This is a genomic window from Streptomyces sp. NPDC088387 (assembly GCF_044753385.1).
Classification (GTDB): Bacteria; Actinomycetota; Actinomycetes; order Streptomycetales; family Streptomycetaceae; genus Streptomyces.
In genome coordinates this window covers 1-115343 of the sequence record NZ_JBIVNC010000017.1, presented here as the reverse complement: position 1 = coordinate 115343, position 115343 = coordinate 1, and the positions used below count along the sequence as shown (strand labels likewise).

Here is a 115343-nt window from a genome sequence, read left to right as displayed (position 1 = left end):
GTGGTCGGGGACGCTGCTCCACGGCTGGGTCAGCACACCACCGAAGTCCTCGCCCAAGGCCTTGGGCTCGGCGATCAGCAGATAGGCAAGTTGATCGCGGACGGTGTGGTCGAATACCGGCCCGCCGCCGGTTGAGAAGAACTGGCAGAGATATGCCCATGTCACACGAGAACGAAGACGAATACGAAACCGGTCGGGGCCCTCTGTCCGGTCTCAAGGTCATCGACCTCACCACGTCCTACGCAGGACCGACGGCCGCCATGTACCTGGCCGACCTCGGCGCCGATGTCATCAAGGTGGAACGACCGGGAAGCGGCGACGACGCCCGCGGATGGGGGCCACCCTTCGTCGACTCCCGATCCGCGTGGTTCGCCTCTGCCAACCGGAACAAGAGGTCGGTGGTCATAGATCTGCGGCACCCGGACGGACTTGCGGCACTGCGCAGACTGATTGCCACGGCAGACGTGTTCATCGAGAACCTCAACCCCGCGAAACTACGTACCTCCGGGATCGGCCCTGACCGCCTTCGGCAGGACTTCCCGCACCTCATCTACTGCGCGATCTCCGGGTTCGGACTCAGCGGTCCCGACTGCGAACTCCCGGGCTACGACCTGGTCGCCCAGGCCCGCTCAGGGATGATGTCCGTGACGGGAGCGGAGGGCGGCACTCCGCAGCGGGTTTCCACGGCTCTGTCCGACATCGTCACCGGGATGTGTGCGGCACTCGCCATCAGCGCGGCTGCGGTGCGCCAGCGTGAGCAGGGCACCGGGGACCTGATCGACATGTCCCTCCTGGACTGCGACCTCGCCCTCATGGCGCCCCGCATCGCGGCGTATCTCGCCGGGGCTCCGGAGCCGGCGCCCAGCGGCGGCACCGACTCGGTGCTCGCCGTCTATCAGACTTTCTCGGCGGCGGACCGGGAACTGGTGGTCGCGATCGGAAACGACGCCATGTGGGCACGCTTCTGTCGCGCCGTCGGGCTGCCCCATCTCGCGGCGGACGCGGCGCTCGCCGACAACGAGGGACGTCGTCGAAACCGCGGCGTCATCGTGCGTGAGGTTGGCGCGCGTCTGCGGACGCGCTCCGCAGCAGAGTGGATCAGCGTGCTCGCCGATGTGCAGGTGCCCTGTTCCATGGTGCAGGGACTATCCGAAGTGGTCGCTGACGCGCAGGTCGTCGCGCGTGGCGCGCTGCTTCCTGTGCCCGGCACTGAAGGGCGCATGCACACGGTACACAGCCCCTTCCGTCTGGCCTCGACACCGATTGCACCTAACTCACCGAGCCCCGACCTGGCTGCTCACACGACGGAGATCCTCAGCGAGCACGGATTCAGTGATGCGGAGATCGAGGAACTCGCCGGGAGCGGAGCGGTCGAAGTCGCGGAACAGCAGGGAGCGCGGCGATGAGCGGAGCACTGCTCGAAGAGGAGACCCACGGCCGAGTCCGCGTCCTGCGTATCAACCGGCCCGAAGTCCACAACGCGCTGAACGATCAGGTGCTGGCACAACTGGGTGACACCATCGGGAAGTTGGGTTCGGACGGCAGTACCCGGGCCGTCGTTGTCACCGGAACCGGCACCAAGGCCTTCAGCGCCGGAGCGGACCTGGAGACACTCGCCACGATGGACACACGCGAGGCTCACGTCTTCCTGAGGGCAGGACAGCACGCGCTGCGGCAGTTGGAGCACAGCGGCATCCCTGTGATCGCCGCAGTCAACGGAGTTGCGTTGGGCGGAGGGTTCGAACTCGCACTCGCCTGCAGTTTCTCCCTGCTGTCCGAGACAGCGTCATTGGGCCTGCCCGAAGCAGGCCTCGGGTTGATACCCGGCTTCGGCGGGACCCAGCGCCTGGTAAAGGCCGTCGGTCCCGCTGCGGCCCGCTACCTCATGCTCACAGGCCGGTCCCTCGACGCCTGGCGAGCTCACCAGATCGGCTTGTCGGCGCTTCCGCCGGCCGTGCCGGACGAACTGCTCCCCACCGCCGTGTCGGTTGCGGAGGAGATCTCCCGTCGCGGCCCACAAGCCTGTCGCTCCATCCTGCAGTCCGTACGGGAAGGCCAGGACGCGCCCCTGGACACGGGACTGGCCTTGGAGGCGGCACTGGCCGCGATCGCTGTGGGCGGTCCCGAGGCCACTGAAGGCATAAACGCTTTTCGCAGCCGTCGAGTCCCGGACTTCGACGCATTGTCTGCGGCAGGGAAGCCACACCTCGGAAGGGAATCGACGTGACGTTCCACCAGCGCACCGTAGCTGTGCTCGGCGCGGGCACGATGGGCTCCGGCATTGCCGTTGTCAGCGCCCGAGCTGGCCATCACACCGTCCTCTACGACCTGGACGACACCCGGGTGAAGCAGGGGCTGGACCGAGTCGCGGACTTTCTCGACCGGAGCGTGGCATTGGGCAAGCTCGACGTCCAAGCGAGCGCCGCAGCCAAGGCCCGGACCCGAGGCACAGCCGATCTCGCCGATCTCGCCGGAGCGGATGTGGTGATCGAGGCCGTCATAGAAGACCTCAATGTGAAGAAGGATCTGTTCCGGCAGATCGACGGCATCGTGTCCGACCGTACGCTCCTGCACACCAATACCTCGACGCTGTCCGTGACGGCGATCGCAGCGGGCTCCGTGAGGCCGGAGCGCGTCGTCGGCACCCATTACTGCAACCCCGCCCCGCTCATGAAGCTGGTGGAGGTCGCGGACGGACGGCACACGGCCGGCTGGGCGCACGCCGCCACGTTGGACTTCCTGGCGTCGCTCGCCAAGACCACCATCGTGACCAAGGACCGCCCAGGCTTCATCCTCAACCGTTTTCTCATTCCCTGGGAGAACAGCTGCATCGACGCCCTGGAATCGGGACTCGGAACCGTGCAGTCCATCGACACCGCGGTGAAGGGTGCCCTGGGGCATCCGATGGGTCCCTTCGAGCTTCTCGACATCGTCGGACTCGACATCCACCGCCAAGTCGCCATGCGCCTTTACGAGCAGCTGCGCGACCCAAGGTTCTTCCCCCCGCCCCTCGTCGACCGGATGATCGCCGCAGGCGACCTGGGGCGCAAGACCGGAGCGGGTTTCTACACCTACGACGACAACCGGCTGTTCGGATCATGAGCGCGCTGCCGGCCCACATCAGTGAAGGAGCCCCCATGTCCGTCTATCCCCGCGTCGCGGTTCTCGGATTCGGCACCATGGGCGGTGGCATCGCCCAGGTAGTGGCGCAGTCCGGACGCGTGGTCACCGTCCTGGAACAGGACCAGGAACGCGTCGACGCAGGCCTGAAGGCGATGTCCGACTTCCTCACCGAGGGAGTACGGCGTGGCAAGGTCACATCCGAGCAGCGGGAGGACGTCCTCGCCCGTGTGCACGGAACCACCGACACGGGCCGACTCGCGGACAGTGACCTGGTCATCGAGGCGGTCACCGAACGCCCGGACATCAAACGTGCGTTGCTCAGTGGCGTCTGCGATGCCGTCAGTGACAACGCCGTGATCGTTTCCAACACGTCCGCGCTGTCGGTCACCGCGCTCGCCACCTCCGTGTCCAACCCCGCGCGCTTCGCCGGCCTGCATTTCTTCAACCCCGCGCCGCTCATGAGGGTCGTCGAGGTGGTTCGCGCCCTGGAGACCGACCCAGAGGTGGTACGGCAAGTCGCTCTGTTCGCCACCGAGATCGGAAAGGATCCGGTCGTAGTCAAGGACCGGCCCGGATTCCTGGTCAACCGGCTGTTGATGCCCTACCTCAACGACGTCGTCCAGGCTTACGACGAGGAACTCGCCGGTGCCGAAGACATCGACACCGCCATACGTCTGGGCCTGGGTCACCGGCTCGGACCGCTGGAACTACTCGACCTGATCGGCCTCGACGTGCACCGGCACGCCACCCTGGCCGCGTATCAGGAGACTCTCGATCCCCGATTCGCCCCGCCGCCGTTGCTCGCACAGATGGTGGCTGCGGGCCGCCTGGGCGCGAAGACCGGGCGCGGCTTCCGTACCTCCGAGGAGGAATCCCGATGAGCAGCACCACCAGCACCGGCTACGAGGACATAATCGTCGACCGGGACGGCCCGGTCCTTACTCTCACGATCAACCGTCCGGACGCCGGAAACAAGTTCCGGCCGCAGACCTGCATCGAACTGCTCGACGCGTTGCAGAAGTACCGCCTGGACCGTGAATTGCGTTCGGCCGTTCTCACCGGAGCCGGTGAGAAGTTCTTCTGCATCGGCGGTGAACACGAGGACATGCCCTTCCTCGACCAGTCCCAGGTACTGCCCATCATCGACGTGTACCAGGCCATCGACACGATCCCCAAGCCGGTCGTCGCCGCGGTCAACGGCTTTGCCGTCGGCGGTGGGAACGTCCTGCACACAGTGTGCGACCTGACCGTCGCGGCCGACAACGCGGTCTTCCGACAGGTCGGGCCCATGGTGGGAAGTTTCGACGCCGGCTACGGCAGTTGGTATCTGGAGGAGACGATTGGACGCAAGCGCGCCAAGGAGATGTGGTACCTCAACCGCAAGTACTCCGCGTCGGACGCCCTGGCTATGGGGCTCGTGAACGATGTGGTGCCTGCGGCCGAACTGCGAAGGCATGCTGCGGAGATCGCACAGGAGATCGCTACCCGCAGCCCCTTGGCGATCGGAGGGTTGAAGGCGGCGTTCTCCGCCCGCCACAACGGTGTCTCCGGCCAGGCGCGCATGGCACACGATCAGTACCTGACCGCTTATCTCGCCACGCAGGAAGCCCACGAGATGAATGCTTCCTTTACGGGCCGTCGCCGGCCCGATCCCCAGCACTTCTGGCACTGACAGGACGACCCGATGTCTAGCGACGTATTTCTCATCGACGGTGCGCGCACCCCGCAGGGCCGTTATGGCGGTGTCCTTGCCTCCGTCCGTCCGGACGACCTTGCCGCGTTGGTGGTTTCGGAAGCCGTCGTGCGCAGTGGTGTACCGGCCCAGGCCGTCGACGAGGTGATCCTCGGCGCCGCGAACCAGGCGGGCGAGGACAATCGAAATGTGGCGAGGATGGCCGTGATGCTCGCCGGACTTCCTCACACCGTCCCCGGCTACACCGTCAACCGCCTGTGCGCATCCGGACTGACCGCTGTGGCCTCCGCCGCTCAGGCCATTCGCGCAGGAGAGGCCGATCTGGTCGTCGCCGGCGGCGTCGAGTCCATGACCCGTGCTCCCTGGGTGATGAGCAAACCAGGCACCCCATGGGCGAAGCCGGGTGCCGTCCACGACACCGCCCTCGGCTGGCGCCTGGTCAATCCGCATTTCCAGGCCATGGACCGGGGCACGCCGGCCGACGCGGGTCCCGAAATGATGAAGGTCACCCTGTCCATGGGCGAGACGGCCGAGGAGGTGGCAGCGCTCGAAGGCATCACCCGTGGTGAGTCCGACGCTTTCGCGCTGAGCAGCCACCGGAGGGCCGTGGCGGCGCAGAATGCAGGTCACTTCGCCCGCGACATCGTAGAGGTACGGACGCGGGAGGGAGAGGTGATACGTGACGAAGGCCCACGCCCGACGACCAACCTCGACCGGCTCGCCCAGCTGCCCTCCGCCTTCCGTCCGGACGGTGTCGTGACCGCAGGCTCGTCATCGCCCCTCTCGGACGGCGCCGCGGCGCTCGTCATCGCGAGCGAAGCAGCGGTCGCGCGTCACTCGCTCACTCCGCGAGCGCGCATTGTGACCTCGGCAGCGGCAGGCGTTGAGCCCAATCTGATGGGCCTTGGACCGGTTCCGGCAACTCGCAAGGCGCTGGGGCGCGTCCGCTGGCGGACCGGCGATCTGGACGCCATCGAGATCAACGAAGCCTTCGCCGTCCAGACAATCGCGGTGATCCGCCGTCTTGAGCTCGACGAGACAAAGGTCAACGCCGACGGTGGAGCGATCGCACTCGGGCATCCGCTCGGCTGCTCGGGCGCCCGCATTCTCCTCACCCTCATACGGCGCCTGGAGCGAGAGGGCGGGAGGCGAGGGCTGGCGGCCCTGTGCGTCGGAGTCGGACAGGGGGTCGCCATGCTCGTCGAACGTATGTGACGTCGCGGAGGGGGTGCGCTGCGGCGACACCGAATCGATCCACCAGCCGCGACTTCAGAAAGCACCGGAACATGAACACCCACTTGATGGAGTCTTCTTTCCGAAATCACCTACGCGCTCGCGAGGGGACAGCCGATCGCTCCCACGGATCCCTGGGCTTCTGGATCGCTTCCTCGACCCTCTTTCTGCTCCTGGCCCAGTCCGGGGCGCCATCCCCGCTGTACCCCGTCTATCAGCAACAACTGCATCTCGCGTCTGCTGCCACCACAGCGATCTTCTCCATCTACATCTGCGGGCTGCTGCTGTCGCTGCTCACAGTGGGATCACTGTCAGATTATGTAGGCCGCCGTCCTGTCATCCTCGCCTCCGCACTGCTGTCTGTTGCCTCGCTACTGGTTTTCGCCGATGCCGCAAGCCTGACGGTTCTCCTCGTCGCCCGTGCGCTGCAGGGCGTGGCCGTGGGCGCCGGCATGGGGGCGATCGGCGCCGCCATGATTGACCTCCGGCCCGTGCATGGAGCTCGTCTGGCTGCCGTACTCAATGGCGCACTTCCGCCTGCCGGACTGGCCGTCGGCGCTCTGGCCAGCGGTTTCCTGGTCCAGGACGCACCGGCACCAACGGTGACCGTCTACGTCGTCTTCAGTGTGCTGCTCGCCGTCATGGCCGTCATGGTCGTTTTTATCGGTGAACGGAGCCCGCGCGGTGCTGTCACAGCGAGCGTCTTCATCCCGCGGCTCGCTGTTCCGCGCGAGACGAGGCGGATCTTCGGCGCCGTCGTAGGCTGCATGGTCTCCAGCTGGGCGCTGGCGGGGCTCTATCTGGGTATGGCACCCACCATCATGGTCGGCATTCTCGGCATCTCCAGCCACGTTGTGGCGGGGGCTGCCGTGGCGGCAGTCACCGGGACTGGAGCCCTGACTGGCATCGTCGGCCGTAACCGAGATGCGAGGAACACGATGCTGGTGGGGGCTGCCGCGCTCATCATCGGCCCGCTCCTCAGCATGATCGCGCTGTCACACCATTCGGTCTGGGGATTCTTCGCCAGCGCCCCGGTGGCCGGGGTGGGCTTCGGAGCAGCCTTCCAAGGTGGTCTTCGCCTACTACTTGCCAAGGCACCTGAAAAGGGCCGAGCGGGGCTCCTGTCCATGGTGTATCTGGTCAGCTACATCGCTCTCGGTGTTCCGGCTGTGATCGCGGGCTGGCTCGTCCCTCTACTCGGGCTCGGCACGGTGATCGACGGCTACGCCGTCTTCGTAATCGTCGTGGCAGTGCTCGCGCTTGCTCTGCAGTGGGCGCTGCCGCGCATCGGCCACGCCGAACGTGTTGCCGACACGGCGGAAAGCGCGGAGTAGCGAGTGTCGCGTACTCTGACGAATATTCGATATGCGATATTTCAGTAAATAGACGGAAAGAAGGAGTGAATATGCTTCACACCATTCTCGGATCGACCTTGACATGGCATCAGCCCAATGGGTGGGTGTTCAGCCCTGTCCGGGTGGGCCCTGACACCATCGACTACACCGTGGCCAGCGGGCCGCATGCCGGCCGTCATGCCGTGCAACCGCTCCATTACCACCGCATCGCCCCGGGTGTCGAACTCACGTCCTGGTACGAGGAAGTCGGGACCGTGGTGAACGTCGTCTGGTACCTGGAATCGCAGACAAGCCATCGGTTCGCCGCTTTGCCGGCCTGGGCGGCAGAGGACTTCTCGGTTCTGGTGGGGGACAATCAAGACCCTGAATATCTTGGTCGTATCAAGCACCTGGCTGCGACAAAGCCAGACGGGCCCCGTCATGTGCTTGCGGACGACGGCTACTTCAACCTCTTGTGAAGAGTGGGCGCGAGCGGTCAAAAGACTTAACTGCCATCGCTGACGGGCATGCAGGTCTTGCGAGGTCGTTCTCTTTCCGAACACCAACATGCTCGGCCGGTATTCCTTCCAACTGCCCGATCTGCCGGCGGTCTGCGACTCCTACGTGACCCGGGCACTCCTGATGAGGAATGACTGTGTGGACATCGCTGCGTCCTGCTAACGTCTGCGACATGAAGCGCGCTGCTATGACGACGACGCCGGAGAGTGTCCCGGCGCGCTGACAGATGATCTGATCCGAAGCCCCGGGGCAAGTGCCCCGGGGCTTCGTCGTAGGCCCGGTCACTTGCTCCGCAACCAGCAAGGAGACCGCGATGACTACCGTGCACGACCACCGCAAGCTCGGCCGTGAACTGGGCCTGTTCGACACCGATCCGCTGATCGGCGCCGGCCTGCCGTACTGGCTGCCCGACGGCGCCGCCGTGAGGCACACCTTGGAGGAGTACATCCGTGCCGCCGAGCGGCGGGCGGGCTACCAGCACGTGTACTCACCGGTACTCGGCAAGCGAGAGCTGTACGAGATCTCGGGGCACTGGGCGCACTACAGCGACGACATGTTCCCCCCGATGGACCTCGGCGGAGAGCAGGTCGTCCTGCGGCCGAGCCTGTGCCCCCATCACGCGGTGATCTACCGCTCCCGCTCCCACAGCTACCGCGAACTGCCCCTGCGGATGGCCGAGCTGGGCGGCATGTACCGCTCCGAACTCTCGGGCGTGCTCGGCGGGCTGACCCGGGTGCGGGCGATCCAGCTCAATGACGCGCACATCTTCTGCACCCTGGACCAGGTCGCCGAGGAGGCGCAGGCGGCGCTGGAGATGATCCGCCAGGCGTACGAAGCGCTCGGCATCATCCCCACTCGTTACCGGCTCTCCCTCCCGGGGTCCGGTGGCAAGTACGTTGCCGCACCTGAGAAGTGGCAGCGGTCCACCGCTCTGCTGACCGATGTCCTCGACTGCTCCGGCCTGCCCTACGAGGCAGCGGAGGGAGAGGCCGCATTCTACGGCCCCAAGATCGATGTCCAGGTCACCGACGGCGCGGGCCGGGAGTCCACCCTGTCCACCGTCCAGGTCGACTTCCACCAGCCCGAGCAGTTCGACCTGCACTACATCGGCGCGGACGGCGCCAAACACCGCCCGGTCATGGTCCACCGCAGTATCATCGGCAGCGTGGAGCGAGCCGTCGCCCATCTCATCGAACAGCACGGCGGTGCTTTCCCCGCTTGGCTCGCCCCCACTCAGCTGGTCATTCTCCCGATCTCCGACACCGAACTGCCGAACGCCGCAGCCCTCGCCCAACGCTGCACACGTCTGGGACTGCGTGCCCAGATCGCGGGACTGGACCGCGGCAGCCTGGGCGCCCGCATCCGAGAGGCCCGCCTGGTTCCCTACCAAGCCGTCATCGGCGCCAAAGAGGCTGCTGACGATCACGTCGCATTGCGCTTGCGTGACGGACGCCGACTCGACCCGCAGCCGGTCAGTGACGCACTCACCCACATCAGCGCTCTCATCGGGGCCCACAGCACCGACCTGTGGGCCGACCCCACCTCATAGCAGGCGTCGCGATCAGCGCCTGCTGTCACCTGGGGTGAGGAGACTGGTGATCTCCGCGATGGCGTCGGGCGAGGGCTTGAAGTAGCGGCGGATGTTCTCCGGCTTCTTGTGTCTCGACTTGGCCATCAGCATCAGCAGGCTGGCTCCGGCCTCGCCCAGATGGGTGAGGCCGGAGTGACGGTATTCGTGCAGGTCCCAGCCCGTGCCCGGTCCGCGCACGGCGGTGTGCTCGTCGAGAAGAGCGCGGGCCTGCCCGTACGACTGCCGGGCCAGCCCGGTGTCCGGGCACATGTCACGCGGGCTGACGACCTTGCCGGCCCCCGGGCGGCGGTGGGTGACGAACACCGGCCCGAGCCTGCGGCCCTTCAACAGCCGGGGCAACAGCCAGGCGGTGCCAGCGTCCCAGTACACCGTCTCCAGCACGAAGTCGCGCGCGCCTGGCCCCGGCGGCGGCCCTTGCTCCGCGCACCATTCGCCTTGATCAGGCAGCGACGCCCGGCGAAATCAGGTCCTCGACGTTCACACCGAAAATCTCCTCCGCCTGTCCGGCAGTCTCGTACAACATCCGCCACAGCGTCATCTCCCGCAGGTGCACCTCGCGCCGCGCGACCAGCCGGTCGATTGCCATCTTCGAGCGGACCGGGGTCCGGCACCGCCGGCCGCTTCGCCCAGGCCGGGACCATCGGCCCCTCATGGCCCCGCTCACGGCACAGCCGAGCCAGGACAGTACTCCCGCCCGGCGGGAATTCCACGTGTTGACTGCCGCGGTGCCCCAGAGCAGCTCCAGGGCCTCGCCAATCTCGTCGTCCGCGACCGACTCCAGAGGCCGGGTCGCGCCGAGCCGTTCGGTGGTCTTGTCCACCCCGAGTTCCGGACCGTGCTCGGGTTGCCGAGCGAGTTGAGGAGCACGTCCGCCGCGGCACGGACGGTCAACGCCTTCCCAGTCGGCAGCTGTATGACGGTAGGCACCGCTTTCCCCTTGCCACAGATAACAGGGTCGCTTCACGCAGCGGCCGGATAACGTCACCGCAGGTGACGGATCAAGTTACCGCAGATATTGGGTTGTTATCCGTGGACGATCAGACGGGGTCCGGCCCCCGACGCTCCGTCAGCGGCCCATCAGGGCGGACAGATCCTTAGCGCCGGGTTTCGTTCCGATGTTCCTCAACCCCCTTGACCACCCCACCGATTCACCTTCGGTCATGCCGACACCCACGCTTACGAAAAGGAGGCAACGGCACTGGGAACCCCTGCTGGCTCCGCTCCGGCAAAATCGCAGTGTCCTGGATGATGGAGCACGGTTCACGCGTACGAGCGGAGCCATCGAACCTTCGCCGCCTCCTGGTAGGGGCCGCCCCCCTCGTGGTCGTTGAAGTCGTAGACCGCGATCGTCCTGTCTTCGTGCGCCCAGGCGTTGTGTGCGGCGAACACGGTGGACGGCGGGCACGTCTGGTCCTCCAGCGCGGTGGAGAACAGGGCCGGGGCGCGTCCCCTGGCCGCGAAGTGGACTCCGTCGAAGTAGGACAGTGTGTGCAACACCTCCGACGAGCGTCCGCGGTGCGTCTTGAGGAACTGGCCGATCTCCCGGTACGGGTGGCGATCCGTCAGGCCGACCGCACGCGGGAAGTCACACAGGAACGGGACGTCCGGTGCGACGGCTGCCAGGTCGGGCACCAGCCCGCCGACGGCCACGGCGAGCCCGCCGCCCTGGCTGTGGCCCGTCACCACGGTCTGTGTCGCGTCGGTCAATGGGTGCGTGCGGGCGGCTTCCACGGCACGGACCGCGTCGGTGATCACTCGGCGGTAGTAGTAGTTCTCCGGTGCGTCGATGCCTCGCGTCATGAACCCCGGGAACGCCGGCGCGGAGCCGACCGGATCTGCCGTGGCGCCTCCGCCGCCGAAGGCGCTGCCCTGACCGCGGATGTCCATGACGAAGTGGGCCCGCCCGGTCGAAGCCCACAGCAGATGCTCGTGAGGCAGGCCGCGCCCGTTGCCGTAGCCGACGAACTCCACGACAAGGGGGAGGGGTCGGGCCGCATCGGCAGGCAGTCGCAGCCAGCCTTTCACCGGGTGTCCACCGAATCCGGCGAATGTCACATCATAAACCTTGACTGTGGACAGCCCGGCATCCACCGCCTCGAAACGTACGTCCAGTTCATGCGCAGTGGCTTCTTCAAGAGTCTTCCGCCAGAAGGCGTCAAAATCCTCGGGTTCGGTGGACGTACTGCGGTAGGAGCGGAGTTCGTCGAGGGAAAGGTCGAACTGAGACATCGACAGCTGCCTTCACGTCAAAATGGTCCGGCCATCCCGCGGATGACCGGACGGCCGATAGCATGGTGGAAATCCGGTGCCGGCGATGTCGTCGCTTCACCGGGGACTGTCTGTTGGAGAACCGTACGGGTGGCGGAGTGGTGTCCACCACCCACGTCGACGGGATTGGTCAGGGCTGTCTTTGGGAACTCATCCGACGGGCGGAATCGGTATGGTCGTGCTGATCGGCGCGGAGCCGTTGATCATTTTCGTGGCTGCCCCCGCGAGTCGCATGTAGAAGTTGGACGACAGGCGGGTCCCGTCGGCGTCGAGCGTGAGGAAGTACTGGTTCGTCGGTATCTGCGACTTGTCTGTTGCGGCGGGTGCGATGGCCGTGGCTTCGTCGTACTCGTCGAACATGGCGATGAACGCGGACGTGGTCCCGCATCGGGCCGCCGCAACGGCTTGATTCCACATGAACTGGCCGGACTTGCGCGGAATTTCGTTCTTCGGTGAGCCAGCTTTCCAATTGGACCATGCGAAGCCAGGGTAGAGGACGGGCTGGTAGTCCTGCCCGCTTGCCTTGAGCTTTGCCATGTCGTCGTTGAACAACTGCTGGTCGACGTTGGGGTTGCCGACATTCCACGGCGAGACCATGTTGAGTGCGGCATACACGGAGGCGAAGCCCGGCTTGGCGTTGGAGTCCGTGCGCCAGCCGCGAGGAACGCCGCCGATGACGTAGCAGCCCTGGCTCTTGAACCAGTTGATGAGCTGCAGACAACCCGCCGCGGTCCCCGCCCGGTTGGTCACGCCGATGCCCCACAGCTCCACGACGGGCTTTCCGCCCTCGCGCGCGTAAGCGGTCGAGGCGGTCAGGTTGAGCGAGCCCTTGATGGTGTTCGTCCAGTCGTTCTGGATCGTCGCCACGAGGTTGGCATCGGTGAGCCCGCTGATGTCGTACTCGATGTAGAAGCCGCGGCCGTACTTCTGGGCGGCGTCACGCGCCTTGGACTGGATGTCGTTGCGCTGCTTGAGACGCGGCTGGCCCACGGCAGTGATGTCGCTGCCGAAGCGCTGAAGGGCTGCGCCATCGATGCCGTACTGCTGCATCCACTTGAAGTGCTGGTCTATCACTGCGGTCGAGTACGAGCTGAAGAGCTTGGCGGGCTGGCCGTTGCCCAGGTTGGCGTACCCGGTCTGATACAGGCCTGTGGAGGGGTAGAGCGAGATGTCCGGGTAGAGCTCGAAGGTCTGGTTCCCCGGGGCCGGGGTGCCGCTGGCCCAGTGGGTCCAGGCGTTGATTGGCGAGCCGTCCCCGGCGGCGGCGAACCAGCCCTGGTAACCGACGTATGTCCGTCCCTTGACGCCGGGCGTCGCGGCAGCGACGTCAGGCTGCATCGACGGCTGGTCACCGCCGGTGACCGCGTTGGCCTGGGAGAGGCTGCCGAGGCCGGCCCATGCTGCTGCCCCTGCGCCGAGGGCGCCGCCCGCACCGCGCAGGAGAGTTCGCCGGGACGGGATGTGATCGGTCATGGTGGGGTCCTCTGCTTGAGTCTGAATGGGGGGAGGAACTCGTGGCAGTACGGTCGACGCGAACCGGCAGTGGTCGTGATGCCGGGCGCATCGGAGGCCGTGGAATGGAGGCGCAGTCAGGTGCGGGCCGCGGCAAGGGCACTCGGCGTGCGAAGGGGCACCAGTGAGGAGGGGGCCGACCGGAGCGCGTTGTGCCAGACCGAAGCCATCTTGTCGTAGCCGGCCTTCGTGGGGTGAATGCCGTCGGCGAGATCAGCCGTGGTCAGGGCGTCGTACATTTTCACCAGGCGGACCTGGGATCCCTTCCGCGCAACTACTGACGGAATCGCGGCATTGTATGCCCTGACGCGCGACTCCAGGGTTGCGTTTGACTGCGGAGGAATGGTCGCCACGAAAATGATGGTCTGCGGCTTGATTGCCCGAATATGGTCGATCAGTCCGGAAAGGCGGTCGGGGGCATTCTCGATGTCGTGGTTCTGATTGAGGTCGTTTGTGCCAATGAGAAGCATGATGGTTCGCGGGTCACTCTGCCCCAGCCACGTCTCGATGTTCGTGTCGAGCTGGTCGATGCGCCAGCCAGGGTGGCCTTCGTGGTCGCGGTCGCCGAGTTCGGCCGGACCGTTGGTCTGCGACCCGACGAAATCGACGGTGTGTCCCCCTGCGGCGAGGAGTTGCCACAGCTTCACCCGGTAGCCGCCGGGGTAGGGCGTATACCCGTCGGTTATGGAATCACCGAGCGGCATGATCCGTACGCCCCCGTTGGACTGGCCTGGGACTGCCGCCGAGGCGGACGCACCTCCCCAGACGGCTGCGGCGGTTGCGAGGGCACCGCCAAGGATCGCCGTCCGTCTCGTCACAGGAGTAGGCATGGAGAATTCCTTCGAGGAGAGAAAGCTCAGAAGAACAGGGCAAGCGTGGGTGCCACTTCACCGGTCGCAGGTGGGGAGTCGGCACGCCAAGGTTGAGGACGGCTGCCGCAGCCCATGCCACGAGCGGTTGTGGCCTGGTGCCAGGAAATTCATTGGACTGGTCCACGTCAAGACCGGCGGCAGGCTCTGCTCGGGTGAACTGTGGCGTGGAAACCTTGTTGCTTTCCGGTGCCCTTCGCGTTTCGGCGGTGTGAACAGGTGGTGATTGCCTTCGTGACGCCTTGCTTGGCATTTGCTGTGACTTTGTTGTTGGGGGTGCGTGGCACGTAAATACTTTTGCTTGCCCGGCACGGATCCCTTCCCGGAGGCGTGCCAGAGACGCGCACCGGATGGGTGTGGTCACGCAGTGTCAGGAACCTTCAGTGGCCTCGCCGTCAGGAGGTGCCTGTTCTCGGAGAGAGGTTGGCGGGCGGTGAGCACCAGGCGGCCGACCGAGGTACCCCATACGCGGGTGAAGGCGGGATCGGTGAGGGGGACCCTTTCCGCTTCGGCGGCGAAGGCGACCGGATCCCAGTTCACCAGCAAGCCGCGCCCGGCTGATGGACTGACAGTCGCCGATCCCTCGGATCTGATCGCGATTTCCCCGCCCAGGAGCAGGTGAAGGGCGAGAGACCCTGCGGCGGAGCGGAACCGCCAGAGGTCAGCCACCTCGACGCGCTCGTCGGGTCCGCGCACCAGACGGACGGTTCGGAACCAGGACTCCAGGTCGGCTTCGGGCGGATAGGCCGGCGCGATGTCAGAGGTCAGTTCGTCCCCGCCGGCATCGTGGCGGGCGGTCACCGACGTGGCCCGGAAGCTGGGTCCCGGCAACTGCCCCAAGCCGTTCACGACAGGTACGTTGTGATATTCGCTGGTCATGGACCAGATGCTGTAGCGATCCTCGTTGAACGTCTCCCTGCGGTAGGTTCCCACTCCCGCGTCGATGATGATGGGGCGGCTGTCAACGGCGACGATGAAGGTTCCGACGTCGTTGTGGTTGTGGCTCTCGTCGTTGTGCCCGCCCTTGGCTGCGACGAGCAGGCCGCGGCCGGAGCCCGATTGTGTGCGCGACACCCACACCTGCGTGTCGGGCATCCAGATGCGCGAGGGCAGCGGGAACGCGGCCGGTGGTGTGGCGCGCCATTCGCGGTCGAGCAGTGTGTCCAGCGCTCGGCGCAGGTCGAAAGGCCCGCTCGGCTGCCAGACGGCTCCGCCGGCGTGCTCACGAAGAGCCCTTGCGTGGGCGCTGACCGTCGGCTGTCCAGTGCGATGTCCGTAGCGGTGGAGCAGCGCCGGTGCGGTCTCGCGCGGGCGCGCCGGGCCGTCAGCAAAGTTGACGGCCCATCCGCCACCGATCCAGGTGTTCACGGCATAGCGGGCCATGGCCTGGACGAGTGGATGGTCGAAGACGCCCTGGTCCGCGTCCAGCAGCGACGTGATCGTTTCCAGGCACTCGAACAAGCTGGCGCCGGCGCGCCACCAGTAGTGCGGACCCTCGTCGCAGCCGCCGTCCCTCGGGTGCGCCCGCAGATAGTTCTCCAGCCCCTGCAGAATGCGGCATACCAGCGCGGTACGGCGATCGTCGGACTCTTCCGTCAGGGCTGTGGTGAGCAGCAGCTCGGAGTGAATCCACGGGTTCCAGTTGTTCAGCTTGGCTGTTGAGCCGTCGTACCAGCCCCATTCGTTCCGCTGCAGATAGGGGGTCAGGACTCGGGTGGACACCGCTTGGCGCAGTCGGCGGCGAACCAGCGGATCGCGCCGGTCCAGTTCGTCACCTATGAGTGCGTCCGTGAGGGCGAGGAGCACGGCGGTGCCGGACGCCCCGAGATCCAATGTGGGGTGGTCGGGGTCGGCGAGCAGACCTCGTTCGGGACCCAGTACCCGGAAGTCGTGGGCGGGCCAGCACCAGGTCGTCTCTTCGCACAGCGCCCATACGCCGTCCATCACGTCGTCGATGAACGCGTCAGTACCTGTCGTCCCGAAAGACAGGGCGGTCGCCAGCACCGCGTGGCCGAGCCGGGCCCTGCGTGCGAAGACCGGTTCCTGATGGCCCCAGCGATCACCGTCGCGTGCGAAGCGTGCGAATGACGAGGCAGGCAGATCTGGCCAGGGCAGACCGAGCGACGCGCGGGCGGTCTCCAGGATGCTGTCCCGGGCGCCCGGATCGACAGCCTCCCAGCGACGGCGGTCTGTCAGCGGTGGCACCGGGCTCCATCGGCCTACAGCCGGCATCCGGTGAGAGACGAGAGACGACGGGAACAACTGCGTGAGCTGCGGATATCCCGCGTCGGCTTCCGCTTCTCCCTGCCGGGTGGGTTCGGAGCCGGGCTGCGGCGACGACATTGTGTCCCTTCCTGTGAATGAGTGGGGTGGGCTCGCTGCGGTGGAGGGAGTGGGTTCGGGAACGGCGTTTGCCGGTCCGTCAGGCTCCGGCTCCGTTGTGGGTGCGCAGGCGCGGTGCGAAGGTCATGTTGAAGACTCCCGCCGCGGCGCCCACCGCTGCGGCGGAGGCGCTCAGCGTGGAGCAGGTGACGCGTACTGTGCGGGCCTGACGGGCCATGGGGAAGCGGTTCACCGCCGTCGAGATCTCCGCGAGGTAGAGCTCCGCGACTTCTGGGAGGACCGCCGGTCCACCGACGATCATCAGATCGATGTCGTACAGATCGGTCATGGCCACCGCGCCCCGGGACAGGATGCGCGCGACCGCACGGATCGCGCTCACGGCGCGTTGATCGCCCGCCGCCGCCGCTGCGCACACGGCGTCGTAGGCGACCTCGCCGCCAGGTACGACAAAGCCGGCCTGTCCGGCCTGGGCGACCACGGCGGACATGGGAGCACACTCCGGCACCATGGACGGACCGCCTTCGGGCGTCAGCTGACCGAGGGCATAGGCGGTCAGCTCACCGAACTCGCCGGCGTTGCCCGAGGCCCCGCGATACACGTCGCCGTTGAGGAAGGCTCCGCTGCCTGCCCCGGCCCCGAGGTAGAGGTATACGAAGTCGGTGCTGCTCTCGCCGGAGCCGAGCCAGTGTTCACCGATCGCGGCCGCGGTGGCGTCCTTCTCCAGCAGGGTCGGAAGCCCCAGCATCCGGCTCAACTCCGTCTGCAAGGGGAACTCTCCCCACTTCGACCACAGGGGAGGGCTGAGCAGGACCCCCTCGTTCATGTCGAGAGGCCCGGGTGCAGCCACGCCCACACCGAGGAGTTTGGTCCCGAGGGTGCCTGCGGCGCGGACGGCCTCCGTCGTAGTCCGGGTCATCCACTCCAGGCACGACTCCGGATCACTCTCCGGGGTGACGGGAAGACATCGGCTGTCTCGCACATTGCCGCACAGATCGACCAGAACATGGGTGATCTTCTCCGGATCGACATGGATCCCGATCGCGCAGGCGGCCGCGGGCTGCAACTTCAGTGGGACCCGGGGCTTGCCCTTGCCCGTTGAACGGCGTTGGTCCTCCGCCAGAAAGCCCGTAGTGAGCAGATTGCGGGTGATCCTGGACACTGCCTGCGGCGTCAGCCCGGTGCGTTGTGCGATCTCGACCCGGCTGAGTGTGCCGGCAACCCTCACGGCCTCGATCACCAGCTTCTCGTTGAACGAGCCCAACTCCATCTGGTCGAAGGCGCGATGCGTCGCCCGCCGGCGCGGAGCCGTCTCCCCCTGAGCCGCACGCAACCAGCGAAACGGCGTGCCCGGTGGCGCCTCGGACAGACTCCGGGCCGCGTCGGTGAGAGTGTCCAGAGCGACCCGTGCGCGTTGTGGCTGATGGAGCAGTTCAAGTTGAGCCAACAGGCAGATGGTGGCTGCCCAGCCCATGGACGCTGGGGCCTTGTGCTGCTGGGCTCCTCCGAAGAGGCCGATGTCGCCGTCCCCCCAGGTAACGACGTGGATTCGGCGTCCTGACCACCGACCCGTGAACGGGGGTGCGGGAGCGGAGAGGTCGGTGGCCGTCTCCGGACGGGAGGTGGCAGCGGTCCTGTGCAACGGCTGCGACTCGGCGTGCGTACTGTGGTGACCGGCGCCGTCTTTCAAGTCTTCCGGCTGCGCCTGTTGCATCACCGCCGTCAGCGCGGCATATCGCATCTGACGTTCTTCTGCTGTGGCCGCGCCCGCCCTGCCTGGCCCGGAGGGTACGGCTTCGGCGATCACCACAAAGGCCCTGCCGTCTGCGTGTGCACCTGCGGCGAGCAGTTCCGAGCGATGGCAGCTCAGGGGTGGATGGACCGGCAGCACGACCGTGGGGTCTGCGGCTCCGGGCTTGATCTGCCACCGTTGCCACACCTTGCCTAGCGCGGTGTGCGACAGCCCGAGGTGATCGCCGAGGGCCCGGGCCGACCAAGCATGTTGTGGCGGCGGGGGACCGGCCAGTGTGGCGGCAATGACGTCGGCCTCGTCAATGCGGACAGGGCGCCCGCTGCGCGGACGGTGTTCGAGGCCGGCGAGGCCATGGGTCGCATAGCGCTGCCGCCAGGCGGTGACCGTGGGGCGGGAGACCCCCAGTGCCTGGGCGCTGCGGGAAACCGACAGCCCGGCCACAGCGTCCTCGACGATCCTCCGACGGACGGCGCGATCCTGCCTGCCTTCAGCCCAAGCGTGGAGATCGGCGAGTTCCTGCTCGGTCAACGACCACGTATTTGGTTTGTGCATGACCCTTGATATCTCCACGGTGTAAAAGTACTTAGTGGCCGTTTGCTTTGCTGTTGCATGGCAGTATTCGGCGCACGTATCCGGTCAGGTAGAAGCGCAGTCACCTGCGGCAACGTAGTCAGGTAGCCGTCACCAGCGCGCCTTCCGGAATCGCCTTGCAACATACGGCCGACCGCTCTTCATGTCCAACGGCATTGACGCCAAGCAATCCGTGGGACTTACATAAGCGCGCCAGTCCAGATGCGGAAAGGGACGTCCGCATCTCGGGGAAGGGATCACACGACATGACAACGGTTGATCGGCCGCGCGACAGGCCGGATACTGCCAAAGCGCCCCGCCGGGGGAGGCCTCCCGCAGGCTCTCGGCGCAACATGGCGCTCTTCTGGTTCGCGGTCCCTGGTACGGCTCTGCTGCTGCTGTTCCAGTACGTGCCGCTCCTCGGCAACGTGATCGCGTTCCAGGACTACCAGCCGTTCACCGGGATCATGCACAGCAGGTGGAGCGGGTTCGACAACTTCAAGATCATTTTTAACGGGGACTCCGCGTTCCTGCACGCTCTGGTCAACACTCTTGAACTGACCGTCATCCAGGTTGTGTTCGTCTTCCCGCTACCCATCCTGCTGGCACTGCTGCTCAACAGCCTCGTCAGTGAGCGAGTCAAGCGTGCGATTCAGAACGTGCTGTACCTGCCGCACTTCCTGTCCTGGGTCGTGGTGGTCGCCATCTTCCAGCAGATGTTGGGCGCAGGCGGTCTGCTGAACGTCTTCTTCGAGTCGAACGGCATGGGCACCTGGAACATCATCGGCAACCCGGAGCTGTTCAAGACACTGCTGACCTCCCAGGTCATCTGGAAGGACACGGGATGGGCGACGATCCTGTTCCTGGCGGCGCTCTCGCGGGTCGACACCGATCTCTACGAGGCGGCTGCCGTCGACGGTGCCAACCGGCTCCGGCAGACCTGGCACGTGACCCTGCCCGCGCTGCGCGGACTGGTCATCCTGCTGCTGATCCTGCGCCTCGGCGACGCCCTGAGCGTCGGCTTCGAGCAGATCGTGCTCCAGCAGACGGGCATGGACAAGAACACCACCGAGGTGCTCGACACCTACGTCTACAACAACGGCCTCGTCGCCGGGCAATGGGGCGTCAGCGCCGCCGTGGGCCTGGTCAAGGGCCTAGTCGGCGTGGCGCTCGTGCTGGGCGCGAACAAGATCGCCCATCTTCTCGGCGAGGAAGGCATCTACCGCAAATGACCACACTGCCCACGCGGGGCCGCAGGCCCGCGCACGCCTACAGCGCGGTACCGGGCCAATCCGGCGGCTCACCCGCCTGGCGCACCCTCAAGTCGCTGATCCTCCTGGTCTGCGTGATCCTCGTCGCGGTCCCGTTCCTCGCGGTGCTTTCCACATCGCTCGCGGACGCCGCGCAGATCAACCAGACCGGCGGGTTCGTGCTCTGGCCCGACCACCCGACGCTCGACTCCTACAGGGCCCTCCTCGGCGGCGGCCTGGTCTCCCGCGCGATGCTGGTCAGTGTGGGCATTACCGTCGTCGGCACCGCGATCAGCCTCGCCGCTTCGATCACCCTCGCCTACGGGCTCAGCCGCCCGGGCGCGTTCGGCCAGAAGACGATTCTGCTGCTCCTGGTGTTCTCGCTGCTCTTCGTTCCCGGCGTGATCCCCAGCTACCTGCTGGTCAAACAGATCGGGCTGATCAACAGCTACTGGTCGCTTATTCTGCCCACCGCCGTCAACGCGTTCAACGTGATCGTCCTGCGCTCGTTCTTCAGCAGCCTGCCCAGGGAACTGATCGACGCGGCCCGCATCGACGGCGCGAGCGAGTGGCGCATCCTGACCCGCATAGTGGTGCCGCTGTCGAAGGCCTCCATCGCGGTGATCGGCCTGTTCTACGCGGTCTCCTACTGGAACGCCTTCTTCAACGCTCTCATCTACATCAACCAGTCGGTGAAGTGGCCGCTACAACTGGTGCTCCAGACCTACGTGGTGAACAACGCTGCAATCGGTCAGGGTCAGACGTCGGACCCCGCTGCCGCGCTGCCGCCCACGGTCGCGCTCCAAGCAGCCATCCTCATCCTGTCGATCGTTCCCATCGTCATCATTTACCCCTTCCTGCAGAGGCATCTGACCAAGGGCGTGATGATCGGCGCGGTCAAGGGCTGAGCAACAGGAACGAGGACGGTTGTCAGGCCATCATCCTCGGGGCCACCCCTCACACCGACCGCACAGAAGAAGGGATGTGCCACCCATGAGTGCGCACCTCACCCGGAGAAACGTCCTGCTGACAGGACTCGCCGCTGCGGCCGCTCCCGCGCTGGCTGCCTGCGGTGACGGCGGCGCCACACCGTCTGTCGCGGACAACGCCGACGTACGGCTTCCGGACTACGTTCCCTACCAGGACGTACGTCCGGACCTACCTGGCACCAAGGCCGGTGTCCTCAACGGCTACTACCACTACCCCGAACGCCCGGTCGCCGCGGCGCCCGACGGCCCGCCGGCCGAGGGCCCGTCCATCAACGTCATGACCTTGACGTACAGCCCAGTGCCGCCTCCGGTGGACAAGAACCCGATGTGGCAGCAGCTCAACAAGGCGCTCGGCACATCGCTCAACTTCGAGAACGTGCCGGTCGCCAACTACCCGGTCAAGACCGCCCTGACCGTGGCCGGCGGCGACCTGCCCGACGCCATGCTGGTGCTGCCCGCCACGCCGCGCCAACCCGCAATGCTCAACGCACTGTTCGAGGACCTGGCGCCATATCTGTCGGGCAGCGGGGTACGCAAGTACCCGTTTCTCGCGAACCTGCCCACAGCGTCCTGGAGCCCCATGGTCATCGCGGGCGGTCTCTACGGCCTCCCGATGCCCCGCGCCAACAGCGGTTCTGCCATGTTCTACCGGGCGGACATCTTCAAGAAGAAGGGCCTCGACCCCGCACCGGCGTCCTTCGCCGAATATCTGCAGCTCTGCAAGGACCTGGCCGAGCCCAAGAACGCCAAGTACGCAAACGGCGACCCCACAGTGACGCTCTACTTCCTCCTGGAGATGCTGAGCGGCGCCAACACCTGGACGCAGCAGAACGGCCGGTTCACCTGGTGGCTCGAGCAGACCGACATCCTGCGCGAGGCCCTGGACGGCATGCGTCAACTGGTCAAGGCGCAGACCATCCACCCTGACGGCTTCACCACCGTAGGCAAGTTCAAGGACTGGTTCGGCAACGGCCAGATCGCCATGAACTACGACGGTCTCTCCGCATGGAACCAGTACCTCCTCACCTACGGGGCCACCGACCCGAAGTTCGACGTCGACGCGATGGTCGCGCCCGGCTACAGCGGTGGCAAGGGCACCCACTGGGCCGGACGCACGTCCTTCGCCATGCTGAGCCTCAAGAAGGCGTCGCGCGAGCGGATCGAGCAGCAACTGCGCGCGTACAACCTGCTCGCCGCGCCGTTCGGCACGGACAGCTACCTGCTGCGCAAGTACGGAGTCAACGGCCACGACTTCACCTTCAAGAAGTCGGACCCGATCCAGAACCCCATAGGCGTCACGGACACCGGCCTGCCGACCGGCTTCGTCACCGACTCCCCGCAGAGCATCTACTACCCGCAGGGCGCCGAACCGGTCAGGCGGCAGCACGCCTTCCAACAGCGCGCCGTCGATGTCCTCGTGACGGACCCGTCCTACGGTCTTTACTCGGAGACCAGCACCACAGCCGGCACCACGATCCAACAGAACATCATCGAGGGCCCGCTCAAGGGGTACATGCGCGGAACCTCAAGCTGGAACGACATCGCGGACGCAGTGAAGAGCTGGCGCAAGGATGCGGGCGACAGGATGCGCGTCGAGTTCGAGCAGTCCTGGGCCGCTCTGCACAAGTAGGCGTTTGTCCGCCCGGCCACTACTGAACCATCACGCAAAGGATCTCGCACTGTGCACGACGAACGACGGACCACCGAGGCACGCGTCCGGAAACTACTGGAGAGGGTCATACGGCCAGCGCTGTACAGTGCCGCACGTCCGCTCGCTCTCGAAGCCTGGCACGTCGCAGGCGAACCGGTGCCCTTCGCCGACGCCCAGCGCGCTCTGTACGAGCCCATTGCACTGGGCGACACCTGGGGCAGGCCCTGGGCCACGACCTGGCTCAAAGCGACAGGGGAGATCCCGGCCGAATGGCAGGGCCGCAGGGTGGAGGCAGTCTTCGACCTTGGCTTCGACCTCAGTCGCGGACCCGGCGGCCAGGCGGAGGGACTGGTATACCAGGACGGTACCCCTGTCCAGGGCCTGCATCCCTACAGCCGCAGTGTCCTGCTGACGGCCGAGGCGGCCGGCGGCGAAGACATCGACCTCATGGTGGAGCTCGCGGCCAACCCCGACATCTCCGGCAGCCAGGCAAAGGGAACCCACTTCGGCTCCCTGCGCACCGCGGGTGACAAGCACCTCTACCAGCTCAAGCAGGCCGAACTCGCCGTCCGCGACGAGGATGTCTGGCACCTCATCCACGACATCGAGGTTCTCGACCAGCTCATGCACGAGCTACCCGAGGGCTCCTCGCGCCGCCACGAGATCCTCTACGCCCTGCGCCACTGCGCCGACACCGTCGACGCGCACGACGTCACTGGCAGCGCCGCCGCCGCGCGCGCCCAGCTCGCCGGTGTTCTCGCGCGGCCCGCGCACGGCTCGGCGCACACCGTGACAGCCGTCGGCCACGCGCACATCGACTCCGCCTGGCTGTGGCCGGTCCGCGAGACGATGCGCAAGTGCGCCCGCACCTTCACCAACATGACCACCCTCGTCAACGAGTACCCCGAACTCGTCTTCGCCTGCTCCTCCGCGCAGCAGTACGCCTGGATCAAGGAACACCAGCCCGAGGTCTTCGAGCGGATCAAGAAGGCCGTCAAGGCGGGCAACTGGGCGCCCGTCGGCGGTATGTGGGTCGAGGCCGACGGTAACCTCCCCGGCGGCGAGGCCCTGGCCCGCCAACTCGTCTACGGGCGGCGCTTCTTCGCGCAGGAGTTCGGCGTCGAGCAGCACGGCGTCTGGCTGCCCGACTCGTTCGGATACACCGCGGCCTACCCGCAACTCGCCAAGCTGGCCGGGGCGAAGTGGTTCCTCACCCAGAAACTCTCCTGGAACGAGACCAACCGGCTGCCGCACCACACCTTCGCCTGGGAGGGCATCGACGGATCCCGCATCTTCACCCACTTCCCACCGGTCGACACCTACAGCGCCGAACTGTCTGCTGCCGAACTCGCCCACGCCGAGCGAAACTTCGCGGACAAGGGCCCGGCCACCCGCTCGCTCGCCCCGTTCGGCTACGGCGACGGCGGCGGCGGCCCCACCCGGTCCATGCTGGAGCGCGCCCGCCGCCTACGCGACCTGGAGGGCTCACCCCGCGTTGAGGTCGACCACCCGAACGCCTTCTTCGACACGGCCCGCGCCGAGTACGCACAGCTCCCCGTCTGGCGCGGCGAGCTGTATCTGGAGAACCACCGCGGCACCTACACCAGTCAGGCCCGCACCAAACGCGGTAACCGCCGCTCCGAGGCCTTGCTGCGGGAGGCGGAGTTGTGGGCGGCCAGTGCCGCTGTACGTGCCGACGCCCCTTACCCGTATGAGGAGTTGGAGTCCATCTGGCGCCGGGTGCTGCTCAACCAGTTCCACGACATCCTGCCCGGCACCTCCATCGCCTGGGTCCATGAGCAGGCCGAGCAGGTCTACGGGGAACTGCGGCAGGACCTGGAAGCAGTCATCGACGCGGCGGCCGACCGGCTCGGCGACGCCCCTGCCACCGGCTTCCTCAATGCCGGGCCCTTCGACCGTCGCGAGGTGGCCTTCCTGCCCGCACGGATCGATGGCACCGGGCCCGTCCGGGGCGGACAGCGGCTCTCGGACGGCCGGACCGCCTTTCTGGCCGACGTCGCCGCGCTCGGCACCGGCAGCGTTCTGGAAGCTCCCACCACCGCCGTCACCGTGCGAGCCGAGAACGGCGGCTACGTCCTGGACAACGGGGCCGTAGCCATCACGATCGACGCCGATGGCCTGGTCAGCAGTGCCTACGACCACGATGCGGCACGCGACGCCATTGCCCCCGGAGCCGTCGGCAATCTCCTCCAGCTGCACCCCGACGACCCGAACGTCTGGTCTGCCTGGAACATCGACCCTTATTACCGTGACACCGTGAGCGACCTGCGCGAGGCTCATTCGGTCACCCTCGCGGAGGACGGCCCGCTGCTCGCCTCGGTGCGCGTCGAGCGCCGGTTCGGCGCCTCGATCCTCGTGCAGCACCTCGAACTTGCCGCCGAGAGCAAGCAGCTCACCGTGCGCACCGACATCGACTGGCAGGAGCGCGACACCGTACTGAAGGCGGCCTGGCCGCTGGACGTGCACGCCGAACACGAGAGCGCGGAAATCCAGTTCGGCCACGTGCGGCGCCCCACACATCAGAACACGAGCTGGGACGCGGCCCGCTTCGAGCTCTGGGCACACCGCTGGGTGCACGTTGGCGAACGGCACTGGGGAGCCGCTGTACTCAACGACTCCACCTACGGCCACGACATCGCCCGCGACACCCGCGACGGTGGTGGCACCACCACGACTCTACGGTTGTCCCTGCTGCGCTCCCCGCACAGCCCCGACCCTCAGGCCGACCGGGGCAGGCACGCTTTCACCTACGCGCTGGTCGTCGGCGCCGGGATCGAGGAGGCCGTCGCGGGCGGGTACGCCCTCAACCTGCCCCTGCGGCCGAGCGCCGCTGCGGTGCGCCCGCTCTTCGCCCTCGACACCACCGACGTCGTCGTGGAGTCAGTGAAGCTGGCCGACGACCGCAGCGGCGACGTGGTGGTCCGGCTCTACGAGGCATGCGGCGGCGGGGTCACCGCGACCATCACTGCGGATTTCTCGGTCACCGCTGTGAGTGACTGCGACCTGCTGGAGAACCCCAAGCAGGCACTTCCGCTGACCGCGGGCACCGCCGTGTCCTTCGGGATGCACCCCTTCCAGGTCCGCACGTTGCGGCTGCACCGGCCGCGTCCATCGGCCTGAGCACCTTCGCGAACCAGGTGCCGTCCGGTCCAAGGCGGGTCCGGTACCCAGTTCGGAACGCAGTGCGGCCGGAGAGACGACCAGGCTCGGGATGCACACGGTCGCCCCCAGGTGACCCACCCGGGCACATCGCGTGGCACCGCTGCGCCCGCACAGGAAAGCAGGAGAGGCATGCCCCCCACTGCCCGGCCCCGGCCCATGGCGCAACCCGGCCTCGCCGGCGAACTCCTCCCCGACATCAGCGAGCTGCTGCACGAGTGGGCCCGGCGCCCGGGCGCACATCCGATCCTGGGGGACTGGCGCCGGGCCGGGCACCGCCGCGGCGCCGACCTGCCGGCCGACCCCGCGGGCCCCGTCGTCCCGGCGGCCGACCACGGGATCCTGCCCGACACAGGGCAGGACACCAGCGTCGCGCTGCAACGGGCGCTGGACGATCTAGGCGCCGGCGGCGGCGGCGTTCTCCTGCTCAGCGAGGGCCGCTACGTCCTCGACCGGCCGCTTTTCATCCACGATTCCCACACAGTCCTGCGTGGCGCCGGAACCGACGGGACCACTCTCTTCTTTACCCGGCCACTCGCCGAGAGCCTGGGGCCGGTCATCGAGGAGGACGGCGGCCAGAGCGCCTGGTCGTGGACGGGCGGACAGGTCTTTCTCATCTCCCGCGAGCGCCTCGCTGCGTCAGGGGAGGCGGGTTGGGACATCACCCGCGCCACGGAAGGGTGGCTGCCTGGACCTGTCCAAGCAGCTGTCTCACCGGCCAGCCGGGGGACCCAGATACTCCTCGTCGACTCGACCGCTTCCATCACTTCCGGAGCCATGGCCCTGCTTGAGGTCGACAACCTCCCCGACCGCGCCCTGCTCCGGGAGATGACGGGTGGTGTCCCTGGCGCCGACACCTACGAATGGGGCCGCCGCGCGGCTCGCATCACCGCTCCGGCAGGACTCGCCGACTACCGGTCCTGGAGGTGGCCCCTGGTCGTCACCGAGGTCCTCAATTCCCGTGCCGTGCGAACCGAGCAGCCGCTGCGGCTGACCATCGCGCCCGGCATTCCGGCCCGGCTGCGCGCCCTCGGCGCGACCGTTCACGACAGTGGTGTCGAGAACCTGACCATCGAGAACCGGCTGCTGGCGCAGACCCGGCACAACCGGCACCCAGGTTCCAATGGAGTGTGCTTTCAGGCCGTCCATGACTGCTGGGCCCGCGACGTCCGCGTGGTCAACGCGGACTGCGCGTATGTGCTGACCTCGGCGAAGTCGTGCACCCTGTCCGGCATCTCCTACCGGGGACGGGCCCTGCACCACTTCGTGGCCTGCCGGGCACAGTCACACGACAATCTCGTTGAGGACTTCCTACTGGAGGAGTTCACCATCGCGCCGGACCCCGGCAGCGTGGTCCACGGGATCAACCTCGAAGGCTTCTCCAGCGGCAACGTCTACCGCCGGGGTGCCATGCGCGCCGGCACCTTCGACTCCCACCGCCAGCTGCCCTTCGAGAACCTGCGGACCGACATCACCCTCTACAACACCGGCCATGCCGGTGGCGCCGCCGACGCCGGACCCCGCTACGGGGCCCGCACCGTCAACTGGGGCGTCACTGTTACCAACGGCCGCAACCAGAACATCGACGTGTCCGACTCGGCACCGTGCTCCGTGACGGCCGGCATCGTCGGCCTCGCTCGGCCCGGCTCGGGTGAGGAGGGTGAATTCGGCAGCGACCTCGGGTCGCTCCGACTGGCCTTCGGTACCGAACTCGGCGCCGCCCGCGACCTGCTCGACCTCCAACGCGGCATAGCGCCTCCGCACCAGCCGCGGAGCTAGAGCGGCGGCCCGCTCGGCACACGCGATCACGAGCGCCTTGCCCACCCCCCATCGCACCAAGCAGGAGTCCTTTTCATGCACGACGACCGGAATCTGGTCGAAGCACGCCTGGACCGCGTCCTCAGGGAACGCCTCCGACCCGCCATCCATCCCGTCAGCACGCCCCTGACCGTGGAGATCTGGGCCGCCCCCGGCGAGCCCGTGCCCGTGGCCGAAGGGCTGGTCGCCCCAACCCGGCCGATTGCCCCGGGCACTCCCTGGGGCGCCCCCTGGGGGACCAGCTGGTTCAAGGTCACCGGCTCTGTGCCCACCGGGTGGGCGGGCCGTACGGTCGAGGCCGTACTCGACCTCGGTTTCACCCCGCGCACCCCCGGCTTCCAGTGCGAGGGCCTCGTGTACCGGCCCGACGGTACCCCGGTCAAGGGCGTCCACCCGCGCAACACCTATGTCCGGGTCGCCTCGTCCGCGCGGGGCGGCGAACAGGTGCACTGGCACATAGAGGCCGCGTCGAACCCGGACATCCACTCCAGTGGAGCCCCCTTCCAGCCCACCTACAAGGGCGACCTGACCACCGCCGGCGACGCGCCGCAGTATGTCCTCGGCGAAATGCGGCTCGCCGTCCTCGACGAGACCATGTGGAACCTCGTCCTGGACCTTGAAGTGCTTGGCGAGCTGATGGCCGAACTCCCCCTGGACGGCGCGCGCCGCTGGGAGGTTCTGCACGCCGTCAGCCGTTCCTTGGACGCCCTCGACCTCCAGGACATCGGCGGCACCGCCGAGGCCGCCCGCGACGAGCTGGCCGAGGTGCTCGCGGCATCCGCCGACTCGGCCTCCCACCACATCAGCGCCGTCGGCCACGCGCACATCGACTCGGCGTGGCTGTGGCCGCTGCGCGAGACGGTCCGCAAGGTTGCCCGCACAGCATCGAACATGACCGCCCTGCTGGACGATGAGCCCGACTTCGTGTTCGCCATGTCGCAGGCCCAGCAGTTCGCCTGGATCAAGGAGCACCGCCCCGAGGTCTACGCCCGGGTCCGCAAGGCCGTCGCCGACGGTAGGTTCGTGCCCGTGGGTGGCATGTGGGTCGAGTCGGACACCAACATGCCCGGCTCGGAGGCGATGGCCCGGCAGTTCGTACACGGAAAGCGGTTCTTTCTGGACGAGTTCGGCATCGAGGACGACGAGGTCTGGTTGCCCGATACCTTCGGCTTCGCAGCCGGTCTGCCCCAGATCATCAAGGCTGCCGGCGCCACCCGTCTGCTCACCCAGAAGATCTCCTGGAGCCGCACCAACAGCTTCCCCCACCACACCTTCTGGTGGGAGGGCATCGACGGCTCCCGGATCTTCACCCACTTCCCACCTGTCGACACGTACAACTGCGAGATGACTGGCCAGCAGATCCATCACGCGGCCCGCAACTTCAAGGAGAAGGGCGTCTCTCGCCACTCCCTCGCGCCGACCGGCTTCGGTGACGGCGGTGGCGGCACCACCCGCGAGATGGTGGCCAAGGCGGCTCGGCTGCGCGATCTCAACGGCTCGCCCACCGTCGCGTGGGAAACCCCGGCCGCATTCTTCACCAAGGCTCAGGACGAGTACCCCGAGCCGCCGGTCTGGGTCGGGGAGCTGTACCTCGAACTGCACCGCGCCACCCTCACCACCCAGGCGCAGACAAAGCGTGGCAATCGCCATAGCGAGTCCCTGCTCACCGAGGCCGAGCTGTGGGCCGCGACCGCCGCCCTGCGCACAGGCCATCCCTACCCGTACGAGGAACTGGACCGGATCTGGAAGACAGTGCTGCTGCACCAGTTCCACGACATCCTGCCCGGCTCCTCGATTGCCTGGGTGCACCGCGAGGCTCGCGAGACCTACGCCCGCCTGGCCGGGGAACTGAACGGCATCATCGAGGCCGCGCAGCGCGCGCTGGCGGGCGACCCCTCCGGCGGCGCCGAACTGGTCTTCAACGCGGCGCCGCACAGCCGCGCCGGCGTGCCGGCCGGCGGCGCCTGCACGCAGTCGGCGGCGGACCAGGCGGTCGTACCCGAGCCGCGCGAAGAGGGCGGCTACGTCCTGGACAACGGCCAGGTGAGAGTAGTCGTCGACGCGCGCGGCCTGGTCGTGTCCGCGTACGACATCGCCGCGGGCCGCGAGTCCATCGCGCCGGGCCAGGCCGCCAATCTGCTCCAGCTCCACCCCGACCTGCCCAACGAGTGGGATGCCTGGGATGTCGACGCCTTCTACCGCAACACCGGCAGCGACCTCACGGACGTCGACGTACTCGTCCGCGAGGGCACCGCGATCCGCGTCGAGCGCGCTTTCGGCTCCTCGCGGGTCACTCAGATACTCTCGGTGCCAACGGACGCCAAGCGGCTGGACATCAGTACCGAGGTCGACTGGCACGAGACCGAGCGGCTGCTCAAGCTGGCCTTCCCACTCGACGTGAAGGCCGACCGGTACGCCTCGGAGACCCAGTTCGGGCACGTCTACCGGCCCACCCACCAGAACACCAGCTGGGAGTGGGCCAAGTTCGAAGCCTGCAACCATCGGTTCGTGCACATCGACGAGCCCGGCTGGGGTGCGGCGGTTGTCAACGACTCCACATACGGCCACGACGTGACCCGCAGCGTCCGCGCCGACTCCGGTACGACGACCACCGTCCGCGCCTCCCTGCTGCGTGCCCCCCGTTACCCCGACCCGGAGACCGACCAGGGTGTGCACCGCTTCCGGCACGCGCTCGTGCCGGGTGCGTCCATCGGCGACGCCGTCCGCGAGGGCTACCGCGCCAACCTGCCCGAGCGACGGGTCGCCGGAGCCGTCGCCGACGTCGCCCCGCTGGTCGCCGTGGACCACGACGGTGTCGTGGTCAGCGCCGTCAAACTCGCCGACGACCGCAGCGGCGACCTGGTGATCCGGCTCTACGAAGCGCACGGCGGCCGGATTCGCGCCACCCTCAAGGTGGACGGCGCGACCCCCGGCGGCACCGTTCTCGCGGACCTGCTGGAGCGCCCCCTCGCGGGCACCGAGCGGCCCGCCCAGAGCGAAGGAGGCATCCTGCTCGACCTGCGTCCCTTCGAGATCGTCACGCTCCGCGTGGGACAGCCCTGACCATCCGTCGACCCCGTCCCGCCTGCACTGAGGAGAGGTTTTCGTGATGACAGCCAACAGGAGGCGTGTCGAGCGCCCTAACGCCGTGTGTGTGATGGACCCGACTGTCGCCTTCCGGGTCCTGCCTCAGGAACTGCGGGACCGGCTGTCAGCGTCGGTTCGGCTCGCCGCCGACCCTGTCCTCCTCGACCCCGAGACCGACTTCCCGGCGGCGCTGGCCGACGCTGACATCCTGATCAGCGGCTGGGGATGCCCTGCCCTCACCGCGGACGTGCTGGCCACGGCCCCCCGGCTGCGGGCCGTGATGCACGCCGCCGGCACGGTCAGGTCCCTGGTCAGCGACGCCGTCTGGGAGCGTGGCATCGCCGTCTCCTCGGCCGCCGACGCCAACGCGGGACCCGTCGTCTCCTACACCGTCGCCTTGGTCGCGCTCGCTGCCCGGCGGACCCTGGCCATGGCGGCGGGTTACCGGGACGGTTGGCCCGCGTTCGAGGCGCGGACCGGCGCCGACGGTCGCACCATCGGCATCGTCGGCGCCTCCCGCATCGGCCGACGCGTCATCACTGACCTCGTTGCGGCTGACGCCGAGTACCGTGTCCTCGTCAGCGACCCGTATATCACCGATGATGAGGCCCGCCTGTTGGGTGCGGAACGGGTCGAACTCACCGACCTGTGCCGTCGTTCCGCCGTGGTGAGTGTCCACGCGCCTCTGCTGCCCGAGACGAAGGGCCTGTTCGACGCCGCGATGCTCGCCCTCATCCCGGACGGTGGTGCACTCATCAACACCGCGCGCGGCCCCATCGTGGACACGGCCGCCCTCACTGCGGAGTGCGCGAGCGGACGCCTTGAGGCCTACCTCGACGTCACCGACCCCGAACCGCTGCCCGCGGGCCATCCCCTACGAGACCTGCCCAACGCCCTCGTCACCCCGCACATCGCAGGCTCTCAGGGCGACGAGGTGGCCCGCCTCGGCCGGTACGCCGTCGAGGAGGTCGAACGCTGGTTGTCCGGGCAGCCGTTGCGCGGCGAAGTCACCCGCCGAGAACTGCCGCGCCTCGCCTGAACCGGCCCCGCACAGCACCCCGCCCAGTCGAACCACTGCAGTGGACTGCACCTCGCGCAGGACTGCGCCCATGGGGAGCGTCCACCTTCCCGGCACCGCGCGCCCCAACGGCCGGCTCCGCGGCGGTCCGGAATGGGCAGCTCGTACGACTCTGGCTCGTGGGTTCCGCCTCGCCGGAGCGAGTGGCTACGACCTGCCCGGCCTGGTCTCCGGCAACACCGGCGATCCGGTCTGCGCACGCCCGGCTCGCCGTCTGGCGCGCCGAGCCGTTCATGCGCTGTCGCTGCCACATCGTCACGTGCGAAAGGCGTCCATTCGACAACTTGAGAGGAATCCGGGCCGCAAGGGAAAGGACACGCAGACGTACGAGGTTTTGAGCACACCCACAGAATTGCTCAGAAAGAGGATGACTGGACTACCCTCCGGCGGGTGACTCTCTCTTACGACATCAGCGGGGACGGCCCCACTGTCGTGCTGCTCCACTCGTCCGTGTGCGACCGCCGCATGTGGGACCCGCAGCTTGCCCCACTGCACAAGGCGGGCTACCGCGTGGTGCGGTGCGACTTCCGAGGATTCGGCGAAACCCCGGTGGCGTACGGCCCGTTCAGCGACGCCGAGGACGTCTGCGCCCTCCTGGACCACCTGCGCCTGGACCGGTTCGCCCTGATCGGCTCCTCTCACGGAGGAGAGGTCGCCATAGAGGTGGCGGCGCTCCGACCGGCCGCGGTGACCTCGCTCGCCCTGCTGTGCGCCGCGATGCCTGGGCACATGCCGGGCTCGGCGCTCAGCGCCTACACCCGGCGCAAGAAGACACTACTGGCCGCGGGTGACATCCCTGGCGCGGTGGAACTGAGCCTTACGACCTGGCTGGGGCCGCTCGCCGACGACGGTGTCCGCAGCCAAGTCCGTGACATGCAGCGACATGCGTACGAGGTCCAGCGAGCCGCCGAGTACACCTCTACGGCCGCGGGCGTGGACCTGGCATGGATCACCGCGCCCTGCCTGGTCGTGTCGGGGGCTCACGACATGGCGGACTTCCGGGAGATCGCCGGCCGCCTACCTGGCCAGGTCGAACGCGCGCGCCACCTCGAACTCCCCTGGGCAGGACACTTTCCCAGTCTTGAGCGGCCCGATGAGGTGTCCGAGGTGCTCATCGGCTTCCTGAACGAGACGCGGCCCGCCCGGTCCTGAAACAGCAACGGCCGCGGGTGGCTCGGACCGTGTCCGGAGCCACCCGCGGGCTGCATTGTGATGCAGCCGCTCAGCGCGTGTAGGGGATCGGGATGGTGCTGCGGATCCTTGCCTTACCGCTGATCATTTTCGTGGCCGCGCCCGCGAGCCGCAGGTAGAAGTCCGACGACACATGTATGCCGTCGGCGTCCAGCGTCAGGAAGTACTGGTCCGTGGGGATCTGTGAGACGTCCGTTGCCGCGGGTGCGATCGCCGTGGCCTCGTCGTACTCGTCGAACATGGCGATAAAGGCAGTCGTGGTACCGCAGTTGGCGACCGCGACCGCTTGGTCCCACATGAACTGGCCGGTGCGGCGCGGGATCTCGTTCTTCGGTGAACCAACCTTCCAGTTGGACCATGCGAAGCCCGGATAGATAACTGGCTGGTACTCCTGACCGTTCGCCCTGAGGGCCGCCTGGTCGTCGATGAACAGCTGCTGGTCGACGGTCGGGTTGCCGACGTTCCACGGCGACACCATGTCCAGCGCCGCGTACACAGGTCCGTAGCCGGGTTTGGCGTTTGAGTCGGTGCGCCAGCCGCGCGGCACCCCGCCGATGACGTAGCAGCCCTGTTCCTTGAACCAGTTGATCAGCTCTACGGAACTGTCCACGGTGCCAGGCCGGTTGGTGAAGCCGAGACCCCACAAATGGATCACCAGCTTGCCGTTCTCCCGCGCGTAATACGGCGAGGAGGTCAGGTCCAGGGTGCCCGTGATGGTGCTCGTCCAGTCGTTCTGGACGGTGGCTACCATGTTGGTGTCGTTGAGACCGCTGAGGTCGTACTCGATGTAGAAGCCGCGGCCGTGGTTCTCGGCGGCGTCCCTGGCTTTGGACTGGATGTCGTTGCGTTGCTGCAGTCGCGGCTGACCGATGTTGACGATGTCGCTGCCGAAGCGTTGGAGCGCCGCACCGTCGATGCCGTACTTCTTCATCCACTTGAAGTGCCGGTCGATCACTGCGGTCGAGTACGAGCTGAACAGCTTGGCGGCCTCGCCGTTGCCGAGATTCGCGTACCCGGTCTGGTACAGCCCGGCGTCAGGATAGACTGAAATGTCCGGGTACAGTTCGAACGTCTGGTTGCCCGCCCTCGGGATGCCACTGGCCCAGTGGGTCCAGGCGTTGATAGGGGAGTTGTCACCAGCGGCGGCGAACCAGCCCTGGTAGCCCGCGTATACCTTGCCCTTGACCCGCGGCGCCTTTCTGTGACGCTTTGGCGACGGCCTCTCTGCTGTTTCGGCGGAAGCGGGAGATGTGGTACCGATGCCGGCCAGGGCGCTCGCGGTTCCTACACCCAGCGCGCTTGCGCCACGCAGGAAATTCCGGCGGCTATGATTTCCCATACTCACACGTGCTCCTAGATCTTAGAGAGTGTGTCTAAACGAGAAGCTGAAATAACGGAAGGAAACCAACAGTGCTGCGCAGTGGCTTCCTGGGGATGCGGGTGACGAAGGGGCCGTGGGCGCGGAGCCAGGCAGCGCCCATCACGTCGTAGTCGTCTGCATGGAGTGAATTCCGTCGACGAGACATTCGTGTTCAGGGTGTTGCACATTCCCCCGGCAGATGGACGAGGTGGCCCTTCTGCGGGTGTGCCGCCTGGTGGGGCGAATATCACAGGGACCCTGGCGAATGAGACGGAAAGCTGCAGGCGGTGCTTGGCTGGGTTTGAGAATGTCGGAGAGTGTGCCGGGGTAGGGGAGGTCGGTGAGTGTCAGACGTAGCAAATTCGGTGGATTGCTCTCTGTCAACACTCCTGACTGCCTCCCGTGTGAACATTTTCGGGAAGGAAACTTTCTGCCTTTCCAATGAGGTGCACACGAGAGCTGTCTGAACTGACCTCGCCCAGCTGGCCGGCGTGTTCCATTGGTAAGAAAACCGGTGGGCCCCCGCGACCGAATGTGGAGAGTAACTACTTTTACAGGGGCGGCAGGTGCTGCCGGATGAAGGACATGGGCCTGTGCTGCCGGGCCGTCAGCGGGCGGTGATGGTCAGCCAGTCGACGAAACGCCGCCACAACTGCCCTCGTGTGTCGGCAAAGTTGTGCATGTGCGCCATGTCGGGTACCACGACGACAGTGACTTCGGGCGCGCGCGGGTAGGCGGCGGGCTCGCCGCGGGGGTGGGCTGAGACGTCGTACTCGCCGAACGCGAGGAAGACCGGGACGTCGATCAGGTCGGCGAACGGCGCGGTGAGACCCGGGACCATGGCGTCGGCCGCGATGGTCCGGGAGATGAGTGTGTGGCACGCGTCCTCGTCGTAGGCCCACAGGTCATCGGGGACGTCGGGGACGTGGAACACGTCGCGGAGGTTCTCACGCGGGGCGCCGTGGTACATCGGCAGCGCGGAGAGATCAGCCGGGGCCGTGGCGGGGGCCAGGGCGGGCGTATCGCGGAGGCCCGCGATTTCCTTGTGCTGGGGGATGTTGGTGATGACCCGCGGGGAAGCGCCGAAAATCCCGAGAGCCGGGTAGTCACCGTATTTACCCTGTTGGATGATGCTGATGAGGCCGCCGAGCGACTGACCGATGCCGATGAACGTGGCGTCCAGCAGCGGCGGCAGCGACTCGGTGAGTTCGCCTCGCTCCGCAAGCGCTCGCACCTGCTCGTAGACCATGTGGGAAGCGTCCGCCGCGACCTCCAGGGTCATGAAGTCGCCGTCGTCGGGCCGTGTGGAGTCGCCGCCGCCGAGGTAGTCGCACGCGACGAAGACGATGCCGCAGGCGGCCAGCGAGGCCGCCTGGCTGTAGCCTTCGCGTCCGGGTGGCTGGAGGTCCCAGTAACGCCGGTGGTAGGTACCGCCTGTGATGGCCAGGACGACCACGGGCCGCTCGGGCAGTGCGTCGGGGTCCGCCACCACGGTGGCGTTGACGTGTATTGGCTCGGCCGTGGGGCGTTCGGGCGGCATCGCCGCCGTCACGTCGATGGCGATGGCGTGGCGGGTAATGCTCAAGGACGGTTCTCCTTCTGTCGGGCGCCTTCGAAACTCTCCGCCTGCCACAGGGGGAGGGTCAGTCACCGGCGCCGTGTCGACGAAGGGGGGTCAGGAACCGAACGTGGACGTTGGAGCTGGGTGGACCCACGCGTGTCGGAACGAGCGGGACTGTACTTCGGGTGCCTTGCAGCGCACCGCGAAGGGTCCGGCGGGTGTGGTGACCGGACGGCGCGAGGCGGACACCGGCCCCCAGGGGGGTCGGTTCGCAGGGTCGCGAGCGGGCGCTTGGGGTCAGGAGGGATCGTGGTTCGTGGAGAACGCGACTTCCTTCCAGCGGTTCTGCTCGGCCGCCACGGAACTGAGCTTCTCCGAGACACGGGTGTAGCAGTCCGGCCCGAGCTGCAGTCGCAGTGGGGCGTCCGCCTTACCCGCGATCCGTACAATGGCTGCCGCCGCCTTCGCGGGGTCGCCGGGCTGGTCGTGGTTGACGGCTTCGGCTGTCCGGCGCGTGACACCGGCCGAGTCCGCGTAGTCGTCGATGATGCGGGTCTCGGTGTGCAGGCTCGTTCCGTCGAGGAAGTCAGTGCGGAAGTAACCGGGCTCCACGATGGTTGTGGAGATGCCGAGAGGACCCGCCTCACGCGCCAGGGCCTCACTGAAGCCCTCGACGGCGAACTTGGTGGAGTTGTAGATCCCCCAGCCCGCGCCGCCGACGAACCCCCCGACCGACGACATGTTGATGACGTGCCCAGAGCGCTGAGCGCGCAAAATGGGCAGCACGGCTCGCAGCACGTTCAGAGCGCCGAAGACGTTGGTGTCGAAGACCGCGCGGGTGGCCTCGTCAGAGACCTCCTCGACCGCGCCGAGGATTCCGCGCCCGGCGTTGTTGACCACCACGTCGATACGCCCGAAGTGTGTGACGGTTTCCTCTACCACGGCGTTGGCCCGGGCACCGTCGGTGACGTCCAGTGAGGCAGCCCACAAAGACGCACCAGCATCCGGGAAGCGCGCCTCGATTGCGGCGGCGTCGCGCGCTGTCGCGGCGACCTGGTGTCCCGCGGCCAGAGCGGCAGCGACGATCTCCGCGCCGAGACCGCGAGAGGCTCCAGTGACCAACCAAACGCTCACGGAATTCCTTTCTGTTCAGGGTGTTCTAGAGGGTTGACCCAAGACGGGTCAACCCTGGCCAGCCTCGGCCGGGTTCATCCCGGCGTCGCGCGGCCGGCCCTGCGCGGGCCTTGAGGGTCGGGGGCTACTTACCCGCGCGGTGCGCGTGCCGAGCTTCGGGGCTGACGGGCACACCGGTGGCGTCGCCCGTGTGCGAGCCGGACCGCAGGGGTCCACTGGCGCGCGCGATCGCGAGCAGGCCGATGCCGACCATCCACAGGTTGAAGGGGTAGCCCGCCAAGCGTTCCAGACCGCCTACGCCAAGCCCGGGAATCGGGCTGTGCCCGGCGCGCTGGGACATCGTGAAGAGGGTGCCGCCGACGAGGCCGACCACGCTGGTCAGGATGCCGAGCCAATGCACCACGGGGTGACTGTGGCGCACCGCGAGGCTCAGCAGCAGGACTGCGACGCTGCCGATGACGAGGTTGGTGGCGCCAATTGTGTGCAACGAGAGGTTCCTGTTTTCTGGGGCGAGGCCAACCATGATCTTCAGGAGACCGGCGAGCAGCAGCAGGAATTCCCCTGCCCGTGCCAGCTTGGTGCGCGGCCACAGGTGCCACAGCAGCAGTGCGCCGATGATGAGGAGAACACCGGACAGCATGAACGACGCGTTCATTACGCCGTGCTTAGGAGAGCAGACCCGGGAGACATGCCCGGCAAGGGAGAAGTCGCCGCAGGCGGTGTTTCCCAGGTCGCTGATGTAGTTGCGATTCCAGTTGTACGAGGGGTCCTTCCAGGCAGCCGAAGTCACGACCTGCGCTACGAAATACTGGAGGGTCGTGGCAATGAATGCGAATCCTCCCCAGATCCAGGCACGGTTTCTGCGGCCAACTGCATTCATGACATTCCCTTCCACTCTTCCGCTCAGCCCCAACTTACGTCTGGCACAGAGCTCCGACCACTTAGGAATGCAGGAGATCAGGTAACGATCCCGCCCACGGGTCACGGTTGCGTTAAGCCGTGTGAGTGAAGGGCATGCCGGCGTGGGCGGGGGTGCCTGGGAAGGCCGCCCCCGACCGTGGAAATCGTCGGGGGCGGCCCGCCAGTGGTGCCGAGGCTTGTGGGACCCAACGCTTACTCCCAGCCGACGACGTTGAAGTCCTTGTCCACGAAGACGTGGTGTGGCCAGTTCATACTGATGTTGTGCACCTCGTACTCGCCGTCATCCAGCCTGACGACGCAGTCGGCGATACCGCCGGGCACGACGGCCTGCGCGGCCTGGACCGCCTTGTCGGCTGTGGAGCCGCTGACGATGGTGCCCTCGCCTTCGGTGTAGTCAGGGATCTCGCCCACCGTTTTCGTGGGACACGGAGATCCCTGCCGGAACGCGATCACGCCGGCCGCCTCGCAGGTGCCCTCGGCCAGGGCCGACGTGTGAAGCTTGGCGGTGGCGCGCCCGTCGCCCCGTGCCCGCTGCCGGGCTTCAAACACCGCACCTTGGCGACATTGCTGTCCATCGCCAGGGCATGGCCGTCGACGGCAGATGCTGTCCCTGATCGACCCCGGTCCACTTCCATCCAGCGCCCGTGAAATCTCACGGTACTCAACGAGGATTGTGGGGTGTCGCGCCGGTCAGGGTGTGGTGGGCGCCTGCGCGACTGTTACTGCGTTTCGTCACCTCGGGGTTCGATGCGGAAGTCGAAGGCGAGAGTGCCAGGGTCGAGTGCTGTCGCCCCACCGTTGACTGTCAGGACCGCGCCATTGACGTACGAGGCGGCCAGTGAAAGTAAGCAGCTGACCGCCTCCGCGACTTCACGCGGTTGGCTTGGGCGCCCAGGGGCAGGGGTCGGATGGCTTCCTCGTAGCCGGCTCCGCGCCTTCGTGCAGTCCCGCCTCCGCGGCAAAGCGCACCATCCGCCTGTCAGCCATCTCGCCGCGGACCCAGCTTGGGCACACGATGTTGGCACGCAGCCCCTGTCGTCCATAGTCGACGGCCAGAGAGCGGCACAGTTGCAGCAAGGCGGCTTTGGAGGCCGCGTACGCGACATTGCTCGCGCCGTTGCGCAGGACGGCCGCCGAAGCGATGGCGACAACCAATCCACGGGTCCGGAGCAGGTGAGGGATCGCCGCCCGCAAGAGCAGCAGAGGACCGGTGACGTTCGTACGCAATACCCCCTCCCAGTCCTCCAGCGACAGGTCCCCGACAGCGCCCTGCGGCCGATGCCCGCATTGAGTACCAGACCATCGAGCCGGCCGAAGGACACCAACGCGGCGTTAATGGCAGCGTCGGGGTCACCAACGTCGGACGGACGGGCGATTGCTCTGGTCTCTCCCGCGAGGCACCGCAAGGGATCGGGCCGCGCCCGCGCCGGCCAACTGCTGGGCAAGCGTGCGCCCCCAGGCCGCGGGCGCCTTCGATGGCGAAGCGCCGTTCGGCCGACTGCTCGCGCCAGCGCAGCAGCTGGCGGAAGGTGCCGGAGTTGACGAAGAACCGGCGTTGAGCCAGCTGGTGGCCCGCGGCGTCGACGGCGACGGCGGTGTGGGACGACTTGTTGGGGGATCGACACCGATCAAGATCACGGGCTGGCCTCGCACTCGCTGAGACAGGGAAGGAAGTGCGGTGGGCACCCTGACTTGAAGTCCGTGCGTCACCTTCACGCCTCTGTCGAGCCACACCGCGCGGGTGTTGGTCGGTGGCGGCACGCTATGAGTGAGCCACCCCGAGGGCGGCAAGGAGCACTGCGGGCCCGTGCCAGCCGACCACCTGGACGTTACGGCTGCAGACCGAGCGTCTGGGTTCGATTCAGCAAGTCAGGAGCTTGACCGAGGCGGTCTCATCACAGTCATGTCCTTCCGCCGAGCCGGTGCGCGCGAGCCCACACCGCGTACGGAAGGACCAACTCGGCCGCCACGCCACAGCCCATCGAAGTAATTGGCGGGTCGACACCCACACCGAAGTTCACCACCAGGCCGCCGTCATCGACACCATCGGCCGGCACCTGGCCATCGAGGGATTCTGCACCACGTCTGACGGCCATCGGCGCCTGCTGGCGTGGCTGCGCTCGCACGGCCAGCAGCTCTGACGGTGGCCATGGAGGGCACTGGATCCTACGGCGCCGAACTGGCCCGGCACTTGCGTGCAGGCCAGATCACCGTGGTCGAATTGGACCGGCCCGATCGTCGAGCTCGCCGCGCCGCAGGCAAATCCGACCCTGTCGACGCCTACGCCACCGCAGTGCTCTCCGGCCGCGCCAATGGCACGCCGTAGGACTGCGACGGCACGGTCGAGGCAATCCGCCCACTCCGCGTGGTACGTGCCAGCGCCATCAAGGCCCGCACCCAGACCATCAAACCCGCTCAAATCACTGATCATCACCGCGCCCGTGGCGACGCGCGAAGTACTGCGCTCGCTGACCAGCACCGAGTTGATACGGCGCCTGGCCGCCAGTCGACCTGGCTCCGATCTGACCACCCCTGCCACCGCCGTCAAACTCGCGCTCAAACGCCTGGCCAAGTGATACCAGCACCTGAGCGAGGAGATCGCAGACGCGGACGCCGAGCTGCGCTCCTTGATCACCCACACCGCACCCGGCCTGCTCGCGCTACCTGGCGTCAGGACCGAAACCGCCGGGCAGTTGCTGGTCACCGCCGGAGACACCCCTGACAGGCTCGTCTCGGAGGCCTCCTTCGCCCACCTGCGCGCAGCCGCACCCGTGCCAGCCTCCTCAGGCCGCACGGACCGCCAACGACTCAACCGCGGCGGCGACCGCCAGGCCAACCGCGTGCTGCCCACCATCGTCCTGGTCCGCATGCGCCACGACCCACGCACCCGAAACTACGTCGCACGACTCCACCCTCGAAGGGCTCAAGACGAAGGACATCTTCAGATGGCGCAAGCACTTCGTCGCGAGAGGTCTACCACCACCTCACCAGCGCACCATCAACATATCCAGCCACTTGACGATCTATAGGAGCTTCAGAGTCAAGCTCAGTTCACGTGGCGCGGTGCGCGCAGTGTCCGTGCGGGTAGTTCGCCGTAGGCGTCGCGGTATGCAGCGGCGAACCTGCTGAGGTGGGAAAAGCCCCAGCGGCGCGCGATCGTTGTGACGGTGGCGCTGGCCGGGTCGTCGGCCAGTAGGTCCTCGCGGGCACGCCGGAGCCTGACCTCGCGCAGGTAAGCCATCGGAGATACGCCCAGATGCTGCTGAAAGCCTCTCTGGAGCGCGCGGGCGCCGACGTGGCATTGCGCCGCGAGAGAAGCGGTCGTCCACGGCAGGTGCGGGCTGGCTTCTACCAGGTCGGTGGCAGCACGCACGGCAACTGGCCGGGCGGCCTCGGAGTGGCCCGCCACTGCCTCTTGGAAGGCGCTGCTCGTCGCGAGGAGGAAGGCGTTGATCACGCTTTCAGCGAAGGGCTGCGCCACCAAGGGATTGCACAGGGCGCTGGAGGCGTCACCCAGTTGGTCGCTGAACAGCATGAGCATTTGAGCCAGGCTGCGGCCTGGGCCAGTCCGCACATCCAGGCCCGATTCGACGTCAGGGAGCGGGACCTTCCGGCCAACCGCGGTGGCCAGCGTCTGACTGACTGCCCCGCTGTCGAGTTTCACGGCGAGGATACGGGAATTCGCGGGCCAATGCGTGAAAACCGTCTTGCCTTCGGGGTTGAAGACCGTCGCCAGACCGGGCGCCGCGGTGTTGTCCACCCCGCGGTGCTGGGACCGCAGGACCCCGTGAACGGGGATGTTCACGTGGTAACCAGTGGCTAGTTCACGGAAGTCCAGGCGCATGTCCGCGTCATATCTCACGTCGCCCACGGTCACGGGACCGGCCTGGCTGATGCGGTAGCTCACGCTGAACGGGCGGGAGCGGTCAAGCTGGTCCATGTCGTGACGGTAGAACACCTCCGAGCAACCCTCCACCACCTCTGCCATCGAGGTGCTGCGCGACCATACGGCGCTTGATGTCATCACCCCTCCTAGATTACTTGCCGTAACGAGTCGTCGTGCCGGGCCTTCGCTGCGCGGATACAGCTGGTCGCTGAGCGGATAGAACGGTGTCGTCCGCGCGGGTTAATGTCAAAGAAGTCGCGGATGACGAGAGAAATGCCTGCATCAAGGGAAATGCATGACCGACGAAACGAGTTCTTCCGCTGTACCTGCGGCGCAGCTTTACCCCGGTCCCCGAAGAGCACAGCGCGGCTGGCCTCACCGTGCACGGCTGCCTGCCCCCGACCTGGATGGCCGCTATTTGCGTAACGGCCCCCAACCCGCTGCCCGGCCAAGATGAGGGGCACTGGTTCACCGGTCCCGGCATGCTCCACGGCATCCGGCTGCGCAACGGCAGTGCCGAGTGATACGGCAACCGCTGGGCGCACAAGGAAACTGGAGGGGTATCCGTTCATCCGCGAGGACTCCACCATCGACCTGACCGCGACGCCCGCCAATACCCATATCATCCGGCATGCCGACACCGTGCTCCCCTGTGTGAGGTCCGCCTTTCCTACTGGGGCACCGACATCTCTTCGGGATAAGTTTCGCCCCGCCCTACCTCCCTTGCCACCGGGTCACTCCGAAGGGGCTACTGGTGGACAGCCGGCCGGTCGAGGCGCCGGGCCCGACGATGATGCATGATTTCGCCATCACCGAACACCACATTGTGCGGATGGACCTGCCCGTCGTCTTCGATCCCCTGGCCAGGCGCGGTGGCATGTCCTACCGGTGGGACAACGGGTACGGCGCACGGCTCGGGACCATGTCCCGAACGCCCGGCAGTACGGACGTGAGGTGGTACGACATCGATCCTCGCTACCTCTTCCACGTGGCAACGCCTATGAAGACACGCAGGCGCATCGTACTGGATGCCGCGTTTTACGACCACGACGGCTTTCAGCGCACCTGGTCGGACATTGGCGGACCCAGGACCCAGTGGCTTTGTCGGCGTGAGAGAACCGGGCCGCTCCCAGGCTCCTTCCGTCCTGCACCGCTGGACCATCGACCCGGCCACCGGCCGCGTCGCCGGATCCGGGCTGGATGACCGTGTAACAGATCGCCGCAACGCTCACTCACAAAAATACCGCGGATGCTGCGGCGGCCAAGGAGCCTTTCGCTGACATCCAGGTGTCGCGAGCACATGACAATGGAGGAAGTATGAAAGACGGAGTCCAGGCTGCAGTAGAGAATTATGTCAAGGGTGTGTCGGAAAATGATCCAGAGATAGTGGCTTCGGCATTCCGTGAGGACGCCTATCTGTGGGGCTTCCTGGGTGACACCGAGGTGGTTGCAATGCCGGTGAGTGAGTTTCTGAAAGTAGTATCCAAAGCTCCGGACCCATCACAGTGGATTGCTGATTATACCCATCGAATCCGCTCTATCGAGGTATCCGGTGATACGGCGATAGCAGTCCTGGAAGAATCGGGGTATCTGGGCGCCGACTTCACCAACTACTTCACCCTGGTCAATCAGGGCGGACAGTGGAAGATTGCCAGCAAGACTTTCAATCTGACCGGGGGAACGCTACCTGTTCCCCCAGAGGGATGACGTCACCTCATCGTTGCGCTGTCTTTCTCGGCCTTTGTGTCAGGACTACAGCCGTGACTCGCGATCTCATTTGATGCGGACGGCGTAGTGGCAGCGTTGGGCGCGGGTCTGGTGGGGGCGACGCCAGCGCGACTGGGCGACCACGATTGCGGGCGGTGGGGCGAGGCTGCCCATAGAAGCCGGTTGAGTAGGCGTCGAATCTCCTCGGCGCTCTAGCGGATCAGCTTTTCAACGGAACCCTGCGGGCCCCCTTTTCGGGTTCCTTGGCCGCGTCGGCCGGTGACTGGCCAAGGAAGTCGCGGACTACGAGAGAAATGCCCTGGTTTCCGTAGTGGACGCAAGCCTGTCCATACAGGAACAGCTGCGGCCCGCTCCAAAAATGCGATCGATTCGCAATGATCCGCGTCGACCCGCGGCGTTCAGCCTCCAGCCCGACCTTGAAGCCAGCATTAGCCAACAGGAAGGAAATCTCCGGGCATGCGCCTGAGGATATTCACCGAACCAGGGCAGGGCGCCAGCTATGTCGAGCAGCTCGCCATGGCGAGGGCGGCAGAAGAACTCGGATACAACGGTTTCTTCCGCTCCGACCACTATCTCAAGGTAGGGACGGTCGACGGTCTGCCTGGACCGACCGACGCCTGGGTGACGCTTGCGGGCCTAGCACGAGAGACGAGTCGCATACGCCTCGGCAGCCTTGTCTCCCCGGTAACATTCCGCCATCCCGGGCCGCTGGCCATCCAAGTCGCACAGGTCGACCAGATGTCGGGTGGCCGCATCGAACTCGGCATCGGCGCCGGCTGGTATGAGCGGGAGCATACCGCCTACGGAATTCCCTATCCGCAGCGCAGGTTCGGCCTCCTGGAAGAACAGCTCGAGATCATCACCGGACTGTGGCGCACGGAAGTCGGCGGATCTTACTCTTTCAAGGGCGATCACTACGAACTTGCCGACTGCCCGGCACTCCCCAAGCCTCTTCAGTGGCCAGGCCCGCCCATCATCATGGGAGGCTCCGGACAGCCACGATCGCAGCGCTTGGCGGTAAAGCACGCTAGCGAATACAACCTCGCCTACGGCTTCAACACGCTTAATGAACTCCGTGCGACTATGGGGCGGCTGCAGACGGCCAGCCAGGAAAGCGGCCGGGATCCGGCATCCATGAACTACAGCGTGACAAGGACTGTCTTCTGCGGCCGTAACGACAGCCAGACCGCACAGCGCGCGGCCATGATCGACACGATCCCCATACTCAGCGACACGGTGATCAGCGGCAGCCCCGCCCAGCTCGCCGACAGCATTGCGCAGTTCGGGGAAGTCGGGATACAGACGGTCTACCTCCGCATGCTCGACCTCCATGACCTTGACCATCTTGAGCTCATTGCAGCCGAGGTCATGCCACAGATATAGCTGGTACCCGAACCATCGGGCAGGTTGCGAAGAAGAAGTCCGACGGATGGTATTGTGCGTCGATATAATCGGTGAACGGTACTCAAATTCGCCATGGCTGCTGATTCGCCGGAACACGTCTCAACAACATGATTTACGTGCTTCCATGCACGCGTCCTCAATGAGAAAGCAACAGATGAACCAGAGCTTCGATCTGTCTTCTCTGCTTACCGAACTGATTTACGGAAGCGGAGCCGCCGAGCCAGTCGAACAAATCGTCGAACGGCTGCTCGCGCCACACTTCGCCCTGCGCAACAACGGGCAAGTGTACGACCGATCCGGATTTATCGCGCATGTAGGTGAGCTGCGCCAGATGGCGGTCGGCGGTGGCGATATACGAGTGCTGGAAGAAATCAGCACGGATGCCGGGATCGCCGGACGTTATTTGTTCCGGATGCTATCGGCGGAAGGGCAGAGCCTGAGCGTCGAAGCTCACGTATTCGCAAAAGTCAATGACGGCAAGGTCGAGCGCATCGTAGAAGTCGCACGCCAGGTTGAGAACACCGAAGAGGATTTCCTGGCCGATACGTAGTTCTCCCCACCACCATAGGAAATTCACGTGCCGATAGTGCTGTCAGTGCCATCGCCGCTCAATCACGCGTTCGTCTCGCTGCTGTGCGACAGCTACGAGCGGCTGCTTGGTAAGCGGCTGACGGCGGGGACGCCGGCCGGCCAGGACGTTGCGCACTGGCTCTACCACGAGGCGCCGTTCGGGGTCCTCGCCCAGGACGTATCTGACGACCCGGCGTTTGTCTACGCCAACACCGCTGCGCAGACGCGCTTCGCCTACTCATGGGCGGAGTTCTGCGGCATGCCGTCGCGACTATCGGCGCCGTCCGCCGACCGGGAGGCGCGGCAGTCCCTTTTGGCCGGCGTCACGCGCGACGGCCACGTCCAGGGATACCGGGGGCTGCGAGTGTCCGGTTCGGGACAACTTTTCTGGATTGAGGACGTCACGATCTGGAACCTCGCCGGGGAGGACGGCGTGGTGCGAGGGCAGGCCGCAGTCATCCCCTCCTGGTCCGACGCGTGCCCCGGGCGGGCCACCGCGGATCGCAGCTCCGGGCCGCCCAGCCTCAGCACCAGCCACCCAGCATGAGAATGGAAGCAGATCTGTGACCGTAGAATCTTTGGATTTTGACACCGCCGTGTTCGACAAGGAGTACGTGACGCTCGGGGATCGCCGGGAGGCGATCGTGCGCGGGGGTCGGCATTTGTTCGACCGGCTCCCGGCGGCTTTCGAGGGGGTGCGGCAGCTCGGTGTCATCGGCTGGAGATCCCAGGGGCCGGCCCAGGCCCAGAACCTGCGGGACTCTCTGGGAGGCGCCGTGAAGGTGGTCGTCGGGCTGCGAAGCGGGTCCGGCTCGTTCGAGCCCGCCCGTACTGCGGGGTTCAGCGAGCAAGACGGCACCCTGGGCGAGATGTTCGAGGTCATCGCGGCTTCCGACATGGTGCTGCTGCTCATATCCGACGCTGCGCAGGCCGAGCACTACCGCGAGATCTTCGCCGCATTGCGCCCGGGCACCACACTGGGCCTGTCCCACGGCTTCCTGCTCGGCCACCTCACGGACGTCGGCGAGACGTTCCCGGCTGACGTCGACGTCATCGCTGTGTGCCCGAAGGGCATGGGCCCGTCGGTGCGGGCCTTGTACGTCCAGGGCGCCAGCGTCAACGGCGCCGGCATCAACGCCAGTTTCGCCGTCGAGCAGGACGTCACCGGGCGCGCCGTCGATCGCGCCCTCGGCTGGTCCGTGGCGCTCGGCGCCCCGTACACGTTCCAGACCACGCTGAAGTCGGAGTACCTGTCGGACCTGTCCGGCGAGCGCGCCATGCTCCTCGCCGGCGTGCACGGCATCGTGGAAAGCCTCTACCGCCGCTACCGTGACCACGGCATGAGCGACAAGGACGCCTTCCGCCACTCCGTGGAATCCGTCACCGGACCCATCTCCCGGATCATCTCCAAGGACGGCCTTGTCGGCCTCTACCAGAGCCTCGATGACGAGGCCCAGGGCATCTTCGCCGACGCCTACTCCGCGGTCTACCCCGTGGGCCTGGAACTCACCGCCGAGATCTACGACGAGGTCGCCTCCGGCAACGAGATCCGCAGCGTCATCTTGGCTGGCAAGCGCTTCGGCCGCTTCCCGATGGGCCGCATAGATCAGGCCGACATGTGGCAGGTCGGCCAGCGCGTTCGCGCCGAGCGCGCCACCGACGGCGAGGCTCCGCTCGACCCGTTCACCGCGGGAGTGTTCTGCGGCATCATGATGGCGCAAGCCGACGTGCTGCTGGAGCAGGGCCACCCCTACTCCGAGATCGCCAACGAGTCGGTCATCGAAGCAGTCGACTCGCTCAACCCCTACATGCACGCCCGCGGCGTGGCCTACATGGTGGACAACTGCTCCACCACCGCCCGCCTCGGAGCCCGCAAATGGGCACCGCGCTTCGACTACCTGCTCACACAGCGGTCCTACCCCGCCGTGGACGACAAAGTCGTCGTCCCGGCCCCGTTCGCAGCCTTCCAAGACCACGTCATCCACGACGTGCTGAAGGTCTGCTCCCAGATGCGCCCCTCGGTCGACATCTTCGTCGAATAGTGACCTCCGCGCCCGTCCGAACACAGGCGGTCGGCATCTTCCTCGACAACGTCTAGAGCTCCTTAATGGCTGGGGTTACGTCGGGTCGTGACGGTTGCCGTGAGTCGCGCAATGCCGGACAGGAGCGGGCCTCGGGCCCGCTCCTGAACATCGGCGACGACCAGATCACCTCCGCCTTGGACACCGCGACCGACCGTCTCCAGAACAGCGCCAGGAGCATGCTCACTACCCTCGCCACCGGCGTGGGCACCATGGTCAACGGCGTGGTGACGGCCCTCCTCCCCCCTCCTCCTGATGTTCTTCTTCCTCAAGGGCGGGCCGCGTTTCCTACCCTGGCTCGCCCGCCAGCCGCCTAGGCGCCTTGCGGCCGAAGTCCCGGCCGTGGCCGAGCGCGGCTGGGACACCCTCGAGGCCTTCGTACGCTCCCCAGGCGGCGGTCGGTCTGCTGGACGCCATCCTCATCGGCGTCGGACTCTGGTTCCTGGACGTCCCACTGGTTCTCCCGCTGGCCGCGCACACCTTCGTGTGCGCGTTCGTGCCACTCGTCGGCGCCCTGTTCGCAGACTTCGTTGCCGTGTTCATCGCCCTGGTTCGAACGGGCTGACGGACGCTCTGATCGTGCTGGCCGTCATCGTCGTGGTCCAGTAGCTGGAGGGCAACGTCTTCCAGCCCATGATCCAGAGCCGGGGACTCTGCCTGCAGGCGGCGGTCGTTCTGCCGGCGGTGACCCTGGGCGGCAACCTGGCGGGCATCGTCAGCCTGCTCGCGGTCCCGGCCGCCCTATTGATCGCGGTGGTCTGGAACCACGTGCGCGAGGAGTTCTCCGAGCCCCTGCGGGATCCGGAGGACATCCCGGGTCCCGGCCACGGGACCGACCCGGAGCCCGCGGCCGCTCCGCTGGCCACTTGATGGGCCTCCGCCTCCCGGTCTGCGGGCGGACGGCCCGATGGGAGAGGGGGCAGGCCCCAGGCGCAACCATGTTCCTGGGGCCCGTCTGCTTGCTGCGCCCTGTGCCCGCCCGCCCTGGACGTGTGACGTGAGGTGACTGGGCTGCACGGTCGGCTGGGGGTGCTGCCAAGCAGGTGCGAACCGGCCACCGGCAGCTCGTCGGAACACGGACCCCAGCTACCCAGCCACCTGCTCACCCTGACCTCGGTGGTCGGGTGATCCGGAATGGCCGGCCCGGCCCTGGACCGCCCCGGTACCGGTCGGGTCAGAGCAGGGACTCGACGGTGATCGGGAGGTCTCGTACGCGGCGGCCGGTGGCGTGGTGCACCGCATTGGCTATGGCGGGCGCCACGCCGACGATGGTGACCTCGCCCAGTCCCTTGGCTCCGAGGGGGTCCGCCTCGTCATCCGAGCCGTCGATGTACACGGCGTCGACGTCGGGCACGTCGGCGTTGACCGGCACGAGGTAGTCGGCCATGTTGGCGTTCACCAGGCGGCCGTCGCGGTGATCGGTGACGGTGTGTTCGAGTAGGGCCATGCCGACGCCGCCGACCATGCCGCCGATGGCCTGGCTATGGGCGAGTTTGGGGCTGATGATGCGCCCCGCGTCGAAGCAGCCGAGGAGTCTGCGCACCCGTACCAGACCGAGGCTCGCGTCGACGGCGACCTCGGCGAAGACGGCGCCGTAGGCGTAGGTCGAGTAGCGGCTGACCTCGTCGCCGGGGGTGTACGACCCCGTCGCGGTGAGCTTGTTCCCGCCGTGGCGGTGCAACAGTTCCCGGTAGGTCTCGCTGCGGTCGGGTCGTCCGCCGAGGAAGAGGCGGCCGTTGTGTGCGCGGATTTTTGCGGGATCCGCGCCGTGCAGCGGCGACCCGGGGTCGCCGACGGCGAGGGCGATGGCGGACTGCCGCAGGGTGTTGCAGGCGTCCTGCACCGCGGAGCCCACGCTCGCCATTGTCTGGGAGCCGCCGTGCGAGGGCGAGAGGGGCAGCGTCGAGTCGCCAAGGCGGAACTGGATCTGGCCGATAGTGACACCGAGTGCGTCGGAGGCGACCTGGGACATGGCGGTGTACGTCCCCGGCCCCATGTCGCTGGTCGCGCTGGACACGATGACCGAGCCGTCGGCGTCCATCCGGGCCGTGGTCTCGGCGCGGCTGCGGAGCGTGTGGTAGCAGGCCGTGGCCACGCCCGTGCCCAGGAGCCAGTGCCCGTCGCGCAGGGAGCGGACGCGCGGATCGCGCCGCTCCCAACCGAACCGCTCAGCCCCGACGCGGTAACACTCGCGCAGACGGCGGGTCGAGAACGGGCGGCCGGTGGACTCGTCGTGCGCGGGCTCGTTGCGCATCCGCAGCTCGATGGGGTCGATTCCCAGTTCGTACGCGAGTTCGTCCAAGGCGGACTCGATCGCGAACGCTGCGGTGGCGCGTCCCGGGCCGCGCGAGAACGTGGGGGTGTGGACATCCAGTGGGGTCAGCCGGTACCTGGCCCGCACGTTCGGCATCGAGTACAGGAAGCGGGAGAGTTCGAGGACAGCGTCCTCGTGCTGCTCATAGCGGGAGGTTTCCGCGCGGGCCTCGTGGATCAGGGCTGTGATACGGCCGGTGCGGTCGCCGGCCAGCGCGACGCGCTGGTCAACGGCTGCCCGGTAGCCGGTGCCCGAGTACATCTGCTTGCGGGTGAGTACCAGCTTGACGGGGCGTCCGGCGCGGCGGGCGGCCAGGGCGGCGAGCGTCACGTGCGGCCAGGCACGCAGGGCGCTGCCGAAAGCGCCGCCGACGAAGGGGGAGATCACCCGCACGGCGTCCGGTGTGAGCCCGAAGACGGAGGCGATCTGCGAGGCCGTCGACTGGACCCACTGGGCCTTGTCCCACAGAGTGAGCTTCTCGCCCTCCCACTGGGCGATGGTCGCGTGCAGCTCCATGGGGTTGTGGTTCTCGCGCGCCACGCGGTAGCGCTCGTCGATCACGGTGTGCGCGGTTTCCAGGGCGGCGTCGGCGTCGCCGCGGGCGTAGTCGCCCTGGGTCCCGGACGGCACCAGCGGAGTGGCAGTGGACGTCTCCAGGTCGGTCGACGGGGTCCCGGCGTCGTAGGACACCGTGACGAGGTCGGCCGCGTGCTGGGCGGCCTCCAGCGTCTCGGCGACGACGACGGCTACCGGCTGCCCGAAGAAGCGGACCCGGTCGTCCTGGAGGACGTGCAGACGCTCGCCGACCGGGGGGTCGATGGAGGTGCGGAAGTCGCGGTACGGCAGCCGTGGCGCGTTGAGATGGCTGACGACGTCGATCACCCCGCGGTGGGCCCGGGCGGCGCGGTCGTCGATACCGGTGATGGTGCCGAGCCCGACCGTGCTGGTGACGATGACGGCGTGCGCGAGCTGCGGCGGCGCGAACTCAGCTGCGTAGGTGGCGGCCCCGGTGACCTTGGCACGGCCGTCGACGCGCGACAGGGAGGCACCGACGGATGTCCCGCTCACTTTGCTCCTCCCACGGTGGCGAGCTGGCGGGCAACGGTGCGCTCCAGCAGTTCGGTCTTGAAGCCGTTGTCCCGCAAGGGGGCGGCACCTTCGGACGCGGCGGCGGCGGCCTCCTCCCAGAGCCGCTGCGAAGGCCGGGCCCCCACCAGTCGGCGTTCGACCGCGGGCAGGCGCCAGGGCACGGTCGCGACACCGCCGACCGCGACACGGGCGGACAGGATCACACCCCCGTCGATGTGGAGCCCCACGGCGGCGGACGCGATGGCGAACTCGTAGGACTCGCGGTCGCGCACCTTGAGATACCCCGAGGTCGCGCTGTGCGGAGCGAGGGGAACGTCCACGGCGGTAATGAGCTCCCCGGGGCGCAGTGCATGCTCACGGTGCGGGCTGGTCCCCGGGCGGAGGAAGAACTCCCCTATGCCAAGGGACCGTTCGCTGTCGCGTCCGCGCAGGTGCACGACTGCGTCCAGGGCCGTGAGGGCAACGGCGAGGTCGGACGGATGCGTCGCCACACAGTGTGAGGAGACGCCGAGGATGGCATGGGTGCGGTTGTAGCCCTCCAGCGCGGCACAGCCGCTGCCGGGCTCCCGTTTGTTGCAGGCAGTGGTGACGTCGCGGAAGTACGGGCACCGTGTCCGCTGCATGAGGTTGCCGCCGATGGAGGCGGAGTTGCGCAGCTGGGCGGAGGCGCTCAGTTCCAGGGCTTGCGTGATCGCGGGGAGATGCCGGCGGACCACCGGGTTCGCCGCCGTTTCGCTCATTCGGGCAAGCGCGCCGATGCGCAGACCGGCCGGGGTCCTGGTGATTCCCCGCAGCGGCAGGCGGTTGATGTCCACGACGCTGCCGGGGCGCTCGACGGTCTGCCGCATGAGGTCGACCATCGTGGTGCCACCCGCGAGGTACCGGCTGCCGCGCGCGCCTGCCGCCAGGGCCTCGTCGACGGTCCGCGCCCGCGTGAAGGTGAAGGGATGCATGGTGAGCAGCACCTACTTTCCGTGCGCCGCGTCCTGGACGGCGGCGACGATGTTGACGTAGCAGCCACAGCGGCAGATGTTGCCGCTCATCCACTCGCGGATCTCCTCGGGGGTCCCGGTGTGGCCTTCACGGATGCACCCGATCCCGGACATGATCTGGCCCGGTGTGCAGTAGCCGCACTGGAACGCGTCCCGCTCCACGAACGCCTTCTGCAACGGGTGTAGTTGCTCGCCGTCGGCCACGCCCTCGATGGTCGTGACCTTGGCCGACTCGCACTGCACGGCGAGGGTGAGACAGGCGTTGACCCGCAGGTCGTCCACGAGGACCGTGCAGGCGCCGCAGGCCCCCTGGTCGCAACCCTTCTTGGTGCCTGGAAGGCCGAGTCTCTCCCGCAGCAGGTCGAGCAGGGAGGTGCGGTTGTCGACCCTGAGCCTGCGGAGTTCGCCGTTGACCGTCAGTGCCAGGTCGGTTGCCGTCCCGGCGGCGCCCGCCCGCTCCGCCCCGGCGGCCGGCGCGGCCGTGATACCTCCGGCGGCCACAACCCCGCCGGCCAGGGCGGCCGTCGAGACGAAGGTCCGGCGTCCGAACTCCGTCGTGCCGGTGAGCCTCGTCCGGCTGTCCTGCGGATTGCCGTCTTGCCCTTCGGGATCGCCGGGCTGCTGATCTGTCGAGCGGTCGACGGGCACGCGCCCTCCCCTTGCGAGTAGATGCTAAATGAACTGTACGTTCAGTTCATATCCAGGGTCAACCACGGGCGACCCGGCCACCGCCCGTCAACACCCCGCGACAACACGGCGGCTCGCACCGCGACGGCCGAACACGATGCAGCGCGCCCGACGCCCACAGCCCGCCGCCCGAACCGAACCGCCTTGTCCGCGCACTGGGCACGCCGCGCCCTTCAGCACCCGCCCGGCGCCCGCAAAGCCCCCGCCCCCCCCATCTATGAAGGAGGACCGCACCATGCTCGACATCGCCGAGGAGCTGAACCGCTGGACGGACAGGGACGGGACTACGCCGTCGCCACCGTGACCGCCGTCAGCGGCAGTGCACCCAGGCAGCCCGGAGCCGCTCTCGCAGTGGAACGCGATCGGTTCGGTCTCCGGCGGCTGCGTGGAAGCCGCGGTCTGCGAACTGTGCCGGCAGACGCTGGAGGACGGCACGGCGGTGACCGAGCGCCTCGGCTACAGCGACGAGGACACCTTCGCGGTCGGCCTGACCTGCGGGGGAGGGGGGCATCTTCGTCACCCCGATGCGGGCCGGCGATCCCGTCCGCACCGTTGCCGCCTCCGCGCTCAGAACCGCCGCGCGAGGCGGGTCGCGGTGGCACGGATCAGCTCCGGCTCCGCGGAACTGACGGGCCGTGCGCTGCTCGTCCGCCCCGACAGCGGCTACGAGGCCGGCTTCGCTGCACACCCCGACCCGGATCACGCGGTCGCCGGCGAGGCGCTGGCCCACCTGGAAGCGGGACGCACAAGCACACTGGAGATCGGCGAGACGGAATTCTCCTGCGGATCCGCGGTCACGGTGCTGATCGAGTCGTCCGTTCCCTCACCCCGGATGATCGTCTTCGGCGCATCGACTTCACCGCCGCTCTCGTGCGAGTCGGCTAGCTCCTCGGCCACCACGTGACGGTGTGTGACGCGCGCCCGGTCTTCGCCACACGCGAACGCTGCCCGGAGCAGACGTGATTGTGGCCGACTGGCCCCACCGCTATCTGGAACGCACCGAGGTCGACGCCCGGACCGTGGTGTGCGTCCTCACCCACGACGCCAAGTTCGACATCCCGGATCGTCGCGGCGCGGTGGGGGCGGAGCTCCGCTCACCGGTGGTCGGACCCCGATCCGCTACAACGAGCGCGGCAACGTGGCCGAGAGGCCCCTACCGGCAAGGCCACGCCCCTGAACCGGACGCCCGCTCGGCGCGCGGCCCCGGCGACAGCTGTCCGCGCAAGGCGGAGAACCGCCCTAGGGCAGGCAGACGCTGTCAGGCATCCGGAACATCTGAGCCGCGTTGGAGCAACCCGGCGAGTGCACTCCGGGCGAGCGCGCGGGCATGATCCTCGCTCAGCGCGCAGTGCCCGGTCAGCCGCCGGAAGACGAGGGGCCCGAAGAGCATGTCGATGACGTCGTCCACCTCGATACCCGGGTCGACCTCGCCCCGGTCCAGCGCGCGTTGCCACAACACCCCGACAGCCTCGCGGCGGCCCGTCAGGAAGTACTCGCGGAAGTAGGGCGCGGCCGCGACATCGTCCACACAGGCCGCGAGCAGTTGGGCGAAGACCCGGCCGCGTTCGCTGTCGTAGAACGCGCTGACCCTTACCACCTGCTCGGTCAGATCACCGACCACGGAACCGGTGTCGGGGAGGGGCAGCGCCTCGGCCATCATCCTCCCGAACGCCTTGGCCGCCACCGCCGTACGCGAGGGCCAGTGCTTGTAGATAGTCGCCTTGCTCACCCCCGAACGGGCAGCGATCGCGTCCACGGTCGCGGCGGGCAGTCCGCCTTCCAGCAGCAGTTCCTCCGTAGCGGCGAGCACGGCCTCGTGAATACGCCGACTGCGTGGCCCCACCGGATGGGCAAGGATGCCCCCGCCCGCGATCGCGCTCCGCTCGGGGTCCTGGGCCTTACGCGGTGACACTTCGCCCTCCTAGCCGGCTCCGTCGCAGGGTGCCGTCCCCGGGTGGCACGACACCGCTCCCGCACACGAAACGGAACGCCCACTGAAATGAACGTCCAGTTTATTCCCGCCTCCGCCCCCGAGCAACGCCCCGCCCTCACCACACCTCCTCGCCCGGGCTCCGACCTACCGCAGTCCGGGCAGGCAACACCTGCACCGGTCGGCGCGGCCATGCGCGAGCCCGCACAGCTGGGGCTTGGGATGAATTTCCGTCCGCTGCCCCGGCAGCCTGTTGAGCCAGGCTCCGGATCCCGCCCGCACCGGGAGCCCTCCCTGTCTGCGCTGTCTGCGGCTCACGGCGTCAGCCCGTGAGCCGCTTGCGCCGTGATGCGGCGATCTGCCCTGCTACTGGCAAGTGCGGCTCTTGAGACTTGCGGAATACTCAAGCGTCGAGGGGTGGGCCGACAGAGGTCGGCAAGACGGAGCCCCCGTACGCCCCGTACAGCTCGGTCTTGGCAGTCGCCTTCGTTCGGGCGGTCCTCACGAGTGCTTCTGAGGGCGAAGGCCATCGAGGAGGATGTCCAAGAGTCGATCGGCTGTGACCGCTTGGCCAGACTCGTGCGCGACGGTGAAGATCCCGATCAGGCTGGCTGCGACCTCTTCGGCGGTGACATCGGGGCGGAGGTCTCCGACTGCGCGGCCTGCGTCGAGGATCGTCGATATAGCGTTCAGGAGCTCGTCCCTGGTTTGGGCGTGGCCGACCGCGCCGGACTCGATCAGGGTCAGCAGGGTGCCGAGCATGCCGTTCTTTGTCGCGATCCAGTTGCCGAAGAGGTCCATCCAGCGTCGCAGCGCAACGGCTGGGGCCTCGTTGGCGAGCAAGTCCTGGGCGCTGTGCGTGAGGCGGACGACTTGGTCGCGGTAGACGGCCTCCACGAGGGACGCGCGCGTGGGGAAGTGTCGGTAGAGCGTCGCGATACCGACGCCAGCCTCGCGGGCGATAGCGCGCATGGACGTCTCGGCGTCGGGCGAGGCGAGCACGCGTGTCGCGACCTCCAGTAGCTGATCGCGGTTGCGGGCGGCGTCGGCCCGTGTCGTCCGTGGCTTCGAACTCGTCAAGCGGATCGCGCTCCGTTTATGCTCGATTTCATAAGCGGAGCATATTCCGTTTGGGATGGCTCTACGAACACGAGGAAACGAGTAAGACATGCAGCAACACGGCGACGCACTCCGAGACGGCGCGAGCAGGGCTGTCCTGCTCGACTCGTTCGGCGGCCCGGAGGTCCTGGCCCTCAAGGACGTGCCTGAACCCTTGGCGGGCGACGGGCAGATCCGCGTCCGCGTGTCAGCAGCCGGGCTGAACCCGATGGACTGGTTCATGACCGCCGACGCCGAGACCGCGGCACGGTTCGGTCTGAGCCTGCCCTGCGGGTTCGGGACCGACTACGCCGGAGTGGTGGACCAGGTCGGTGCCGGAGTGAGTGGCTACGCGGACGGTGACCGCGTGTTCGGGGCGGCCCTGTCCCGGGCGGTAGCCGATTACGTCGTCCTTGACGCGGACGGGAACATCGCCAGGGGCATCGCACATCACACCCCGGAGGGTGTCGACGACCGCACCGCCGCCACACTTGCGATCGCGGGCAGCACCGCGTCCGCTGCTCTCGACGCCCTTGACCTCGGTCCCGGTGACACGGTGCTGATCGGCGGCGCGGGCGGCGGGGTCGGCGTGTTCGCAGTCCAGCTGGCACGGATCGCAGGCGCGCGCGTCATCGGGACCGGCTCGCCGTCGTCAGCGGAGTATCTGCGAAGCCTCGGCGCCCAACCGGTCGCGTACGGCGAGGGCCTGGTCGGCAGGGTCCGCGACCTTGCGGCGGGCACCATCACCGCAGCCCTGGACCTGCACGGCACGGACACAGTGCATGTTGCGCGCGAGTTGGAAGTCCCGGATGACCGCATCTGCACTATCGCGGGGCAGGTCGACGGCGTTCCCGCTGCCAACGGCGCCAACGCCGCGCCCGACGCCCTTGAGAACATCGCACACCTTGTCGCGGCAGGCCGCCTGCGCGTACCCCTCGCAGCGACCTACCCCGTCGAGGACATCCGCGTGGCTGTCGAACTCCAGGCAGCCCGCCACGTCCGCGGCAAGGTCGTCATCGACCTCTCGCCCCAGCCCTGACAGCGCCTGCCGGACTCAGGAGCGGCCGGCGCGGCACGCAGCCGCCGCCTGAGATCCGGTCCCTGTGACCGGGGCGCCCAGCAGCGCAGGGAACCGACGAATTGGTCGACTGCAGGGAAATGATGTGATCGTTAGCGTTCCCTGCGTGCTATGGCTGCCGCGTAGCCGGGCCTTGTGTTGCCGGCGTCGTGGGACCAGGCCACCGCGCAGGTGATAGAGATGCCCACTACGTCGCTCAACATCGACGTCGGGATCTGAGCTGCAAGATTGAGTAGGACTGTGTTGCGGCTGGCACGAGCGCGGATGCCGAGCCTGTTGAGCTGTACTGTCAGGTGGCTTGTGGTCGTGGCTTGTCCGGCGCGGCCGCCTGCCTCTGGCTCACCCTGCGCATCGTCTCCCGACCCAAAGGCACCAAGAGGTTTGTCGTCCTGCCCCGCTACTGGAAAGTTGAGCGCACGATCGGCTGATGCATGAACGCGCGCAACGCACGCGAGTACGAACGACTGCCCCAGCACTCCGAAGCCCACCTGAACTGGGCGCTCATCACCATGATGACCCGAGGCCTCACCCGGAAGAGTCCCCGCCTCGGCTGGGCGAAACAACCCGGTATTCCCGCCGATGACTCCTAACACCCTGAGACCAGCGCAAGCGCCTGGTTCAAGTGGTGCTCGGCAATTCCCTGCATGAACGCGCGGTCGGGGAAGTCTCCGTCGAGCAGGCGAAGCGGCCCTGCCGTCAGGGACAGATGCTGGGTGAGCCTATAGAGGGCCAGCCGGCCCTCGTCGAGGTCCTCCACTGCCAACCGCCGGTATTGGTCCTCGGCATGGCGGAGCCGCAGGAACACGTGCTCCCACTCGACGTCGAAGTACAGCAGCTCCTCGAAATCGATGACGACCGGGTTACCGTCCCTGTCCACCAGCACGTGATCCAGCCCCAGCTCGCCATGGACAACCGAGTACTCCGCACGCGGCCGCACCGCCGCGGCGAGTTCACGCAGCCGCTCCTCCAGCCTGCCCTGAGCGTCCGCGATCCTCCGGTCATGAGCCGCTGCCTCGGCGAGGCAGCGCAGCGCGAACTCAAGCGCTGCCTCCTCACACGACGCCGCCCGGGACCCTCCCCCTTTGTCGATCTGCGCTACGTTGCCGAACGACGGCGCTCGATGGCGTCGCATCGCCACCAGGGCATCGGCGAGGCGGGCCATCGTCGGCTCTGCCGCGCGCGGGTCGCGATTGAACAGGTCCATCAGGTCCTCGCCGGGGAAGTCCTTCACGATCGCCAAGTCGGCCGGATAGTGAGTGCGGTCCCGGTCGACCAAGTGGACCTCGGGGACCCGCAAGCCGAGCGAGGCCAGGCGCGCGTGGCTGGCCTCGAACAAGTCAAGCCCGACATCGGGCGAGAACGGGTCGGTGAGATCGTCATCGTCCTTAGTCACCGGCCAGTAGGTCTCCGACTTTTCCCACAGGTAGGCGACTGCCGTCGTGGCATCGTTCATCGTGAGGCGGTACACGCCCTTCGTGGTGCCGCCGGTGAGCCGCTCGACTGCCTCCAGCTTCCGACCGCCACCCAGTGCGGCCCTGGCCGCCCCCGCCTATTGGTCCCGCATCACTTCCCGAGGTGCCACGTCCAGACCCACCTTTTCAGCTCGGCAACCGGGGAACCCTACGCGAGCCACTACTCAAGCCTGAATCCTCTTTTGCGGAGCCTCGGTCCTCTGCCCACCTGCAAGACACCTACTACTCAGCGCGATCCACACGCTCGCGAAAGACGAGGAGGTCGTAGCGACGGTGGCCGGGGACCTGCTGCGCCGGCCGGCCGTGGTCGCGCAGATGAAGCCCGCCGACAAGGTGACGGCGGTGGAGGAGCGTGACCTGGGCGAAGACCCGCCTGAACCTGACGCTTAAGACCATCAGCCGTCCGAAGGACCCCACCGGGTTCGTCATCCTGCCCCGCCGCTGGGTAGTCGAGGGATCGCTCGCGTGGATCATGCATGCCCGTCGTCACGCCCGGGATTACGAACGGCTCATCCTGCACTCGGAATCTCTGATCACCTGGGCGGCGATCACGCTGATGACCAGGCGGATCACTCGCCGGAGCACACAGCCGGCCTCCCGCGAGGCCAACCGGGACTGATCGTTCTCAAGTTCACCCTCGGCAACTCCGCCGGACCGGCCCGTGCTCCCGGCGGGAGAACCCTTCCCACGAGATAGGTCAGCTGGTCAGGATCCGTGACACCGATTCCCTGACCTCCGGCTTGCACACTGCGGCAGCAGGCCAGAACACGATGCCTGTGGAGGACAGTGAGGTCGATTCATCTTCGCGAGCAGAGCTTGTGAGCGATGCTCCGTGGCTACATCACGCTGCCAGAACGCGATCGAGCGCTGCCCGGCCTGGGGCCCCCAGGTCGGCTTGCTGCCCGGAAGGCCCCGATCTCCGGCCTGGCCCATAAGGATGAGGAAGAGGCTCTTCATGACGGCCAGCTCTCGGGCGCGCTGGATCGTCGCCTCGTCCGCATGCGCGTACACGTCGAAGAAACGAGAGGTGGCGCCCGAAGGAAGGAGCACCCATGCGGCCGCGAGGTCCCACGCCGGGTCGCCGGCGGACATGGCATCGAAATCGGTCACGCCCGACAGCGTTCCGTCCGAGACGACGACATTCGCGGGGTGGAGGTCACCGTGCAGCCATACCGGCGGGCCCTCCCACTCGGGGGCCGCAACGGCGTTGTCCCAGACGGCCCGGACGTCGGCGGCAATGCCGCCGGGGGCAATGCCTTGCAAGAACTTCTCGAAGCCGTCCGTGCACTTCTTGGGGTGAGCGCCGCGGTCCGACATGGTGGGCGCCTCGGCGGGTTCTTCCACATGGAGCGCCCTGAGGAAGAAACCCGCCAGGATGTCGGCCGCGTGGTCGCCGCGGCTGATGGAGCTGTAGTCCAGCGGCTCGCCGTGAACCCACGTCATCACAGTCCAGTGCTTGGGGAAGCGCGCAGACGGTTCACCGATCCGCACCGGGGTCGGCACCGGGAGCGGCAGGTGTGGGGCCAAGACAGGCAGCCATCAGCGCTCCTTGAGCTGGAGCTCCGGGGTGGGAGCCATGCGCTGCATGCGTACGGCCAACTCGTCCCCGAGCCGCCACATCTGGTTGCCCCAGCCTCCCGCCGCCTCGCGGATGGCCAGCCCTGGGTGACGTCGTTGCGGTTGCCGCCGGTGAGGATGACCGCGAGCGGGGTGCCGTGCCCGGCGGTGATCAGGTGATGCTTCGCGCCGGGCCGGCCCCGGTCGATTGGCGAGGGGCCCGCGTGGAGCCCCCTTTTAAGGCCCTCACATGGGAGGAGTCGACGACGTAGCGGGACCGGTCCAGCCGGGACGCGGCGTTGAGCTCTGCGAGCAGGACCTCATGCAGCCGCTGCCAGACACACACCTCGTTCCAGTTCCGCAGCCGACGCCAGCAAGTCATGCCCAAGCCGAAGCCGAGCTCTTTGGGAATGTGCTCCCGCTGGACGTCTGTGTGTAGGACGTCCAGGATCCCGCACAGCACCTGGTGGTCGGGGACCGGCAGACGACCGGGGTAGCGGAACCGGCGTTCCCTCTCCGGCAGCAGCGGCTCGATCCGCTTCCACAAGTCGTCCGGCACGACCACGGCGAAGTCCCCATGGCCCGGACAACGCCCAACTCGTCCGTCAGGCACGGCCACCAGGGCAGCTACACCTCATTGCGTTAGCCGTTCTTAGGCGGTGAAAAGGGCGTTGCGTTTCGTACCGGGCGCTCCGATGATTGCCGAAGGAGCGGTGCGGATGAACGCTCCGTCGAAGCCATTCTCTGAGAAGAACACGCCCCACGCGGGCATGACGCTCTCTAGTTGACCGCTGTCGGGATGGGCGACAGGCTCGGGAGTGGGCTCGACGCGGTGTTGGATGATGAACGGCCCGCCGACCGACTGCCGCAGTAGGTCTGTCCATGCACGTTCTTCGGTTTCCCAGCCTGCTACAACGCCTAGCCCCCCTTGTCCCGCGTTCGGTTTTAGGACCAGTTCCCTCCGGTGCGCTACCGCGAAGCGCATGAGATCGACGCATTCGTCCTCGAATTCGGTTGCGCCTTCGCGCAGGAGACGGGTCCAGGGGACCATGCGGTCGATCAATTCTCGCTCAGTGCGTGAGAAGGCGTTCCGGTAGCGCTGGTCGGACAGGAGGGCTATAGCAGCTTTGTTTTGGGAGAGGTGGCTTGTGGGCGGCGTGTGCAGGACAAGGCCGCCCTCCTCAGATACCTGGCAGACCATCTCGTACGTTGCCTGGGCAACTGCGTCGCCGACGAGTTGGTCCACCATGAAGTAGCGCAGCATGAGATCGATCGGCCTCCCGTCAAGGTATACCCGGCCGTTCTTACGCTCCAGCTGGCTTAGTTCGCCAAAGGCCAGATCTACCCCGTAGTGCTTCAGCGATGCTTGGATGGAACGGAAGGTGTTCTCCCAGGTCGAGATTGTGCCGTCCGCCTCCACAGCGGCGATGAAGGGTTCTCGGCCTTCCGATACTGCAGAGGCGGCGTGGCGCAGCAGATCTGCTCTGGAGGCCATGGTGTCCGTGTAACTGAGACCGAACTCCTCCGCGAATCCGGCGAACGGGTCCGAGTTCATGAGGGCGTGCTGCACTTGTGATATGTCCGCACCACCCAGTCCGGTGTTGACGTTGAATTCCAGTAGCTTGAATTGAGGTCCCACTCGGTATAGGTCTGCGCGCCCGGAGGTGGGGGGCATCGCGTGGGGAAGGCGGCCGACCAGGGCTGTGCGCTCCTCATCCAATCCGATGGCCGAACAGTAGGCGTTGAGGTTCGCATCGAACAGTCGGCTGGGGAGCGATACGACGATGTCGAGCAGCTCCCTAAGGTCGATCCCCAGGGTTTCCATGGCGTTCCGGTCGGCGAAGAAGGGCCGGGGTGTCATGTCGTACGCGGTACGGATGAAAGAGGGTATCGAAGCGGTCGACATCACCTTCCGGAATCGCACGTCGGTCTGACAGCGCCTGTTGAACTCGTCTGTCACCTGATCTGCTGACCTGCGTTCTACCGCCATGCTTACTCTCCGTCGTCAGATTCTTTGTGGCGCAAGCTTTGTTTGTGGCCTGTACAACCCGGACCACGTTCTCCGCCAACGCGGCACTGAGCGGACTGTGACCCGCAGGTCATGAGCGACGACGGCGGTTTCGTCACCGCGCGCGAGTCGCTCGGCCGGCCTCTGTCTGAAGTCGCTCCTGAAACGCCCGACGCTGGGCGGTCAGGCCGCCACCCTGCCGTACCTCATGAAGACGACATACCGCTGGGATCACGAGCGGTCAGCTCCCACGACAACACGCTTTGAAGGTCGGTAGCGGCGCTGGCAGCTCAAACCGGAGTACGAGCGTCCCCCTCGGCCACCAGCCTCGGGGCCGTTGCCGCCATGGGCGAATCGGCGGGATCGGGGGCGATCTCAAGCCTGACCGCCGCCCGTGCGGCGGCGATGGTGCGCAGCACAGTCGCCTGGTCCGGGCCGTGGACCGAGGCGCTGACTGGGATGCACATGTTGTGGTCAGTGACCGGTACGGGATCGCCGGGCCCGAACCCGACGAGTACGTCGGCGATGCCGGGCAGCGCCCGCAGCTCGTCCAGCCCGTGCACGGCCAGCAGCGTGCCGGGGGCGTCGTCGTTGCGGACAACGACGGAGCCCAGCACAGCGCGGAATCGGAGTGCTCCTCAGCTGCATGTCCGTGGGAAGCATGGCGGGCGGCCTCGCCCTGGGAGCGTTGCCGGCGGGCAGGTCGAGCCGGGCCACGTTCCCGGTCACGCTGGCCGTACTGTCCGTGGGCGCCCTGGTGGTGGCGGCGGCCAGCTTCACCTGGACGGCGGTCCTGATCGTGGCCGCGATGGTCATGGGTATCGCGGTGGGGCCCAGTTTCGTGGCCCTGTGGGCGACGGTCGGCGACATGTCTCCGCAGAACCTGGCCGCGGAGACCCAGTCGTGGATCAGTTCGTTCATGTCCTTGGGCGGATCCGTCGGGGCAGCGCTCGGCGGCCTGGTCATCCAGGCACTGGGACCGGGGGCGCTGCTGCTTCTCGCGGCGGTGGCCCTGGCCCTCGCGTCCGGGCTGGCGCACCTGGCCATCAAATCCACATCAGTGACGTCTGAACAGGTGCCGGGAATCGATCCCCATCGCGCCGTAACCACGGAGGTGCAGTGACTCGTCAACGGGTAGCCCTGGTGAGCCATGTGGGTTACGACGCCTACCGCCACGACGACGGCAGCCCCTTCTTCCCTCCGGACGAATTCGACATCACCCTTCTCGCGCGCCCCCGCGACATCGCACAGCTGACTCCCGGCCAGGTGAGCCGCAGCATCGCGGTGGACATCCACCCCTCCGGCGAACTCGCGGGGTCGCTTCCCGAGTTGCTCGGTGACTTCGAGTTCGACTGGGTGGTGGCGACCCAGGAGCGGCTGCTGCTGCCGGCCGCGCGGCTGCGCGAGACCCTGGGCGTCGGCGGTATGGGAACGGAGCACACGCTGCTGCTCCGTGACAAGACGGCAATGAAGCGCCACTTCTCGGCGCACGGAATCCGGGTCCCGGAGTTCATGGAAATATCCGAACCCGGGCAGGCGGCAGAACTGCTCGACAAGTTCGGCCAAATCGTCATCAAGCCCGTCCTCGGCTCCTCCTCCATCGACGTGCACATCGTCCGGAACCAGAGCGATTTGAAGACCTTGCAGCAGCAGGGGTTCGCCAGTACGGACCGCTATGAGGCCGAGGAATTCATCGCGGGCCGCCAGTTCCACATCGACAGCGTTGTCAACAACGGTCTGCCGGTTGCCACTTCCGTCTCGCAGTACCTGGACTCGCACGAGGCGTTTCCGCTGAACGGTCAGGTCCGGTCGCACACCCTCGACGACGGGCCGGACCTCGAACTCCTGCTGGAGTTCAACCGCGCGGTGCTCGCGTGCATCACCTGGTTCAGTGGTGTCACACACCTCGAAGTGTTCCTCGACGACCGCGGAAAGCCGGTGTTCTGCGAATTGGGCGGCCGCCCCGGCGGCGCCGGAATAGACACCACATTTCGGTACCGTCATGGGATTTCCCTGCTTTTCGCCAGCATCCTGCCGCAGATCGGACGCACTGTCCCGGACCGAGGACATCAGGCGACCGTGGATCAGCCCGCGACCGGCTGGTCCATGATCTACCCGCCGAGGCTGGGCCGCTTTCGTGGCTTCGACGCGTCTCCGCGGGCCGAGTGGCTGCTCCGGCTCACGGCGCCCTATCGTCCGGGCGAACTCGTCAGGAGACCCCGGCAGGCGAAGGACGCGATCGCGGTCGCATCCGTCCGCGGCAAGGACTCACGTGAAGTCGTCGACCGGCTCGCCGAGGTCAAGAGCGAACTCGTCGTCTCCATCACCCCGGAGTGATCGGCTGCGACACGTCTGAGACACCGCCTCACCGACGTGTGCTTGCTCCCGCCGTCGTTTCTCCCACACTGCACGGGCCGACCGCAGAAAGGCGTCGTTGTCCGACGGTGTCCCCACGGAGGCGCGCAGTCGACGCGGCACACCGTTGTCGCGGAACAGGACTCCGTGTTCAAGCATGGCCTGCCACGCCCAGCAGGTATCGCCGAAGGGGCCGAACTGCACGAGGGGAGCGTCGGATTCGTCGACGTCGTAGTCGATCGCCGTCAACTCACCCACGACGCGCCGCCGTTCGTCCTTGAGCTGTTCCCACGTAGGCCAACAGTATGTTGGAGTGGTCGAGCGCGGCCATGGCGAGTGCCTGGGCCGCGGACGACAAGTGGTAGGGCAGCTGTACGAGTTGTACCACCTCAACCACGGCGGCGTCAGTGACCAGATAACCCACGCGGAGCCCCGCGGCGCCGAAAGCCCTCGACATCGTACGGGTGACCACGAGGCGGGGACGGTCCTCGACCAGTGGCACCAGGGAGGCCGCCTGGCTGGATCGCCACCCGGGCGTGGAGATCATCTGCCGGGACCGGGCGGGCGCCTACGCCGAAGGCGACCGCCGCGGTGCCCCGATGCTCTGCAGGTCGCCGACCACTTTCACCTGTGGCAGGGCCTCGGCCGTGCTGTGGAGAGCTGTGTCGCCGCCCACGGCAACTGCCTGCGCACCTCGACGCCCTGCAGCACGCTGTCTCAGAGAACTCCGCCTGCTTCTGAACGGCCGCGGAACGACGCAGACCTCGGGTCGGCCGGCGGGCGGAGCCTACCCGGCGGCAGTAGGCGGCGGGGTGCCGGACGGCCCGGCGCAGGGAGCGCCAGTTGCTGAGGGTGCGTGGCAGTCCGTCGTCGGGTGCGCTGTGCCAGGAGCGGTTCTCGTCCTGGGTGCCGAGGATGGGCAGATGCCAGGGCCGGCCCAGATGGTCCACGTGACGAGCGTGCTGCTGGGAGGCGAAGGCGTCGAACTGGATGGCCGCGTCCCCGGACGGGTTCGTCCAGCGGATCCAACGTCCGTCGACGGTGTGCTCCCAGCCGGCGTCGGTGAGGGGCTTCGTGGCGGCGGTGATGGTCTTCTCGTTGATGGGACTTCCGATGGCGGTATCCCACCCGTCGGTCGCCTTCGGCGAGGTGCTGCAGCAGGCCTGGCGCACGGGGGCTGGGGTGGTGCCCGTGGCGGTGAGGTGCCACCTTCGATCGGAGACGGGCGTCTCGTACGCGGCCACGGCCCCAACGGTCTCCCGGGGGTGGACTTCGTGGACGCGCTCGATGCGAAGAGTCTGTGATTCGTGGATCGCCTGGGTGGTGTCGTCTGAGAAGGTCCGCCACTTCTCGAACTCGCCGAGTGCGTCGAGAAAGCCGTCGAGGAGCGCGTCGTGGTCGCCGGTATCGGCCAAGTGGATGGGGACGGTCTCAGGCTCCGGGCGGGAAGGTTCGGACTTGGCCGTGGTGACGTCGCAGACGGAGCGCGCTGCGATGGCGTCGCATTCGGTGTCGGTCAGGGGCGCCGGTCCGGGGCGCATCTCGGCCGCGTGGACCTTCTCGAAGGCGAGCAGGGCCTTGGCGGGTGAGTCGAAGGTGTCGGCGATCTGGCGCAGGTGGTCCTCGCCGTGCGGGTAGACGTTTTTGCCACCTCGGTGGAGGTAGGTTGCCACCGCGACGGTGGTGTGGCCATCGTGGGCGTGGGCGTGGATGAGGAGCTCGCCGTTACGGATGTCGTCGTGGATCTTCTGCGCCTGATTGGAGACTTCGCGGATTTCTCCGCGCGTGCACCACGGCATCGGGTAGTTCGGCCAGGTCCATTCCTCGCTGATGGCTTCCTGGAGCCTCGGGGTGATCTCGACGGTGATGCCTTCGGCGATCAGGTGTTGGGCCGCCTCGTCGGCCCAGTAGGGCTCCTCGTGATCGATGCGGGCCAGGATCAGGACGTTGGTGGCGGCGACGCTCCCGTCGGCTGTGTCCAGAGCCATGCGGGCGACGCGGGCCTGGATGCCTGTTATGACAGCCTGCAAAGCGCTCGGGTGAGTGGGATGGATGTCGAGGCGGACGTGGGCGTCGATGGCGGGAGTCACGCGTTGGGAGTCGCGTCTTCTGCCAGCGGCTGGGCCTTCAGATCCGGCCACCGGCGTACGCGGGGGCTAGCGGGTTGCTCGTGTGGAGCGGCGGGTGTGCGCGGCCGTCGTGGTCGGCGGGCCGGCGCGGGTGTTGGGTGCTGGTCGCCGTCGCTGTGCCGGGGCAGTTTCGGTGGCCTGCTGCCAGCGGGTGCGGGCGGCGCTCATGTCGGCGAGGGAGCGGCGGGCTCCGACGACGAGCTGGAACGGCGTGTTCGCCGGGTCGCCGGCATACGCCTCGATGTTGCGGCCGGTGTGTTCGGCGGTGGCCAGGAGGGAACGCTGCAGGGCCTGCCGGCCCAAGTGATCGACGGAACCTGCCGGTTCGGACAGCAGGCGTAGTACTTCGCCCGGTTCACTGCCGTCGTCCAACAGGCCGCGCTGCTGTGCCTCCCATAGGACTGTGACGGGGTCGACGGGCTCGTGGCGGTGCGTCAGGGCAGTCAGGCACTGCCACAAGCCGGAGTGCAACGGCACGGTGAGGTCGCCGGGGAGTAGCCACTGAACAGAGTCGATGTCTGAGGGGTAGGCCGTGGCGGTAGCGAGTAGGAGCCGTTCTTCCTCGACGGCTTCTGCGGAACTGGGCGCGGCGGGTGGCGGTGCCGTGGGACGAGGCAGTACGCCTGCCCGGGGCGGGAAGCGGCTTGCGATGTGGTCCACGACCGTCGCGAGCGCGTCGGCCTTGGTGAGCACGGTCTGGACGGGGTGCGGGAGGGAGACGTCGTGGACGGTGTGGACGAGGTGTTCGGCGGCCGTCTGCAGGTGGCGGCGGGCGTGCTCTGCCTCGACCATCCGGGCATATGCGGGAGCGTGACTGGGCCGGGGGCAGACCTGGACGAGGCTGTGCAGGTAGGAGGCGGTCAGCCCGCGCGCCTGCTCTCGGGCCTCGGAGAGCACGCGGTCGAGCCAGTGGGTGCTCTTCGCGTGCTCGGCGGGGTCGGGCCGCGGCAGGGTGGTGATCGCACTGAACAGGGCGGCGTGCGCGACGGTGGAGAAGGAGTCGGCGACGATGCAGCTCATATCGTCCACACGGTGCGGGTGGAGGAGGAGGGCCCCGAGGAGGGCCTGTTCGACATGGAACACCGGCTGGGGCGGTGCGATGGTGTCGAGGTCGACTTGTTCGGGCTCGGGTTCGGAGGAGTGGGGCATCAAGCGGCGAGGGTGAAGTCGTCGGGGTCGAGGGTGACGCCGAGGTGCGGGGCGAGGAGGTGGCCGGCGAGCAACGGGGGCACCGCATTGCCGATTTGGGAGAACTGCTGTCCCTTGTTGCCGGCCCAGGGGTAGTCCGCCGGGAAGGTCTGCAGGAGGCCGGCCTCGCGGGCAGTGATCCGGATCGGCTCGGGAACGGCCAGCGCGTCGGCGTCCTCAATCGGAGGTGCGGTGGGCTCGGCGATCCACGTGCACGCATTTGCGCGATGCCCGAAGAACAGCGTGCCGGCCGGCTCGGACAGGAGACGGACAGTGGCGTTGGCCTGGTTGTTGCTGCGTAGGGACCAGGACCAGCGGTGGTCCTCAGTGGTGATCGTCGGCGCCGAAGCGTCGGCGGCACGGTTCTCGCGGGTGCCGTGCCGAGCCGCCGACCCCGCGGCCTCGCGACGAGACTGCAGGACCATCCCGTCCGGCCGGGGCATCCAGGTGCCGCGCTCGCGAGCGTCGGACAGCGTCTTGCGGGAGCCCGAGGGGAACGGCTCGGGGCCGCCGCCGGGCCCGCCACCCGCGCAGACGGTGGGGACGGGGCGGTCCGTTGCGCCCCATCCCAGGACTTCGGCCATGCTGACCCAGCGGGCTCGACCTGGACCGAACAGCGACTCGGGCTCCGCGAATTGGGAATGCGTGGGTGTGGGCGGCAGTGCCGTGCGTACGCGGGAGGCCAGGAGGATTGCTCGCTTCCTGGTCTGCGGGACGCCGAAGTCGGCCGCGTTGAGGATCCCGTACCAGACGGAGAACCCCCACCTGCGCAGGACGGCCGCGTACTGCTTCCACAAGGGGAGGACGTCCGGTACTTCCTCCATGGCGACCCAGTCGGGCTCGCCGACAGTGTTCAGCGCGTACAGGTAGCGCATCGGCTCGGCGGCGAGCAGCGAGCGCTCGTCGCGGCATGCGGCGAGCAGACGCTCGCGGGTGTCGTGACCGGCGGCTAGGTCCTTGACCGCCGCGTGCACGAGGGGCTGGTCGAGCAGGCCCAGGCGCTTGCCGGCCTTGCTCCATGCCTGGCACGGCGGAGAAGCAATCACGCCGCGGGTGCGGCCGACGAACGGCCAGGTCGGATACATCGCCACGTCGGTCTGGATGGTCAACTGCCCGGACCCAGAGCGGGTTTTACACGCCCAGGGGTCCCATTCCAGCCCGATGTCGCGCATGCCCAGGACGTGCAGTGCTCGGCTCCAGCCGCCCGGCCCCGCGAAGAGGTCGAGTATCACGTGGCCAGCCCGAAGCCGTCCTGCGTCAACTTCTCGGCGTCTCCGCGGCACGCCCAGGGCGAGCAGCCGTCCTCGACACCGATCTCCAGGACGTCGGCCTCGTCCGCACTGATCCGCAGGGCCGCCCGCTCGGCTGCGGTGACATGGTCGATTGGCGCCCGACTCAGCGGAACGCGGGAGCGGTGCAGGAACGCCTCGCCGAGCAGCCGGCTGCCCGACGCATTGGCACGGGTATTGCCCTGCCGTATGGCCGCGTCGAATTCGACGACGTCCGCCCGCTCGGACGGAGATTTTTCCCTGATATGAAGCCACTGTGCATTTCCGTGGAACGGGCAAGCTATTGAGAATTGAGACAGGGGTGTGTCCTTTCTGAGGGCAGGCGGTTGGCAAGGGGCAGGTGGCGGTGCCGCAGCGCGCGAGGCGTTGTCACTGGGGGGTGGTATCCATGCCGCATGAATATCAACCGAGCTGACCCTGCTGAGTTGGCGGCGCTTCGTGCGGCGTTCGACGTTGATGACGGAGGTGAGTCGGCTCCTGGTTGGGAGGCAGTGCATGCCTTTGAAGCAGCACATGGGATCGTGCTGCCCGAGCCGTATCGGACTCTCGTCGCCGAGATAACGGACGGTTCATACTCTGTGCCGCCCGAGTACGGACAGCTGTCGGTGGCGGAGCTGCCGGACGACTGGGGCGATGACGAGCAGGAACGCGACCTGAGCAAGCCGTTCCCGCTGGTGGAGGCATGGATCTGGGAGGAAGACTCGGACCAGTCCGAGGATGCCGACGAACGCCTTGAACGGGTCTACAACCACGGCTCGATCGTGCTCGGCACCGACGGGTGCGCGATGAACTGGCATCTCATCGTCACCGTGCCTCGCCGAGGGTACGTTTGGCTGATCAGTGACGTCGGTGCTGTCCCATTCGGCGAGCAGTTCGGGTTCACCACTGCTGAGCCTGGCTTTGCGGGCTGGATTCGGCATTGGGTGGCGAACAAGCCCTGGTATGACGCTGCGTGACCCTTTAGGAGTGCGGTCTGTGGTGGTCCTCTCCAGCTCCGATTGACCTCAAGAGCTCAGGGAGAGGGACGAAGCTGTCGGCTGTTCCCGGTTCCCTGGAGTGGGGCCTGCGGGGTGGGGGCGTCGGCGAGTGAAGCGACTACTTTCCGGTCGCCTTCGAGGGCTTCGCGTTCGTCGGTGAGGTTGAGCTGTTCGAGCATTTGGTCGATGCCGTCCTTGTCGAAGTCTCCGGTCTGGCGGTAGGCGTCTCCGAGATTGATGCTCACCCACGCTTGCTCATCAAGGGTTCCGCAGGCGGTCATCGGTGGGCTGCCCTTGTGGCTGCGGGTTGGTGCGGGCCCACCGTGAGGGCCGCGTGTCGCCCAGCCTGATCTGGTGCGATGACCGAGCTGAGGGCCATGATCCCCGCTTCAGTGAGATGTACACGGTCCTGCGGTCTGGCGTAGTGACGGGAGGGTGGCGCCGTGCCGATGGCCCGCGAGACCAGGCCGACGTCTTCCAGCCCGGGTACGTGGCTGGCAGGTGACTGCCACCCGGTCCTCGTGCTGGTGTGGACGGTTGGCCCGTCGGGGGTGTCGGCGATGCTGATGTGCCCGCGGGCGACGGCAAGCAGGGCTTCCCGTTGACGAGGGGTTACTTCTGCGCCGATGCTGCTCCCGCCGTAGTTGCGGTCGGGCAGGTACGGCGCGACCTGGATGGCGGCTTCAACGACTGCTTCGGGAGCCAGGACCGTCAGTTCGCGGGCAGCTTGGATGTCATGGGCAATCACTCGGAGAACCTCGGCACGGCTCTCGCTCGCCTCGGATGAGCCAAGGGCATGACGAGCTGTGGCGAGGTGGCGGGCTGCGCCGCCACTGAGGTGGGCGAGTTGCTTGAGCCGGGCGACCGTGCTGGTGAGTGCCCGGCGCGTGTGCAGTGGCTGGTTCGGGATGATTTCGATGGTGGCGTTGGTCTCGCGCTGGAGCCGGTGGGCGCAGCGCATGTACAAGTCTGGGTCTGCGGGCGGGCCGGAGAATTGCAGCAGAACATCCAGCGTGTCGTTGTGCTGGATGTAGCGGCAGGCGAGCGTCAACAACCGCTCCACACAGTTCGGCGGCTGGGGAACATCGAACATGGGGGCGTCGGGCGGCGTGGTCATGAAGGCCTGAATCCAGATTGGTTTAGGGGCGGCGGGCGGGTTCGGGGCAGATGGCCGCATGGTGTGGTTGCGTCGGAGGGAGGACTACTGCTTTGCGATTGAGGCGTGCAAGAGCCGTGTAGGCGTCCAGTTCGGGGCTGTCCAGCTCCCCCGCGGTGCTGATGACAGTCCGCTCAGAGGCGCGGTGTGAGCTGTTGTGAACGCTGCGCGCAGGGAGCGTCACCGTCAGGGTCCACGTACCAGGGCTGTATGCGGGCTCACGCGGCCTCACCGAAGTCGGACTGCTTTGGTGCGTGCTTCGCGATGGCGCGAGCGGTGATCGCCTGCGACGCTCTGGCAGATGCTGCGGAGAGTTCCTCCGCGCCGGGCTCCAGATACCACGGCCGAAGGTCGAGCATGGCGGCCCGCATGCCGGTCGCGAAGCAGAGCGCGGTGCCCTTTGGGAGGGCACGGATCGCGTCGGCGGGCAGGATCCGCTCCTGCCGCATGCTGATGGAGGTCGACTTGCCGGACTCCGAGTGCGAGGTCGAGGTGGTTTCGACGTCGTGGTCGCCGATCAGGCGGGACAGCTTGTCCGCGAAGTCAGGATCGTCGATGCCGGAGCCGATGACCTTGATGGTCGAGGCGGACCACATGGCGTCCATGCCGGCGTCCGACCAGACCTTCTGGCCCTGGCGGTAAGACTGAAGGATCGTGATGGGGATGACGCCTCGTGACCCGAGGTGTGAGTACAGGTCCGGCAAGTCCGAGATTTTGCAGACGTTGGCGGCCTCGTCGAGGATCGCGAGCATGGGCGGGTCGAGGCGTCCGCCGGCACGTTCCGCCTGTGCGGTCGCGGCTCGCATCACTGAGTCCGCGCATGCGGCGATCAGTGCCGAGGCTCCTCCGCCGCCGTCTTTGCTGAGCAGGAACAGGGTGTCGGTGGAGGTGACGAAGGTGGACGGCTTGAACTCTCGTACGTCCTGTTGTGGCGTGACCCAGGAGGCGATCTCGTTGTTCAGCAGAGAGGCGGCGTACTGGCGGGCGGTCTCGTAAATGCCGTCCCGGGTTTCCGGGGGTCCTTCCACTGTTCCCTTGAGCTGTGCGGCGACCGCGGCGAATTGGTGGTCACGCAGGATGTCAAGCGGGGTGCGGTCTGCGGGGAAGGCCAGCCACTGCATGACGTCGGTGATCGGGCGATCGTCGAGGGCCGCGGCGAGGAAGAGCTGGGCGAGGATGTTGGACCCGGCCTTGGACCAGAAGTCCCCCTGCTGGCTCGCGTCCACTGACGCGGCGAGGAAGTGTCCGGCCAACCGTCCCGCGCCTTCCAGGGTTTTGGCATCCGCCAAGGGGTTCCACCACATCTCGCGTGCGGCGTGTGCGATCTGCTGCGGGTCCATCGACCACACCTGTCCCGCGCGGGTGCGGGCATCGTAGGTGGCGGTGAAGGCATCGCCGGCGGCCTTGTTCGAGGTCAGCAGGACCGGTCCAGGTGCGGTGAGTACGGAGGGGATTGCGAGTGAGGTGGTCTTGCCCGAGCGGGGGGCCATGATGGCGACGGCCACGTCTTCGTAGCCCATGCGTACTTCGTGCCTGGTGCCCTGCAGGTTGCCGAGCAGGATGCCGGTGTCGCGGGCCTCGATGCGCTTGGCGTCCTTCAGGCTCGGGCGCAGGGATCGGGCCTTGTCGGTGATCACCTTGGCCATCAGCGGTTCGATGTCCCTGGCCTTGGCCATTCCGGTGATCTTTTTCCGGCCGCCGCCGTGGTTTGTGTGTCGGGCCCACAGAACGCTCGCCACCGTCCCGAGGGCAAGGAGGAGGAGAACAGGAACGACGCGGGCACCGATCAGCAGGGACGTTTCTGCCGCGTTGGGCCAGACCTGCTCGGGATGGAGCAGGGCCTTGGTCGGCTGATACGGGGACCAGCTGGTGCCGGTGAGGTAGGCGGTGATGTTGCCCGACAGCCAGGCGAGGTGGGAGAGGGGGACGACGATGGCGAGCACGCCGACAAGGAGGCGCAGGACAAGGTCGTACCCATCGGTATTGCTGTTGGAGGAGGAGGGCAAAGGCTATGTACTTCCGGTCGGGGTCGGAGATTCAGCGGCTGCGGCTGTCCTTCGCCGGCGGCTGTCGCGAGGCGATTTGGGTCATCAGCAGGGTGGCACGCCTGGCAGCAAGGGATCGGACGCGTTCTTCCAGCGCCCCTGCGACGTACACGGCGGGCACGTCCGTGGTCCTACGGGTGATGACGCTCGCGTCGGGGGCCGGGAGGTTGCGTTCGCGGTTGATGCGCGCAAGCAGCTTCGGATCGGCGAGCGCAGCGGTGAACGCGGTGACCAGACGGGCAGGAATGTGCGCGCCGCAGCGGGCCTGCCACACGGTGTTGTTGCCGAGTTCGGCCGTGGCGACCCAGAAGGCGGTGCTGCGCCTCACGACATGCTGGACACGGCGGTTCCGTCGGGGGAGACGACGCCGTTCCAGTTGTATCCGCCGCCCCATCCGGCCTGGGCGAGGGGCTCGAATGGGCCGGATGATGCGCTGGCTTTTGCGGACGGGTCGGTGAGGGAGGCTGTGACGGCGGCGATGAGTTCTACCGGGGTGCGAGCGCCGAAGCCGGCAGACCAGGCGGGTCTGCCCGGCTCTGCCGCGTGGTTGGGCGTCCACCACCGTCCCTCGTGTTCGGGCTCCAGACGCAGGAGAGCTTTCTGGTCGGGACTGGAGAGCAGGACGCGAGGCATGAGGGGGTCGTTGCCGTAACTCCATCCGCAGGCCCGGTGGAGAGGGACAGTGATCCAGGCGGGGTCGCCGCCGCCGGCGAGGTGGCGCGGTGCGATGTAGTCGACCTCGACTGTCCCATGAGCTGGGGGCGCGCTCACCCGCGTGCCGTACCTCGCCGTCCGGGTGCGGGCGCCGGAAGCGGTGCTAGGGGCGAACGGGCTTGGCGAACAGCGGAATTGATCTCCTGGAGTGCCTTTCCGTGAGTGGCCCAGTCGTCGAGGTAGCTCCACGATTCGGCGTGATGCTCTGCGAGGGCGTCGTCGAAGGCAGCGGTGCCGGGCCTGGCGGCGATGGGGAGGGCATCTCGGGTCTGCAGCCACTGCTCGTGCAGCTCGTCGAGCCGGTCGAGGGCGGTGTGCAGGACATCCAGCTGGTAGACCCAGCGGCTTTGCACGGTGTCCGACGGCAGAAGGCCCAGCTGGGTCTCGGCCGTGGCCAGCAGATGACGGGCACCGAAGCGGAGCGACTCGAACGCCTCGGCGGTGTCGGCGTCTCGCTGGCTTGAGCGCAAGCCGTAGGCGTGCTCGTCGTCGGGCCAGCCATCGGGGTCGGTGTGCTCGTCGGAGTAGGCGTCCCAGGAGTCGAGGATCTTCTTGCTGTCACGGACAAAGCCTTTGAGGTGACGGAGGAAGTCGCGGTGAGAACGGTGATCGTGCGTAATGGGTGGGTTCCTGTCGGTTCAGCGGCGGGTAGCTGACGGCGCGCCGTAGCCCTTCGCGGGGGTAGCCGGGAGTCTCGACTGCTGTCGGCGGGCAGAGCGCGCCCGTGCGCGGAGCGATTCGATACGGGCGGTGTGCGCCTCGACCACCTGCTGTGGACGTAGCGGACTGGGCTCCTGCACGGCGCTGTAGTGGGCGGTGCGGTCGTACTGGTTGCGCTGTATCGGGCTGGGGTCGGCCAGCGCGGTGAGGAACGCTGCGACGAGGTGTGTGGGAGTGTGCTCGTCAAAATAGGCATGCCAGATGCGCCGGCCGGGGTATCCCCCATGACCGGGCTCGCTGGTCTCGACATGCCAGGAAGGCCGGCCACTGAACTCCCTTAGCGGACGCAGTTCGATATGGCACATGGAGTCCGGCGAGTGCGCCGTGCCATCGGCGTCCCGGTGCCAGCCCGCCGAGGTCACCGGCCGCCACAGATCCGGCTGCTGTGGCGGCGGGGCGATGAGGGCGTCGGTGAATCCGGTGAGGATCTCGGCGGGTACGAGTTCGCCGAACTCTGCGTACCAGCCTGGCTCGGAGTCGATGGGTTCGGCACGCAGCCGCCACCACGCCGAGGTGTGGGACTGCGGGTCGAATTGGAGGCAGTGCCGGAGGTCGGGGCTGCGCATGACGATCTCGGCGCTCAGCGGGTCGGAGACCGTGCTCCATCGGGCGGCAGCGAGGCCGTGGGTGACGTGACGGACGTCGCCAGGTCCGGCGAGGTGGCGGGGGCTGGTGTCGACAGGGAGCCGCCAGGCGAACTCCTCGGCGAACGCGGCGAGTTGCCGTGAGGTCAACGGCATCGGGACTGCTCTGGCCCGCTTGCGGGCGCATCACCGTAGAGGTCGCGCAGGTCATCGGGCACGTAGTGCAGGGCGTGCTGGTCGGTCTGATGCCGCGCGGCCGTGCGCAACTCGGTGATCAGGCGATCGGTCTGCGCGGTGCGTGGCGTGTCCGGGTGTTCCTGTACGGCGCGGGCGAGGGCGCGCAAAGTGTCGGCGAGCTGGACGGGCAGGCCCGTGTACTCGTCGAGCAGGGGCTCGACGAGGGCGAGTGCCGTGACGGGGTCTGGTTTCTCGCGCACGTAGTCGGTGAGGTCCGAGAGAGTCTCGGTTGCGGTGCGGATGGTGTCCGAGGTGAGGGCGGGCATCGGGATCCTTGGGGCAGCGTGTCGGGTCAGCGGCGGGTCCGGGCGCCGCCGGCCGGGGTGTACGGGCGGGCGCTGGTGTGTGGCCGGTGGCTTTGGGTGTTGCTGCGGGCCCAGGCGGCGGTGTGGGCGGCGGTGATCCGGGCTTGTTGCCACGCACGGAGTTGGGAGGGCGTGACGGACACCGACCAGGTCCGGATCTGCGCGCTGAGCGGGACGCGCCCGCGTGGGCGCATCACGGGATCGGGGCTGGCGAGTTCGGCCGAGAAGGCTTGTACCAGGTGCATGGGCGTGTCTCGTGTGAAGGTGGCTGTCCAGCCGTTTCCCTGCTTGTCTGTGGCGCCGGTCCACCACATCGCTGGGCCTTCGGGGCTGTGGTGGTAGTGCATCCACGCGGTGCCGTCGGGGCTGGTGGCCATGTAGTCCTGGCCCTCGAAACGCGTGTGCCAGTTCTGCTCCTGCAACGGAGCCCAGACGTTGGGGGCGTGGGCGGAGCGGGGACGGGTGAGGGCGTCGGTCAGACCGGCGACGATCTCCACCGGGGTTTGGCGGCCGAGGTGGGCCGACCACTCGCGGTTGGTGCTGTCTGCTCGGCTGTGGATGGTCCACCCGCCGGGAAGGACGTAGGGGTCGTAGGTGATGCGGAGGGCGCGGTCCGGGCTTTCCATGTGCAGTGGACCGCCCTTCTTGGATTTGTCCCGCCATCCCGAGGAGCGCAGGAACTCCGAGACATGCCGTATGTCGCCCCCGCCGGCCAGGGCACGGGGTTGGACGAGGTAGTGCTGCTCGGCCTGCTCGTCTGGCGCCCGGACCTGCCATTGCCGGTTCTTCACCGGTGCCGCCTGACGACGAGCGGTGCGGGCCCGGGGGGCTTCGCCGTGGTAGTAGCCGGCTGTGCGCCAACGCGCTGCAGGGTGTCTTTGTGCTCGTCCAGGTCGAGAGCGATGTCGTGCAGCTCGTTCGTGGCTCGCCCAAGAGCGAGCCACGCCTCCGCGGGGAGCGCGCCTCGCTCCGCCTGGTCCTTGGCGAACACGCTTCCGGTGGCGACGAGGTGAGTGACGCCTCCAAGGACCCCTGTGTCCGGGTCGAGCACCCGGGCGATGACTTGCGCGGCCTGGGGCGGGGGGAGCTGGGAGAGGTGGTCGGCGAGCTGGCCGAGCTGGCGGGTGATCTCGTCGGCCAGTCTCACCGGGTAGGGGCGGGGTGGGTCATGCTCCTCCGGGGCGGTGGACGGTCAGTGGTGGTGGCGCTGCCCGACACGCTGTGCCTCGGCGCGGACCGCTTCGGGTCGGGCGCCGCCCAGCGGGGAGTTGCGGCCGTGGCCGGTCGGGATGCAGGCGCGCAGATAGCGGCGGAACAGGGCTGTGGCGAACCGGGGTTGGAGCCGACGGCTCATCGGTGGGGGTGTACGGCTTGCTACGAGCTGCTCCGGCGTAGTCGGTGCGGTGGGCGGCCTCGGCGTGTTGTCGGGGCTGCCTGGGTGTCTTACGAGGTACGCCATGTCGGCGCTGGGTGCGAGAGGGGGCTGGCCGGGCCCGGCGGCTGCGCGGCGAGGCGAGCCGTTGGGGTGCGGAGGCCGTGCACGGGCTGCCGGGAGGCAGCTTCGTCGATGACGCCGGGCCTGCAGTTGGCCTTGGGCCCAAGCCATGAGCAGGGCGGGGATGGCGCGGGGCACCGGGCGCTTATGTTCGTCGGCAGCTGGGTGTTCGGTTGCGGAGTGTCAGATGCCGAATAGCGTCGGTGGGGATGGTGACGGGCTTCCAGCACCGAGAAAGTCGGGGTCCTTGGCCGTCACCGAATGTGGGTCGCTGGCGTACGGGTGCTGGCCGGGGCCGTCGGCATGGGTGCCGGTGCGGAGGTCGGCGCGGTCCGGCCTGCCGGGTGCTGGAGGGCTGTACCGATGCCGAGCGCTTCGAGTTGCGGGCCGATCTCGCGCAGGGCGCGGGCCTGAGCTTGGGTATCGTCGCCGTTGAGCCGGTGGATGCCGCTCTGGGGGTCCTGGATGAAGCCGTGGGCCGCGAGGACAGCGTGGGCGCGGTCGTCGGCGGGGGCGGTGGCGACGCTGCCGTCCGGCTGCCAGGTCAGAACGACCCGGTCCGGCTGAGAGGGCTGGACGCCGCCCAGGGCGTTGTACCGGACCTGGCCGAGTGCGTTGTTGTAGCGGGCGAGCAAGTCGCGAGCGATCTGCTCGGCGCTCAGGAACGGGTCATCAGCCAGGGCGATGCCGTTGGGCTCGGGCACGGCGCCGTACGCCTCGTCGGGCAGTGCGCGCGGGGCGATGGCGGCGATGAGGAAGCCGTCGCGCTCGTCGTGCCGGTTGAGAAGGACGAGCTGTGCGCCGTCGGGGCGGCTCAGGACGGCGGCCTGCTGCAGGGGCTGCTCGGCGAGGGAGGCGGCGAGCAGGTCCAAGTCCCAGATCCGGTCGGTGAGTTCGGCGAGGTCGTCCTTGGCGTCGGGCGACAGTAGGGAGATGGTCCAGGCGCCGGGAAGTTCGCCGGCGAGGACGTCGGCGTATGTGGCGAGGTGCTCGGAGGTGTCGTGGTCGTGCATGGTGTCCTTGGGCGAGTTGGGAGTCGGCGGTGCTGTCCGGCAGCTATCGGCAGCTGGGCCGGGAGGGAGCGCGGCGGAGGCGGATAGGCGCACACGGGCCAAATTCGGCGGGGCCCGGTGGTCGGTCTCGTGGACGCGGACGACGGCGCTCATCCCGCCGCGCTGGAGGACGCCGCGGGTCCCGGAGTCGCCGCTACGGGCAAGGAGTTCGTCCCAGAGCGGGGGCACAACGGATGCCGAGTAGCGGTCGGCACGGGGTCACGAGACCCCTCCTTACAGCTTTCGGCGGGCGGTGTGCCGAGCGGCGGCCGGGGCCGGGACTGCACGGGGCTGCACCACGCAGGCGGCCGCGGTGTCCAGGTCTTGCTGGATGGCGTGCAGGCGGCGGGCGATCAGCTCCAAGCGGTGCGCAGCGTCGGCGCCAGCGGCGCCGGGCTCACGGGCGATCCGGTGCGCGGTGTGCTCAACGAGCCCACGGACCGCGGCCAGTGGCCCGGCCTGCTCGTCGGCGAGCTGGGTGAGGACACTCGCGAACTGCAACGACACAGTGGGCGCCGCACGGACCGCAGCCCGCGTTGTGGGTTCAGCGCCTGCCGGCGAGATCAGGTGGAGATCCTGCTCGATGCGGCGGGCCTCGTCCGCGAGGCGTCGCAGGACGTCGGCCGGCGGAGCGTGCCACGCGCCGTCGAGATGGATCAGGTTGGCGATCACGTCCATGCGCCCGGGCTGAGCCTGAACGGCGATCCAGCGGCACCCGTGCTCCTTGCCGGGGATCTCGATACCGGCGGCCCGCGCAAGGCGGTGGGCGGCTTCAGCCCACTCAGGGCCGGTCAGCTCTCTGTCGTCGGGGTGGAGCCGGACGTCGACGTGGAGAATCGCGTGTCGGTCATCGTCCGGGCCAGCAGCGAACGGGTGCTCCAGGTAGGGGCCTTCGAGGTGCTCGGCCCACTGGACGGAAGTCCAGCTCTTCTGCCCGTCGTGCCGGGTGAAGTAGTCCAGGTCGGGCCAATGGGCGACGACCGTGTACTCCGTCAGTTCCTCGTTCGGCGAGACCGGACGCCCCAGCGCCTCTTCGAGCGGGTCGTGCGGGCTGTGGGTCCGTTCGTGCAGGCTGGGGATCACCTGCCGCCTCGGATGTCGGCGATGTGCACGAGTTGGCCCAGGGCTGTGGTGGTGTACCAGCCGCAGTCGATCAACTTATTTCTGTCGTCGAACCGCGCAAGGAGGGCGTCCTCCATGGCCCGCAGGTAGATCAGGCAGTCTGGGCAGCGGCGCGTGAGGTGCACGAGATAGCGCGGGTGGGCGGTGACGTAGGACTGGTCGCCGCCGGTCTGATCACGCAGCCGCCACCCGTCCTCATCGGTCGGGGTGTGCCAGGACGGGGCCACGACGCGCATCGCGTCGCCCCACAGTTCCCCGCCGGCCACCCCTTTCAGGACGACGACGGTGTCACCGGCCTGGAAGTGCTGGTGCGTGATGTCCCGGTCAGGGGTGAGCGGGTCAGGAGCCGGCGCGAACGCCGAGGCGGGCGGGGGTTGGGACATGAGTTCCTTCCACGCAGTCACTGGCGGGGTGGGAGCATCAATGGTCCGGAGGAACGCCGGTTTGGCCAACCGGCGCATCCCGGCTATGTTTCCAGCGCCGTCAGCGAAACGGGTTCTCCGTCCCGAGGTCCGCCTCACTGGCTGCGTCGAGGAGTTCGAGCAGGTCACTGCCCTCGGCGTCGCGCTGGTCGATCCACCATCCGGCACGGGTGATGGATCGGGCCTTCTCCTCCAGCTCCGCCCAGTCCGCCTCGTCCCAACTGCCCTCGACGACCAGCGTGGTGTGCGCGGCCGTCATCAGCTGGTGGCGGGAGCGCTCGCCCCAGTCCAGGGCCTTCTCCGGGCCGTCCAACTGGGGCATGCCGAACCGCTTCGCCCACGCGACGGCTGCCTCCTGCTCCTCGGCGCGCTTCGCCGCGAGCCACTCCTCATTGGACTCGGAGTCGGCGTCGCGTGCCGCCTTCCAGCAGTCGGTGCAGTCCTTCGACGCGAGCCAGCCGGCAAAGCCCGCCCGCTTGTCGGCGGGACGATTGGACAGGTCATGATCCGCATGGTGGGAGCAGGCGTGCTCCACGGTCCACAGAGTACGCACGGCCATTAGCCGTTCTCCTTAAGAAGTTGGAAGGTGCTGGGGGCTACGTTCTGGTCAGGGCGCTTGATGCTGGGCGCGGTTGAGGCGCCCCATGCCGTCCAGTACGGCGCGCCACCCGGTCAGATGCTGGCGGGCGGCAGCTCGTTGAGAATGAGGCAGGCGGTGTCGAGGAGAGCCTCAGCGTGTGGGGCGACATGGGTGGTGTACGCCTCCACCGCCGCCTTGTCACCGTGGACGCGTACGGCTGCTGCGGCGCCCCGCGTGGGCGTGGACGGTGCGGCCGTAGCGGTCGCGTGACCTGGCGAGCGCGGCCTCGGTCTCGCGGCCCATGACCGCCATCGGCAGCCGGAAGTCGGGGGCCCCGTCGAGCAGTTCGAGAGCTACCAGGACAGGGCCGTCGGGACCGCCCGTTCCCGAGTGGGTTTCATCGGGACCGTCTGCCGACCGTCGCCGTCAGGTGGACGCTCGGGGCGTACGTGGGCTTCGGCGGGGTCGGCCGGGGCGACGGCGGGGAGGTGGTGGGCGGCATGGTTCGCTGTGTCGTTCGGCAGGCGGCCGCCTCGGCGAGACGGCTGCGGCGCTCCTGGAGCCCGTTGGACGGGCCGGGGGGTGCCGGGCCGGCGGAGAGGTCTGGGTCGAGCCGGGTGTCGGCCTGCACCGTGTAGCCGTTGCGGCGCAGATCGTGGACGGCCTGGCGGGTGCGGCGGACTCTGTCGCGCTCGGGCTCGCTGAGGCGGTACAGCCCGGGTTTTCCGGGAACGGGTTCGAACTGCTCGCGTTCCAGGTACCAATGGGCGATGTGTGCGGGCAGGGCGGAGGTGAAGGAGGCGACGACGTCGTATTCCTCGTGGTCGCCGAATGCGAAGTGGGTGCCGGGTTGCAAGGGGCAGGGTCCTTCTCGGGGTGTCAGGGCGGAGCTGTCAGGGCCTGCCGCGCGCGGGTCGGGCTGCGGTAAGGACGCGGGCAGGTGCTGCGCGACGGGGAGGCCCCCATGAGCTGGGATGTGCTCCCACGGGCTCGGTGCAAGAGCGATTCGCCATCGGTGAACCAGGTTTCGATGGGCTGGCTGCATGCGTGCATGGCGCCCCTTGGAGGCGCGGAACTGTCGCGGACTGCCTCGTCGAGCAGGTGCTCGGTATCTGTCACGGCGCCGGCCAGGCGCGAGTGTGCCGCGGGATTGCCGGTTACGGATGGTCAGCGACTGATGAGGTGCCGGCACATGGTCTCGACGTTGCGCGATGAAGGAACGAGTGGACGGGGAGTTCCCTGGAGCGAGCAAGGAACTGGAGAGGGTCAGCGCGTACGGCCGGCGGACCGGACCGTCTTCGGTGATGCCGGTGGAAGGGCTTCGGTGGCGGGCGCTGAGTGGCGGAGATTCACGCCGATGCCCTTGGCCGTGAGCTGCTGGACCACGCTGTGGACGCGCAGCGCACGATCCTCCTCTCCGTATGCGGTGGGCAGCAGGAACGCTGCTTGGTGCGGGTGGTATTGGAAGCCGTGGACGTACAGCGTCGTGCGGGCATCGGCCGGCACGGTTTCGTACGGTGCGCCGAGGGCTCCGTCGCTGTACAGGGTCAGGGTGAGGACCTGGTCGACCTGGGGCGGACTGGGCCGGCGCGGGGGCTCAGGCTGGTTCGCTGCATGGGTGAGGAGTGTGTACAGGGCTTGCTCGTATCGGGGCAGCAGTCGCCGGGTGACACGCGCCGCCGCCCGCGCGGGGTCGTTGGGAACGGCGATGCCGTGAGGTTCTCTGACTGCGTCGAGGTGGTGAGGCTTGATGTGTGCGCTGTCGGGGATGAGTGGTGCTACGACGAACTGGTGTGTGTGGAGGGGGCGGTCGATTGCGTACAACCGCTGGCCGGCCGGACCGTGGAGCACGGCGTCGTGGGTGAGGTCGTACTGGCTGACGATGTACTCGATGTGGCCGCGGTCCCAGAGGTGCTTGATGCGTGGGAACTGATCGGTGTACTGCGAGCGGTGCTGATATTCGCTGGTCCAGGCGCCGGGCAGGCGGGCGGCGAGGCGGGCGGCGAATGAGGACAGGTCGGTGCGACGTGACGGCATGTGTTCCTGAAGGGATGGGACGGCGCTATCGGATGTGGCGTGGCTGTGCCGGTCCCCCGGCTCGCGTCGGCCGGGCCGGGTGGACATGCCGGGGCCGCTCGTGCGAGACGGGGTGTGGGAGGAGCCCGAGCTGGGCGAGGCGATGGTCGATCGCCTCGATGAGGTGTTGGGCGCTACCGCCGTGACAGGCTTCGGGCCGCTCGGGGGCGCCCGCGACGTTGGAGGGAGCCGAGTCGTAGAGGACCTCGAACAACGCTTGGTCGTCGGGGTGTTCACGGGTCACGATCCACCCCTCCGGGTCTCCCAGCGGACGGTCGGAGGAGGGCTCCTGCGGCGGGCTGATGATCAGGTAGCTGTCGTCGGGTAGCGATACGCGCACCACGTAGGCGCTGAGGCCGAATTCGACGTCGCACTCCAGCCCGCGCTCTCGCAGCGGTGTGGTGATGTGCGCGTGGCGGCGCCACAACCGCTCCCACCAGCGGGTGCCCACGCGGCGATGGTCGGGAAGCGGTGCGAGCGCAGCCGCGCGGAGGGCGTCTGAGGCACTCGTTCCGTCATCAGCCACGGCTCCTCTTGCGGGAGGTCGGTGTGCGGTGTGACGGGTCCGGTGGATGGAGGTTGTCGGTGTTGCTGAGGTGGGTGGGGCGGTTCAGGGAACTCCTTGATGGGGTGAGGGCGGCCCGGGTCAGCGGTGGCGCCCTTCCGGTTTGGGCGGCGGTATCGGGCTCTGATGCTGTGTGGGCGGGCGGAAGAAGCGGTGGAGGTCGAGGTGGTCGGTGAGTTCCTGGACCGCATTGCCGAGTGACTCCGACGCGCGCCGCAGAGAGGCACGCGCCGTCGCGTGTTCGATGAGCATGCGGTTGTCCCGGAAGTATCGGTCGTTCTCGATGTGCGGCCGGGGCAGTGAGAGCGCGTTCTGCGCAGTCTCGGCGAAGTGCGGGATGGCCCGGCTCGACAGGGTGACCGCTGACGCCAGGTGTGTGAGGACGGTGCTGCCGGCACGGTTCGTGCTGTGGCTGGTACGGGCGAAGTCTGCGGTCAGCTGGGCGACATCACGGGCGAGAGCCTGGGCGTTGGTGGTGTGCTGGAGGAGTGCTGTGTAGGACGGTGAGGCCGGGACCTGGCCGGTGTCGTCCAGCAGTTCCCATTGCTCGAATGCTTTGGAGAGTTTGCCCTTGAGGGAGTTGAGCGCGTCGATGAGGTGGAGGGTGGTGGCGTGCGGGATCAGTTCGCGCTGAATATCGGGTTCCATGAGCCTCTTGCCGTTTGTCTCTACTCCCGCGGGTTCGATTCTCGCGGGTGCGTTGTCGTGACCAGCAGGTGCAGGTCGGCGGGGGTTCACTCGACGGGATGAAGAATCCGTCGTTCCGTCGGGATTCCTGAAGCCTTGGCTGTATCTCTGACGCATGCGCCAGTTCTGTGAACCGAGCGGCCGATGACCCTTGCTGTCGTCCGTAACCTGGCCTCGGCCCGAGCCCTGCGCACGGTCGAGGAGGTCGAGGTCTTCGAGCAGGAGATTGTCGACCAGTACGCGTTGGCGATGGCGTCTGCTGGCCTGACCGATGGCTACATCGGGAGTAGTCGGTCGGTGGTGATCGACTTCGCACGAACCTTGTCGGGCCCGTTGTGGACGGCTACCTGCGACGACGCAGATCGGTTCCTGGCGGGCCTCCGGCGTCTGGGCAACACCGCCAACACACGTGCTGGCAAGGCCGGTACGGTGGCTCAGTTCTTCGACTTCGTGGTCAGCCGCTACCAGGGCGACATCCATGCGCTGACGGGATACGTCGTTGAGCAGCCGATCGACGAGTACAACCGGCCTCCGGGCCGGGCGGCGGGGGAGCTGCGTATCCCTCCGTCCGACACTGAGGTCGATGTGCTGTTCCGTCAGTGGCGCGCGAGCATTCCCGAGTCGCGCAAGTACCTGCCTGCGGCGCGGAACTACTTCGCCGCCTCGCTCTGGCGACGGCTGGGCCTGCGGATCAACGAGACGATCATGCTTGACATCCGCGACTGGCGTCCTGACCTGGGTGAGTTCGGGAAGCTGCATGTCCGGTTCGGCATGGGCAGCAGAGGTCGCGGTGCCAAGCCCCGGCTGGTCCCCGCCATCAACGGCGCGGATCAGTTGATCGATTGGTGGCTTGCAGAGGTCCGCCACCAGTTCGGGGCTGACTGGTCGGATCCGGACGCGCCGATGCTGCCCAGCGAGCGTCACGACGAGCTGCTCAACCGGTGCGCGCGGGTCGGCGACGACGCCCTGCGTCAGGCGCTGAAGGCCCAGACGAAGCTCTGGCTCCCAGCGTGGGCGGGACGCCTGACTCCCCACGTCCTTCGGCACTACTGCGCCTCCTCTCTGTACGGCGACGGGATGGATCTCAAGGCGCTTCAGGAGCTGCTCGGGCACGAATGGCTGTCCACCACGACCCGCTACATCCACGTGCGCAGCGAGCACATCGAACGGGCGTGGACACAGGCCAATCAGCGGCTCGAAGCTCGTTTCGAAATGGAGGTGTGACCCCGTGCGCTGGAATCTGCGGATGAAGGCGGCCGAGTGCGGCATCTGGAAGTCCACGGATATGCGCCGCCAACTTGCCGCGGCCGGACTGGAGATCAGCGCGGGGAAGATGTCGGCGCTGTGGACCGGCGCCCCGACCACGATCCGCCTCGATGACCTGGACGTGATCTGTGCCGTCCTCGACTGCGACCCCACCGCGCTGCTGATCCGAGAGCCCGACAAGGTCGCCGCCCGCCGCCCCCAGCCGCAGCAGGCAGCGTCCGCCACGTCAGACACTTCCGTGGTGGTCACACCACGGTTCGGACGTCCTCGATCGGAACCGCCACTGTGAGCACCCCGCCGCCTCCGAAGTGCGCGATCTGCCAGGTCAACCGCATTGCGTGGTCCAAACCACGGATGGAGTTCTGCTACGAGTGCTTGCCCGGAGGCCCGGTCGGGCCACCTCCGTGCCGAAGCTGTGGGTCCCGTGACAGGTACTTCAGCCAGGGGCAGTGCGACTCGTGCCATCCCGGCGCCCCGATGCACCCCGGGTCGTGCCGTAGCTGCCTGGCCTGGGGTGTCCACCGTGCCCACAGCTGGTACTGCTGGAGCTGCCGCTGGTGGGCAACCCACTATCCGACGGCCGAATGCATGGTGTGCGGCTTCCACACCACGATCGGCGACGCCGGAACGTGCCGCCTGTGCAGTGTGGAAGGCCGTCGTGTGAAGGAGCCCGGCCGGGCGGTCGATCTCGCGGCGGTCAGCCGCAACGGCCAACAGCTTTACCTGGCCAACCTGCATCACACCTACGTGCCGCGTGGCAAACGGCACCGCTCGCCGGGTGAACCGGCAGACGTCGGAACAGTCCAACAACGCCTCGAGGTAACCGAGTTCACGGCGCTGCGGTGGAGACAACTGCTGCTGTTCCGCATGCCGCCGAACCAGGGAGCCCTGAAGCGACGCATCGCTGTCCCCGACACCGAAATGCTGGCCTTCTGCGACTCCGTCATGCGTGACCACGCCGCTCGGCACGGCTGGAGCAAGAAGCTCACCAACGAGGTCAAACGCTCCCTTAAGCTCCTGCACGCCCTTCAGGACACCCCCGGAGCGAAGATCCACGCCAGTGACGTCCTCGAACTGCCACGGATCGGCGGCACCGCGCTCTCGACGCTGGAGATCCTGGCCGCGGCCGACCTGCTCATCGACGACCGCACGCTGGCCGTACGGCACTACTTCACCAAACACACCGCCGACCTGCCGCCGACGATGGTGACCCAGCTCCAGACGTGGCTTGATGTCATGATCGAAGGAAGCCGGCAGGCGCCTCGCAGGCGGGCCCGGCACCCGCAGACCGCCCACCTGCACATTCTCGGCATGAGCCCCATCCTGCGAACGTGGGCGGAAACGGGGCGCCAGTCTCTGGCCGAGGTAAGTCGCAAGGACTTCCTCGCCGCTCTCCCAGCCAGAGGGGCACACCGCAACTTCGCCGAGCAAGGCTTCCGCTCGCTGTTCAAGGTCCTCAAGGCCCGAAAGATGATCTTTACCGACCCGACGCGTGGACTTCCCATCACTCCCGTCAACGCCACGGTGCCCCTCCCGCTGGACAGCGGGGCCATCCGCAAGGCGCTCAACTCGCCTGACCCCGCTGTGGCCCTGGCCGTCGCGCTCGTCGCCTTCCATGCGGTGACCAGCCCGCAGTTGGCGGCGATGAAGCTGACCGACATCCGGGACGGGCGCCTGACCCTGCAGGACCGAACGATCCCGCTGGCCGGTCCAGTCCTGACCCGCTTGTCTGCCTACCTCGACCATCGGTCGAAGATCTGGCCCGCGACGAGCAACGCGCACCTCTTCATCAACCGGAAGACGGCACCGCGAACTACACCGGTGAGCCGCAACTTTCCATGGATCGCAGCCCAGTTGAAGCCTCAGGCTCTGCGGGAGGACCGCATCCTTCAGGAGATCCACGCAACTGGCGGAGACGTCCGACGCATCTGTGATCTCTTCGGGCTCTCGATTTCCGCCGCAGTCCGTTACGCCAACACTCTCGAGCACCCGGACCTGGCCGACGGCGACGTCGGCACCCACTGCGTGAGGTAGGGCGGACACCCAAACGTGATCGCGAGAGAGGTTCCTGCGATCGTGTGTCGCATGGGTGAACTGGTTGAGCGGGTCGATGAGCAGGACCACGTCGTGGCGGTCGTCGAGCGTGGTGAGGCGATTCGGGAGCGTTGGCTGCACCGCATCGCGACAATCGTGTGCCGCGACGGCGATGGACGGATCCTTGTGCACCGTCGCCCGGACGATGATTCCCGCTTCCCCGGGCAGTTCAACTGGATGTTCGGTGGTGCCGTCGACGTTGGCGAGTCGTATGAGGAAGCCGCGGTCAGGGAACTGGCGGAGGAGCTCGGAGTCCGGGCCGATCCCCGCTTCGTGTTCAAGTTCCTGTGTGACGGCGTGATCAGCCCCTACTGGCTGGGCCTTCATGAAGTCGTGATCACAGCGCCGGTTCAGCCCGACCCCAAGGAAGTCGCCTGGTGCGACTGGCTGACCGAGCTCGAGATCGAAGAGTTCGTCCGCCGATCGGAGTTCATACCGGACGCCCGCGAGGCATTCGACCGATACCGAGCCCTGGGTGCCCCGCGTTAGCCTTTCGGTTAGGCTCGTCATTGCTCCACCACCCTTCGGTTCATGGGAATCAGCACGTCGGTATTCGTGAACTCACGGACCTTTCAGTGCATGCGGGCGTCGGTGTCGAAGAGCGCCAGCTCGTGTGAGTGAAGGAGGTGCTGGACGATGAAAGATCGTCCGGCGACTTTCCATAGGCCACGGCCTCGGTTGAGGTGGGCGATGGCGTCCATTTCGACGGAGGTCAGGCCGAGCAAGGAGGCTGCGGCGTGGAGTTGGTCGGTTTCCTGGCGGTAGATGATGCGGGTGGAGCAGTCGGCGAGGAGTCCTTCGGCCAGGGCGCGGCCCTGTGATCCGGCGTCACCGGCGGTGAGCAGGTCGGACAGCCGGTGGATCACCATGAGGTTGGCGATGCCGAGGCCCCGGGAGAGTTTCCATTGGGCCTGCATGCGCTGTAGGAGGCCGACGTGTCGCATCAGCCGCCATGCCTCGTCGTACACGATCCAGCGCCGGCCGCCGTTCGGGTCGGAGAGGGCGGACTCCATCCAGGCGCTCGCGCAGGTCATCGCGAGGACGAGGGCGGTGTCGTCGCCGGAGCCGCCGAGCCGGGACAGGTCGATGGTGAGCATTGGCGCGTTCGGGTCGAACGAGACGGTAGAGGGGGCATCGAACATGCCGGCAAGGTCACCGTGGACGAGGCGGCGCATTGCGTGGGCCAGGTCCCGGGCGGCGTCACCGAGCCGGCCCGACATCGCTCCGGCTGCCTCGTCGAGTGCGCTGGGGTTGTTGAGGGTGGTCGCGATGTCGCCGAGGAGAGGCGTGCGGTGTGTGTCGGCGGCGCGGGAGACGACGGCATCCAGGGCGACGTCAAGGGCTGTGTGCTCCATGGGCATAAGGGCCCGGCCCAGAACCGTCCGGGCCAGCGAGCCCAGCAGGAGCAGGCGGCGCTTGCGGGTCTCGCCCACCCAGTCGGCCTCGGTGACGTTCTCCGGGCGCGGGGCCGCGTCCAGGGGGTTCAGGCGTCCGGGCAGGCCGGGGCCGAGAGCGACGGACCGGCCACCGAGAGCTTGTGCCACCGGAGTCCACTCGCCCTTCGGGTCACAAGGCACGTAGACGCGGTAGCCGAAGGCGGCCGAACGCAGCGCGAAGGACTTGGCGAGCGCGCTCTTGCCCTGTCCGATCACCCCGGCAAGTAGGAGGTTGGGGTTGGTGAACCCTTCGACCTTGCCGTACAGCGCGAACGGATCGAAGACGAACGACGCTTCGGCGTGGACGTCGCGCCCGATGTAGATGCCCTCGGCGCCGAGTCCGCCTTCGGCGAGGAAGGGGTAGGCCCCGGCGGCCACGGCTGTCGTCATGCGGTGGGCGGGCAGTTTCAGCCGGTTCCACCGGGCGGAGGCGGGCCCGGGCCGTCCGTTCGGTGGGTAGAGCGCCACGGGCAACTCGCCCTCCGTGGACGTGTTTTCAGTCTGATGAGCGCCTGCTTCCGCGCGAACCTTGGCGGTGGTCTCGGCGAGCTGACGGCGGGCGGCTTTGCGGCTGGCGCGGTCGGTGTCGTGAGGGGTGAAGAGTGGGCTGGCGGACGCGCGTCGGGCGGGCCGGTGGCTCATCGGGGGCGCTCGTCTCTGCGGGTGGTGCTCATCGCACGCAGGCCGTGGTGTGCGGGCGGAGGTCGGTGGGGGTGGTCTTGCGGCGCACCGCGTGTCCGGAGGCGAGGTGACGCTGGCAGATCGTCAGCACGGGGGGTCCTTCGGGCAGCTGCTCCGGATGGCAGGCTTCCAGCTCAGCTTGTGTCGTTGTGCTGGGCAGCAGATGGAAGGCGGAGTGGACTTCGCTGGTGGCCTGCCAGAGCCGGGTGTGCGCGATGGTGAGGTGGCGGCCGGCGGCGGGGTGCGCAGGCCGGGTGCTGTCGGCGAGCCTGTCCACAAGCTGGTGCAGCGCGGTGAGGTGAGCGTGCAGTACGTCAAGGTGCGGGCGGTCCGCCCTCTTGGGCGGGTTCGTCTCCGACAGGGCCAGGGCTCTGGTGTGGTGGCGGATGCCGGCGCTCGCGGCGCGGAGGTAGGGGTGTGCGTCGTCCGGACGCAGGGGAAAGGTCAACGGTGATGGTCCTTCCTGCCGGACGGCAGGGGCCGTGACGGCTGGCCCGTCGTGGGTGATCGCAGGACAGCCGGCGATGCTGCTGTCAGGCGGGGACGGAATCGGTTCACAGGGCGGTCCGGGCGAGCGGGAGCGCGGCGAGGGCGAAGGCGTCGGGCTGCTGGTAGTTGAGCCGGCGGAGATCGACGCCGGAGGTGACGGCGCGGGTCTCGATCTGTGCGCAGGCGGCGTCCAAGAGGGCGTCGGTCTCGGCTGTGACGGTGACCAAGCCGGTCAGGGCGACATCGGCATGACCGGCGATGAGCTGGCGTTCGCGGGTCTTGACGTCGGCGTATTCGACGGAGTCCTCTTCGGAATCCACCTGCCCGCGGCGGGCACGTTCGTTGGCGTCGGCGATGATCGCTGACTTCTTGCGCTGGACGTCCCGCAGTGCGGACTCAAGCCCTTGCGGCACGTAGATGAGGGAGAGGCAACGGCGCACCCCGGCCGTGAACATGAGCCCCTGCAGGAACCCGGCTCCCACCTCGGTGCGCGGCCAGTTCTCCACCCAATAGGTCGCGTGCCGCGCGGTGTCGGTGGCGAGGCGGTCGTATTCCTCGAACTGGACAACGGGACCTGCGGCTGCCGGGTCGGCCTCGGCGCTGCCGGTCTCGGACCATTGCTGCAGGGCGGCGAGGGCCTTGGGGTCGTAGGCGGTGCGGACGACGGCGGCGATTTCCCGTGCGCTCAGCCAACCGGTGACCTGGAGCCCGGCATTGCGGGCGGCCTGCGCGATCGAGGCGGTGGTCTGCTCCATGACGGTGAACGCGCCGGGCAGCCCTCCGCCGGCCTGCGAGATCAGGCGCCGGGCGGCTTTGAGGTCGAGGGCGATGGCGAGATAGGTCTCGTGCGGGGCAGCGGCAGGACCGGCAGAGGCGACCAGCTCGGAGTAGATCTGTCCGGCCACCGGCGTCTGGGCGTGCCCGTGCTGGGTCCAGTGGCGGGTGAGGGAGTCGCCGCCGTCCGGGACGGTACGTTCCAGCACCTGCACGGTGGCGATGTGCCCGGTGCGGGCGATGCTCGCCAGGGCGCGCCCCCAGCTGTTCACGTGGTGATTCTGGGTGGCCGGGTCGAGGAGCGCGAAGGCGCGGCTGCTGACGCGGGCGACGGCCGTCAGGGTCTGTTGGTGCGGGTCGTGCACGGCTGCGGCGCCGTTGGCGGAGTCGCCAGGGGTGACGACCTTGAGAGAGGCGGTGGTGCCGGGCAGCTGGAGGACGCCGTCCTGCCGGGGCCGGGTGCGAGGCCGGGCAAGCCAGAGCGTCTGGCCGGTGCGCCGGCGGTGTGCGTAGCGGGCGACGATCGGCGCCCAGTCGATGAGCGAGCGGCCATGCCGTCGGATCGTGACGAGCGCACCGGACGTGGCCCACAACGGGGCCAGGACGAGGGCGCCGAGCAGTCCGGTGGACACCACCGTCATCAGGAGCAGCGCCAATGTGCATGAGACAAGCACGAGTTGGGGCATGGAGAGGCCGAGGAGGATGCCGCGGCGGCTCCTGTGCGGAAACTTCACCGTGACCGGGGTGACGGAGAGATCAGTCAAGGGATTCCTGGAGGCGCGGGTGGGACCCGGGGGCGGGAGGGCGCGTGCACATCCCGCCCCCGGGAGTCGGGCAGGGGATCAGGGGCCGGCCGGAGGCGGCGTCGGTGAGCCAGGCCCGCTCGACGCGGCGGTAGTTGAGCCGGACGACGGGGGCGCGCCTTGCGGCGGCGGGGCCGGGGCCGGTGGAGTGGACTGCCAACCACCGCCCTGGCCGGACGCTGCGCTGGTACCGGATCCGCCCGGTCCCGGGCTGCCGCCGACCCGGCTGCTGGTGTCGTCGGACACGTCCGTCGGTGCGGGCCGCACGGCCTTCTCCAGCCCGGACTTGACGGTACCGACAACGGGCAAGCTGTTCGTGGCACCCTGGGCGTCCTCCTTACCGCCTCCGCTGCCTGCGGTCGGACCGGCGGCGACATCGCCGGGAAAACCGCCAGCGTCGTCGGCGTCGGGACCGTGCGGCGCGGCCGCCGCACCAGCTGCCGCACCCCCTGTTCCAGCCGCAGCTCCTGCCGCGGCAGCCTTGCGGGCTGCGTTCTCGGCATGGGCCTTGGCGATCTGGACGCCCGCACCCCCGGCCCGGTGGATGGACTCGCCGTCGGTGCCATCGGCTGCCCAGTGGACGAACTTGAAGACGGCGTAGGGGCACAGCAGCACCAGGACCATGATCACGATGCCGGACATGACGTCAGCCAGGGCGGCGATACCGTCCTTGGGCTCGGTCTCGCCCATCGCGGCGACACCTAGCACGAAGATCACGGTCATCAGCAGCTTGGAGACGACGAGGGTGGCGGTGGCCTCGATCCATCCCTTGCGCCACCGGCGTGCGACCTCCCAGCCGCCGCCCGCGGACGCGAAGACGGCCAGCGTGACCATGACGAGGATGCCGACCTTGCGGACCATCATCACGCACCAGTAGAGAGTGGCGCCCATGGCGGAGCCGAGACCGGCGACGACGGCGACGAGCCAGCCCAACACAGAGAGCCCCGGGATCTGGCCGACCTTCAGCATGCGGCGCACGGCCGACTCGATGTTCAGATGCGCGGCCTTGAACAGTCCGTCGCTGACGGCGTCGACCACTTCGACGGCGACCGTGGTCATCGTGATGGCGCAGAACGCGAACAGCACTCCGGACGCGGTGCCGGTGAACGCTTGTGCGAGGGCTTGTCCGTCGCGTCGGACGGCAGCCCGAACCAGTTGCGCGCAGAAGGTGGCGACCAGCAGGACCAGGCCAAGTGGAAGCAGCATCTCGTAGTTGTCGACGAACCATCCGGCGTTCAGATCCACTCTCGTGGTGGTGTCGACCGCCTCGGCAGCCAAGTCGGCCGCCGCGGCTGCCAGTTCACCGGCGGACTTCGCCATCCAGTCACCCATGGCCTTGGCGGGGTCCGACGCGAAATCCACGGCGTCACCGACCGCACACAGCTTGTCGGCCAGGGGGTAATCACAGAAACCCACAGTGCGTTACTCCTGACTTTCTTGTCTGGTGCGGGTCACTGGGTGACGCTCGGGGCGATGGCGGCCAGGGTGCAGTCGGCGTTCGGGCGGCACTGGACGGCGAGGGTCACGGCCCGGTCCTCGGCTCCGGCACCGCCCTGTTTCCAGGAGATCTCCTGCTTGCCGTTGACGGTGACGACGTAGATGTACGCCTCGGTGATCGCGGACGGGTCCTCGGCCAGTGCCTGCTTGAACGCGCTGGGGTAGTGGCCTTCGGTGACCGTGCCAGTGGCGTGCTGGTCCTGGTCGGCCATCCGTGACCACAGCACCGGATCGGGAACCTGTCCCGAGATGGACGCCCAGTCGGCGTACTCGGTCTCCTTGGTCATCCAGGCCCGCATGCCTGCGAGTTGCTGGTCGCGGCTGGTGTCGCGGCTGTCGTAGGACCACAGCATCTGCGCCGCCGCCATCGCGAACCCGATCGGCTCGGCGATTTGCGCGGGTGTGGGCACTGATCCGGATCCGGAGGAAGGGCTCGGGGTCACTTCGGTGGAGGACGGGCTGTCAGCCGGGGCGGGCACGGCGGTGTCCGGCTCCTGGTGTCCGTTCCCATTGCCGGTCAGCAGGGCGACGACCCCGGCGATGACGAGCAGGACGGCGACGACGCAGGCGACGATCGCGACGCGTCGGTTGGCCGACCAGCCCGCGCCGTACGAGGACAGCGAAACGGAGGGAAAGCGACGGCGCATCATTGGACCTGAGCCCCCAGGCCGGAGAAGAAGGCCACGATTCCATTCGCGGCGCCCAGACCGAGGGCAGCCCCGGCGGCCACGACCGCGCCCTTCTTCCCGTTGGCCTCAGCCTGGTGACCACCGGTGTGGTGCCCCCAGGCCCATACGCCCAGTGAGACGGCGAGGGCTCCGACAACGGCGATGATCCCGAACATGTTGATGCTGTTGACCACGTTCTTCAGCACACTCAGCCCAGGCAAACCGCCGCCCTGAGGCGTGATTCCTGGATCGTAGGCGAGCTGGATGACGCGGTCTGCGAGGGGGACGGACATGAGTGTGGCGGGGCTCCTTGTATACGCGGGCCGGGCGGGGCCGGCGGAAAGACGGGAAGCGGCGGGGGAGTGGCGCTCGGGGCGCGGACGTGACCGCGGCGGCCTCCCGCCCAGTGCGGGTTCCGGGCGACAGAGGCGTCACAGGACGCGGCGGGCTGCGAGAACCGTCCAGTCCTTGATCGGGGTGATCCGGACCGGCTTGGTGGTGCGCGGCGCCTCGATCACGAGACCCTCGCCCATGTACATGCCGACGTGCTCGGGCCGGGCGGTGGTGCCACGGCTGAAGATCAGGTCACCAGGCTCAAGTTGTGCGGGCGATGCCGCTCTGCCCTCGGTGATCTGCGTATAGGTGGTGCGGGTCAGGGTTACGCCGGCGTGTGCGTACGCCTGTTGCATGAGGCTGGAGCAGTCGCAGCGGCCCATGGGGTCGGGGCCGTGCGGGTCGGTGCAGGACCCGCCCCACTGGTAGAGCGTGCCGAGCTGGTGCATCGCCCACTCGATGGCCTTGCGTGCCTTCGGATCGGCCTTCTTGGGGATCGCGTAGCCATTCGGGACGCTTCCCTCGGGGATCGGGCCGAAGGCGGAGCCGTCCTGGTCCGGCGTACAGCCGGCTGGCGGTTGCTCTTCGTCCGCGTCGCCGCCGCCGCTGGGGAAGGTCTCGGCGATGGCGCCCTGCAACGCAGCGGCCAGGGTCTCCCACTGCGCGTATGCGTCCGGCAGGCCGGATTTCTGCACGGCTTGGGCGGCCTGGGTGACGGTCATCTGCTGCCAGCCGTCCACCCTGAGCAAGTGCTTGTAGAACTGCTCGGAGGCGTAGACCGGATCACGGATCTGCTGTGCGTTGCCCCAGCCTTGGGACGGGCGCTGCTGGAACAGGCCGAGCGAGTCGCGGTCGCCGTAGTTCAGGTTGCGCAGTCGGCTCTCCTGCATCGCCGTGGCGAGCGCGATGACCCGGCCCTTCTCGGGGACGTCGAGCGAGAGGCCGGCGGCCACGATCGTCCGGGCGTTGGGGACTTGCTCGGCGGGCAGGTCCAGGCCTTCGACGCGGACGTCCTGACCGGACGCTCCGTCGAGGAACTTGGCGACCTGTTCGGCTACCTCGTCAGTGTCGATGTCGGTCGAGCAGTTACTGAAGGAGCCGCTGTTTTGCACGGCGTCGGCGGTGGAGGCCAGCATCATGCCGGTGCCGGCGATCAGGATTGGGGCGAGGAAGACGACGCCGATGCCGACGACGAGCCCTTTCAACCGGAGCAGACCACTCGTGCTTCAGCGGCTACCGGCAATGATGGGTGGCGAGACGTCAAGAGGTGTCCTTCCGGATGTGGCGCCCGACGTACCGCGTGCGCGACGTGCCTCGGAAGGGCGCGGCGGCCGGGGTGGGCGATCGGGACGGGCCGGTGTGGGCGAGTTGCCGCTCGCTCCGCGTGGCCGGGCCGTGAGCCAGGTGTGCTGGGCCATGGGAATCTTCGTCAGTGCGGCCGAAGTGGCCGACGGCGTGCGCCGAGCGGTTCAGAAACAGTAGGCACGGATCGGCGGTTGACCAAAAAATCGGCGTGAGGTATCGGAATCCGGCACCTCGGCAAGGGATTTCTTGGCCGTCGGCGGATTCGCCTCTACAGTTTTTGGACTCCCCTCTCGCCCTCCTCGGTTTGCGGCCACGGGCTTCTGAATGCCCGCTCCCGGCCCGCGAGGACTCCTGCGCGAGGCAGCACTTTCATTCCGCGATTCCGCACCCGAATAGGGGTTTCTCATTGCCGTTCTCCCTGCACCAGGGCGACGCCCTCAGCGTCCTCGCCGGCCTTCCGGACGACTGCGTCGACTCCGTCATCACCGACCCGCCGTACAACAGTGGAGGGAGGACTGCGAAGGAGCGCACAACCCGGTCCGCGAAGCAGAAGTACACCTCCGCCGGGTCCAACAACGACCTCGCCGACTTCACCGGCGAGAACATGGACCAGAGGTCGTACGGGTTCTGGTTGACACAGATCATGACCGAAGCGCACCGCCTGACGAAGACCGGCGGAGCAGCACTGCTCTTCACCGACTGGCGTCAGCTCCCGACCACAACGGACGCGATCCAGGCCGCCGGGTGGCTGTGGCGCGGGGTGCTGGCCTGGCACAAGCCGCAGGCCAGGCCCCAGAAGGGCCGGTTCACCCAGAACTGTGAATTCATCGTCTGGGCATCGAAGGGAGCGATTGACGGCTCTCGAAACCCGGTCTATCTGCCCGGCTTGTATTCCGCATCGCAACCCTCGGGCCCGAAGCGCCAGCACATCACACAAAAGCCCGTCGAGGTGATGCGCGAGCTGGTCAAGATCAGCCCCGAGGGGGGCGCAGTCCTCGACTTCTGCGCAGGCTCCGGCTCCACGGGCGTGGCCGCTCTGCTGGAAGGTCGCGACTTCGTCGGCGTAGAGAAGACCGAGCACTACGCGTCGATCGCAGCCGAACGGCTCACCGAAACGATGCACGAGACCCTCACCCAAGACGACGTGGTTCTCGCTGTCTGAGTAACGAGCGCGCTCCCTGCCGAGTCGACCGGCGGCCTAGTTGCCAGGCCGGACAGGGGGACAGTTAACTCACCGACCGCTCTTCGCGTCGTCACTTCCCCGTCTCTCATTCTGCGTCTCGTAGGAGGCTCAACTTTCTCATGCCCGCAGCCATAAATCCGTCCGGCGACGGGGAGTTGGAGCCGGTGCGCATTCCCGATCCGCAGCTTGAGGGAATCGAAGCGAGCGTCCGACGGCTCATGCAACAGTCGGCGCAACAGGCTCAGCAACTCGACCATCTCGCGTCCACTCCGGAACCAGGCGGATCGCCGTTCGCCGCGTACGGAATGCCAGGGCTCGGCGGACCGCCCAATGACGCCCCGCCTGAGCCCCGTCCGATCCTGGAACTCGACGGGGAAGCAAGGGAAGACGAACTCGACGCCCTGTCGGACTGGGTCGACGACTTTCTTCTCCCGGTCTACGGAGCGGAGGTCACCACCGCGGCGCCCTGGTGCCTGCAATGGCAGGAGCACGACGATGTCGTGGCCTGGCTCCATGCTCTGTGGCTGGCCTACCAGCAGCACAAGGACCGCGAAGCCGGCCTGAGCGGCCTGTTTCTCTGGCACCGGGACTTCCTTGCCCACGCCATCGCGGCGATCCGCGCCCCGGGTGGTCCGCTGTCAGCCTGTATGACCTCTCCCGACCGGCCCGCGCACCGTCTGCTGCCCGGCCCTCCGCCATCCGTACGGGCAGAAACCGGGTCCACGACCGAAGCAGCGGACGCCGAGCCGGACGAACTGACGTCATGACTGCGGAACAGGGACAGGCCGCCTTCGGACTGAGCTTCGACCCCCGCGCCCTGACCGACCTCCTCCAAGCACCCACCGATGTCCGCGACCTCACCCTCGCCTATCTGCAGGACGTCGTGAACGCACAGCGCTTCGGACTGCGCCTCGACGGCGACCTGGAGGGCTATCGAAAGCTCTTCGTGGACTCCCGAAAGGACTGGCGCGTCGTCTACGGCGTCCGTCCGGCACCCGCGGGGTCCGCACATCACAGGGAGATCCACGTCGTCGCGGTCCGGCCGCGCGCCGGTAACGACGTCTACGACGAGGTCGGCCGCCGCCTGGGGATGACTCGCCGGCCGCTGAGCGCCCGCACCCACGCCGCCCGCGCCCGTTCCCCGCAACTGACCACCCACACACCCGCGCCCCGGCCCGCTCCGCCGTCCTCCGCACTACCGGGTCTGCCCCGTCCCGCGGACAACCCCGTGCCCCATCACATCCGCTGAACACACGGAATGTTGCCTATGCCCCCTGAACCGGCACCGTCACCAACCCGGCGTGCGCTGTCCCCGCTCGACCACCGCCTCGAAGCTGTCACCGGCCACAACATCGACACCCTGTGGTCCTACCGCGACCGCGGCGTCCTGGACGAGCCCCACACTCGCCTGGTCGACCGGCACCGCGAGCTGGCTGAAACCCAGACCCGCGTCACCTTCTCCCTCCGCCTTCTCAATCGTCTGTCCAGCGGCGAGTTCGACGTCGACGACGCCCTGTTCACTCGCATCGACCGCACCGTGGGTCAGCTGGAGGAGGCTGCGGGCGCTCGCGATGCCGCTGCCCGGGAGGTGCTCGCCGCACTGCAGCCGATCGAAGCCGCTGCGCCAGTCTCGGGGCAAGGCCTTCAGCAGCTCTCGACGGACGACCATGCCGCGCTGCTCGCCATCGCCGGCGGCGCCAAGCTCTACGAACACCTGCTGACCGGACGGATGTCCGTGACCGCTGCCTCCGGCACCCGTATCCCTCACGCCACGCTCCAGCGGCTGGAGGCCGCCGACCTGGTCGTGCGGGACACCAGCCACCCCGTACACGCCGGCCAGCCGGTCGCCCTCACCGACGCCGGACGTGCCGCGCTCTTCGCCGCCCGCAGGACCACCACGAGCTGGGCATCCCCGATCCCGGCCCACCCGGGCACGTCGCCATCCACCCCGGCGAAGCGGCGCTGAACTCCATCGAAAGGCCCTTGTTGTCCCGCACCGAACCGCCGCCGGCTCGGCAGGCCATCCCTCAAGTCGACTTCGAACTGGACGACTTCGACGCCGATGAGGGGAGGTACCTCGACTTCTACCGCCAGGTCGCCATCCACGAGGACATGCTCGTCCCCCTCGCCGAACACCACACATCCACCGGCGCGCACAGCTACTACGTTCTGTTCGACCGCACTGCCACCTACGGGCACCCGGGCATGCCTGTCTATGTCGCCGTGCACCTGAAGCGGGACCGCGAGAACGAGACGTTCGACTTCGAGCAAGATCGGCTGCCATTGCCGGCGATGGCGCAGTCCTGGCTCATCCACCGCGGCTGCCCGTACAACGACATCGGCCTCAACCCCGAGTTGGGTCCACCGCCGGCGGACGAGGCGACCCGCGCGCTGGAGCGACGTCTTGCCGGCGACGGCGATCACTACGCCATGGGTTACTCGTACACCTGCGACGACCCGGACGACATGGTCACCGTCGTTGCACTGCGAGCCCTGGACGAGGGAACCCCCAGCCCGTTCCGCGTCGTGGTCGAGGAAGTCGACACGGACACATGGACTCACACTCTGCGCGAGGGCGGTTTCGACACGAAGGACGCCGCCCTGCAGTGGTGCAACGACCGCCTCACCGGCGAGGCAGGCCCTCTCCCACCGGTCCGTCCGGTAGCCGCGTCCGGCCGCCAGTTGGGCGTGCCGTCAGCCATCGTTCCTCGCTCGCCCGGACGTTCGCGATGAGCACCTAGGCCGCCGATCGGCCGCCGCAACATAGCCGACGATCGCCGGTTAGCCAAACCGGCGATTCTCCGGACTCTTGTACAGCCGCCGGGACAACCCCGCGGCGCCCACACCACACATTCTCCATGCCTTCACGGAGGTTTCTTCCGCATGCGCTCCACCCGAATAGCCGTGTCCGCTGCGATACTCGGCGCGCTCGCGCTGCCGATGCTGTCTGCCACGACCGCCAGCGCGGCCCCCACCGCCGTAACGGCGGCTCCCGCGAGCAGTTGCTCGTCCAAGCCGCCGCTGCCCTACGAGGTGCACACCAAGGCCGTGATCATCCGGTCCAAGGCCAGCTCCAAGTCCACCGCCCTCGGTGTGCTCTACAAGAACCACAAGTTCAGTGTGTCCAAGAAGAGTGGCAACTGGCTCTACATCAAGGACAAGACCACCGGCGTCAAGGGCTGGGTCTCCGGCACGTACGTCTACCGCGACGTGCGGATGTGCCTGAACTGACGGCCGTCCGTCAGACGCCCGCAAACGGCTGAGCCAGAGGCTAGGGCCCGCCCTTCCGTTCCCCAGGCATCGGCCTTTCCAGAACAGGAGTTCTCCTTGTCCGATGGCATACCCCACGCCGTCGAGAATGTCCTGGGCGTGCTCACCGACCGCATCGAAGCCCGCTTCGCCATGTGCATCGACGCCTTGGAGGCCGCGGTCGCCGAAGTTCCGACGGCGGATCCTGAAGCCGCCGAGGTCGTCAAGTGGTACGGCCTTCTCGTCGAGGCCCAGGCAGTGCTCGACCGCACTGAGGACGCACTGCTCGCCGCCCTGGAAAACCAGCCCAGCGAGGTTGACGACCCAAGGCTGGAACTTGCCGAGCGCGTGAACGCGGCTGTCACCGCACGCGATGGCCGGGCCCTGGTCGTGCGATGGCTGCTCGACCCGGATGCCCCGGGAAAGAGGGGCGCCGCCGCGGAAGGACCGGGCCGCCTGCTTCCCATGCCAGGACCGGCTGTGCAGACTAGCGCTCCTTACCGGTTTGCCGGCACACCTGCGCCAGGACCAAGAGCGGGCAGGTCGGTCCGATGAGCCGGTTCAAGCCCAGCACCATGGACGGCGATCTGCAGATTGTCTTCGGGAACTCGGTCCCTGCGTTGTACGAGGCGGCAACCGATCCCGATGCCTCACCTGCACTCTCCCGTGCCTTGGAACTGCACTCCTTCCTGGCGCTGACCGAGGAGCAGGTCGCCCGCGTTCGTGATCGCGTACACGCGCGCACGGACCCGGTGCGCGACATGGGCGAACTGTCGGCGGACCAGCTCCGCTTCGACGCGATGTGGCTGGAGGCGGCGCTCGACGCCCGCGACGGCTACCGAGCCGCGCTCAGCCAGCTACTGCGCGCCATGCCCCCACCCAGCCAGAGGACCCGGCCCATCCACACAGCGCTGCCCAGGGTCACCGCCACCCTGCCCCCGTCCGCCGCCCCGGCACCCCACCGTGCCGGGGCGGCGACCCCGACGCGCCGACCCTGAAAGCCCAGTTTGCCCCACCTCACGTCCACCGAAATCGCCGGACGGATCGAGGACCTGTACGGCTCGCCGCTCGATGAACTCACCGCCTACGCCGAGGGCCAGCCGCCCGGCATGCTCTCCGCCCTGCTCGGCATGCACGACGCCCTGGCCCTCGCCGAGCGGAGCATCGACATCCACCGCGACCACCTCGCCCGGCTTGTCCAACCCGAGCGGCAGCTCGGCCGGCACGAGGTCTCCCACCTTTTCGACGGTGTACGGAGGCTTGCCGAAGCCGTCGCCGTCAGCGAAGTCCAGGCCAGGTCGGTTGCCGCCGTCCTGCAAAGCCTCGCCCGTGTCCCGGCCGCAGTGCCGTCCCCGCCAACACCGTCACCGCCGCTGTCGGCTCCGCCCCTTCCGGTGTGGGGGGCCCGCGCACAGCCGCTGACCCGCAGGTGATATTCCCTCGCCCACCAGGAGTTCCTCCCTTGGCCAATACGGCTCTGCCACCTGATACCAAGATCGACATCGCTCGGGTCACCGAAGTCCTCGCCATGATCACCCCGCGCTGGAACGTGAGGATCCTGCTGGCACTGTCCGGCCCACCGCTGCGCTACAGCGAGTTGGCGGCCAAGGTGTCATGGCTACAGAGCGGCCAGCTCCACCCCAAACTCACTTCACTGTGCGACGCCGGGCTCGTGGAGCGCACCGCACACACCGCACGCCACGTGACTTACGGCCACACTGAACGTGGCGCCTCTCTGCTGCCGGTTCTGCCGATGCTCGTCACCTGGGCCGAGGAGCATCTGGAGGCGTCGGACGGCCCGTTGCCCGCGATCGAGCAGGTCGAGGACAGCCTCACCCTGCTCACCCGGCGGCACGCCGCCGCCATCCTGTGGGTGCTGAAGTCCCGCGAGGAGGTCAGCGGCCGGGCGCTGGCCCGGATCGTGATGCCCCACAGCGACTGGACCAACGTGTACCCGCCGCTGCGGCAGCTCGTGGCCGACGGCCTGATAGACACCGACGGAACCGGCCGGCCTTACCGGCTCTCCGCGGCGGGCCACGGCCTGGGACCCGTTCTCGGTGCCCTGTCCGCGTGGGCTGCCGGGCAGCCTCTCACAGAGGGGGCCCACCACCCGGTCTGGGGGCACCCGTCGGCGAAGCCCGCGTCGAAGCCGTGGGTCAGCAGCCAGTCCCGGCGGGCGTCCGCGGTGATCCGCTCCATCCGGACAGGCCAATCCAATCCGGCCTGGCAGAACCGCGATCTCTTCTCCGATGCCATGCCCGCCCGCCCGCAGGCGGCCTTCCCAGCGGGAGGCCGACGCCGGTGACCACCTTGTTCACTACAACCGAAGTACGCAGCACAGTCCAGCTGCTGGCGTCGCGCTCCTTGATCCGCCTCGTCACCGAGATCGACGACAACGGGGCGATACCGCCGCGACGCTCGGCCGCCACCCTCCCCGACCTCTCCACGCATCAGCTGCGGCACGCGACCGAAACAGCACGCGCCCGCGGTCTCGTCCGGACCGCGCCTGGCACTGGCCTGGAACTCACGGACGCTGGGTCGGAGTTGGCCGACCTGTACGACGAAGTTGCGCGATGGTCGAGACGACACGCCTCCCCGTCACCGGTCTGCGAGTTCAGCAACCGCGTCCGGTACGTCCTCGACCTGCTGACGCTCTCGCTCGCGACAGAGAGCGCCGAAAGCTGCGCGCGGTTGTCCGCCGCGTGCGTGCCCGGCGTGGAAGCCGAGGAGGGCCTGTCCCGTCCCTATGCCCTCCTGCTCCAGTGGATGGCTGCGAACCCGCAGGTCACCGCCCTTCCTGAATCCGAGCCTGCCGCGTGAGCGTAGCGGTCACCCCCCGGCACGCGCGCCACACCGCCGGACTGATGCGCAGCATCTACCTGCCGCGTACGGCGGACGCCCTGGCGTTCGCGATGTCCACGTACGGCATCCCGCTGCTGGTCTTGGCCACCACGCACTCCGCCGCCCTGACAGGCGCCGCGTTCGCCCTGGAATGGATCCCGCGCCTGGCGGCGTTCGGGTGGGCCGGATCAGTCGTCGACCGGCGTGGGGCAGCCGTGGTCTTCCACCTTGCCTCCCTGGGACGCGCCGTGGTTCTCGCGACGGGCGCGGTCCTTCTCCATCTCCACTCGTCCGACGCCGTGGCGATCGTGACCGTGATGGTTCTCGCCGCTACGACCGGAGTGCTCACCGAGTTCAGCTACATCGCGGCCGAGACAGCGGGCGCCGCCGCAGGCCGCAAGGCAGGCGTACACGCTCACCGCGTCCAAGCCGTGCTGCTCGGCATCGACCAGACCGCCACGCTGGCCGGCCCAGCGCTCGCCGGACTGCTCCTGCTCGCCGGGGCGCCGCCGATGCTGGCAGTAATCACCGTGCTTTCGCTGCTGGCAGCGCTCCTCGCTCTGCGCACACCCCCCTCGCCCGTAACCCCGGCCCTCGCTCCAAAGGGGACACCCGGCGCCGGTCTCCTCACCGGGTGGCGCACCATCCGCTCGCTGCCCGCGCTCGGCTGGCTCGTGGCCGGGCTGACCCTATCCAACCTCGCCACCGGACTGTTCCAGGCGGCCGGTCCGGTGATCGTCGTCGAGCGCTTCGGGCAGTCCACCGCTGCCGTCGGCCTGGTCTGGTCCGCCGCCGCCGGTGCGACGCTCCTCAGCGTCACGCTCTGCCGGTTCGCACTGGACCGCCTGGGACTGTGGCCGGTCGGCGCCGCTTGCGCAGCCATCGCGTCGCTGGCCTGTCTCGCGGCCGCCCAGGCCCCCGACTACCGCTCCTACCTGGTCCTGGTCGCCGTCCTCATGGCCGCAGACGGCGGCATGGCGGTGGTCCTGCGCACCGTGCGCTCCCGCCTGATCCCCCCGGAGACGTTCGGAAGCACCCTTTCGGTGTCCATTCTCATCCTGCTGCTGCCCTTCCCGGTCGCCGGCGTACTGACCGCGCTCACCCCGCCCGACGCGATGGGGCACGTCATCACCGCTTGCGCAGCCCTGCAGGCACTCGGCCTGTTCTGCGCCTTTGCCCGCCTGCGCAGTGATCCCGCCCTGCGCAGCTGACCCAGTTAGGCCCCAGCCTGCAGAGAACACCGTGCCCACCACTGTGCTCCGGCCGAAGCGCGTGGGCGCTCGCACCATCAGCGAACAGTTTCATGCCTTCGACGCGCAGAACCCGGACGTCTACTGCGCGCTGGAATGCATGGCCGCCCGCCGTTTGGCCGCCGGTGCCACGCGGGTCAGCCTCAAGGACCTCTTCGAAGAGCTGCGCCGCCAACTGCCCGACGGAGTCGCCGGGCTGAACAACAACTTGACCGCCCTCTACGCCCAACGCCTGATCGCCGAACACGCCTATTGGGATGGCGTGTTCGAACTGCGCCGCCGCGGCGCCGCCTGAGAATCCCCTCCTCCTCTCATCGCTTCCGGGATTCCAGCCCGACAAGGCCGCTTGCCGGGCCGCATCGCCGGCGTCACCTCCGCCGGCTGCCAGGTACGCGCTGCACTTCGCCGCCTGATGCCCTCCGCAGTTCCACCCTCCGACCCCAAGGAGCTTGTCCTTGCCTGATCGTCCCGCCGTCCTGGTCGTTGCCGCGGCCGACATGGAGGCAGAGGCGTACCGCGGGTACTGCCTTCAGTCCGTGGCCGCAGCCTATGACGTTGTCCTGATCACCGGCGGAGAGCCCACATGGGAGGTTCCGTACCTGCGGGACTGCATGGTCGTGTCCGATCCAACCGATCAGGCGGCGCTGTCCGCGGCCGGCCGGACCCTGGCCGAACGCTACGAACTGGCAGGGGTGTTCACCTGGACCGAGTGGTACCTCGTCCCCGTGGCCCGCCTCGCACGCCAGCTCGGCCTGCCCACCACCATGCCCGAGGCCATGCAGGCGTGCCGTAACAAGGCAACCTCCCGTGCGCTGTTCGCACGGCACGGCGTGCCGTCGGCCGCCTCGGCAAGCGTGCGCACCCTCGCCGAGGCAGAGGCGGCAGCCCAGAGAATCGGCTACCCACTCGTCCTGAAACCCGCCGCGGGCGCGGCCAGCATCGGAGTGATCCGCGCCGACACCCCCGAACAGCTCACCGCCGCCTTCGCGTTCGCCGACCAGGCTTCCGGGCTCGGCCGGGAACCCACCAGCGTGCTCGTGGAGGAGTATCTCGACGGGCCCGAGGTGTCGGTCGAATGCATCACCTACCGCGGTGAGACCACCGTGGTGGCAGTTACCCGCAAGACAGTCAGCGCTCCGCCCTTTTTCGAGGAACTGGTCCACTGCGTGGACGCCGCCGACCCTCTGCTGGGCGTGGTGGCCCCCGTGGCAAGGGCCGCCATCCGTTCTCTGGGGATCACCGACGGCGCCTCTCACGTCGAAATGCGCCTCGTCGGTGGCCGTCCGCGGCTTGTCGAGGTCAACGGCCGCATCGCCGGCGACATGATCGGCCATCTCGTCCACCTCGCCACGGGCATCGACCTGCCGCGGGCTGCCGCCGACATCGCCTGCGGCCAGGCCCCCGACGTCACCGCCACCCGGTCCTCGGCTGCCGCGATCAAGCTGCTCTACCCTGACACCTCCGGCACCCTGCTTCGCCTGCGCCTTGACGGCGCCAACCCGAGCTGGCTGGAGCGTGCCCACTTCCAGCACCAGGTCGGTGACCACCTACTTCTCCCGGCCGACGGCGGCAACATGTGGACCGCGCGCATCGGTTACCTGATCACCACCGCGCCCACTGCGGACCTCGCACAGGCCCGCGCCGAGCAAACCGCCCGCCGTATTCAGTTCCACGTCGAGCCCCGCCCGGTCGACGAACCTGCCCCCGCTGGGTGCCAGGTATGAACCACACCGACGCTTCCCTCCGGCGCAGCCGCACCCTGCTGACCGGTTACTTCCTCGGCCTCGGCGTGGTGATGGCTGTCTGGGGCGCCCGGATGCCGGCCGTTCAGCACGCCGCCCACCTCACGACGGGCAGCCTCTCCCTCGTCCTGCTCGCCGCTGCTCTCGGCATGGTCGCCGGCCTCCAGGCCGGAGGCCGGCTCGCCCGGCCCGACCGCCTCCCTGCGCTGCTGATCGGGGGTGCTGTCGCACTAGCGGCAGCCCTCGCCATCCTGGGCCAATGCCGAACCCTGGCGTCGCTGCTCGCAGCGGCGCTGGTCTTCGGCGCCGCGCACGGCGTCCTGGACGTCGCCGTCAACACCGGCGCAGTCCGCTGCCAATTCGCCTACGGCAAGCCCATCATGTCCTCCCTGCATGCCGCGTACTCGATCGGCGCCCTGGGCGGCGCCGTTCTGGCAGCCGCCACCGCGGGCACCGCCCACAGTGCTCTGTTCCTGGCGGTCGGCGCTGCCTTGGCGGGGAGCGTTGTCGTGAACGCACGCCGCACCCTCACGCTGACCGGTGCCGACCCCGAGAGCTCCGGCAGTCAGCAAGCCAGTCAGCAGCGCATGCCGCGGCGAATATGGCTGCTGGGCACACTGGCGGCTGCCAGCCTCCTGGGGGAGGGAGCCGCAGCCGACTGGGCCGCCGTGCACGTGCACGCCCTCAACGCCGGTACCGCCGTAGCCGCGAGTTCCTTCGCCCTCTACAGCACTGGTATGGCCGTCGGCCGGCTGACCGGCGACCGGCTCACGTCCCACTTCGGTGCCCCTGTCATCGTCCGCGTCGGCGCGGCCCTCGCCGCAGTTGGACTGGCCACCGGCGTCCTGGCCGACAGCGTGCCCGCGGCCCTGGCCGGCTGGGCCGTATTCGGGCTCGGCCTGTCCGGCACCGTCCCCGCCCTCATCACCGCCGCCGGAAACCGCGGCCCGAAGGCCGTCGCCACGGTGTCCGTCACCGGATACCTCGGCCTTCTCGCCGGCCCCGCCCTCATCGGCGCCCTCGCCAGCATCACCACCCTGCCCACGGCCCTGCTGCTGCCCGCCCTCCTCGCAGCCGCTCTCGCCATCCTCGCCCGCCGCGCCCTGGAGAACACCACCCCTTGACTCGCCCCACCAGCCTCGACGCCGTCATCCTCGACTACAACGGCGTCATCGGACTACAACCCACCCGCGCCCACTGGCTGCGGCTGGCCCACACCGCTTCCTGGCCCGAAGACGATCTCGCAGGCTTCCAACGAGCCTTCTGGAAGGCCCGAAACGTCTATGACGCCGGTCAGCTCAGCGACCTGGCGTACTGGGCACGCGTCCTCGGCACCCACCCCAGCCCCCGGCTACTGCACGAACTCCTTGTCGCAGACACCGCCATGTGGACCGAGACCGACGATCGCGTCCTGGCCGTGCTGCGCCGCGCTCAGAGCACCGGACTGCGCATGACGCTGCTGTCCAATGCACCGGCGCACCTCAGCACCGTGCTCGACACCCGCGGCTGGCGCCGCCTGATGGCCCAGGCGCTGTACTCCGCCCGCCTTCAGGTGTGCAAGCCCGACCCGGCCGCCTACCAACACGCCCTACGAGCCACCGGAGTTCGCGATCCACGACGCGTTCTGTTCGTGGACGACCGCGCCGAAAATTGCCAGGCTGCCGCGCGCCTGGGCCTGCGGACGCTGCACTACACCGGCTCCAGCGATGCCGTCCAAGAAGCGTTCTCGCTCGCTGCCTGACCACCCGTCTCCACGACTCAGGGAAGCTGTGAACGCTCACGACGACCTCCACACGATTGACGGAGACGTCTTTGTCTCCCCGCGCTACCTCGCCTCTACCACCGGGGTCGGCGACCCAGCCCTTGCCCCGCTCCTCGACATCGGCTGGGGCCTCCACCACGACGACCTCGGCAACGCCTACCTCAACGCCCCCAATCACAAGGTCTGCCTGGGCTATCTCCCTGAGGGCGAGGACGACGGGCTCTGGCGCATCAACGCCTACCGCGATCCCTTCGGACCACCGACCTGGGGTGTCTGTTTCAACGACCGCGTTCCGACTGAATTCGTCCAGGCGTTCACCTCCGTCCTCGCCATGGCGTACCAGCAGGGGCCGGACGCGTATCTCACCCGGCCGGACTTCGGGAGCGACGAGCACGATCCCTTCCTGGCCTTCGTGCCCTTGCTCAAACAGGGCTGGAAGATCGAGCACCCGCGCTGGGGCGCCTTCGCAGCCCATGCCCCGGACACTCTCGCCGGCCTGGAGTTCACCACCGGTGACCTCGACCCGGAAGCCGAACTCGCGACACGGAACGCCCGCTGGCAGCTGTGGGCGGGCAATTCCATCGACCGGCCCGGCTGGTACGCCACAGCCAGCACCCACACCCCCATAGTCCTGCTCGCAGCCGTCACCCAGTGCGTCGCCGACCCCGCCCCGCTGCCCCGGTGGCGCGACGACACACTCAGCTACATCAACGGCATGGCCCAGCTCACCCCCATCCTTCCGCCCGGACCGCCGACGCCTACGCCACTCGATGTGCAGCGAGCCTTCGCATCCCGCCGCCTTGCTGCGCTTCCAGCGTCCAGCGTCCCGCGCTGGAGCACCACCAGCCGACCGGCCCCGCCCGGCCCGCGCCGGTAGCACGTTCCAGATCCGACCGGAGAGCCTCATTGTCCCTGCAGGCCCCCGAGTTCTTCGCCGCACTCCATCTCCCCGCCCCCAGCGGCACCACGGTGGGCACCACGTATTACGCCACGCCTATCGCGGGCTCACCCCTACGGCTGCGGATTGACTTCACCGGCACGCAGTACAGGAACGCGTACGGCGGCCTGCGCCTGACCGTGACGCACGCCGAACGGGGCACGATTGACGCCGTGGCCCTCAGCTTCGCCGACCACGGCACGTTTCGCCGCCGACAGGGGGAGCTGCACGGCCGCAACATGCCCGACACCTTCAACATCACGATCGCCAGGCCGGGTAAACCCTCGTGGGAGGGGGCTGACTTCACGGGTCTGCGCGACGCGATCGAGAGGTACACCGGCGTCTGGTTCCCAGGGGCATGGAAGGCCTCCGTGCCCAGCCGCGCCGCGAGCCGGAGCGCCCACGCAGTTCCCGCCCCGCCGACCACGCGCGGCGGCGCTCGCACCCGCTGAACCGTGTCCGTCTCACCCCGCACCCTTCTCGCAGGACTACGTCGCCGCGCCGACAGGTAATCAACCGAGCGCCACCACATCCGTAGCTCTGCCACCTTCCGCCCAGCGTCCGGCCACATCCGACGACCTTCCCTGTTCTCCGTCCCAAGGAGCTTCCTTCCTCGTGCTCGCACTTCTCGTCCGATCCGCTGCTGCCGTCGCCATTGCGGCGGCCGGCGCCATGACCTGGGCGCCGGCCGCCAACGCCGAGCCTTCTGAACCGACCCCCTCGGCCCCCGCCGCTCCCGCCGAGACTCCGGCCGGGGACGTGGGCGGAGTCGAGATCACTGCGAAGGACACGGCCGGAGACGCCCTGCCCGGCGCTGCGTTCCTGCTGGTCAACTCTGCAGGCCAGGAGGCCGGACGGGGATACAGCGACGCGCAGGGGAAGGCGACCTTCCCCGACCTCGCGCCAGGTATCTACCGGCTCAAGCAGACGGGGTCCGGCAGCTCGCTGCACGAGGTCGTCGCCGACCAGGACGTCGTCGTCACCCCGGGCGCGACCACCCGGCTGACGATCACCGACCCGTTCAAGGCCGCCAAGGTCTTCCTGCAGGCCAAGGACAACAAGACCGGCAAGCTCCTGTCCGGCGCGACAGTGAACATCGGCACTGACACCTCCACGCTGCTCACCCTGACCACGGGAGCCAAGGGCACGGCCTCCGGTGACTTGCCCATGCCGAGTCGCAGCACGAAGTTCTGGGTCAAGGAGATCAAGGCCCCCGCCGGTTACGACCTTTACAAGCCGACGATGACGTTCACCGCAGGCCCTGGCGCCCCGGTCACCGTGACCGTCACCAACGCCAAGAGGGCTACCGGACCGAAGCCCGACCCCTCAGACAAGCCGACGCACAAGCCCGCCCCCTCCCCGTCCAGCTTCGGCAAGCCGAGCAGCGGTACCGGAGGGGCGACACCCTCGACCGCGACTAACCCCACGCCGGATGCCGACGCCTCGTCCGTGGCCGTCCCGGTCGGAAACTCCACGCCGAAGGCGCCGACGGGCTCCCTCGCCCACACCGGAGTCGATGCCACACCGTGGCTCATCGGCGGCGCGGCCGTGCTGATTGCAGCGGGAGGAGGCTCTCTCCTCCTGGTACGGCGCAGCCGCTCGGACTCTCGCGCCTACGGCCCCACTGAGAGCTGACTCGCCCTCCCGACTCCGAGCCCCCGGATTCCACTGCCTGGAATTCGGGGGCTTTGTCGTCCACCGCGGCACGTTTCGGTGGACCGATGCTTCATGACCGGCCCCGCCGGTACGAGACGCGAGCACGTCAGAATGCCCGCCAACCCCGAGGACGCGCTCGTCCCGCCTCTCGGTCCTGTGGTGCCTTCGTAGGCGGCGCGACCCCGTCGGGCTCCAGATTGATCTTGTCCGGGTGCGTACAGGCCGGAACGTGGTCGTCGAGGTGTGTACCGGTGTCCATCTACTGGGTTGAAGGGGCACGCCCGCGTGGCTCAATCACGTACGGCTGTCAGAGGTTCTGCGGCCCCGTCATTCCGCGGGGACGCATCCGCGCGAGATAACGGCGCCCGATACCGCCTCAAGGTGCCGTAGGCAAGCGTCAGCCACTCGAAGGTGTGACATCCTCCGTTGCGTGCAGGAGCCATCCTCTCAACGACGTAACGTCATATGCCCGTTGCCTGGAGCAGCGGGAAACTCGCAGGGCGGGCAAGGGGAGAGGACGGATCACCGGATGGTGTATACGGACTGGAGTGAGCAGGGACTGTGCAGGACGGCCGACCCCGACTCCCTGTTCGTCGAGGGCGCTGAGCAAAACCGTGCCAAAAGGCTGTGCGACGGTTGCAGTGTCCGGACTGAATGCCTCGCTTACGCCCTGGACCAGCGCATTGAATTCGGCATATGGGGAGGGATGACCGAGCGGGAACGCCGTGCTCTGCTGCGGCGGCGGCCAACGGTCGCCTCCTGGCTGCGCCTGCTGGAAAACGCCCGCCTGGAACACTCACGCATGCACACCGCCACGGCCTCCATCTCGCACGCGGGTTGACCTGACTCCTACGGGAGTCTTTACCACCCTCGGCGGGGGAGCGGGGCAAATCGCACAGCGCGTGCCGGGGGAGCGGCCGGCGTGTCGCCCACGTAGGCCGTCGGCGCTGGACGGCACGGCATCGGGGAAAGGCTCTCGGGACACGGCTTCAGCATCTCCTGCGCGCCCTCCGCACGGCCAGGCGGTCGCCCAACGGTCTTCAGTCGTCGTTGCCAAGGCTGAAACGTTGGTGCAGCTTCAGTAGGCCTGCGTGTCCCATTGGGCAGCCGATGTCCTCAAGCGCCTTGACGCGCCACAGCGAGATGGAATTGCGCAGTGGTCAGCCGGCTGACGGCTCCGAGGCGGAGAGCAGCAGGCTGCTGAGACGGGATGCGCCCAGGCAAGTGGTGTGCGAAGGCTTGCATGCGACCATGGTGGGTGCGGCCCAGGCGCGCGGCGGCGTGTGACTGGGCAAGCGGCCAAGATCTCCCTACGGTTGGATCCGACCGCCCCGTAGGGGCACCGGGGTACGAAGGGGGCTCAGTGGAAGCCGAGTTGACGGCGCTCGCGACGACGGCGGTGGCAGCTCTGACGGGGCTGATGGTGACGGAGTCGTGGGAGCAGGCCAAGCTGAGGCTCGCCGGGTGGTTCCGGCGTCGCGGTGGGGACGAGAACACACAAAGCGAACTGCAGGCCGCGGGCGAGGAGTTGGCGAATGCCCGGGTTGAGGGAGATGCGCGGGCTGCCGGGCGCGTCGAGGAGCGGCTGCGGGAACGGCTCCTCGGCGTCCTGCAGGATGACCCGGAGGCTGCGGGGGAACTGGCGCAGCTGATCACCGACCTGGCGCCGCATGCATCGGTCACGTACATCAGCTCGGTCAGCGGGGGCATGCACCACGGCCCCTCCTTTCAGGGCGCGCATCTTCACGGTGACATCACCTTCACCGTTCCGGCGCCGGTATCGGCGGGGACGAGACCGCGGCCGAACCAACTGCCCGCTCGGACGTACAGATTCGTCAACAGGGACGAGCAGATCAACGAGCTGCGCCAAGCGTTCCCCGCGGCTCGGACCGGCTCCGACCATGTTGACCTCGTGGTGGTGTCGGGGGTCTCCGGAGTTGGTAAGACCGCGACGGTCCTCCGCTTCGCGGAGACGGTTCAGGACCTCTATCCGGACGGTCAGTTGTATGTACCGTTCGCCGGGCTGCGCGACGGGTCGGCTTCAACGCCCTCAGTCGGTACGGGCGTCACGGATGTCAGCGAGGCTCTGGCCATGTGCCTGAGCGGCTTGGGCGTCGGAGAGGGCGACATGCCGCGGACGGTCGAGGCGCGCGCCAACCTGTTGCGGTCCTGCTCCGCCGACCTGCGTATCCTGCTCGTACTCGACGACGTGACCGAACCCGCACACGTACGCACGCTCATCCCGAAGGGGCCCGGCAGCGGGGTGCTTGTCACGTCTCACAGGACGCTGGGCGAGCTGGTGGCTCGGGACGACGCGACACCGGTCGGGCTCAAGCCGCTCGACGATCACGGCGGCCTGGCCCTGCTGGCGGACCTCTGCCCGAGAGCCGTGGACGCCGACCAGACAGCCGCCGAACGACTCGTGAGGCTGTGCGGCGGTCTTCCCGTCGCCCTGCGGATCGTGGCGGCTCGACTCAAGACCGAGGAAGGTCTGACCGCGGCCGAGCTGGTGGAGGAACTGTCCGACGAGACGGACCGGCTGGCCGGCTTGTCCCTGCCTGCCGAGGAGCTCTCCGTGTCCGCCGCCCTGGGACCTTCGTACCGGCTCCTGCCACCTGACGCGGCCCGGCTCTACCGTCTCCTCGGCTGTCTGCCCACCAGCCGTTTCGACGCCGGGGTGGCTGCTGCTACCGCCGACGTCGACACGCGGGTGGCCAAGCGGCTGCTCCGGATACTCGCGGGCGCGAGTCTCGTACAGCGGGAGACGGACGGCCGTTACGTCATGCACGACCTCATCCGGCTGCATGCCCGGGAGTGTGCGGACAGAGAAGAACCCGCGACCGTGGAAGCGGAACTGATCTGGCGGGTGGGAACGCACTACCTCGTTCTCACTGCCTTCGCAGATCGGGCGATCAAGAAGAAGAGGAAGCGGATCGCCGACCTGTCCGCACTGCTCCGCGATGCCAACGACCCCTTCGCCGCTCCCGACGGTCCGGCGCCGCTCGTGTGGCTGAACACTGAGCGCGCCGCCATCCTGGGTATCCTGCGCACCGCTTCCCGGTACGGGTGGCACACCCTGGTCTGGCAGCTCGCCGAGGCATTCACGGCCCTGTTCCTCCACCACCGTTACCTCGACAGCTGGCGGGAGTCACTGGCACTGGGCGCTGAGGCCGCAGCCGCCGCGGCGACCGAGGTGGACCAGGCGGCTGGCGAGGTTACCGAGGCCTGGGCGGCCGAGGCCCGGCTGCGCAGCCTGCTGTCCCGCCCGCTGATGGACCTGGACCGGCACGACGAGGCGCGCACTCAACTGGAGCAGGCCCTCCTGCTTGCTGAAACGGTCGATGATCTCGTACTGCGCGCCTCCGTCATGGAGTTCCAGGGACGTTATCTGGACCGGCACGATCCTGGTAACGCGGTGGCGGCGTACCGGCGTTCCCTCGCCCTCAACGTAGAGGCCGGGGAAGCACGGGGAGCGGCCATCGCCGCCGTCTTCCTCGGCAGCGCGCTGTCCGTCGGAGGGGAGCACACCGAGGCGCTGGCCGTACTACGCAGGGCCCACGACGACCTGCTGGCCGACGAGGAACCGGATGTGCGGATGGCGGCACGGGCGCTGGCCGCGATCGGCCTCGTACGCGATCGCCTGGGCGACACAGGGGCAGCGGATCGTGACCTGAAGGAAGCGGTCGGGATCCTGCGGGAACGGAACGCGATGCACTACGCGGCCGAAGCACTGGTGGGGCTCGCCGGTATCGCGCAGCGGACCGGCGCCGACACGGACGTGGTACGGGACTATCTCACCGAGGCGTTGGAGATCTATGAGCGTGACGGTAATCCGGCGGCGGGGGAACTGCGGCGATGGCGGCAGGAGTGGGATGGCTCGGATGGCCCGGAAGCCGACCACTGAGCGCTATGGGGCTCACTGGGAGCCTCCCGGGCGCAGGCGCAGGACGACGTCCTCCTCCCGCAGATCGCCCGTCTGTACCGTGACGCTGGAGCCGTCCATCGGGAGGCCCGCGCGAAGGGCGGCGTAGACGACCGATGCCAACACCCCGGGATCCCGAGCTCCCCCCGTGGCGGTCGCCTCCACGATCCGACCGTCCCGGAGTCCGGACAGGCAGGCTTGTCCTTGTACGTCCGACACAGCCAGGAGGCTTCCCGGAAGCCGCGCGAGCGTGTCCTGGACCCAGCGCAGCGCGCCGGCGGTTGTCCGGTCAGTCCGGCACCGGACGATCACCGAGGCGCTCGCGGCTACCCGCCCGTCGCGTTCGTCGTCCGTACAGGCGAGATGGGAGAAGACTGTGGGGCCGTCGGGAGCCTCACCACCGTATCCGGCGACGACTGCCGGGAAGCGTCGTACGGCGACGGTCGGCCCGCCGCCGTCCTCGCCGACTTCGGTGGTCACCCGCCAGGAGGTGACCTGGGCGGTGGGCGGCACAGACGGCAGGGGTACGGCGAGTGGCTGCGGCGGCTCTGTTGCGGGCTCGGGGAGCCGGAGCAGGCGGTAGAGGGCGGTACGGAGGCGTGCCAGGGCGCCTCCAGGTTCGGCGAAGGCCCGTGCGACGACCGGCGCGTAGCGCTCGGGTGTGTGCTCGCGTACTGCGGCCTCGATCTGCTCGTGCAGGTCTCCGCGTGGGTTGAGCCGGGGCGCCAGGTCCGCCATGGCGTGGACGGCTGTGCCCGGTACCGCGTCGGCGCCGAACGCGGCGAGCAGTACTGGCGTACCCAGGGACGCGCCGTACAGGCTGACCGATCCGTGGTCGCCGACCAGGACGTCGGCTGCGACAAGGGCCGGGCGCCAGGCATGCACGGCGGGCATCAGCAGCAGCCCCGCGTCCAACGCGGCTGCCTGCAATGTGCGCAGCTGCCAAGAGCCGTGCGCCGACCAGACGTTGGGGTGGACGATCGCGCCGACCTTGTACTCGTCATAGGAGAACTGGGCGAGGAGACGGGCGGGAAGGTCTGGTTGTGTTCCCAGGAGGGAGGTCGGCCCCCAGGTCGAACTCACCATGACCAGCTTCTGGTCCTCCCGGACACCCAGTGCCTCCCGGTAGGCCGGTCTCATCGGCCCACTGCTCAGCAGCTCGTCGAGACACGGATCGCCCACCAGGAGAGTGTGTCCCGCAGCTTTCGGGTGGGTGGCGAGCAACTGCTCTTCCTGCGATGGATGGGAGACGGCCATCCAGGCCCGGCCGGATTCGAGCAGCGAATCCGGGACGACGCCGGAGAGCCGCTCGTGCGGCCCGCGCGAGTCCGGGACGAGCTTCTGAAATCCCACGCCGTGCGGTAGGACGAGAACGGGGCAGTCGCCCTCCGGTACGTCGATGTTCTCGCTGGCGGACAGGATGAGATCCGGGGCTGCTTCTGCCAGCTGTTCCCAGGGCATGACACGGCCTCCTGCGTCGTGCAGGAGGCTGAGGACACCGGAGGCGAAGGCTGAGGTGGGGTCGTACGCAAATACGACGGTGACGCGGTGGTCGCCGCGCAGCAGAGCTGGGAGCGATTCGAGTACGCGTACGGTCGAAGTGACCGTGCGGGCGGCCACGACGAGGGTTCGTTCGCCGTGGAAGGTGCTCCATCGGTGGGCGTCGTGCCCTATGGGCACGCGAAGCGGCCGGCTACCGAACAAGGCGCCCGCCTCTAACAAACCAGCTCCCCCAGCCGGTCAGCGGCTCGCGGCTCGCGGCTCGCGGCTCGCGGCTCGCGGCTCGCGGCTCGCGGCTCGCGGCTCGCGGCTCGCGGCTCGCGGCTCGCGGCTCGCGG

At 68.0% G+C, this 115343-nt stretch carries 106 protein-coding genes and 8 pseudogenes (1 of these 114 running past the window's edge); 60 read left to right on the top strand and 54 right to left on the bottom strand.

All coding sequences use genetic code 11. From position 1 onward, the window contains the following. From ACIQAC_RS34515 to thrS, 10 genes are all read left to right on the top strand, one after another. Window positions 1–135, top strand: partial view of a CaiB/BaiF CoA transferase family protein gene (locus ACIQAC_RS34515; protein WP_402198231.1) — the final stretch only. It extends 1080 nt beyond the left edge of the window; the window shows 135 of its 1215 coding nt (coding positions 1081–1215); the start codon falls outside the window, past its left edge; it ends in the stop codon at window positions 133–135. A 23-nt stretch (window positions 136–158) separates the two neighbouring features. Next, on the top strand, window positions 159–1406 hold the full coding sequence (locus tag ACIQAC_RS34510; protein ID WP_402198229.1) for a CaiB/BaiF CoA transferase family protein: 1248 nt from the start codon (window positions 159–161) through the stop codon (window positions 1404–1406). Then, window positions 1403–2227, top strand: coding sequence for an enoyl-CoA hydratase/isomerase family protein (locus ACIQAC_RS34505; RefSeq protein WP_402198228.1), 825 nt, complete (start codon window positions 1403–1405; stop codon window positions 2225–2227). The genes ACIQAC_RS34510 and ACIQAC_RS34505 overlap by 4 nt, the downstream gene beginning before the upstream one ends. After that, complete coding sequence (locus ACIQAC_RS34500; RefSeq protein ID WP_402198226.1) at window positions 2224–3102, top strand: 3-hydroxyacyl-CoA dehydrogenase family protein; 879 nt, start codon at window positions 2224–2226, stop codon at window positions 3100–3102. The genes ACIQAC_RS34505 and ACIQAC_RS34500 overlap by 4 nt, the downstream gene beginning before the upstream one ends. A 35-nt stretch (window positions 3103–3137) precedes the next feature. After that, window positions 3138–4004 (top strand): 3-hydroxyacyl-CoA dehydrogenase family protein, encoded by an 867-nt coding sequence (locus ACIQAC_RS34495; RefSeq protein ID WP_402198223.1) that lies wholly within the window; start codon window positions 3138–3140, stop codon window positions 4002–4004. Then, complete coding sequence (locus ACIQAC_RS34490; RefSeq protein ID WP_402198221.1) at window positions 4001–4795, top strand: enoyl-CoA hydratase-related protein; 795 nt, start codon at window positions 4001–4003, stop codon at window positions 4793–4795. Before ACIQAC_RS34495 ends, ACIQAC_RS34490 begins: the two co-directional genes overlap by 4 nt. A 12-nt stretch (window positions 4796–4807) precedes the next feature. Further along, window positions 4808–6031, top strand: a complete 1224-nt coding sequence (locus ACIQAC_RS34485) for a thiolase family protein (protein ID WP_402198219.1) — start codon at window positions 4808–4810, stop codon at window positions 6029–6031. Window positions 6032–6102: 71 nt separating this feature from the next. Next, on the top strand, window positions 6103–7383 hold the full coding sequence (locus ACIQAC_RS34480; protein ID WP_402198217.1) for an MFS transporter: 1281 nt from the start codon (window positions 6103–6105) through the stop codon (window positions 7381–7383). A 71-nt stretch (window positions 7384–7454) separates the two neighbouring features. After that, window positions 7455–7862, top strand: coding sequence for a phenolic acid decarboxylase (locus ACIQAC_RS34475; protein WP_402198216.1), 408 nt, complete (start codon window positions 7455–7457; stop codon window positions 7860–7862). 362 nt (window positions 7863–8224) lie between these two features. Next, complete coding sequence (gene thrS, locus ACIQAC_RS34470; protein WP_402198414.1) at window positions 8225–9451, top strand: threonine--tRNA ligase; 1227 nt, start codon at window positions 8225–8227, stop codon at window positions 9449–9451. 12 nt (window positions 9452–9463) lie between these two features. Here thrS and ACIQAC_RS34465 read toward each other — a convergent pair. From ACIQAC_RS34465 to ACIQAC_RS34440, 6 genes and pseudogenes are all read right to left on the bottom strand, one after another. Further along, window positions 9464–10420: pseudogene (locus ACIQAC_RS34465) on the bottom strand (site-specific integrase). Window positions 10421–10753: 333 nt separating this feature from the next. Beyond that, window positions 10754–11722: an acetylxylan esterase gene (locus tag ACIQAC_RS34460; protein WP_402198214.1), complete on the bottom strand. Its 969-nt coding sequence runs from the start codon at window positions 11720–11722 to the stop codon at window positions 10754–10756. A 189-nt stretch (window positions 11723–11911) separates the two neighbouring features. After that, the gene (locus tag ACIQAC_RS34455) at window positions 11912–13234 is read right to left on the bottom strand and encodes a glycoside hydrolase family 71/99-like protein (RefSeq protein ID WP_402198212.1); all 1323 of its coding nucleotides are present in this window, start codon (window positions 13232–13234) and stop codon (window positions 11912–11914) included. A gap of 116 nt (window positions 13235–13350) precedes the next feature. Continuing rightward, the gene (locus tag ACIQAC_RS34450; protein WP_402198211.1) at window positions 13351–13977 is read right to left on the bottom strand and encodes an SGNH/GDSL hydrolase family protein; all 627 of its coding nucleotides are present in this window, start codon (window positions 13975–13977) and stop codon (window positions 13351–13353) included. A gap of 525 nt (window positions 13978–14502) precedes the next feature. Then, window positions 14503–16485, bottom strand: coding sequence for a heparinase II/III family protein (locus ACIQAC_RS34445; protein WP_402198209.1), 1983 nt, complete (start codon window positions 16483–16485; stop codon window positions 14503–14505). Window positions 16486–16564: 79 nt separating this feature from the next. Then, on the bottom strand, window positions 16565–18805 hold the full coding sequence (locus tag ACIQAC_RS34440; RefSeq protein ID WP_402198206.1) for an ROK family protein: 2241 nt from the start codon (window positions 18803–18805) through the stop codon (window positions 16565–16567). Window positions 18806–19158: 353 nt separating this feature from the next. Between ACIQAC_RS34440 and ACIQAC_RS34435 the strand changes: the two genes are divergently transcribed. The 8 genes from ACIQAC_RS34435 to ACIQAC_RS34400 all read left to right on the top strand — a co-directional run bounded on the left by ACIQAC_RS34435 (window position 19159) and on the right by ACIQAC_RS34400 (window position 33010). After that, a complete protein-coding gene (locus tag ACIQAC_RS34435; RefSeq protein ID WP_402198205.1) occupies window positions 19159–20037 on the top strand; it encodes an ABC transporter permease in 879 nt (292 codons plus the stop codon). Continuing rightward, window positions 20034–20963 carry a carbohydrate ABC transporter permease gene (locus ACIQAC_RS34430; protein WP_402198203.1) on the top strand — a complete coding sequence of 310 codons (930 nt, stop codon included), beginning with the start codon at window positions 20034–20036 and terminating at the stop codon, window positions 20961–20963. Before ACIQAC_RS34435 ends, ACIQAC_RS34430 begins: the two co-directional genes overlap by 4 nt. Window positions 20964–21048: 85 nt before the next feature. Beyond that, window positions 21049–22674, top strand: a complete 1626-nt coding sequence (locus ACIQAC_RS34425) for an ABC transporter substrate-binding protein (RefSeq protein WP_402198201.1) — start codon at window positions 21049–21051, stop codon at window positions 22672–22674. 51 nt (window positions 22675–22725) lie between these two features. After that, window positions 22726–25836, top strand: a complete 3111-nt coding sequence (locus tag ACIQAC_RS34420) for an alpha-mannosidase (protein ID WP_402198200.1) — start codon at window positions 22726–22728, stop codon at window positions 25834–25836. A gap of 171 nt (window positions 25837–26007) precedes the next feature. Beyond that, window positions 26008–27654 carry a hypothetical protein gene (locus ACIQAC_RS34415; protein ID WP_402198198.1) on the top strand — a complete coding sequence of 549 codons (1647 nt, stop codon included), beginning with the start codon at window positions 26008–26010 and terminating at the stop codon, window positions 27652–27654. A 75-nt stretch (window positions 27655–27729) separates the two neighbouring features. Next, window positions 27730–30756, top strand: a complete 3027-nt coding sequence (locus tag ACIQAC_RS34410; RefSeq protein WP_402198197.1) for an alpha-mannosidase — start codon at window positions 27730–27732, stop codon at window positions 30754–30756. Window positions 30757–30850: 94 nt separating this feature from the next. Continuing rightward, window positions 30851–31819 (top strand): hydroxyacid dehydrogenase, encoded by a 969-nt coding sequence (locus ACIQAC_RS34405; protein WP_402198412.1) that lies wholly within the window; start codon window positions 30851–30853, stop codon window positions 31817–31819. A gap of 429 nt (window positions 31820–32248) precedes the next feature. Then, window positions 32249–33010 (top strand): alpha/beta fold hydrolase, encoded by a 762-nt coding sequence (locus tag ACIQAC_RS34400; RefSeq protein WP_402198194.1) that lies wholly within the window; start codon window positions 32249–32251, stop codon window positions 33008–33010. 70 nt (window positions 33011–33080) lie between these two features. Here the strand turns inward: ACIQAC_RS34400 and ACIQAC_RS34395 are convergent, their stop codons facing one another. The 6 genes and pseudogenes from ACIQAC_RS34395 to ACIQAC_RS34370 all read right to left on the bottom strand — a co-directional run. Continuing rightward, entirely contained in the window at window positions 33081–34388 is a 1308-nt protein-coding gene (locus tag ACIQAC_RS34395; RefSeq protein ID WP_402198409.1) for a glycoside hydrolase family 71/99-like protein, read from the bottom strand. Window positions 34389–35016: 628 nt separating this feature from the next. Further along, on the bottom strand, window positions 35017–35994 hold the full coding sequence (locus tag ACIQAC_RS34390; protein ID WP_402198192.1) for a hypothetical protein: 978 nt from the start codon (window positions 35992–35994) through the stop codon (window positions 35017–35019). Window positions 35995–36267: 273 nt separating this feature from the next. Next, the gene (locus ACIQAC_RS34385) at window positions 36268–37104 is read right to left on the bottom strand and encodes an oxidoreductase (protein WP_402198189.1); all 837 of its coding nucleotides are present in this window, start codon (window positions 37102–37104) and stop codon (window positions 36268–36270) included. A 124-nt stretch (window positions 37105–37228) separates the two neighbouring features. Beyond that, window positions 37229–37984: a DUF998 domain-containing protein gene (locus ACIQAC_RS34380; RefSeq protein WP_402198186.1), complete on the bottom strand. Its 756-nt coding sequence runs from the start codon at window positions 37982–37984 to the stop codon at window positions 37229–37231. A 233-nt stretch (window positions 37985–38217) separates the two neighbouring features. Beyond that, complete coding sequence (locus ACIQAC_RS34375) at window positions 38218–38436, bottom strand: hypothetical protein (protein WP_402198185.1); 219 nt, start codon at window positions 38434–38436, stop codon at window positions 38218–38220. Window positions 38437–38744: 308 nt separating this feature from the next. Continuing rightward, window positions 38745–39443, bottom strand: a pseudogene (locus ACIQAC_RS34370) (SDR family NAD(P)-dependent oxidoreductase); the annotation flags it as partial. Between the two features lie 459 nt (window positions 39444–39902). Between ACIQAC_RS34370 and ACIQAC_RS34365 the strand changes: the two are divergent. The 3 genes from ACIQAC_RS34365 to ACIQAC_RS34355 all read left to right on the top strand — a co-directional run bounded on the left by ACIQAC_RS34365 (window position 39903) and on the right by ACIQAC_RS34355 (window position 41054). After that, window positions 39903–40166, top strand: a complete 264-nt coding sequence (locus tag ACIQAC_RS34365) for a hypothetical protein (protein WP_402198183.1) — start codon at window positions 39903–39905, stop codon at window positions 40164–40166. A 300-nt stretch (window positions 40167–40466) separates the two neighbouring features. After that, complete coding sequence (locus ACIQAC_RS34360; protein ID WP_402198182.1) at window positions 40467–40601, top strand: hypothetical protein; 135 nt, start codon at window positions 40467–40469, stop codon at window positions 40599–40601. Window positions 40602–40652: 51 nt separating this feature from the next. Further along, entirely contained in the window at window positions 40653–41054 is a 402-nt protein-coding gene (locus tag ACIQAC_RS34355) for a transposase (RefSeq protein ID WP_402198179.1), read from the top strand. Window positions 41055–41071: 17 nt separating this feature from the next. On the opposite strand, the gene ACIQAC_RS34350 is transcribed toward ACIQAC_RS34355, so the two are convergent. Next, a complete protein-coding gene (locus ACIQAC_RS34350) occupies window positions 41072–42013 on the bottom strand; it encodes an AraC family transcriptional regulator (RefSeq protein ID WP_402198406.1) in 942 nt (313 codons plus the stop codon). A gap of 571 nt (window positions 42014–42584) precedes the next feature. Between ACIQAC_RS34350 and ACIQAC_RS34345 the strand changes: the two genes are divergently transcribed. From ACIQAC_RS34345 to ACIQAC_RS34315, 7 genes and pseudogenes are all read left to right on the top strand, one after another. Then, on the top strand, window positions 42585–43115 hold the full coding sequence (locus ACIQAC_RS34345; RefSeq protein WP_402198405.1) for a carotenoid oxygenase family protein: 531 nt from the start codon (window positions 42585–42587) through the stop codon (window positions 43113–43115). 113 nt (window positions 43116–43228) lie between these two features. Further along, window positions 43229–43618 (top strand): nuclear transport factor 2 family protein, encoded by a 390-nt coding sequence (locus ACIQAC_RS34340; protein WP_402198177.1) that lies wholly within the window; start codon window positions 43229–43231, stop codon window positions 43616–43618. A 477-nt stretch (window positions 43619–44095) separates the two neighbouring features. Continuing rightward, window positions 44096–45022 carry an LLM class F420-dependent oxidoreductase gene (locus tag ACIQAC_RS34335; protein WP_402198175.1) on the top strand — a complete coding sequence of 309 codons (927 nt, stop codon included), beginning with the start codon at window positions 44096–44098 and terminating at the stop codon, window positions 45020–45022. Between the two features lie 175 nt (window positions 45023–45197). Next, on the top strand, window positions 45198–45593 hold the full coding sequence (locus ACIQAC_RS34330; RefSeq protein ID WP_402198173.1) for a hypothetical protein: 396 nt from the start codon (window positions 45198–45200) through the stop codon (window positions 45591–45593). A gap of 27 nt (window positions 45594–45620) precedes the next feature. Continuing rightward, window positions 45621–46160, top strand: a complete 540-nt coding sequence (locus ACIQAC_RS34325) for an MEKHLA domain-containing protein (RefSeq protein ID WP_402198171.1) — start codon at window positions 45621–45623, stop codon at window positions 46158–46160. A gap of 31 nt (window positions 46161–46191) precedes the next feature. Continuing rightward, window positions 46192–47655, top strand: coding sequence for a ketol-acid reductoisomerase (locus ACIQAC_RS34320; RefSeq protein ID WP_402198169.1), 1464 nt, complete (start codon window positions 46192–46194; stop codon window positions 47653–47655). An 89-nt stretch (window positions 47656–47744) separates the two neighbouring features. Then, window positions 47745–48564: pseudogene (locus tag ACIQAC_RS34315) on the top strand (AI-2E family transporter); the annotation flags it as partial. A 304-nt stretch (window positions 48565–48868) separates the two neighbouring features. On the opposite strand, the gene ACIQAC_RS34310 reads toward ACIQAC_RS34315, so the two are convergent. Genes ACIQAC_RS34310 through ACIQAC_RS34300 form a run of 3 tightly spaced genes read right to left on the bottom strand, consistent with a single transcriptional unit; the run spans window position 48869 to window position 52737 of the window. Continuing rightward, window positions 48869–51076: a xanthine dehydrogenase family protein molybdopterin-binding subunit gene (locus ACIQAC_RS34310; RefSeq protein WP_402198167.1), complete on the bottom strand. Its 2208-nt coding sequence runs from the start codon at window positions 51074–51076 to the stop codon at window positions 48869–48871. Continuing rightward, window positions 51073–52050 (bottom strand): FAD binding domain-containing protein, encoded by a 978-nt coding sequence (locus ACIQAC_RS34305; RefSeq protein ID WP_402198166.1) that lies wholly within the window; start codon window positions 52048–52050, stop codon window positions 51073–51075. The genes ACIQAC_RS34310 and ACIQAC_RS34305 overlap by 4 nt, the downstream gene beginning before the upstream one ends. Window positions 52051–52062: 12 nt before the next feature. Next, on the bottom strand, window positions 52063–52737 hold the full coding sequence (locus tag ACIQAC_RS34300; protein ID WP_402198163.1) for a (2Fe-2S)-binding protein: 675 nt from the start codon (window positions 52735–52737) through the stop codon (window positions 52063–52065). A 274-nt stretch (window positions 52738–53011) separates the two neighbouring features. Here ACIQAC_RS34300 and ACIQAC_RS34295 point away from each other — a divergent pair. Further along, window positions 53012–53837, top strand: a pseudogene (locus ACIQAC_RS34295) (XdhC family protein); the annotation flags it as partial. A gap of 197 nt (window positions 53838–54034) precedes the next feature. Here ACIQAC_RS34295 and ACIQAC_RS34290 read toward each other — a convergent pair. Further along, on the bottom strand, window positions 54035–54688 hold the full coding sequence (locus ACIQAC_RS34290; protein WP_402198160.1) for a TetR/AcrR family transcriptional regulator: 654 nt from the start codon (window positions 54686–54688) through the stop codon (window positions 54035–54037). A gap of 519 nt (window positions 54689–55207) precedes the next feature. Beyond that, window positions 55208–55786: a TetR/AcrR family transcriptional regulator gene (locus ACIQAC_RS34285; protein WP_402198158.1), complete on the bottom strand. Its 579-nt coding sequence runs from the start codon at window positions 55784–55786 to the stop codon at window positions 55208–55210. Window positions 55787–55874: 88 nt separating this feature from the next. Here ACIQAC_RS34285 and ACIQAC_RS34280 point away from each other — a divergent pair, with 88 nt between their 5' ends. Continuing rightward, window positions 55875–56843, top strand: coding sequence for an NADP-dependent oxidoreductase (locus ACIQAC_RS34280; RefSeq protein WP_402198156.1), 969 nt, complete (start codon window positions 55875–55877; stop codon window positions 56841–56843). Window positions 56844–57468: 625 nt separating this feature from the next. Here ACIQAC_RS34280 and ACIQAC_RS34275 read toward each other — a convergent pair. Beyond that, window positions 57469–58410, bottom strand: a complete 942-nt coding sequence (locus ACIQAC_RS34275; protein WP_402198402.1) for a phosphotransferase family protein — start codon at window positions 58408–58410, stop codon at window positions 57469–57471. Between the two features lie 118 nt (window positions 58411–58528). Here ACIQAC_RS34275 and ACIQAC_RS34270 point away from each other — a divergent pair, with 118 nt between their 5' ends. Then, the gene (locus ACIQAC_RS34270) at window positions 58529–58744 is read left to right on the top strand and encodes a DUF6192 family protein (RefSeq protein ID WP_402198399.1); all 216 of its coding nucleotides are present in this window, start codon (window positions 58529–58531) and stop codon (window positions 58742–58744) included. Further along, window positions 58707–58931 (top strand): annotated as a pseudogene (locus ACIQAC_RS34265) (IS5/IS1182 family transposase); the annotation flags it as partial. The gene ACIQAC_RS34270 and the pseudogene ACIQAC_RS34265, both read left to right, overlap by 38 nt. 264 nt (window positions 58932–59195) lie before the next feature. Here the strand turns inward: ACIQAC_RS34265 and ACIQAC_RS34260 are convergent. The 4 genes and pseudogenes from ACIQAC_RS34260 to ACIQAC_RS34245 all read right to left on the bottom strand — a co-directional run. Further along, window positions 59196–60022, bottom strand: a pseudogene (locus ACIQAC_RS34260) (aminoglycoside phosphotransferase family protein); the annotation flags it as partial. After that, window positions 60016–60476 (bottom strand): annotated as a pseudogene (locus ACIQAC_RS34255) (transposase); the annotation flags it as partial. The pseudogenes ACIQAC_RS34255 and ACIQAC_RS34260, both read right to left, overlap by 7 nt. Window positions 60477–60563: 87 nt before the next feature. After that, a complete protein-coding gene (locus ACIQAC_RS34250) occupies window positions 60564–61901 on the bottom strand; it encodes a hypothetical protein (protein WP_402198154.1) in 1338 nt (445 codons plus the stop codon). Between the two features lie 308 nt (window positions 61902–62209). Next, entirely contained in the window at window positions 62210–62536 is a 327-nt protein-coding gene (locus tag ACIQAC_RS34245; protein WP_402198151.1) for a hypothetical protein, read from the bottom strand. 14 nt (window positions 62537–62550) lie between these two features. On the opposite strand from ACIQAC_RS34245, the gene ACIQAC_RS34240 reads away from it, so the two are divergent. Together ACIQAC_RS34240 and ACIQAC_RS34235 are read left to right on the top strand one after the other, a co-directional pair. Further along, the gene (locus tag ACIQAC_RS34240) at window positions 62551–63042 is read left to right on the top strand and encodes an MFS transporter (RefSeq protein ID WP_402198149.1); all 492 of its coding nucleotides are present in this window, start codon (window positions 62551–62553) and stop codon (window positions 63040–63042) included. Continuing rightward, window positions 63039–64256: an acetyl-CoA carboxylase biotin carboxylase subunit family protein gene (locus ACIQAC_RS34235; protein WP_402198148.1), complete on the top strand. Its 1218-nt coding sequence runs from the start codon at window positions 63039–63041 to the stop codon at window positions 64254–64256. The genes ACIQAC_RS34240 and ACIQAC_RS34235 overlap by 4 nt, the downstream gene beginning before the upstream one ends. A gap of 66 nt (window positions 64257–64322) precedes the next feature. Here ACIQAC_RS34235 and ACIQAC_RS34230 read toward each other — a convergent pair. The 4 genes and pseudogenes from ACIQAC_RS34230 to ACIQAC_RS34215 all read right to left on the bottom strand — a co-directional run. Then, window positions 64323–64794: pseudogene (locus tag ACIQAC_RS34230) on the bottom strand (aminotransferase class I/II-fold pyridoxal phosphate-dependent enzyme); the annotation flags it as partial. After that, complete coding sequence (locus tag ACIQAC_RS34225; protein ID WP_402198146.1) at window positions 64679–66364, bottom strand: hypothetical protein; 1686 nt, start codon at window positions 66362–66364, stop codon at window positions 64679–64681. The gene ACIQAC_RS34225 and the pseudogene ACIQAC_RS34230, both read right to left, overlap by 116 nt. 66 nt (window positions 66365–66430) lie before the next feature. Further along, a complete protein-coding gene (locus tag ACIQAC_RS34220) occupies window positions 66431–67552 on the bottom strand; it encodes a DnaB-like helicase N-terminal domain-containing protein (RefSeq protein ID WP_402198144.1) in 1122 nt (373 codons plus the stop codon). Beyond that, window positions 67552–68823: a DNA cytosine methyltransferase gene (locus ACIQAC_RS34215; RefSeq protein ID WP_402198143.1), complete on the bottom strand. Its 1272-nt coding sequence runs from the start codon at window positions 68821–68823 to the stop codon at window positions 67552–67554. Before ACIQAC_RS34215 ends, ACIQAC_RS34220 begins: the two co-directional genes overlap by 1 nt. Window positions 68824–69275: 452 nt before the next feature. Here ACIQAC_RS34215 and ACIQAC_RS34210 point away from each other — a divergent pair, with 452 nt between their 5' ends. Next, the gene (locus tag ACIQAC_RS34210; protein WP_402198141.1) at window positions 69276–69836 is read left to right on the top strand and encodes an SMI1/KNR4 family protein; all 561 of its coding nucleotides are present in this window, start codon (window positions 69276–69278) and stop codon (window positions 69834–69836) included. Window positions 69837–69892: 56 nt separating this feature from the next. Here ACIQAC_RS34210 and ACIQAC_RS34205 read toward each other — a convergent pair whose 3' ends face one another. The 19 genes from ACIQAC_RS34205 to ACIQAC_RS34115 all read right to left on the bottom strand — a co-directional run bounded on the left by ACIQAC_RS34205 (window position 69893) and on the right by ACIQAC_RS34115 (window position 83578). Beyond that, complete coding sequence (locus ACIQAC_RS34205; protein WP_402198139.1) at window positions 69893–70102, bottom strand: hypothetical protein; 210 nt, start codon at window positions 70100–70102, stop codon at window positions 69893–69895. 32 nt (window positions 70103–70134) lie between these two features. Continuing rightward, entirely contained in the window at window positions 70135–70974 is an 840-nt protein-coding gene (locus tag ACIQAC_RS34200; RefSeq protein ID WP_402198138.1) for a hypothetical protein, read from the bottom strand. 257 nt (window positions 70975–71231) lie between these two features. Then, window positions 71232–73019 carry a type IV secretory system conjugative DNA transfer family protein gene (locus ACIQAC_RS34195; protein WP_402198137.1) on the bottom strand — a complete coding sequence of 596 codons (1788 nt, stop codon included), beginning with the start codon at window positions 73017–73019 and terminating at the stop codon, window positions 71232–71234. Window positions 73020–73050: 31 nt separating this feature from the next. Next, window positions 73051–73386, bottom strand: coding sequence for a DUF317 domain-containing protein (locus ACIQAC_RS34190; RefSeq protein WP_402198134.1), 336 nt, complete (start codon window positions 73384–73386; stop codon window positions 73051–73053). Beyond that, window positions 73383–73691: a DUF317 domain-containing protein gene (locus ACIQAC_RS34185; RefSeq protein WP_402198398.1), complete on the bottom strand. Its 309-nt coding sequence runs from the start codon at window positions 73689–73691 to the stop codon at window positions 73383–73385. The genes ACIQAC_RS34190 and ACIQAC_RS34185 overlap by 4 nt, the downstream gene beginning before the upstream one ends. Before the next feature lie 134 nt (window positions 73692–73825). Beyond that, window positions 73826–74242 carry a hypothetical protein gene (locus tag ACIQAC_RS34180; RefSeq protein WP_402198132.1) on the bottom strand — a complete coding sequence of 139 codons (417 nt, stop codon included), beginning with the start codon at window positions 74240–74242 and terminating at the stop codon, window positions 73826–73828. A 168-nt stretch (window positions 74243–74410) separates the two neighbouring features. Beyond that, window positions 74411–75232: a DUF317 domain-containing protein gene (locus tag ACIQAC_RS34175; protein WP_402198129.1), complete on the bottom strand. Its 822-nt coding sequence runs from the start codon at window positions 75230–75232 to the stop codon at window positions 74411–74413. Beyond that, window positions 75223–75579 carry a hypothetical protein gene (locus ACIQAC_RS34170; protein ID WP_402198126.1) on the bottom strand — a complete coding sequence of 119 codons (357 nt, stop codon included), beginning with the start codon at window positions 75577–75579 and terminating at the stop codon, window positions 75223–75225. The genes ACIQAC_RS34175 and ACIQAC_RS34170 overlap by 10 nt, the downstream gene beginning before the upstream one ends. 26 nt (window positions 75580–75605) lie before the next feature. Then, window positions 75606–76409 (bottom strand): DUF317 domain-containing protein, encoded by an 804-nt coding sequence (locus tag ACIQAC_RS34165; protein ID WP_402198125.1) that lies wholly within the window; start codon window positions 76407–76409, stop codon window positions 75606–75608. Then, entirely contained in the window at window positions 76406–76765 is a 360-nt protein-coding gene (locus ACIQAC_RS34160; RefSeq protein ID WP_402198124.1) for a hypothetical protein, read from the bottom strand. The genes ACIQAC_RS34165 and ACIQAC_RS34160 overlap by 4 nt, the downstream gene beginning before the upstream one ends. A 45-nt stretch (window positions 76766–76810) precedes the next feature. After that, on the bottom strand, window positions 76811–76972 hold the full coding sequence (locus ACIQAC_RS34155; protein WP_402198122.1) for a hypothetical protein: 162 nt from the start codon (window positions 76970–76972) through the stop codon (window positions 76811–76813). A gap of 395 nt (window positions 76973–77367) precedes the next feature. After that, window positions 77368–78126: a hypothetical protein gene (locus ACIQAC_RS34150; protein WP_402198119.1), complete on the bottom strand. Its 759-nt coding sequence runs from the start codon at window positions 78124–78126 to the stop codon at window positions 77368–77370. A gap of 273 nt (window positions 78127–78399) precedes the next feature. Next, window positions 78400–79248, bottom strand: coding sequence for a relaxase/mobilization nuclease (locus ACIQAC_RS34145; RefSeq protein WP_402198117.1), 849 nt, complete (start codon window positions 79246–79248; stop codon window positions 78400–78402). Further along, window positions 79245–79670, bottom strand: coding sequence for a hypothetical protein (locus ACIQAC_RS34140; protein WP_402198115.1), 426 nt, complete (start codon window positions 79668–79670; stop codon window positions 79245–79247). Before ACIQAC_RS34140 ends, ACIQAC_RS34145 begins: the two co-directional genes overlap by 4 nt. Window positions 79671–79770: 100 nt before the next feature. Next, a complete protein-coding gene (locus ACIQAC_RS34135; RefSeq protein ID WP_402198113.1) occupies window positions 79771–80268 on the bottom strand; it encodes a hypothetical protein in 498 nt (165 codons plus the stop codon). A gap of 418 nt (window positions 80269–80686) precedes the next feature. After that, window positions 80687–81145 carry a hypothetical protein gene (locus ACIQAC_RS34130; RefSeq protein ID WP_402198111.1) on the bottom strand — a complete coding sequence of 153 codons (459 nt, stop codon included), beginning with the start codon at window positions 81143–81145 and terminating at the stop codon, window positions 80687–80689. A 410-nt stretch (window positions 81146–81555) separates the two neighbouring features. Beyond that, window positions 81556–82326 (bottom strand): hypothetical protein, encoded by a 771-nt coding sequence (locus ACIQAC_RS34125; protein WP_402198109.1) that lies wholly within the window; start codon window positions 82324–82326, stop codon window positions 81556–81558. A 25-nt stretch (window positions 82327–82351) separates the two neighbouring features. Next, window positions 82352–82816 carry a hypothetical protein gene (locus ACIQAC_RS34120; protein WP_402198106.1) on the bottom strand — a complete coding sequence of 155 codons (465 nt, stop codon included), beginning with the start codon at window positions 82814–82816 and terminating at the stop codon, window positions 82352–82354. 195 nt (window positions 82817–83011) lie between these two features. Further along, a complete protein-coding gene (locus tag ACIQAC_RS34115) occupies window positions 83012–83578 on the bottom strand; it encodes a hypothetical protein (RefSeq protein ID WP_402198104.1) in 567 nt (188 codons plus the stop codon). 183 nt (window positions 83579–83761) lie between these two features. Here ACIQAC_RS34115 and ACIQAC_RS34110 point away from each other — a divergent pair, with 183 nt between their 5' ends. The 4 genes from ACIQAC_RS34110 (at window position 83762) to ACIQAC_RS34095 (ending at window position 87466) form a co-directional block, all read left to right on the top strand. Then, window positions 83762–84841, top strand: coding sequence for a tyrosine-type recombinase/integrase (locus ACIQAC_RS34110; RefSeq protein WP_402198101.1), 1080 nt, complete (start codon window positions 83762–83764; stop codon window positions 84839–84841). Window positions 84842–84845: 4 nt separating this feature from the next. Further along, complete coding sequence (locus tag ACIQAC_RS34105) at window positions 84846–85172, top strand: helix-turn-helix domain-containing protein (RefSeq protein WP_402198100.1); 327 nt, start codon at window positions 84846–84848, stop codon at window positions 85170–85172. A 371-nt stretch (window positions 85173–85543) separates the two neighbouring features. After that, window positions 85544–86917, top strand: a complete 1374-nt coding sequence (locus ACIQAC_RS34100; protein ID WP_402198097.1) for a hypothetical protein — start codon at window positions 85544–85546, stop codon at window positions 86915–86917. A gap of 51 nt (window positions 86918–86968) precedes the next feature. After that, window positions 86969–87466 (top strand): NUDIX hydrolase, encoded by a 498-nt coding sequence (locus ACIQAC_RS34095; RefSeq protein WP_402198095.1) that lies wholly within the window; start codon window positions 86969–86971, stop codon window positions 87464–87466. 83 nt (window positions 87467–87549) lie between these two features. Here ACIQAC_RS34095 and ACIQAC_RS34090 read toward each other — a convergent pair whose 3' ends face one another. The 7 genes from ACIQAC_RS34090 to ACIQAC_RS34060 form a co-directional block, all read right to left on the bottom strand. Further along, a complete protein-coding gene (locus ACIQAC_RS34090; RefSeq protein WP_402198093.1) occupies window positions 87550–89055 on the bottom strand; it encodes a VirB4 family type IV secretion system protein in 1506 nt (501 codons plus the stop codon). 28 nt (window positions 89056–89083) lie between these two features. Then, a complete protein-coding gene (locus tag ACIQAC_RS34085; RefSeq protein WP_402198090.1) occupies window positions 89084–89542 on the bottom strand; it encodes a DUF6238 family protein in 459 nt (152 codons plus the stop codon). A 106-nt stretch (window positions 89543–89648) separates the two neighbouring features. Continuing rightward, window positions 89649–91121, bottom strand: coding sequence for an SCO6880 family protein (locus tag ACIQAC_RS34080; protein WP_402198089.1), 1473 nt, complete (start codon window positions 91119–91121; stop codon window positions 89649–89651). Window positions 91122–91199: 78 nt separating this feature from the next. Continuing rightward, window positions 91200–92576 carry an ATP-binding protein gene (locus ACIQAC_RS34075; RefSeq protein WP_402198087.1) on the bottom strand — a complete coding sequence of 459 codons (1377 nt, stop codon included), beginning with the start codon at window positions 92574–92576 and terminating at the stop codon, window positions 91200–91202. Between the two features lie 35 nt (window positions 92577–92611). Continuing rightward, window positions 92612–93304, bottom strand: a complete 693-nt coding sequence (locus ACIQAC_RS34070) for a hypothetical protein (protein WP_402198084.1) — start codon at window positions 93302–93304, stop codon at window positions 92612–92614. Then, window positions 93304–93618: a DUF6112 family protein gene (locus ACIQAC_RS34065; protein ID WP_402198081.1), complete on the bottom strand. Its 315-nt coding sequence runs from the start codon at window positions 93616–93618 to the stop codon at window positions 93304–93306. The genes ACIQAC_RS34070 and ACIQAC_RS34065 overlap by 1 nt, the downstream gene beginning before the upstream one ends. Window positions 93619–93756: 138 nt before the next feature. Then, window positions 93757–94863 (bottom strand): C40 family peptidase, encoded by a 1107-nt coding sequence (locus ACIQAC_RS34060; RefSeq protein WP_402198079.1) that lies wholly within the window; start codon window positions 94861–94863, stop codon window positions 93757–93759. A 506-nt stretch (window positions 94864–95369) separates the two neighbouring features. Between ACIQAC_RS34060 and ACIQAC_RS34055 the strand changes: the two genes are divergently transcribed. The 21 genes from ACIQAC_RS34055 to ACIQAC_RS33955 all read left to right on the top strand — a co-directional run bounded on the left by ACIQAC_RS34055 (window position 95370) and on the right by ACIQAC_RS33955 (window position 113487). Then, window positions 95370–96125, top strand: coding sequence for a DNA-methyltransferase (locus tag ACIQAC_RS34055; RefSeq protein WP_402198076.1), 756 nt, complete (start codon window positions 95370–95372; stop codon window positions 96123–96125). 239 nt (window positions 96126–96364) lie between these two features. After that, window positions 96365–96913 (top strand): DUF4913 domain-containing protein, encoded by a 549-nt coding sequence (locus tag ACIQAC_RS34050; protein WP_402198396.1) that lies wholly within the window; start codon window positions 96365–96367, stop codon window positions 96911–96913. Continuing rightward, window positions 96910–97395: a hypothetical protein gene (locus ACIQAC_RS34045; RefSeq protein WP_402198074.1), complete on the top strand. Its 486-nt coding sequence runs from the start codon at window positions 96910–96912 to the stop codon at window positions 97393–97395. Before ACIQAC_RS34050 ends, ACIQAC_RS34045 begins: the two co-directional genes overlap by 4 nt. A gap of 18 nt (window positions 97396–97413) precedes the next feature. Next, entirely contained in the window at window positions 97414–98112 is a 699-nt protein-coding gene (locus tag ACIQAC_RS34040; RefSeq protein WP_402198071.1) for a hypothetical protein, read from the top strand. A 17-nt stretch (window positions 98113–98129) separates the two neighbouring features. Next, complete coding sequence (locus ACIQAC_RS34035) at window positions 98130–98879, top strand: hypothetical protein (RefSeq protein ID WP_402198070.1); 750 nt, start codon at window positions 98130–98132, stop codon at window positions 98877–98879. A gap of 150 nt (window positions 98880–99029) precedes the next feature. Continuing rightward, window positions 99030–99377 carry an SH3 domain-containing protein gene (locus ACIQAC_RS34030; RefSeq protein ID WP_402198068.1) on the top strand — a complete coding sequence of 116 codons (348 nt, stop codon included), beginning with the start codon at window positions 99030–99032 and terminating at the stop codon, window positions 99375–99377. A 96-nt stretch (window positions 99378–99473) separates the two neighbouring features. Then, a complete protein-coding gene (locus ACIQAC_RS34025; protein ID WP_402198066.1) occupies window positions 99474–99950 on the top strand; it encodes a hypothetical protein in 477 nt (158 codons plus the stop codon). Next, window positions 99947–100393, top strand: a complete 447-nt coding sequence (locus ACIQAC_RS34020) for a hypothetical protein (protein ID WP_402198064.1) — start codon at window positions 99947–99949, stop codon at window positions 100391–100393. The genes ACIQAC_RS34025 and ACIQAC_RS34020 overlap by 4 nt, the downstream gene beginning before the upstream one ends. A gap of 9 nt (window positions 100394–100402) precedes the next feature. Beyond that, window positions 100403–100828 carry a hypothetical protein gene (locus ACIQAC_RS34015; RefSeq protein WP_402198062.1) on the top strand — a complete coding sequence of 142 codons (426 nt, stop codon included), beginning with the start codon at window positions 100403–100405 and terminating at the stop codon, window positions 100826–100828. A 29-nt stretch (window positions 100829–100857) separates the two neighbouring features. Beyond that, window positions 100858–101700: a winged helix-turn-helix transcriptional regulator gene (locus ACIQAC_RS34010; protein WP_402198060.1), complete on the top strand. Its 843-nt coding sequence runs from the start codon at window positions 100858–100860 to the stop codon at window positions 101698–101700. Beyond that, a complete protein-coding gene (locus tag ACIQAC_RS34005) occupies window positions 101697–102215 on the top strand; it encodes a regulator (RefSeq protein ID WP_402198057.1) in 519 nt (172 codons plus the stop codon). The genes ACIQAC_RS34010 and ACIQAC_RS34005 overlap by 4 nt, the downstream gene beginning before the upstream one ends. After that, window positions 102212–103447 (top strand): MFS transporter, encoded by a 1236-nt coding sequence (locus ACIQAC_RS34000; RefSeq protein ID WP_402198055.1) that lies wholly within the window; start codon window positions 102212–102214, stop codon window positions 103445–103447. Before ACIQAC_RS34005 ends, ACIQAC_RS34000 begins: the two co-directional genes overlap by 4 nt. A gap of 31 nt (window positions 103448–103478) precedes the next feature. Continuing rightward, window positions 103479–103781, top strand: a complete 303-nt coding sequence (locus ACIQAC_RS33995) for a hypothetical protein (protein WP_402198053.1) — start codon at window positions 103479–103481, stop codon at window positions 103779–103781. Window positions 103782–103983: 202 nt separating this feature from the next. Continuing rightward, entirely contained in the window at window positions 103984–105210 is a 1227-nt protein-coding gene (locus ACIQAC_RS33990) for an ATP-grasp domain-containing protein (RefSeq protein WP_402198394.1), read from the top strand. Further along, entirely contained in the window at window positions 105207–106352 is a 1146-nt protein-coding gene (locus tag ACIQAC_RS33985; protein WP_402198050.1) for an MFS transporter, read from the top strand. The genes ACIQAC_RS33990 and ACIQAC_RS33985 overlap by 4 nt, the downstream gene beginning before the upstream one ends. Beyond that, complete coding sequence (locus ACIQAC_RS33980) at window positions 106349–106969, top strand: HAD family hydrolase (RefSeq protein WP_402198047.1); 621 nt, start codon at window positions 106349–106351, stop codon at window positions 106967–106969. Before ACIQAC_RS33985 ends, ACIQAC_RS33980 begins: the two co-directional genes overlap by 4 nt. Window positions 106970–106997: 28 nt before the next feature. Next, window positions 106998–107867 (top strand): DUF317 domain-containing protein, encoded by an 870-nt coding sequence (locus ACIQAC_RS33975; RefSeq protein WP_402198045.1) that lies wholly within the window; start codon window positions 106998–107000, stop codon window positions 107865–107867. Window positions 107868–107896: 29 nt separating this feature from the next. After that, on the top strand, window positions 107897–108379 hold the full coding sequence (locus ACIQAC_RS33970) for a hypothetical protein (RefSeq protein ID WP_402198042.1): 483 nt from the start codon (window positions 107897–107899) through the stop codon (window positions 108377–108379). Between the two features lie 163 nt (window positions 108380–108542). Next, window positions 108543–109562 (top strand): SpaA isopeptide-forming pilin-related protein, encoded by a 1020-nt coding sequence (locus ACIQAC_RS33965; protein WP_402198041.1) that lies wholly within the window; start codon window positions 108543–108545, stop codon window positions 109560–109562. 550 nt (window positions 109563–110112) lie between these two features. Beyond that, a complete protein-coding gene (locus tag ACIQAC_RS33960; protein WP_402198038.1) occupies window positions 110113–110424 on the top strand; it encodes a WhiB family transcriptional regulator in 312 nt (103 codons plus the stop codon). A gap of 522 nt (window positions 110425–110946) precedes the next feature. Further along, window positions 110947–113487, top strand: coding sequence for an AAA family ATPase (locus ACIQAC_RS33955; protein ID WP_402198035.1), 2541 nt, complete (start codon window positions 110947–110949; stop codon window positions 113485–113487). Between the two features lie 12 nt (window positions 113488–113499). Here the strand turns inward: ACIQAC_RS33955 and ACIQAC_RS33950 are convergent, their stop codons facing one another. After that, the gene (locus ACIQAC_RS33950) at window positions 113500–114966 is read right to left on the bottom strand and encodes a hypothetical protein (protein ID WP_402198033.1); all 1467 of its coding nucleotides are present in this window, start codon (window positions 114964–114966) and stop codon (window positions 113500–113502) included. Window positions 114967–115343 lie beyond the last annotated feature (377 nt).

Excerpts from the sequence above, each read along its gene's own strand:
- ACIQAC_RS34185 (WP_402198398.1), bottom strand. The coding sequence starts at position 73,691 with ATGCCTCGCGTCCTGCTCTCCAGTCCCGACCAGAAAGCTCTCCTGCGT.
- ACIQAC_RS34380 (WP_402198186.1), bottom strand. The coding sequence starts at position 37,984 with ATGAATGCAGTTGGCCGCAGAAACCGTGCCTGGATCTGGGGAGGATTC.
- ACIQAC_RS34020 (WP_402198064.1), top strand. The coding sequence starts at position 99,947 with ATGAGCCGGTTCAAGCCCAGCACCATGGACGGCGATCTGCAGATTGTC.
- ACIQAC_RS34150 (WP_402198119.1), bottom strand. The coding sequence starts at position 78,126 with ATGCACGACCACGACACCTCCGAGCACCTCGCCACATACGCCGACGTC.
- ACIQAC_RS34095 (WP_402198095.1), top strand. The coding sequence starts at position 86,969 with ATGGGTGAACTGGTTGAGCGGGTCGATGAGCAGGACCACGTCGTGGCG.
- ACIQAC_RS34490 (WP_402198221.1), top strand. The coding sequence starts at position 4,001 with ATGAGCAGCACCACCAGCACCGGCTACGAGGACATAATCGTCGACCGG.
- ACIQAC_RS34425 (WP_402198201.1), top strand. The coding sequence starts at position 21,049 with ATGAGTGCGCACCTCACCCGGAGAAACGTCCTGCTGACAGGACTCGCC.
- ACIQAC_RS34340 (WP_402198177.1), top strand. The coding sequence starts at position 43,229 with ATGAAAGACGGAGTCCAGGCTGCAGTAGAGAATTATGTCAAGGGTGTG.
- ACIQAC_RS34335 (WP_402198175.1), top strand. The coding sequence starts at position 44,096 with ATGCGCCTGAGGATATTCACCGAACCAGGGCAGGGCGCCAGCTATGTC.
- ACIQAC_RS34450 (WP_402198211.1), bottom strand. The coding sequence starts at position 13,977 with ATGCCGCTCGGTGATTCCATAACCGACGGGTATACGCCCTACCCCGGC.
- ACIQAC_RS34480 (WP_402198217.1), top strand. The coding sequence starts at position 6,103 with ATGAACACCCACTTGATGGAGTCTTCTTTCCGAAATCACCTACGCGCT.
- ACIQAC_RS33950 (WP_402198033.1), bottom strand. The coding sequence starts at position 114,966 with ATGCCCTGGGAACAGCTGGCAGAAGCAGCCCCGGATCTCATCCTGTCC.
- ACIQAC_RS34475 (WP_402198216.1), top strand. The coding sequence starts at position 7,455 with ATGCTTCACACCATTCTCGGATCGACCTTGACATGGCATCAGCCCAAT.
- ACIQAC_RS34155 (WP_402198122.1), bottom strand. The coding sequence starts at position 76,972 with ATGAGCCGTCGGCTCCAACCCCGGTTCGCCACAGCCCTGTTCCGCCGC.
- ACIQAC_RS34510 (WP_402198229.1), top strand. The coding sequence starts at position 159 with ATGTCACACGAGAACGAAGACGAATACGAAACCGGTCGGGGCCCTCTG.
- ACIQAC_RS34395 (WP_402198409.1), bottom strand. The coding sequence starts at position 34,388 with ATGGGAAATCATAGCCGCCGGAATTTCCTGCGTGGCGCAAGCGCGCTG.
- ACIQAC_RS34305 (WP_402198166.1), bottom strand. The coding sequence starts at position 52,050 with ATGCATCCCTTCACCTTCACGCGGGCGCGGACCGTCGACGAGGCCCTG.
- ACIQAC_RS34125 (WP_402198109.1), bottom strand. The coding sequence starts at position 82,326 with ATGCCGTCACGTCGCACCGACCTGTCCTCATTCGCCGCCCGCCTCGCC.
- ACIQAC_RS34330 (WP_402198173.1), top strand. The coding sequence starts at position 45,198 with ATGAACCAGAGCTTCGATCTGTCTTCTCTGCTTACCGAACTGATTTAC.
- ACIQAC_RS34350 (WP_402198406.1), bottom strand. The coding sequence starts at position 42,013 with ATGGCAGAGGTGGTGGAGGGTTGCTCGGAGGTGTTCTACCGTCACGAC.
- ACIQAC_RS34455 (WP_402198212.1), bottom strand. The coding sequence starts at position 13,234 with ATGACCGATCACATCCCGTCCCGGCGAACTCTCCTGCGCGGTGCGGGC.
- ACIQAC_RS34045 (WP_402198074.1), top strand. The coding sequence starts at position 96,910 with ATGACTGCGGAACAGGGACAGGCCGCCTTCGGACTGAGCTTCGACCCC.
- ACIQAC_RS34170 (WP_402198126.1), bottom strand. The coding sequence starts at position 75,579 with ATGCCCGCCCTCACCTCGGACACCATCCGCACCGCAACCGAGACTCTC.
- ACIQAC_RS34505 (WP_402198228.1), top strand. The coding sequence starts at position 1,403 with ATGAGCGGAGCACTGCTCGAAGAGGAGACCCACGGCCGAGTCCGCGTC.
- ACIQAC_RS34250 (WP_402198154.1), bottom strand. The coding sequence starts at position 61,901 with ATGGCGGTAGAACGCAGGTCAGCAGATCAGGTGACAGACGAGTTCAAC.
- ACIQAC_RS34110 (WP_402198101.1), top strand. The coding sequence starts at position 83,762 with ATGACCCTTGCTGTCGTCCGTAACCTGGCCTCGGCCCGAGCCCTGCGC.
- ACIQAC_RS33990 (WP_402198394.1), top strand. The coding sequence starts at position 103,984 with ATGGAGGCAGAGGCGTACCGCGGGTACTGCCTTCAGTCCGTGGCCGCA.
- ACIQAC_RS34030 (WP_402198068.1), top strand. The coding sequence starts at position 99,030 with ATGCGCTCCACCCGAATAGCCGTGTCCGCTGCGATACTCGGCGCGCTC.
- ACIQAC_RS33985 (WP_402198050.1), top strand. The coding sequence starts at position 105,207 with ATGAACCACACCGACGCTTCCCTCCGGCGCAGCCGCACCCTGCTGACC.
- ACIQAC_RS33960 (WP_402198038.1), top strand. The coding sequence starts at position 110,113 with ATGGTGTATACGGACTGGAGTGAGCAGGGACTGTGCAGGACGGCCGAC.
- ACIQAC_RS34175 (WP_402198129.1), bottom strand. The coding sequence starts at position 75,232 with ATGCCGTTGACCTCACGGCAACTCGCCGCGTTCGCCGAGGAGTTCGCC.
- ACIQAC_RS34405 (WP_402198412.1), top strand. The coding sequence starts at position 30,851 with ATGGACCCGACTGTCGCCTTCCGGGTCCTGCCTCAGGAACTGCGGGAC.
- ACIQAC_RS34485 (WP_402198219.1), top strand. The coding sequence starts at position 4,808 with ATGTCTAGCGACGTATTTCTCATCGACGGTGCGCGCACCCCGCAGGGC.
- ACIQAC_RS34210 (WP_402198141.1), top strand. The coding sequence starts at position 69,276 with ATGAATATCAACCGAGCTGACCCTGCTGAGTTGGCGGCGCTTCGTGCG.
- ACIQAC_RS34495 (WP_402198223.1), top strand. The coding sequence starts at position 3,138 with ATGTCCGTCTATCCCCGCGTCGCGGTTCTCGGATTCGGCACCATGGGC.
- ACIQAC_RS34445 (WP_402198209.1), bottom strand. The coding sequence starts at position 16,485 with ATGTCGTCGCCGCAGCCCGGCTCCGAACCCACCCGGCAGGGAGAAGCG.
- ACIQAC_RS34430 (WP_402198203.1), top strand. The coding sequence starts at position 20,034 with ATGACCACACTGCCCACGCGGGGCCGCAGGCCCGCGCACGCCTACAGC.
- ACIQAC_RS34435 (WP_402198205.1), top strand. The coding sequence starts at position 19,159 with ATGGCGCTCTTCTGGTTCGCGGTCCCTGGTACGGCTCTGCTGCTGCTG.
- ACIQAC_RS34065 (WP_402198081.1), bottom strand. The coding sequence starts at position 93,618 with ATGTCCGTCCCCCTCGCAGACCGCGTCATCCAGCTCGCCTACGATCCA.
- ACIQAC_RS34200 (WP_402198138.1), bottom strand. The coding sequence starts at position 70,974 with ATGACCACGCCGCCCGACGCCCCCATGTTCGATGTTCCCCAGCCGCCG.
- ACIQAC_RS34040 (WP_402198071.1), top strand. The coding sequence starts at position 97,414 with ATGCCCCCTGAACCGGCACCGTCACCAACCCGGCGTGCGCTGTCCCCG.
- ACIQAC_RS34090 (WP_402198093.1), bottom strand. The coding sequence starts at position 89,055 with ATGAGCCACCGGCCCGCCCGACGCGCGTCCGCCAGCCCACTCTTCACC.
- ACIQAC_RS34070 (WP_402198084.1), bottom strand. The coding sequence starts at position 93,304 with ATGCGCCGTCGCTTTCCCTCCGTTTCGCTGTCCTCGTACGGCGCGGGC.
- ACIQAC_RS34115 (WP_402198104.1), bottom strand. The coding sequence starts at position 83,578 with ATGGAACCCGATATTCAGCGCGAACTGATCCCGCACGCCACCACCCTC.
- ACIQAC_RS34415 (WP_402198198.1), top strand. The coding sequence starts at position 26,008 with ATGCCCCCCACTGCCCGGCCCCGGCCCATGGCGCAACCCGGCCTCGCC.
- ACIQAC_RS34460 (WP_402198214.1), bottom strand. The coding sequence starts at position 11,722 with ATGTCTCAGTTCGACCTTTCCCTCGACGAACTCCGCTCCTACCGCAGT.
- ACIQAC_RS34280 (WP_402198156.1), top strand. The coding sequence starts at position 55,875 with ATGCAGCAACACGGCGACGCACTCCGAGACGGCGCGAGCAGGGCTGTC.
- ACIQAC_RS34220 (WP_402198144.1), bottom strand. The coding sequence starts at position 67,552 with ATGCCCCACTCCTCCGAACCCGAGCCCGAACAAGTCGACCTCGACACC.
- ACIQAC_RS34410 (WP_402198197.1), top strand. The coding sequence starts at position 27,730 with ATGCACGACGACCGGAATCTGGTCGAAGCACGCCTGGACCGCGTCCTC.
- ACIQAC_RS34140 (WP_402198115.1), bottom strand. The coding sequence starts at position 79,670 with ATGTCCCAACCCCCGCCCGCCTCGGCGTTCGCGCCGGCTCCTGACCCG.
- ACIQAC_RS34135 (WP_402198113.1), bottom strand. The coding sequence starts at position 80,268 with ATGGCCGTGCGTACTCTGTGGACCGTGGAGCACGCCTGCTCCCACCAT.
- ACIQAC_RS34050 (WP_402198396.1), top strand. The coding sequence starts at position 96,365 with ATGCAACAGTCGGCGCAACAGGCTCAGCAACTCGACCATCTCGCGTCC.